The sequence below is a fragment of the Streptomyces sp. NPDC025833 genome, from assembly GCF_055558055.1.
On the sequence record NZ_JBVHNF010000009.1, the window covers coordinates 55909 to 168261 of the forward strand.

The 112353-nt window shown below is 73.2% G+C and carries 102 protein-coding genes, 2 tRNA genes, 1 pseudogene and 1 riboswitch (2 of these 106 cut by a window edge); of the genes and pseudogenes, 45 read left to right on the forward strand and 60 right to left on the reverse strand.

The window, feature by feature from the left end; translation table 11 throughout:
* Nucleotides 1–145 carry the 3' end of a VOC family protein gene (locus ACZ4K2_RS17295; protein WP_467473580.1) on the forward strand. The gene continues 626 nt to the left of window position 1, outside the view, so 145 of the gene's 771 nt are visible here — the last part of the coding sequence; its start codon lies off the left edge, out of view; the stop codon is at nt 143–145.
* 8 nt (nt 146–153) lie between these two features.
* Here the strand turns inward: ACZ4K2_RS17295 and ACZ4K2_RS17300 are convergent, their stop codons facing one another.
* From ACZ4K2_RS17300 to ACZ4K2_RS17320, 5 genes are all read right to left on the reverse strand, one after another.
* On the reverse strand, nt 154–486 hold the full coding sequence (locus ACZ4K2_RS17300; RefSeq protein ID WP_467473582.1) for a DUF952 domain-containing protein: 333 nt from the start codon (nt 484–486) through the stop codon (nt 154–156).
* Between the two features lie 9 nt (nt 487–495).
* Nucleotides 496–783: a hypothetical protein gene (locus tag ACZ4K2_RS17305; RefSeq protein ID WP_467473585.1), complete on the reverse strand. Its 288-nt coding sequence runs from the start codon at nt 781–783 to the stop codon at nt 496–498.
* A 26-nt stretch (nt 784–809) separates the two neighbouring features.
* A complete protein-coding gene (locus tag ACZ4K2_RS17310) occupies nt 810–1394 on the reverse strand; it encodes a dihydrofolate reductase family protein (protein WP_467473587.1) in 585 nt (194 codons plus the stop codon).
* A gap of 614 nt (nt 1395–2008) precedes the next feature.
* Nucleotides 2009–3148: a family 2 encapsulin nanocompartment cargo protein polyprenyl transferase gene (locus ACZ4K2_RS17315; protein WP_467473588.1), complete on the reverse strand. Its 1140-nt coding sequence runs from the start codon at nt 3146–3148 to the stop codon at nt 2009–2011.
* 112 nt (nt 3149–3260) lie between these two features.
* Nucleotides 3261–4667: a family 2B encapsulin nanocompartment shell protein gene (locus ACZ4K2_RS17320; protein WP_467473590.1), complete on the reverse strand. Its 1407-nt coding sequence runs from the start codon at nt 4665–4667 to the stop codon at nt 3261–3263.
* A 334-nt stretch (nt 4668–5001) separates the two neighbouring features.
* Between ACZ4K2_RS17320 and ACZ4K2_RS17325 the strand changes: the two genes are divergently transcribed.
* Together ACZ4K2_RS17325 and ACZ4K2_RS17330 are read left to right on the forward strand one after the other, a co-directional pair.
* On the forward strand, nt 5002–5595 hold the full coding sequence (locus ACZ4K2_RS17325; RefSeq protein WP_467473592.1) for an N-acetylmuramoyl-L-alanine amidase: 594 nt from the start codon (nt 5002–5004) through the stop codon (nt 5593–5595).
* A 126-nt stretch (nt 5596–5721) separates the two neighbouring features.
* Entirely contained in the window at nt 5722–6642 is a 921-nt protein-coding gene (locus tag ACZ4K2_RS17330) for a 1-aminocyclopropane-1-carboxylate deaminase/D-cysteine desulfhydrase (protein WP_467473594.1), read from the forward strand.
* Here the strand turns inward: ACZ4K2_RS17330 and ACZ4K2_RS17335 are convergent.
* Nucleotides 6639–8222, reverse strand: coding sequence for a Na+/H+ antiporter (locus ACZ4K2_RS17335; RefSeq protein WP_467473596.1), 1584 nt, complete (start codon nt 8220–8222; stop codon nt 6639–6641). The two genes, ACZ4K2_RS17330 and ACZ4K2_RS17335, sit on opposite strands and share 4 nt — an antisense overlap.
* A gap of 61 nt (nt 8223–8283) precedes the next feature.
* Between ACZ4K2_RS17335 and ACZ4K2_RS17340 the strand changes: the two genes are divergently transcribed.
* The 3 genes from ACZ4K2_RS17340 to ACZ4K2_RS17350 all read left to right on the forward strand — a co-directional run bounded on the left by ACZ4K2_RS17340 (nt 8284) and on the right by ACZ4K2_RS17350 (nt 10428).
* Complete coding sequence (locus ACZ4K2_RS17340) at nt 8284–8544, forward strand: UBP-type zinc finger domain-containing protein (protein WP_467473598.1); 261 nt, start codon at nt 8284–8286, stop codon at nt 8542–8544.
* Between the two features lie 307 nt (nt 8545–8851).
* Nucleotides 8852–9268 (forward strand): ATP-binding protein, encoded by a 417-nt coding sequence (locus tag ACZ4K2_RS17345; protein WP_467473600.1) that lies wholly within the window; start codon nt 8852–8854, stop codon nt 9266–9268.
* A gap of 17 nt (nt 9269–9285) precedes the next feature.
* Nucleotides 9286–10428 carry an RNA polymerase sigma factor SigF gene (locus ACZ4K2_RS17350; RefSeq protein ID WP_467473602.1) on the forward strand — a complete coding sequence of 381 codons (1143 nt, stop codon included), beginning with the start codon at nt 9286–9288 and terminating at the stop codon, nt 10426–10428.
* Between the two features lie 43 nt (nt 10429–10471).
* On the opposite strand, the gene ACZ4K2_RS17355 is transcribed toward ACZ4K2_RS17350, so the two are convergent.
* Nucleotides 10472–10924 (reverse strand): hypothetical protein, encoded by a 453-nt coding sequence (locus ACZ4K2_RS17355; protein ID WP_467473604.1) that lies wholly within the window; start codon nt 10922–10924, stop codon nt 10472–10474.
* A 309-nt stretch (nt 10925–11233) separates the two neighbouring features.
* On the opposite strand from ACZ4K2_RS17355, the gene ACZ4K2_RS17360 reads away from it, so the two are divergent.
* Both ACZ4K2_RS17360 and ACZ4K2_RS17365 read left to right on the forward strand, forming a co-directional pair.
* Nucleotides 11234–12202 (forward strand): diacylglycerol/lipid kinase family protein, encoded by a 969-nt coding sequence (locus ACZ4K2_RS17360; RefSeq protein ID WP_467473606.1) that lies wholly within the window; start codon nt 11234–11236, stop codon nt 12200–12202.
* A 320-nt stretch (nt 12203–12522) separates the two neighbouring features.
* Nucleotides 12523–12780 carry a WhiB family transcriptional regulator gene (locus tag ACZ4K2_RS17365; protein WP_003992873.1) on the forward strand — a complete coding sequence of 86 codons (258 nt, stop codon included), beginning with the start codon at nt 12523–12525 and terminating at the stop codon, nt 12778–12780.
* 249 nt (nt 12781–13029) lie between these two features.
* Here ACZ4K2_RS17365 and ACZ4K2_RS17370 read toward each other — a convergent pair whose 3' ends face one another.
* Together ACZ4K2_RS17370 and ACZ4K2_RS17375 are read right to left on the reverse strand one after the other, a co-directional pair.
* Entirely contained in the window at nt 13030–14505 is a 1476-nt protein-coding gene (locus ACZ4K2_RS17370) for a sensor histidine kinase (protein ID WP_467473608.1), read from the reverse strand.
* 324 nt (nt 14506–14829) lie between these two features.
* On the reverse strand, nt 14830–15459 hold the full coding sequence (locus tag ACZ4K2_RS17375; protein ID WP_467473610.1) for a TetR/AcrR family transcriptional regulator: 630 nt from the start codon (nt 15457–15459) through the stop codon (nt 14830–14832).
* 93 nt (nt 15460–15552) lie between these two features.
* Between ACZ4K2_RS17375 and ACZ4K2_RS17380 the strand changes: the two genes are divergently transcribed.
* From ACZ4K2_RS17380 to ACZ4K2_RS17410, 7 genes are all read left to right on the forward strand, one after another.
* On the forward strand, nt 15553–16305 hold the full coding sequence (locus tag ACZ4K2_RS17380; RefSeq protein WP_467473612.1) for an SDR family oxidoreductase: 753 nt from the start codon (nt 15553–15555) through the stop codon (nt 16303–16305).
* 187 nt (nt 16306–16492) lie between these two features.
* Complete coding sequence (nagB, locus tag ACZ4K2_RS17385; RefSeq protein WP_467473614.1) at nt 16493–17278, forward strand: glucosamine-6-phosphate deaminase; 786 nt, start codon at nt 16493–16495, stop codon at nt 17276–17278.
* Nucleotides 17279–17635: 357 nt separating this feature from the next.
* A complete protein-coding gene (locus ACZ4K2_RS17390) occupies nt 17636–18397 on the forward strand; it encodes a GntR family transcriptional regulator (RefSeq protein ID WP_467473617.1) in 762 nt (253 codons plus the stop codon).
* 129 nt (nt 18398–18526) lie between these two features.
* Nucleotides 18527–18790, forward strand: coding sequence for a DUF3311 domain-containing protein (locus tag ACZ4K2_RS17395; RefSeq protein ID WP_467473619.1), 264 nt, complete (start codon nt 18527–18529; stop codon nt 18788–18790).
* Nucleotides 18787–20415, forward strand: coding sequence for a monocarboxylate uptake permease MctP (gene mctP, locus ACZ4K2_RS17400; protein ID WP_467473621.1), 1629 nt, complete (start codon nt 18787–18789; stop codon nt 20413–20415). The genes ACZ4K2_RS17395 and mctP overlap by 4 nt, the downstream gene beginning before the upstream one ends.
* A 401-nt stretch (nt 20416–20816) precedes the next feature.
* Nucleotides 20817–20953: riboswitch (cobalamin riboswitch) on the forward strand.
* A 125-nt stretch (nt 20954–21078) separates the two neighbouring features.
* Nucleotides 21079–23442 carry a ribonucleoside-diphosphate reductase subunit alpha gene (locus ACZ4K2_RS17405; protein ID WP_467473623.1) on the forward strand — a complete coding sequence of 788 codons (2364 nt, stop codon included), beginning with the start codon at nt 21079–21081 and terminating at the stop codon, nt 23440–23442.
* Nucleotides 23442–24455, forward strand: coding sequence for a ribonucleotide-diphosphate reductase subunit beta (locus tag ACZ4K2_RS17410; RefSeq protein ID WP_467473625.1), 1014 nt, complete (start codon nt 23442–23444; stop codon nt 24453–24455). The genes ACZ4K2_RS17405 and ACZ4K2_RS17410 overlap by 1 nt, the downstream gene beginning before the upstream one ends.
* Before the next feature lie 40 nt (nt 24456–24495).
* On the opposite strand, the gene ACZ4K2_RS17415 is transcribed toward ACZ4K2_RS17410, so the two are convergent.
* Nucleotides 24496–24768: a hypothetical protein gene (locus ACZ4K2_RS17415; RefSeq protein WP_467473626.1), complete on the reverse strand. Its 273-nt coding sequence runs from the start codon at nt 24766–24768 to the stop codon at nt 24496–24498.
* A gap of 93 nt (nt 24769–24861) precedes the next feature.
* Here ACZ4K2_RS17415 and ACZ4K2_RS17420 point away from each other — a divergent pair, with 93 nt between their 5' ends.
* Nucleotides 24862–25824, forward strand: a complete 963-nt coding sequence (locus ACZ4K2_RS17420) for a GlxA family transcriptional regulator (protein ID WP_467473628.1) — start codon at nt 24862–24864, stop codon at nt 25822–25824.
* Nucleotides 25825–25875: 51 nt separating this feature from the next.
* Here the strand turns inward: ACZ4K2_RS17420 and def are convergent, their stop codons facing one another.
* The 8 genes from def to ACZ4K2_RS17460 form a co-directional block, all read right to left on the reverse strand.
* Nucleotides 25876–26526, reverse strand: coding sequence for a peptide deformylase (gene def, locus ACZ4K2_RS17425; RefSeq protein WP_467473630.1), 651 nt, complete (start codon nt 26524–26526; stop codon nt 25876–25878).
* 73 nt (nt 26527–26599) lie between these two features.
* Complete coding sequence (locus ACZ4K2_RS17430; protein WP_467473632.1) at nt 26600–27601, reverse strand: tetratricopeptide repeat protein; 1002 nt, start codon at nt 27599–27601, stop codon at nt 26600–26602.
* A gap of 100 nt (nt 27602–27701) precedes the next feature.
* Nucleotides 27702–28982, reverse strand: coding sequence for an HD-GYP domain-containing protein (locus ACZ4K2_RS17435; RefSeq protein ID WP_467473634.1), 1281 nt, complete (start codon nt 28980–28982; stop codon nt 27702–27704).
* Nucleotides 28979–30295, reverse strand: a complete 1317-nt coding sequence (locus ACZ4K2_RS17440) for an HD-GYP domain-containing protein (RefSeq protein WP_467473635.1) — start codon at nt 30293–30295, stop codon at nt 28979–28981. The genes ACZ4K2_RS17435 and ACZ4K2_RS17440 overlap by 4 nt, the downstream gene beginning before the upstream one ends.
* A 111-nt stretch (nt 30296–30406) precedes the next feature.
* Entirely contained in the window at nt 30407–30718 is a 312-nt protein-coding gene (rsrA, locus tag ACZ4K2_RS17445) for a mycothiol system anti-sigma-R factor (RefSeq protein ID WP_467473638.1), read from the reverse strand.
* A complete protein-coding gene (gene sigR, locus ACZ4K2_RS17450; protein WP_467473639.1) occupies nt 30715–31410 on the reverse strand; it encodes an RNA polymerase sigma factor SigR in 696 nt (231 codons plus the stop codon). The genes rsrA and sigR overlap by 4 nt, the downstream gene beginning before the upstream one ends.
* 255 nt (nt 31411–31665) lie before the next feature.
* Nucleotides 31666–32295: an alpha/beta hydrolase family protein gene (locus ACZ4K2_RS17455; RefSeq protein WP_467473641.1), complete on the reverse strand. Its 630-nt coding sequence runs from the start codon at nt 32293–32295 to the stop codon at nt 31666–31668.
* 1 nt (nt 32296) lies between these two features.
* Nucleotides 32297–33112: an SOS response-associated peptidase gene (locus ACZ4K2_RS17460; RefSeq protein WP_467473643.1), complete on the reverse strand. Its 816-nt coding sequence runs from the start codon at nt 33110–33112 to the stop codon at nt 32297–32299.
* 51 nt (nt 33113–33163) lie between these two features.
* On the opposite strand from ACZ4K2_RS17460, the gene ACZ4K2_RS17465 reads away from it, so the two are divergent.
* The 4 genes from ACZ4K2_RS17465 to ACZ4K2_RS17480 all read left to right on the forward strand — a co-directional run bounded on the left by ACZ4K2_RS17465 (nt 33164) and on the right by ACZ4K2_RS17480 (nt 36664).
* Complete coding sequence (locus ACZ4K2_RS17465) at nt 33164–33886, forward strand: M50 family metallopeptidase (protein WP_467473645.1); 723 nt, start codon at nt 33164–33166, stop codon at nt 33884–33886.
* 28 nt (nt 33887–33914) lie between these two features.
* A complete protein-coding gene (gene aroA, locus ACZ4K2_RS17470) occupies nt 33915–35231 on the forward strand; it encodes a 3-phosphoshikimate 1-carboxyvinyltransferase (protein WP_467473647.1) in 1317 nt (438 codons plus the stop codon).
* A gap of 11 nt (nt 35232–35242) precedes the next feature.
* Nucleotides 35243–36256 carry a ribosome small subunit-dependent GTPase A gene (rsgA, locus tag ACZ4K2_RS17475; protein ID WP_467473649.1) on the forward strand — a complete coding sequence of 338 codons (1014 nt, stop codon included), beginning with the start codon at nt 35243–35245 and terminating at the stop codon, nt 36254–36256.
* 84 nt (nt 36257–36340) lie between these two features.
* Nucleotides 36341–36664 (forward strand): DMT family transporter, encoded by a 324-nt coding sequence (locus ACZ4K2_RS17480; protein WP_355071846.1) that lies wholly within the window; start codon nt 36341–36343, stop codon nt 36662–36664.
* A gap of 19 nt (nt 36665–36683) precedes the next feature.
* Here ACZ4K2_RS17480 and ACZ4K2_RS17485 read toward each other — a convergent pair whose 3' ends face one another.
* The gene (locus ACZ4K2_RS17485) at nt 36684–37277 is read right to left on the reverse strand and encodes a TetR/AcrR family transcriptional regulator (protein WP_467473651.1); all 594 of its coding nucleotides are present in this window, start codon (nt 37275–37277) and stop codon (nt 36684–36686) included.
* A gap of 132 nt (nt 37278–37409) precedes the next feature.
* On the opposite strand from ACZ4K2_RS17485, the gene hisN reads away from it, so the two are divergent.
* On the forward strand, nt 37410–38246 hold the full coding sequence (hisN, locus tag ACZ4K2_RS17490) for a histidinol-phosphatase (RefSeq protein ID WP_467473653.1): 837 nt from the start codon (nt 37410–37412) through the stop codon (nt 38244–38246).
* A gap of 172 nt (nt 38247–38418) precedes the next feature.
* The gene (locus ACZ4K2_RS17495; protein WP_467473655.1) at nt 38419–38814 is read left to right on the forward strand and encodes a CBS domain-containing protein; all 396 of its coding nucleotides are present in this window, start codon (nt 38419–38421) and stop codon (nt 38812–38814) included.
* 66 nt (nt 38815–38880) lie between these two features.
* Here the strand turns inward: ACZ4K2_RS17495 and ACZ4K2_RS17500 are convergent, their stop codons facing one another.
* Nucleotides 38881–40335: a catalase gene (locus ACZ4K2_RS17500; RefSeq protein WP_467473658.1), complete on the reverse strand. Its 1455-nt coding sequence runs from the start codon at nt 40333–40335 to the stop codon at nt 38881–38883.
* Between the two features lie 144 nt (nt 40336–40479).
* Here ACZ4K2_RS17500 and ACZ4K2_RS17505 point away from each other — a divergent pair, with 144 nt between their 5' ends.
* A complete protein-coding gene (locus ACZ4K2_RS17505) occupies nt 40480–40896 on the forward strand; it encodes a Fur family transcriptional regulator (protein WP_467473662.1) in 417 nt (138 codons plus the stop codon).
* Nucleotides 40897–41057: 161 nt separating this feature from the next.
* Here the strand turns inward: ACZ4K2_RS17505 and ACZ4K2_RS17510 are convergent.
* The 4 genes from ACZ4K2_RS17510 to ACZ4K2_RS17525 form a co-directional block, all read right to left on the reverse strand.
* A tRNA-Met gene (locus ACZ4K2_RS17510) sits at nt 41058–41131 on the reverse strand.
* 77 nt (nt 41132–41208) lie between these two features.
* Nucleotides 41209–43020: a tetratricopeptide repeat protein gene (locus ACZ4K2_RS17515; protein WP_467473664.1), complete on the reverse strand. Its 1812-nt coding sequence runs from the start codon at nt 43018–43020 to the stop codon at nt 41209–41211.
* Between the two features lie 208 nt (nt 43021–43228).
* A tRNA-Met gene (locus tag ACZ4K2_RS17520) sits at nt 43229–43302 on the reverse strand.
* 41 nt (nt 43303–43343) lie between these two features.
* Nucleotides 43344–46238 (reverse strand): UPF0182 family membrane protein, encoded by a 2895-nt coding sequence (locus ACZ4K2_RS17525; protein WP_467474056.1) that lies wholly within the window; start codon nt 46236–46238, stop codon nt 43344–43346.
* 164 nt (nt 46239–46402) lie between these two features.
* Between ACZ4K2_RS17525 and ACZ4K2_RS17530 the strand changes: the two genes are divergently transcribed.
* Nucleotides 46403–46945: a PPA1309 family protein gene (locus tag ACZ4K2_RS17530; protein ID WP_467473665.1), complete on the forward strand. Its 543-nt coding sequence runs from the start codon at nt 46403–46405 to the stop codon at nt 46943–46945.
* Between the two features lie 73 nt (nt 46946–47018).
* Here ACZ4K2_RS17530 and ACZ4K2_RS17535 read toward each other — a convergent pair whose 3' ends face one another.
* From ACZ4K2_RS17535 to ACZ4K2_RS17550, 4 genes are all read right to left on the reverse strand, one after another.
* Nucleotides 47019–48113, reverse strand: a complete 1095-nt coding sequence (locus ACZ4K2_RS17535; RefSeq protein WP_467473667.1) for a YlbL family protein — start codon at nt 48111–48113, stop codon at nt 47019–47021.
* Nucleotides 48114–48166: 53 nt separating this feature from the next.
* Nucleotides 48167–48349 (reverse strand): hypothetical protein, encoded by a 183-nt coding sequence (locus ACZ4K2_RS17540; RefSeq protein ID WP_467473669.1) that lies wholly within the window; start codon nt 48347–48349, stop codon nt 48167–48169.
* A gap of 137 nt (nt 48350–48486) precedes the next feature.
* Complete coding sequence (locus ACZ4K2_RS17545) at nt 48487–48948, reverse strand: molybdenum cofactor biosynthesis protein MoaE (RefSeq protein WP_467473671.1); 462 nt, start codon at nt 48946–48948, stop codon at nt 48487–48489.
* A 104-nt stretch (nt 48949–49052) separates the two neighbouring features.
* Nucleotides 49053–50216, reverse strand: a complete 1164-nt coding sequence (locus tag ACZ4K2_RS17550) for an SDR family oxidoreductase (RefSeq protein ID WP_467473672.1) — start codon at nt 50214–50216, stop codon at nt 49053–49055.
* A 192-nt stretch (nt 50217–50408) separates the two neighbouring features.
* Here ACZ4K2_RS17550 and ACZ4K2_RS17555 point away from each other — a divergent pair, with 192 nt between their 5' ends.
* Nucleotides 50409–51851 (forward strand): zinc-dependent metalloprotease, encoded by a 1443-nt coding sequence (locus tag ACZ4K2_RS17555; protein WP_467473674.1) that lies wholly within the window; start codon nt 50409–50411, stop codon nt 51849–51851.
* Entirely contained in the window at nt 51848–52369 is a 522-nt protein-coding gene (locus tag ACZ4K2_RS17560; protein WP_467473675.1) for an NUDIX hydrolase, read from the forward strand. The genes ACZ4K2_RS17555 and ACZ4K2_RS17560 overlap by 4 nt, the downstream gene beginning before the upstream one ends.
* Before the next feature lie 58 nt (nt 52370–52427).
* On the opposite strand, the gene ACZ4K2_RS17565 is transcribed toward ACZ4K2_RS17560, so the two are convergent.
* The 4 genes from ACZ4K2_RS17565 to ACZ4K2_RS17580 form a co-directional block, all read right to left on the reverse strand.
* Nucleotides 52428–53183 (reverse strand): AIM24 family protein, encoded by a 756-nt coding sequence (locus ACZ4K2_RS17565; RefSeq protein ID WP_467473678.1) that lies wholly within the window; start codon nt 53181–53183, stop codon nt 52428–52430.
* Between the two features lie 17 nt (nt 53184–53200).
* Entirely contained in the window at nt 53201–53881 is a 681-nt protein-coding gene (locus ACZ4K2_RS17570; protein ID WP_467473680.1) for an AIM24 family protein, read from the reverse strand.
* 11 nt (nt 53882–53892) lie between these two features.
* Nucleotides 53893–55554 (reverse strand): TerD family protein, encoded by a 1662-nt coding sequence (locus tag ACZ4K2_RS17575; protein WP_467473682.1) that lies wholly within the window; start codon nt 55552–55554, stop codon nt 53893–53895.
* Between the two features lie 184 nt (nt 55555–55738).
* Nucleotides 55739–56344: a M48 metallopeptidase family protein gene (locus ACZ4K2_RS17580; protein WP_467473683.1), complete on the reverse strand. Its 606-nt coding sequence runs from the start codon at nt 56342–56344 to the stop codon at nt 55739–55741.
* A gap of 305 nt (nt 56345–56649) precedes the next feature.
* Between ACZ4K2_RS17580 and ACZ4K2_RS17585 the strand changes: the two genes are divergently transcribed.
* Both ACZ4K2_RS17585 and ACZ4K2_RS17590 read left to right on the forward strand, forming a co-directional pair.
* Nucleotides 56650–57855 carry a TOMM precursor leader peptide-binding protein gene (locus ACZ4K2_RS17585; RefSeq protein ID WP_467473685.1) on the forward strand — a complete coding sequence of 402 codons (1206 nt, stop codon included), beginning with the start codon at nt 56650–56652 and terminating at the stop codon, nt 57853–57855.
* On the forward strand, nt 57848–59227 hold the full coding sequence (locus ACZ4K2_RS17590) for an ABC1 kinase family protein (RefSeq protein WP_467473687.1): 1380 nt from the start codon (nt 57848–57850) through the stop codon (nt 59225–59227). Before ACZ4K2_RS17585 ends, ACZ4K2_RS17590 begins: the two co-directional genes overlap by 8 nt.
* 57 nt (nt 59228–59284) lie before the next feature.
* Here ACZ4K2_RS17590 and ACZ4K2_RS17595 read toward each other — a convergent pair whose 3' ends face one another.
* From ACZ4K2_RS17595 to ACZ4K2_RS17615, 5 genes are all read right to left on the reverse strand, one after another.
* Entirely contained in the window at nt 59285–59500 is a 216-nt protein-coding gene (locus tag ACZ4K2_RS17595; protein WP_467473688.1) for a hypothetical protein, read from the reverse strand.
* A 149-nt stretch (nt 59501–59649) separates the two neighbouring features.
* Nucleotides 59650–59973: a hypothetical protein gene (locus ACZ4K2_RS17600; RefSeq protein ID WP_467473690.1), complete on the reverse strand. Its 324-nt coding sequence runs from the start codon at nt 59971–59973 to the stop codon at nt 59650–59652.
* The gene (locus ACZ4K2_RS17605) at nt 59970–60338 is read right to left on the reverse strand and encodes a WhiB family transcriptional regulator (protein WP_467473691.1); all 369 of its coding nucleotides are present in this window, start codon (nt 60336–60338) and stop codon (nt 59970–59972) included. Before ACZ4K2_RS17605 ends, ACZ4K2_RS17600 begins: the two co-directional genes overlap by 4 nt.
* A 172-nt stretch (nt 60339–60510) precedes the next feature.
* On the reverse strand, nt 60511–60831 hold the full coding sequence (locus ACZ4K2_RS17610; RefSeq protein WP_467473694.1) for a hypothetical protein: 321 nt from the start codon (nt 60829–60831) through the stop codon (nt 60511–60513).
* A gap of 165 nt (nt 60832–60996) precedes the next feature.
* Nucleotides 60997–63276 carry an ATP-dependent DNA helicase UvrD2 gene (locus tag ACZ4K2_RS17615; RefSeq protein ID WP_467473696.1) on the reverse strand — a complete coding sequence of 760 codons (2280 nt, stop codon included), beginning with the start codon at nt 63274–63276 and terminating at the stop codon, nt 60997–60999.
* 173 nt (nt 63277–63449) lie between these two features.
* Here ACZ4K2_RS17615 and ACZ4K2_RS17620 point away from each other — a divergent pair, with 173 nt between their 5' ends.
* Entirely contained in the window at nt 63450–63692 is a 243-nt protein-coding gene (locus ACZ4K2_RS17620) for a mycoredoxin (RefSeq protein ID WP_467473698.1), read from the forward strand.
* A gap of 120 nt (nt 63693–63812) precedes the next feature.
* Here ACZ4K2_RS17620 and nudC read toward each other — a convergent pair whose 3' ends face one another.
* The 5 genes from nudC to ACZ4K2_RS17645 all read right to left on the reverse strand — a co-directional run bounded on the left by nudC (nt 63813) and on the right by ACZ4K2_RS17645 (nt 74269).
* A complete protein-coding gene (gene nudC / locus ACZ4K2_RS17625) occupies nt 63813–64757 on the reverse strand; it encodes an NAD(+) diphosphatase (RefSeq protein WP_467473700.1) in 945 nt (314 codons plus the stop codon).
* Between the two features lie 143 nt (nt 64758–64900).
* Nucleotides 64901–66304 carry a dipeptidase gene (locus tag ACZ4K2_RS17630; RefSeq protein ID WP_467473702.1) on the reverse strand — a complete coding sequence of 468 codons (1404 nt, stop codon included), beginning with the start codon at nt 66302–66304 and terminating at the stop codon, nt 64901–64903.
* Nucleotides 66305–66351: 47 nt separating this feature from the next.
* Nucleotides 66352–70020: a UvrD-helicase domain-containing protein gene (locus ACZ4K2_RS17635; RefSeq protein WP_467473703.1), complete on the reverse strand. Its 3669-nt coding sequence runs from the start codon at nt 70018–70020 to the stop codon at nt 66352–66354.
* A 113-nt stretch (nt 70021–70133) separates the two neighbouring features.
* A complete protein-coding gene (locus ACZ4K2_RS17640; protein WP_467473705.1) occupies nt 70134–73625 on the reverse strand; it encodes an ATP-dependent helicase in 3492 nt (1163 codons plus the stop codon).
* A gap of 257 nt (nt 73626–73882) precedes the next feature.
* Nucleotides 73883–74269 (reverse strand): MGMT family protein, encoded by a 387-nt coding sequence (locus ACZ4K2_RS17645; protein ID WP_467473707.1) that lies wholly within the window; start codon nt 74267–74269, stop codon nt 73883–73885.
* Between the two features lie 186 nt (nt 74270–74455).
* Here ACZ4K2_RS17645 and ACZ4K2_RS17650 point away from each other — a divergent pair, with 186 nt between their 5' ends.
* From ACZ4K2_RS17650 to ACZ4K2_RS17660, 3 genes and pseudogenes are all read left to right on the forward strand, one after another.
* Nucleotides 74456–77323, forward strand: a complete 2868-nt coding sequence (locus tag ACZ4K2_RS17650) for a lysylphosphatidylglycerol synthase transmembrane domain-containing protein (RefSeq protein WP_467473708.1) — start codon at nt 74456–74458, stop codon at nt 77321–77323.
* 75 nt (nt 77324–77398) lie between these two features.
* Nucleotides 77399–78946, forward strand: coding sequence for an alpha/beta hydrolase (locus ACZ4K2_RS17655; protein WP_467473710.1), 1548 nt, complete (start codon nt 77399–77401; stop codon nt 78944–78946).
* A gap of 536 nt (nt 78947–79482) precedes the next feature.
* Nucleotides 79483–79680 (forward strand): annotated as a pseudogene (locus ACZ4K2_RS17660) (alpha/beta hydrolase); the annotation flags it as partial.
* A 94-nt stretch (nt 79681–79774) separates the two neighbouring features.
* On the opposite strand, the gene ACZ4K2_RS17665 reads toward ACZ4K2_RS17660, so the two are convergent.
* The 7 genes from ACZ4K2_RS17665 to ACZ4K2_RS17695 all read right to left on the reverse strand — a co-directional run bounded on the left by ACZ4K2_RS17665 (nt 79775) and on the right by ACZ4K2_RS17695 (nt 89285).
* Complete coding sequence (locus tag ACZ4K2_RS17665; protein WP_467473712.1) at nt 79775–79954, reverse strand: hypothetical protein; 180 nt, start codon at nt 79952–79954, stop codon at nt 79775–79777.
* 152 nt (nt 79955–80106) lie between these two features.
* Nucleotides 80107–81285, reverse strand: a complete 1179-nt coding sequence (gene moeZ, locus ACZ4K2_RS17670) for an adenylyltransferase/sulfurtransferase MoeZ (RefSeq protein ID WP_467473714.1) — start codon at nt 81283–81285, stop codon at nt 80107–80109.
* 251 nt (nt 81286–81536) lie between these two features.
* On the reverse strand, nt 81537–82493 hold the full coding sequence (locus ACZ4K2_RS17675) for an NAD-dependent epimerase/dehydratase family protein (RefSeq protein WP_467473716.1): 957 nt from the start codon (nt 82491–82493) through the stop codon (nt 81537–81539).
* A gap of 132 nt (nt 82494–82625) precedes the next feature.
* Entirely contained in the window at nt 82626–84056 is a 1431-nt protein-coding gene (locus ACZ4K2_RS17680; protein WP_467473718.1) for a hypothetical protein, read from the reverse strand.
* A 437-nt stretch (nt 84057–84493) separates the two neighbouring features.
* Nucleotides 84494–86266, reverse strand: coding sequence for a glycosyltransferase (locus ACZ4K2_RS17685; protein ID WP_467473720.1), 1773 nt, complete (start codon nt 86264–86266; stop codon nt 84494–84496).
* A 401-nt stretch (nt 86267–86667) separates the two neighbouring features.
* The gene (locus ACZ4K2_RS17690; RefSeq protein ID WP_467473722.1) at nt 86668–87795 is read right to left on the reverse strand and encodes a DUF3152 domain-containing protein; all 1128 of its coding nucleotides are present in this window, start codon (nt 87793–87795) and stop codon (nt 86668–86670) included.
* A gap of 500 nt (nt 87796–88295) precedes the next feature.
* Nucleotides 88296–89285 (reverse strand): alpha/beta fold hydrolase, encoded by a 990-nt coding sequence (locus ACZ4K2_RS17695; protein ID WP_467473724.1) that lies wholly within the window; start codon nt 89283–89285, stop codon nt 88296–88298.
* 196 nt (nt 89286–89481) lie between these two features.
* On the opposite strand from ACZ4K2_RS17695, the gene ACZ4K2_RS17700 reads away from it, so the two are divergent.
* The 4 genes from ACZ4K2_RS17700 (at nt 89482) to ACZ4K2_RS17715 (ending at nt 91318) form a co-directional block, all read left to right on the forward strand.
* Nucleotides 89482–89715: a hypothetical protein gene (locus ACZ4K2_RS17700; RefSeq protein ID WP_467473726.1), complete on the forward strand. Its 234-nt coding sequence runs from the start codon at nt 89482–89484 to the stop codon at nt 89713–89715.
* A gap of 156 nt (nt 89716–89871) precedes the next feature.
* On the forward strand, nt 89872–90513 hold the full coding sequence (locus ACZ4K2_RS17705; protein ID WP_467473728.1) for a TetR/AcrR family transcriptional regulator: 642 nt from the start codon (nt 89872–89874) through the stop codon (nt 90511–90513).
* 139 nt (nt 90514–90652) lie between these two features.
* Nucleotides 90653–90880, forward strand: coding sequence for a DUF3107 domain-containing protein (locus ACZ4K2_RS17710; RefSeq protein WP_467473730.1), 228 nt, complete (start codon nt 90653–90655; stop codon nt 90878–90880).
* A gap of 168 nt (nt 90881–91048) precedes the next feature.
* Nucleotides 91049–91318 (forward strand): hypothetical protein, encoded by a 270-nt coding sequence (locus ACZ4K2_RS17715; RefSeq protein ID WP_467473731.1) that lies wholly within the window; start codon nt 91049–91051, stop codon nt 91316–91318.
* A gap of 32 nt (nt 91319–91350) precedes the next feature.
* On the opposite strand, the gene ACZ4K2_RS17720 is transcribed toward ACZ4K2_RS17715, so the two are convergent.
* Entirely contained in the window at nt 91351–92097 is a 747-nt protein-coding gene (locus ACZ4K2_RS17720; protein WP_467473733.1) for a ferritin-like fold-containing protein, read from the reverse strand.
* Between the two features lie 504 nt (nt 92098–92601).
* On the opposite strand from ACZ4K2_RS17720, the gene ACZ4K2_RS17725 reads away from it, so the two are divergent.
* Entirely contained in the window at nt 92602–95199 is a 2598-nt protein-coding gene (locus ACZ4K2_RS17725) for a DEAD/DEAH box helicase (RefSeq protein WP_467474057.1), read from the forward strand.
* A gap of 183 nt (nt 95200–95382) precedes the next feature.
* Nucleotides 95383–96264, forward strand: coding sequence for an alpha/beta fold hydrolase (locus ACZ4K2_RS17730; protein ID WP_467473734.1), 882 nt, complete (start codon nt 95383–95385; stop codon nt 96262–96264).
* 35 nt (nt 96265–96299) lie between these two features.
* Here ACZ4K2_RS17730 and ACZ4K2_RS17735 read toward each other — a convergent pair whose 3' ends face one another.
* Nucleotides 96300–97202, reverse strand: coding sequence for an NYN domain-containing protein (locus ACZ4K2_RS17735; protein ID WP_467474059.1), 903 nt, complete (start codon nt 97200–97202; stop codon nt 96300–96302).
* Between the two features lie 207 nt (nt 97203–97409).
* Here ACZ4K2_RS17735 and ACZ4K2_RS17740 point away from each other — a divergent pair, with 207 nt between their 5' ends.
* Nucleotides 97410–97562 (forward strand): hypothetical protein, encoded by a 153-nt coding sequence (locus tag ACZ4K2_RS17740; protein ID WP_189705266.1) that lies wholly within the window; start codon nt 97410–97412, stop codon nt 97560–97562.
* A gap of 55 nt (nt 97563–97617) precedes the next feature.
* Here ACZ4K2_RS17740 and ACZ4K2_RS17745 read toward each other — a convergent pair whose 3' ends face one another.
* From ACZ4K2_RS17745 to ACZ4K2_RS17755, 3 genes are all read right to left on the reverse strand, one after another.
* Nucleotides 97618–98223 carry a MarC family protein gene (locus ACZ4K2_RS17745; protein WP_467473736.1) on the reverse strand — a complete coding sequence of 202 codons (606 nt, stop codon included), beginning with the start codon at nt 98221–98223 and terminating at the stop codon, nt 97618–97620.
* Between the two features lie 85 nt (nt 98224–98308).
* The gene (locus tag ACZ4K2_RS17750; RefSeq protein WP_467473738.1) at nt 98309–99166 is read right to left on the reverse strand and encodes a PHP domain-containing protein; all 858 of its coding nucleotides are present in this window, start codon (nt 99164–99166) and stop codon (nt 98309–98311) included.
* Between the two features lie 221 nt (nt 99167–99387).
* Nucleotides 99388–100029, reverse strand: coding sequence for a DUF6758 family protein (locus ACZ4K2_RS17755; protein ID WP_467473739.1), 642 nt, complete (start codon nt 100027–100029; stop codon nt 99388–99390).
* 170 nt (nt 100030–100199) lie between these two features.
* Here ACZ4K2_RS17755 and ACZ4K2_RS17760 point away from each other — a divergent pair, with 170 nt between their 5' ends.
* Complete coding sequence (locus ACZ4K2_RS17760; protein ID WP_467473741.1) at nt 100200–101423, forward strand: MFS transporter; 1224 nt, start codon at nt 100200–100202, stop codon at nt 101421–101423.
* 52 nt (nt 101424–101475) lie between these two features.
* Here the strand turns inward: ACZ4K2_RS17760 and ACZ4K2_RS17765 are convergent, their stop codons facing one another.
* On the reverse strand, nt 101476–102060 hold the full coding sequence (locus ACZ4K2_RS17765) for a suppressor of fused domain protein (protein ID WP_467473743.1): 585 nt from the start codon (nt 102058–102060) through the stop codon (nt 101476–101478).
* 490 nt (nt 102061–102550) lie between these two features.
* On the opposite strand from ACZ4K2_RS17765, the gene ACZ4K2_RS17770 reads away from it, so the two are divergent.
* Nucleotides 102551–103675 (forward strand): magnesium and cobalt transport protein CorA, encoded by a 1125-nt coding sequence (locus tag ACZ4K2_RS17770; RefSeq protein ID WP_467473745.1) that lies wholly within the window; start codon nt 102551–102553, stop codon nt 103673–103675.
* Between the two features lie 32 nt (nt 103676–103707).
* Nucleotides 103708–104223 (forward strand): hypothetical protein, encoded by a 516-nt coding sequence (locus ACZ4K2_RS17775; protein ID WP_467473747.1) that lies wholly within the window; start codon nt 103708–103710, stop codon nt 104221–104223.
* 43 nt (nt 104224–104266) lie between these two features.
* On the opposite strand, the gene ACZ4K2_RS17780 is transcribed toward ACZ4K2_RS17775, so the two are convergent.
* Entirely contained in the window at nt 104267–105010 is a 744-nt protein-coding gene (locus ACZ4K2_RS17780; protein WP_467473749.1) for a hypothetical protein, read from the reverse strand.
* A 207-nt stretch (nt 105011–105217) separates the two neighbouring features.
* Here ACZ4K2_RS17780 and ACZ4K2_RS17785 point away from each other — a divergent pair, with 207 nt between their 5' ends.
* Genes ACZ4K2_RS17785 through ACZ4K2_RS17795 form a run of 3 tightly spaced genes read left to right on the forward strand, consistent with a single transcriptional unit; the run spans nt 105218 to nt 108288 of the window.
* On the forward strand, nt 105218–106507 hold the full coding sequence (locus tag ACZ4K2_RS17785) for a magnesium transporter MgtE N-terminal domain-containing protein (protein ID WP_467473751.1): 1290 nt from the start codon (nt 105218–105220) through the stop codon (nt 106505–106507).
* On the forward strand, nt 106497–107111 hold the full coding sequence (locus tag ACZ4K2_RS17790) for a DUF1003 domain-containing protein (protein WP_467473752.1): 615 nt from the start codon (nt 106497–106499) through the stop codon (nt 107109–107111). The genes ACZ4K2_RS17785 and ACZ4K2_RS17790 overlap by 11 nt, the downstream gene beginning before the upstream one ends.
* A gap of 43 nt (nt 107112–107154) precedes the next feature.
* The gene (locus ACZ4K2_RS17795; protein WP_467473754.1) at nt 107155–108288 is read left to right on the forward strand and encodes an Mrp/NBP35 family ATP-binding protein; all 1134 of its coding nucleotides are present in this window, start codon (nt 107155–107157) and stop codon (nt 108286–108288) included.
* Between the two features lie 135 nt (nt 108289–108423).
* Here ACZ4K2_RS17795 and ACZ4K2_RS17800 read toward each other — a convergent pair whose 3' ends face one another.
* From ACZ4K2_RS17800 to ACZ4K2_RS17815, 4 genes are all read right to left on the reverse strand, one after another.
* Entirely contained in the window at nt 108424–109089 is a 666-nt protein-coding gene (locus ACZ4K2_RS17800) for a hypothetical protein (protein ID WP_467473755.1), read from the reverse strand.
* Nucleotides 109090–109328: 239 nt separating this feature from the next.
* On the reverse strand, nt 109329–109781 hold the full coding sequence (locus tag ACZ4K2_RS17805; protein ID WP_467473757.1) for a sec-independent translocase: 453 nt from the start codon (nt 109779–109781) through the stop codon (nt 109329–109331).
* Between the two features lie 84 nt (nt 109782–109865).
* A complete protein-coding gene (locus ACZ4K2_RS17810; protein WP_467473758.1) occupies nt 109866–111662 on the reverse strand; it encodes a S1C family serine protease in 1797 nt (598 codons plus the stop codon).
* Between the two features lie 131 nt (nt 111663–111793).
* On the reverse strand, nt 111794–112353 hold the 3' portion of the coding sequence (locus tag ACZ4K2_RS17815; RefSeq protein ID WP_467473760.1) for an anti-sigma factor family protein. Its footprint extends 472 nt past the window's final position; 560 of the gene's 1032 nt are visible here — the last part of the coding sequence; its start codon lies beyond the right edge, outside the window — the gene reads right to left on this strand; it ends in the stop codon at nt 111794–111796.

Genomic DNA, 112353 nt, shown 5'->3' on the forward strand with positions numbered 1-112353 from the left:
CGTCATGGTGGGCGAGCACGCCCACTGGACGGTGCTGCGCGATCCGGCCGGCGGCACGTACTGCCTGACGGGCCGCGACCCGGAGACGGGCGGGCTGCCGGACGCCGCCGGGCCGGACACCGCGGCCGGTGCCCACGCCGGGTAGACCGCCGCCTACTCCCAGGGCTCGACGTCCACCACGGCCTCCACCGGGACGGGGCCGTACACGTGCGGGAACTCCTGCCCGCCCGGCTCGGCGGACTCGTACCGCACCGGCGCCCCGGTCAGGGCCGGGTCCACCACCAGGACGACCAGTTCGTCCGGGCCGTCGTAGCCGCCGTAGAGGAAGTCGGCGACGCGCGGGAGCTGCTCGCGGCTGGAGAAGTGGATGAAGCCCTCCTCCTGGAGGGTGCGGCCCCGGGTGGACCACTCGTAGGTGCCGCGCCCGCGCGCCGCTTCCCACAGGGAACGCTCGGTGATGTGCAGGATGTACGGCAGCTTCGGCATGCGCCCACGTTACGGTGCCCCGGCCGCCCGGGGTGCGTCGTCGTCCGTACCGGCCGCCGTGCGCTCCTCCGGGCCGCTGTCCCCCGGCCGGGCCCGTGTGTCCTCGGAGCGGCCGGGGCCGGCGGCCCGCCGCGGTCCGGTGGTGGCGCCGGGCCGTCCGGTGCCGGCCCCGCAGTCCGGGTCGCGGCAGGGGCCGGGGCCCCAGACCGGCACCCATGCGCCCAGCGTCTTGTGCCGCTTGACCACCGTGTCGACCGGCTGTCCGCAGACGGGACAGACGGACTGCTCGCTGCCCATGCATTCAGGGTAGAGGGACGCCGGCCTCAGCGCTTCCTGCCGTACGTCCGCACCAGGGCGCCGTTGCCGAAGGTGCGCAGGGAGCCGAGGGTGAACTCCTTGAGGTCCAGCCCGGTGGCGAACATCGGCATCCCCTTGCCGTAGACGAGGGGGTAGGTCTTGATGACGAGTTCGTCGATGTCGTCGAGCAGCGCCCCGGCGACCTCCGAGCCTCCGCACAGGAAGATGTCCAGCCCGCCCTCCTCCGCCTTGAGCGCGCGGACCCGGCCGGCGAGGTCGTCGCCGATGACCTCCACGTTCGGGTCGGGCGAGGTGCCGAGGGTGCGCGAGGCGACGTATTCGCGCAGGTGGCCGTAGGGGCTGGTGATGCCCTCCCGCAGGGCCAACTCGTAGCTGGCCCGGCCCTGGACGATCGTGTCGAACCGCTTGTTGGCCACGTGGTCGATGCCGAACGCCTTGCGGCTGGGGGTGGGCAGGGTGTCCGGCAGTTCGGCCTTGAGGAACTCGACGTACTCCTCGTCCAGGAAGCCGAACATCGCCGAGGCGTCCCCGTGCTCGTCGCCGATGAAGCCGTCGAGCGAGCAGGCGACGACGTACACGAGCTTGCGCAAGCTGATCTCTTTTCGCCGTGGTGGAGAACGGCCGGGACACTCCCGGCAGTGACCGCTACAACCGTAGTGGTTCATTTGTAGTACTCCAACTGTCGTGATCCAAGGGGTCGTGATGCAGGGGGTCTTTCGCGGACGGGCTCGAAAACGACGGCCCCGCACACTGTGGGTATGTGCGGGGACCGTCTGACCGGAGCCCCGGGGCACCGCGCGGGGTCAGGAGCCGCACGGACCCGGGACTCCGGGTTCTCCCCGGCCACCGGGGCGACGACCGCGGCGGTACCGCCGGCGTCGGCGGAACCGGTGAGCCGCGGTCATCGGCCGAGGCGACGCCGGCGGGACCGGCAAGCCGGGGCAGGGCCGAGGCTGCCGAGGCGAGGGGCGAGGCAGACGGAACCGGCAGCCTCGGCGGCCCGGGCGGCCTCGGCTTGGCCGACCCGCCCGGCAGACCGGGCGGTCTGGCTGTCCAGCGGCCTCGGTCGGTCCGCCTGGTGTCGATCGGTTCGGTGATCCGGACTGGATCGGTGTCTCGGATGGTCCGGTGGTCTCGGATGGTCCGGTGTCCTCGCTGCTCCGGCGAGCTCGGCTCTTCCGGTGGTCTCGCTGTTCCGGCAGGTTCAGCTGGTCCGGCGGGTGACGAACTCGGCGAGTGCCAGCAGGCCGCCCGCCGCCTCCGGATCGGGCACGGCGCGGGCCAGCTCCTGCATGGCGCGCGCCATGCGGTCGACCGCCTCGGCCTGCGCCCAGTCCCGGCCCCCGGCCCGCTCCACCGCCAGGGTCGTACGCGCGATCTCCCCGGACTCCTCGGCGCTGTACGGCTTCCCGTACAGCGCGGCCAGCTCGGCCGCCGCCGGGGCGCCGGAGGTCAGCGCCGCCACCACCGGGAGGGACTTCTTGCGGGCGACGAGATCCGCGCCGGCCGGCTTGCCGGTCTGCCGCGGGTCGCCCCATATGCCGATGACGTCGTCGATCAGCTGGAAGGCCAGCCCGGCCTGGCGGCCGAAACCGTCGAGCGCGGCCACGTCCTCGGCACCGGCGCCCGCGTACAGCGCCCCGAGCGCGCAGGCACAGCCCAGCAGGGCACCGGTCTTGGCCTCGGCCATGGCGAGCACCTCGTCCAGGGTGACCGCGTCCGGCGACCGGCGCTCCAGATCGGTGTCCACGTGCTGCCCCTCGCACAGCTCCATGACACAGGCCGCGAGCCGGGCCGCGGCCGGCGCGGACGCCGGGTGCGGGTCCTCGGCGAGCAGCCGCAGGGCCAGCGCCTGGAGTGCGTCCCCGCCGAGGATCGCGTCGGGGATCCCGAACACCGTCCAGGCCGTCGGCCGGTGTCTGCGGGTGGTGTCCCGGTCCATCACGTCGTCGTGCAACAGCGTGAAGTTGTGGACCAGTTCGACCGCCGCCGCCGCCCGGACCGCGGCCGCCCGTGCTGCCGGACCGCCGAGCGCGGTGGCGGCCGCCAGCACGAGCGCCGGGCGTATCGCCTTGCCCGCGTTGCCCGCGGCCGGTGTGCCGTCGGCCTGCTGCCAGCCGAAGTGGTAGAGCCCGACCCGCCGCATCGCCCCCGGCAGCGACTCGATCGCCGCACGCAGCTCCGGGTCCACCAAGGCCCGGGTGCGCTCCAGCAGCGCCGCCGCCTCCTGCCCGTCGAGCGGGCCGCCGACGGTGTCCCCGCTCCCCTCCCTCGGTCTCCTCGGTGCGACGGCGTGCGACGCACCGGGGGAACGCTCCTCGGTCTCCGTCATGAACTCGGCCATGCCTCCCCCTCGCCGGGTCCGCGCGGGCCGGCGTCACCGGCCCGGCCGGACGTGTGTCCCGAGGACCTACCCGCCCCGGTGGACGGGGACACGGCCGCGACGTGCGGAGACGTCACCTCCACCGGCCGATCTCGACGTTCTCCAGCACACCGAGGGCGTCGGGCACGAGGACCGCGGCCGAGTAGTACGCCGTCACCAGGTACTTGATGATCGCCTGCTCGTTGATGCCCATGAACCGCACGGACAGGCTCGGCTCGATCTCGTCCGGCAGGCCGGACTGCCGCAGGCCGATGACACCCTGCTCGGACTCGCCGGTACGCATGGCGATGACGGAGGTCGTCCGGGCCTCGCTGATCGGGATCTTGTTGCACGGGTAGATCGGCACCCCGCGCCAGGTGGGGATGCGGTTGCCGGAGATGTCGATGGTCTCCGGCACCAGGCCCCGCTTGTTCAGCTCGCGTCCGATCGCCGCGACGGCACGCGGGTGGGCGAGGAGCAGCTTGGTGCCCCGGCGGCGGCTGAGCAGCTCGTCGAGGTCGTCCGGGCTCGGCACACCGTCGTGCGGCTGGATCCGCTGGTCGTACTCGCAGTTGCTGAGCAGGCCGAACTCCGGGTTGTTGACCAGCTCGTGCTCCTGGCGCTCCTTCAGCGCCTCGACCGTGAGCCGCAGCTGCTGCTCGGTCTGGTTCATCGGCTGGTTGTACAGGTCGGCCACGCGCGAGTGGATGCGCAGGACGGTCTGGGCGATGCTCAGTTCGTACTCGCGGGGCCGCGGCTCGTAGTCCACGAAGGTGTGCGGGATGTCGGGCTCGCCGGAGTGGCCGGCCGCCAGCTCGACCGCCTTCTCGCCGTACTTGTTGGTCCGTTGCTCGGGGATCGCGCGGAGCTGTTCGAGGTGCGTGCGCAGCGAGTCGGAGCGCTCCGCGACCTGTTCGAAGTCCTGGCGGGCGAGGACCAGCACCGTGCTCGCCGTGTCCGCGCGGACGGTGTACTCCCAGATGGCCTCCGGGTCGAGCAGCGCCTGGTCGCCGAAGTAGGCGCCGTCCGCGAGCACACCGAGGACGGCGTCATCACCGTAGGGGCCCGTGCCGACCTTCTCGACGCGGCCGTGGGCGAGCAGGTACACCTCGTTCGTCTGGTTGCCGAAGTCGGCGATCACCTCACCGGGCCCGAAGGTCCGCTGGCCGCAGCGCCGGGCCAGCTCCGTCAGCACCTCCTCGTCCCCGTAGGAGCGCAAGGCCGGCAGCTCGCCCAGTTCGGCCGGGATGACCTCCACCTGGTCCCCGGTCTTCACGAAGGTGATGCGGCCGTCACCGACGGCGTAGGTCAGCCGCCTGTTCACCCGGTACGTACCGCCCTGGACGTCCACCCAGGGGAGCGTGCGCAGCAGCCAGCGGGAGCTGATCTCCTGCATCTGCGGAACGGACTTGGTGGTGGTGGCCAGGTTCCGCGCTGCCGCCGTCCCGAGGGACTGCTGCGGCTTGCCCTGATCCGTGCGGACCTCTTCGCCTACCGACATATGGAAATGCCCTCCCGTCTCTGCCCGATGCCGAGCTTGCCGCGGGCACCGGTCTCGCATCCGAGCCTCCCAGCACCGTGCGTGCGCGCGCCATTACCCGAAAGAGGGGGAATGGATCATCTGATTACCGGGCATGGGAAGGGACTTTTCCCCCTGTCCCCGGCGCCCTCGTGCCCCCGGCACCGCCCCCGGCGCCCCCGGTGTCCCGGCCCTGTCCGGATCGGCTCGCACACCGCCCGAACGATGTGTTCCCGGACGTCCGGTTTCGGTAGAAGCAGGCAGGACACGCGGCCGCGACCGGCGGGCGTACGGGCACGGCACGACGGAGTCGGACATGGCCCCACCCATGTCGGCGACCGGATTTCTGGACGCGCTCCGGGCAGAGGGCGTCACGGTCGTCGAGGTCGGCGACTGGCAGGACCACAACCGCAACCACAAGGGCCCCTGGGGCCCCGTCCACGGAGTGGTGATCCACCACACGGTGACTCAGGGGAGCGCCCGCACGGTGGAGCTGTGCCGCGTCGGGTACCCGGACCTGCCGGGCCCGCTGTGCCACGGGGTGATCACCAAGGACGGCCGGGTCCACCTGGTCGGTTACGGGCGCGCCAACCACGCCGGGCTCGGCGACGACGAAGTGCTGCGGGCGGTGATCGCAGAGACGGCGCTGCCGCCGGACAACGAGGCGAACACCGACGGCAACCGGTACTTCTACGGCTTCGAGTGCGAGAACCTCGGCGACGGAGAGGACCCGTGGCCCCGGGAGCAGCTGGACGCGATCGAACGGGCCGCCGCCGCGCTCTGTCGCCACCACGGCTGGACGGAGCGGTCGGTCATCGGCCACCTGGAGTGGCAGCCGGGCAAGGTGGACCCCCGGGGCTTCGAGATGGCCCGGCTGCGGGAGCGGATCGCCGGGCGCCTGACGGGGTGACCCGGCGCGCCGGAAGGCGGTGCGCGGTCCCGCGGGCGAACGGCGGACGGCACGGCGCCCGCAGCGGCGGTACGGCACCGCGGGCACCGGGGCACGCCCGGCCCCGCGCCGGGCGACAATGAAGCCGTGACCAGCCCGGACCCGCTCGCCCCCCGCCTCCCGTCGCCGCTCCGGGAGGCGTACGACGACCGCCTGGGCCGCCGTGGGCTCCGGCTGCTGCTCAAGCGGGACGACCTGATCCACCCCGACCTCGTCGGCAACAAGTGGCGCAAGCTGGTGCCGAACATCGCCGCGGCGGACGGCCGCGCCCTCGTCACGTTCGGCGGTGCCTACTCCAACCACCTGCGGGCCACCGCCGCCGCGGGCCGCCTGCTGGGGCTGCCCACGACGGGCGTGGTCCGCGGCCAGGAGCTGGCCGGCCGCCCCCTCAACCCCTCCCTGGCCCGGTGCGCGGCCGACGGCATGCGGCTGCACTTCGTCGACAGGGCGACATATCGCCGCAAGGCCGAGCCGGACACCCTCGCCGGGATCCTGCGCGCGGCCGGCGCCGAGGGGGCGTACGTCGTCCCCGAGGGGGGCAGCAACGCCGAGGCGGTGCGCGGCTGCCGCGCCCTGGGCGCGGAGCTGCGCGGCCACGCCGATGTGGCCGCGGTCGCCTGCGGCACCGGCGGCACGCTCGCCGGCCTCGCCGCCGGTCTGGCGCCGGGCCAGCGCGCGCTCGGCGTACCGGTCCTGCGCGGCGGCTTCCTGGAGGCCGACGTACAGGCCTTGCAGGAACGTGCCTTCGGCGCCCGCCGCGGCACCTGGTCCCTGGACGACCGGTTCCATTGCGGCGGCTACGCCCGGACGACACCCGAACTCGACGCGTTCGCACGGGACTTCGAGCAGCGCCACGGACTGCCCGTGGAGCGTCTCTATGTCGCCAAGTTGCTCTACGGCCTTTTCACCCTCGCGGAGGAGGGTGCCTTCGCGCGGGGTACCGCGATCGCGGCCGTCGTCACCGGTCGCCCGTTCCCGCAGGACCCGGCCGGCCCGCCCGGACGCTAACCGGCCTCCCGGTAGGCCGCCGCCTCCTCCAGGTCCAGGCGTCTCAGCAGGGCGCGCAGCATCTCGTCGTCGATGTAGCGGTGGTCGCGGAGCCTGACGAAGACCTCGCGTTCGGCGCTGATCATCTCGCCGGACAGCCGGCGGTAGGTGTCGTCCACGGACTCGCCGGTGACCGGGTTGACCTGGCCGAGCCGCTCCCAGACGGCGTTGCGGCGGCGCTCCAGGACCTGGCGCAGCCGGTCGGCGAGCGGCGGCGGCAGGGTATTGCGCTCGTCGGAGAGGAGCTCGTCGAGCCGGGCCTCGGCGGCCCGCGACGCCTGCGCTTGGGCGTTGGCCTCGGCGAGCGTCTCGGTCTGCCGGTCCCGGCCGGGGAACTTCAGCAGCCGGATCAGCGGCGGCAGCGTCACGCCCTGGACGACGAGCGTGCCGATGACCGTGGTGAAGGTCAGGAAGAGGATCAGGTTGCGGGGGCCGTCGGCCATGGTCGGCGGGATGGCGAACGCGATCGCCAGGGACACGACACCGCGCATGCCGGCCCACGAGGTGACCATCGCGCCCCGCCAGGTGGGGTTCTGCTCGCGTTCCCTGATGCGGGCCGACAGCAGCCGGGGCAGGAAGGCCGCCGGATAGACCCAGACGAACCGGGCCACCACCACGACGGCGAAGACGGCGACCGCGTACCAGGCGGCGGAGGCGCCCTCGTACTCGCCGAGCCGCTCCAGGACGATCGGCAGCTGGAGTCCGATCAGGGCGAACACCGCGGACTCCAGCACGAAGGCGACCATCTTCCACACCGCCTCCTCCTGGAGCCTGGTGGCGAAGTCGACCTCCCACGCGCGGTGGCCGAGATAGAGGGCGACGACCACGACGGCGAGCACACCGGAGGCGTGCGCCTGCTCGGCGACGCCGTAGGCGACGAACGGGATCAGCAGCGAGAGCGTGTTCTGCAGGAGCGGCTCGGACAGGTGCGTGCGCAGCCAGTGCAGGGGCGCCATGAGGACGAGGCCGATGCCGACGCCGCCGACCGCGGCGAGCGCGAACTCGCCGATCCCGCCCGCCCAGGTGGCGCCCGCCCCGACGGCGGCGCCGAGCGCCACCTTGTAAGCGGTGATCGCCGTGGCGTCGTTCAGCAGGGACTCGCCCTGGAGGATCGTGGTGATCCGCGAGGGCAGCCCCACCCGGCGCGCCACCGCGGTGGCGGCCACCGCGTCCGGCGGCGCCACCACCGCGCCCAGCACCAGTGCCGCGGGCAGCGGCAGCCCGGGGATGAGCAGGTAGGCGGCCCAGCCGACCACGACGGTCGCGAAGAGCACGTAGCCCACCGACAGCAGCGCCACCGGCCGCAGCTGCGCGCGCAGGTCGAGGTAGGAGCTGTCGCTCGCCGAGGTGTACAGCAGCGGGGGCAGCAGCAGCGGCAGGACGACGTGCGGGTCGAGGGTGTACGACGGCACGCCCGGGACGTAGGAGACCGCGAGGCCGGCGGCGACGAGCAGCAGGGGCGCCGGCACGGGGGCCCGCCTCGCCGCCCCGGCCACCGCCGCACTGCCCGCCACCAGCAACAGCAGGGGCATCACGTCCATGCTCCTCGCCCACCCTCTTCTTCCGCGCGGCCACCCGCACACCCGTCGTAATCTGGCAATCATGAAACAGTGCACGCACGCCGCCGCGCTGCCGCACCCGGAGCCGGACCCGCTCGACGAGACCTGCCCGGAGTGCCTGCGGGACGGCACGCACCCGGTACAGCTGCGGCTGTGCCTCACCTGCGGCCACGTCGGCTGCTGCGACTCCTCGCCGGGGCGGCACGCCACGGAGCACCACACGGCCTCCGGTCACCCGGTGATGCGGACCTTCGAGCCCGGTGAGGACTGGCGGTGGTGCTTCGTGGACCACGTGCTCGTCTGAGCCCGTCCGGGCACGAGGCTCCTGTCCGGCGGCGTTCTCGTGTGACACTGCATGCGGCGGCTGCCGCACGACGGTTCGGGCGTCTGACGTCTGGGTACGTCAACCCGGCGCGCGCTCTTCCCATTTGGGCACGCGAACCCCCTAGACACGGAGCGTATCCACAGCTTTACTGTGAGTGACGCCAGGGGGTTGGGGTCCCGGGGACGGCAACGTTCGGAGCGCGATAGCGTCACCGCTGAACCATGTACGCGTTACCCCGGGGGGCGACCCTCGGCCCCGTAGAGCTTGTACCACCATGGAGGTGAGGGTGTCCCAGATCGCAGGCGAGCCCGTGACGAACCAGGACTTCGTGGAAGTCCGGCTTCCGGCTGCGGGTGCCTACCTGTCGGTGCTGCGGACGGCCACGGCCGGTCTGGCGGCCCGCTTGGACTTCACCTTGGACGAGATCGAGGACCTGCGCATCGCCGTGGACGAGGCCTGCGCGATCCTGCTCCAGCAGGCCGTGCCCGGCTCGGTGCTGAGCTGCGTCTTCCGGCTCGTCGACGACTCGCTGGAAGTCACCGTGTCGGCGCCGACCACCGACGGCCACGCCCCCTCGCGGGACACCTTCGCCTGGACCGTGCTGTCGGCCCTCGCGGGCAAGGTCTCCTCCGCCGTGGACGAGGACAAGACGGTGTCGATCAGCCTCTACAAACAGCGCGGCGTCGGCCCCGGGCCGGCGTGAGGAACGGGGACGGGCCGGTGCGGGACGAAGAGCGCGGCACGCGGGAGCTGCCGACCGGTGACGGGGGTGCCTCCTGGTCCTGGGAAGCCCCTCGTTCGAGCGAAACCGAGAGCGGGGAAGGCGCCGAGACCTCCGGGGCGGACCCCCGGGACGGTTCCCAGCGCCTGGTGGACGGCATCGACGGCATCCCCGAGCAGGCCAGGCCACACCCGGAGGACGACTCCGCGCGCGTCGACGACGGTGCCGCACAGGCCGCGCCGCCGGGGACGCGCGGCGGAGCCGGACCGGCCGGCCACGCGGGGGCGAGGGCCCGGGGAAGGGGTACGGGCGGGACGATGAGCGAGCACGAGCGATACGCCGGGGACGCCTCGGACGCGCACACCGTGCGGGCCGGGCAGCACGACGGCCAGGACCGCAGCGGGGCGCGGGCGATGTTCGTCGAGCTGCGCACGCTGCACGCGGGCAGCCCGGAGTACGCGGAACTGCGCAACCGGCTGGTGCGCATGCACCTGCCGCTCGTGGAGCACCTGGCCCGCCGGTTCCGCAACCGCGGCGAGCCGCTCGACGACCTCACGCAGGTCGCCACCATCGGCCTGATCAAGTCCGTCGACCGGTTCGACCCCGAGCGCGGGGTGGAGTTCTCCACCTACGCCACCCCGACCGTCGTGGGCGAGATCAAGCGGCACTTCCGCGACAAGGGCTGGGCGGTCCGCGTGCCGCGCCGGCTCCAGGAGCTGCGGCTCGCCCTGACCACCGCGACGGCCGAGCTGTCGCAGCTGCACGGCCGCTCCCCGACGGTGCACGAGCTGGCCGAGAAGCTCGCCATCTCCGAGGAGGAGGTCCTGGAGGGCCTGGAGTCCGCGAACGCGTACTCCACGCTGTCCCTGGACGTGCCCGACACGGACGACGAGTCACCCGCGGTCGCCGACACCCTCGGCGCCGAGGACGAGGCGCTGGAGGGCGTGGAGTACCGCGAGTCCCTCAAGCCGCTGCTGGAGGATCTGCCACCGCGCGAGAAGCGCATCCTGCTGCTGCGCTTCTTCGGGAACATGACCCAGTCGCAGATCGCGCAGGAGGTCGGCATCTCCCAGATGCACGTGTCGCGGCTGCTCGCCCGCACCCTGGCCCAGCTGCGGGAGAAGCTCCTCGTCGAGGAGTGAGCCGTCCGCCGCCGCGAGGGCGTGCCACTCCCGGTGAGCGGCCCTATTCGGCCCGGCCCGGCCCCTTGATGCCGAGGGCCCGGGTCGTCTCGCCGTTGACGAGGAGCACCAGCGCCGTCACGGCGACCACCGCGAGGACGATGCCGACCGGGATGGTCGTGCCGTCGGTCCGGAGCAGGTTGTAGGCCACCGGAAGGGCCATGATCTGGGTGATCACCGCCGGGCCCCGGCTCCAGCCGCGGCGCAGCAGCAGCCCGCGCGCGGCGAGCAGCGGCAGCAGTGCGAGGACGGCCAGGGTGATCCCGAGGGTGACGGCCTGCTGCCGGTCGTCCGGGTCGCCGGTGAGCCCGAGGACGAGCACCCACAGGCCGCCGGCCATCAGGGCGGTGCCCTCCAGCGCGGCCAGCACCGCCGCGTACGTCAGCCGGCGCGGACGGCCCTCCGCGGTCGTTTCGGCTGCGGCGCTGTCCGGGGCGGGGTTCTGCTCACTGCTCACTCCAGCAGGGTAGCCGCCTGGCCTCTCCCCCGGCCCGCGGGTGCGGACGGGGGGCGGGCGCGGGCAGGTCGAGCGGCGATGCGGGCCCCGCCGTCGGGCCCTGCCCCGGCGGCCGGACGGACACCACCGGCGCTGTGGCAGCAGGGCGGACACCTCCGGCCCGCCGGTCCTCATACGCTCCGGCCCCGGTTCCCCGGTGTGCCCCGAACAAACCGGTCGGCACCACGTGTCCAGGCTCACGCCCCCGCCTCTTACCGGATCCCTACCTCGGTCTGGGCCGGGTACCCCCCAGTAGGTACGCTGCCTTGCATGCGTGCACTTCTCGTGGTCAATCCGGCGGCAACCACCACAAGCGCACGCAGGCGCGATGTCCTGATCCACGCGCTGGCGAGCGAGATGAAACTGGACGCGGTCACCACCGAGTACCGCGGCCACGCCCGCGACCTCGGCCGGCAGGCGGCGGAGAGCGACGACATCGACCTCGTGGTGGCACTCGGCGGTGACGGCACGGTCAACGAGGTCGTCAACGGCCTCCTGCACAACGGCCCGGACCCGGACCGCCTGCCCGGCCTGGCCGTCGTCCCCGGCGGGTCCACGAACGTCTTCGCCCGCGCCCTGGGCCTGCCCAACGATCCCGTCGAGGCCACCGGAGCGCTGCTGGACGCGCTGCGCGACGGCACCGAGCGGGTCGTCGGCCTCGGGCTGACCTCGGGCCCGCCCGGCAGCGACGACGAGGCGGTGCCGGCCCGCTGGTTCACCTTCAACGCCGGACTCGGCTTCGACGCCGGCGTGGTCGGGCGGGTCGAGCAGCAGCGAGAACTCGGGAAGAAGTCGACGCACGCGCTCTACGTCCGCCAGGTGATCCGGCAATTCCTCGGCGAGTCGAATCGCCGGCACGGCACGATCACTCTCGAACGGCCGGGCGAGGACCCGATCGAGGAACTCGTCGTGGCCATAGCCTCGAACACGTCCCCGTGGACGTATCTGGGCAATCGCGCGATGTACACGTCACCCAAGGCGTCGTTCGACACGGGCATCGACGTGCTGGGTCTCAGCCGTCTGTCCACCGCCGCGGTCGCCCGGTATGGCACGCAGTTGCTCACTTCGTCCCCCGAGCGCGGACCGCACGGCAAGCACGCGGTGTCGCTGCACGACATGGACGGCTTCACCTTGCATTCGAAGGCGCCTCTGCCTCTGCAGATGGACGGTGACCACCTGGGGCTGCGTACCAGCGTGACGTTCACAGGCGTACGCCGCGCACTGCGTGTGATTGTGTGAGTGGAACGGGCGAAAGTCCTTTCACTCGAACGTTTAGGCCAGGATCCACCCCATGGAAGTACGGCTGTGACCCAGTCGACACCGAGGAATCAAAAAAAACTTTCCGGAAGGGGTTGTATCCGCCGCTGAGGTTTGCGAGTCTCTACGTGGCGATCGGGACGGCCCGCAAGACCGGCCTCCACTGATCACCGGAATCCCTCTTCAATCCAAGGACCACGCCGGGGAAGACTCGGCGGTCGGCCCTTCACTTGTTGGGGGATTCGTGAAAGCGTTCACATTCACAAGCAACTTGCACGTAATACCAAGGAGAGGTAGCAGCCATGGACTGGCGTCACAACGCCGTTTGCCGCGAGGAAGACCCCGAGCTCTTCTTCCCCATCGGCAACACCGGTCCTGCGCTGCTGCAGATCGAGGAAGCCAAGGCCGTCTGCCGTCGCTGCCCGGTGATCGAGCAGTGTCTGCAGTGGGCGCTCGAGTCCGGTCAGGACTCCGGCGTCTGGGGTGGTCTCAGCGAGGACGAGCGCCGCGCCATGAAGCGCCGCGCCGCTCGCAACCGGGCTCGTCAGGCCTCCGCCTGACATACCCACCCCTGCTGACAGCCTGAGCTTGGCGGCGCGCACAGCACGTACGCATCTCCCGCCCCCGAGCCGCAGCGCGCAGTTCCCCCGATGCTCCCCCGCCTCCCGGCAACGCCCGGGACGGGGCAGCCCATCGCGGTAAAGCAGAGAAGCAACGAGCATCAGCCTCGGACCAAAGGCGGTCCGGGGCTTTTTGCTGTCGCCGGTCCTCCCGCCGCGCCCGGTGATCGGCGCGGCGGGAGGACCGGCTCACTTCTGTGCCCGCACCGGGATGTCGAGCAGCACCCGGGTCCCCCGCTCCGGCGCCGGCACCATGTCGAACGAGCCGCCCAACTCGCCTTCCACCAGCGTCCGTACGATCTGCAGACCGAGGTTGCCCGAGCGGTGCGGGTCGAAGTCCTCGGGCAGGCCGACGCCGTCGTCCTGGACGGTGACGAGCAGCCGGGCCTCCTTGGTGGTGCCGCCGCGCACCGCGGACACCTCGACGGTGCCGGTGTCGCCCTCGCGGAAGCCGTGCTCCAGGGCGTTCTGCAGCACCTCGGTGAGGACCATGGACAGCGGAGTGGCGACCTCCGCGTCGAGTATCCCGAACCGCCCGCTGCGCCGGCCGCTCACCTTGCCCGGCGAGATCTCGGCGACCATGGCCAGCACCCGGTCGGCGATGTCGTCGAACTCCACCCGCTCGTCCAGGTTCTGGGACAGCGTCTCGTGGACGATCGCGATCGAGCCGACCCGGCGGACCGCCTCCTCCAGCGCTTCCCGGCCCCGCTCGGACTCGATGCGCCGGGCCTGGAGGCGCAGCAGCGCGGCGACCGTCTGGAGATTGTTCTTCACCCGGTGGTGGATCTCCCGGATGGTGGCGTCCTTGGTGATCAATTCGCGTTCGCGCCGGCGCAGTTCGGTGACGTCCCGGAGCAGTACCAGCGAGCCGATGCGCGTTCCCTTGGGCTTGAGCGGAATGGCCCGGAACTGGATGACGCCGTCGTGCGCCTCGATCTCGAACTCCCGCGGCGCCCAGCCGCTGGCCACCTTGGCCAGCGCCTCGTCCACCGGCCCGCGGGTGGGGGCGAGTTCGGCGGTGGTCCGGCCGAGGTGGTGGCCCACCAGATCGGCGGCGAGGCCGAGCCGATGGTAGGCGGAGAGGGCGTTCGGGGAGGCGTACTGGACGATGCCGTCCGCGTCCAGCCGGATCAGTCCGTCGCCGACGCGCGGGGAGGCGTCCATGTCGACCTGCTGGTCGGGGAAGGGGAAGGAGCCGGCCGCGATCATCTGCGCGAGGTCGGAGGCGCTCTGGAGGTAGGTCAGCTCCAGGCGGCTGGGGGTGCGCACGGTGAGCAGGTTGGTGTTCCGGGCGATCACGCCGAGCACCCGGCCGGCCCGCCGTACGGGGATGGACTCGACCCTGACGGGGACCTCTTCGCGCCACTCCGGGTCGCCCTCGCGGACGATCCGGCCCTCGTCCAGCGCCACGTCCAGCATGGGCCGCCGGCCGCGCGGCACCAGGTGGCCGACCATGTCGTCCTGGTAGGACGTCGGGCCGGTGTTGGGCCGCATCTGGGCGATCGAGACGTACCGGGTGCCGTCCCGGGTGGGGACCCAGAGCACCAGGTCGGCGAAGGAGAGGTCGGAGAGCAGCTGCCACTCCGAGACCAGCAGGTGGAGCCACTCGAGGTCCGAGTCGTCGAGGGCGGTGTGCTGGCGTACGAGTTCGTTCATGGAGGGCACGTGTGCGAGCGTACCCGCGGCGCGCGAACGGCCGAAAAAACACCCGCGGGCCGCGGCGCCTGGAAGGGACCCTCAACCCTCACCGGCACCGCAGCCCGGAGCATCATCGGCCGTGGGGTGTGCGGTCCCGGTCGGCCGAAGGCCGAGGAGCCGGGGCAGTCAGGGCAGAGAGCTCCGGTTCCTCGATCCGCCCTCCTGTGCGGGGAAGGCGGAGGCTTGTCGTTCTCGATTGTGGACTAGACCATTAGGGCGTGTCCATGGTGCGGGAGCATCCGCGCCGCGGGGCCGCCGGCCCACGATGCCACGCAGCCTAGCCCGCGCCGGTCAGTCGCGGGGCCAGACGGTCATGGCGATTTCCACGAGCGCCTCCAGCTCCTCCCGGCGCGCGCCGTCGCGGGCCTGCTGGGACATGCCCTGGATCATGGCGCCGGTGTGCCGGGCGAGTGCGGCGGCATCGGTGCCGACCGGGAGCAGCCCGGCCGCGACGTCGGCCCGGATCCGGGATTCGAGGCCGGCGATGTTGGCGTTGCGCCGGTCGCGCAGCAGGCCCTCGACCTCGGCACTGGTGCAGTTGGTGGCGGCGTGGACGATCAGGCAGCCGTACGGGTGGGCCGGATCGGTGTACTCGGCGGCGGCCTCGCGGAGCATGCGCGCCACGCCCTCGCGGGCGGTGGGCTCCTCGGCGAGGGCGCGGTCGCCGATGGCTCCGTGCGTGCCCGCGTAGACCCGGACGACCTCGTCGAACAGGGTGCGCTTGTCCCCGAAGGCCGCGTAGAGACTGGGGGCGCCGATGCCCATGATCCGGGTGAGGTCGGAGACCGAGGTGGCCTCGTACCCGCGCTCCCAGAAGGCCATCATCGCCTTCTCCAGTGCCGTGGCCCGGTCGAAGGAGCGGGGCCTGCCCCGCGTCCGGCCCGTGCCGCCCTGCGCCTGAGTGTCCTGACCCGTCGCCATGGAGACCATTTTATAGCGTGCCCTAGAAAATTGGCCCCGGGGTGGTGTACGGTTTTTCTGTAGCGACCGTTATTCAAATGTCGAGGGGTGGTCATGGGCGTGCTCACGGGGAAGACGGCGCTGGTCACGGGGGCGAGCCGGGGCATCGGGCGCGGGATTGCCGAGCGCCTGGGGCGCGACGGGGCCCGGGTCGCGGTGCACTACGGCGGGAACGAGGCGGCGGCGAAGAAGACGGTCGCGGCGATCGAGGCGGCCGGCGGTTCGGCGTTCGCGATCGGGGTGGAGCTGGGGACGCCCGGGGACGCCGAGCGGCTGTGGGCGGAGTTCGACCGGCACGCGGACGGACTGGACATCCTCGTGCACAACGCGGGCATCGGCGCGGCGCACCCGTTCGCGGAGATCGGGGTGGAGGAGTTCGAGCGGCTCTTCGCGGTGAACGTGCAGGCGCCGTTCTTCGTGACCCAGCTCGGCGCCGATCGGCTGCGGGACGGCGGCCGGGTGGTGAACATATCGTCCGGGCTGGCCCGGTCCGCCGCGATGCCCCGGACCATCGCCTACGGGATGACCAAGGCGGCGCTGGACGTCTTCACCCGGGACCTGTCCAAGGTGCTCGGCCCGCGCGGGATCACGGTGAACTCCGTGGCACCCGGCATCGTGGACACCGACATCAACGCCTCGTGGCTGCGCGCGAGCGACGAGGCGTGGAAGGAGGCGTCCGCGCTCTCGGCGCTCGGGCGGGTCGGGACGGCGGCGGACATCGCCGACGTGGTGGCCTTCCTGGTCTCGGAGGACGGCCGGTGGGTGACCGGTCACTGGCTCGACGCGACGGGAGGCTCGCTCACCTGAGGGAGAGCGATACGGCCGGGAAGGGGCCTGTCCGGCACGGGGACAGGCTCCGGGCCGACGGGTAAGCGACCCCCGTGACGGACCGGAAAAGCGGCCTTCTCCTCCACGCCGCGGGACGCCGATTCTGTTAGATTGGTCTAAACCACAGAGAGACGCACAGAGCCCTCTTCAGAACGGCAGGCCCAGCGTGGAAGTTGTCATCGTTCCGGACGCCGAGGCGGGTGGCGAGCTGATCGCCGAGGCCATGGCCCAGCTCCTGCGACGCAAGCCCGACGCCCTGCTCGGCGTGGCCACCGGCTCCACCCCGCTGCCCATCTACCAGGCGCTGACCGCCAAGGTGCGTTCCGGCGGCGTGGACGCCTCCCGGGCCCGGATAGCACAGCTCGACGAGTACGTGGGGCTGCCCGCGGACCATCCCGAGTCCTACCGTTCGGTGCTGCGCCGCGAGGTGCTGGAGCCGCTGGGCATGGACATGGACGCGTTCATGGGCCCGGACGGCGCCGCCGAGGACATCCAGGCGGCCTGCGAGGCGTACGACCGCGCGCTCGCCGCGGCCGGCGGGGTGGACCTCCAGCTGCTCGGCATCGGCACCGACGGGCACATCGGGTTCAACGAGCCCTGCTCCTCGCTCGCTTCCCGCACCCGGATCAAGACGCTGACCGAGCAGACCCGGATCGACAACGCCCGCTTCTTCGACGGGGACATCGAGCAGGTCCCGCACCACGTCATCACCCAGGGCATCGGGACGATCCTGGAGGCCAGGCACCTGGTGCTGCTGGCGACGGGCGAGGGCAAGGCGGACGCGGTCGCCGCGACCGTCGAGGGCCCGGTCGCCGCGATCTGTCCGGCCTCGGCGCTCCAGCTCCACCCGCACGCCACGGTGGTCGTGGACGAGGCCGCCGCGTCCAAGCTGAAGCTGGCCGACTACTTCCGGCACGCCTACGTCAACAAGCCGGAGTGGCAGGGCATCTAGCCACGCGCCCCGGCCGGCGCCGCCCCCCGCCGGACGGCCTCGGCCGACGCAGGGCCCGGCGAAGGCCGCACCGGTGCGGGCGGGGCCGGGCGGTTCGGTGCCGGTACGGGCGGCCCGGGCCGGTGCGACGGCGATCCGTGCGATGCAGGGGGCATGGGGGTGTGGGAGGCATGCCTTCCGCCCGCGTCGGCAGGTGCTGTCCCGCGTTCTGGACTAGACCAACAGCGAGTGCAACGGTATATAGAGGGGATCACGGAGCGTGCGGGTGGAGTCCTGACACAACGACCCGTGCCACGATGTGAGCGTGGCCGATGGGATGTCGGTCGCTTTCGGCATTCGGAGCCGGGAAGGCAGAGCATGACCACCGACGTCAGCAGTGCGGAGAACGAGACCGGCGCCACCCGTACCGCGCGTGTGCCCAAGTATTACCGCTTGAAGAAGCACCTGCTCGACATGACGGAGACGCAGGTGCCGGGCACGCCGGTGCCGCCCGAGCGCACCCTGGCCGCCGAGTTCGACACGTCCCGCACCACGGTCCGCCAGGCGCTCCAGGAACTGGTGGTGGAGGGCCGGCTCGAACGCATCCAGGGCAAGGGCACCTTCGTCGCCAAGCCCAAGGTGTCCCAGGCGCTCCAGCTCACCTCCTACACGGAGGACATGCGGGCACAGGGCCTGGAGCCGACCTCGCAGCTGCTCGACATCGGGTACATCACCGCCGACGACCGGCTCGCCGAGCTGCTCGACATCACCGCCGGCGGACGAGTGCTGCGCATCGAGCGCCTGCGCATGGCCAACGGCGAGCCGATGGCCATAGAGACCACCCACCTGTCGGCGAAGCGCTTCCCGGCCCTCAGACGCTCCCTGGTCAAGTACACCTCTCTGTACACCGCGCTCGCCGAGGTCTACGGCGTCCACCTCGCCGAGGCCGAGGAGACCATCGAGACCTCCCTCGCCACCCCGCGCGAGGCGGGCCTGCTCGGCACCGACGTGGGGCTGCCGATGCTGATGCTCTCCCGCCACTCGGTGGACCGCGAGGGCAAGCCGGTGGAGTGGGTGCGGTCGGTGTACCGCGGGGACCGGTACAAGTTCGTGGCCCGCCTGAAGCGTCCGGTGGACTGAGCGAGGACGCGCCTCGTCTTCACCGAATCGACATACCGATATGCGGACGAGGTCTTCCGCCACCGGGACGCCGTCACCTAGATTGCCTGCCCATTACAACGGTGATCAGTGAGGGGACGGAGCCGTGGCATGCCCGAAACACCTGAAGTGAGACCACCGGTGGTGACACCGGTCCGGGTGATCATCGCCCTGTGTCTGGCAGCGCCCTTCGTGGCGATGCTGTGGGTCGGCTCGTACGCCAAGACGGATCCCACGTTCATCGGGATCCCGTTCTTCTACTGGTACCAGATGCTCTGGGTGGTGGTCTCCACCGCCCTCACCGTCCTCGCCCACCAGCTCTGGAAGCGTGACCAGCGCGCCCGCGGGACCGCGACCGGGGGTGCGGCGAAGTGAAGGACGGCGTCAACGGCGTCGCGCTCGGCGTCTTCATCTTCTTCTTCCTGTCCGTCACGGTCCTGGGCTTCCTGGCCGCGCGCTGGCGCAGGGCCGACAACGAGCACTCCCTGGACGAATGGGGCCTGGGCGGAAGGTCGTTCGGCACCTGGATCACCTGGTTCCTGCTCGGCGGCGACCTGTACACGGCGTACACCTTCGTCGCCGTACCCGCGGCGATCTACGCGGCGGGCGCGGCGGGCTTCTTCGCGGTGCCGTACACGATCCTGGTGTACCCGCTGATCTTCACCTTCCTGCCCCGCCTCTGGTCGGTCTCGCACCGCCACGGGTACGTCACCACCTCCGACTTCGTGCGCGGCCGGTTCGGCTCGAAGGGCCTGTCGCTGGCGGTCGCGGTGACCGGCATCCTCGCGACGATGCCGTACATCGCGCTCCAGCTCGTCGGCATCCAGGCGGTGCTGGACGTGATGGGCGTCGGCGGCGGTGAGAACACCAACTGGTTCGTGAAGGACCTGCCGTTGCTCATCGCCTTCGGTGTGCTGGCCGCCTACACGTACTCCTCCGGTCTGCGCGCGCCCGCGCTGATCGCGTTCGTCAAGGACGCCCTGATCTACATCGTCATCGTGGTGGCGATCATCTACATCCCGATCAAGCTGGGCGGCTTCGACGACGTCTTCGCCAAGGCGTCCGACGCGTTCAGCCAGGTCAACCCGGCCACCGGCAAGCCGCGTGGCGCGCTCGCCCCGCCGGAGACCGGCCAGTGGACGTACGCCACGCTGGCGCTCGGCTCCGCGCTGGCGCTGTTCATGTACCCGCACTCGATCACCGCGACCCTGTCGTCCAAGAGCCGTGAGGTGATCCGCCGCAACACCACGATCCTGCCGCTGTACTCCCTGATGCTGGGCCTGCTGGCGCTGCTGGGGTTCATGGCGATCGCGGCCGGGGTGAAGGTGAGCAACGGGCAGCTCGCCATTCCGCAGCTCTTCGAGGACATGTTCCCGGACTGGTTCGCGGGCGTGGCGTTCGCCGCGATCGGCATCGGCGCCCTGGTGCCGGCCGCGATCATGTCCATCGCCGCGGCCAACCTCTTCACCCGCAACATCTACAAGGACTTCATCAAGCCGGACGCGACGACCGAGCAGGAGACCAAGGTCTCCAAGCTGGTGTCGCTGCTGGTGAAGGTGGGCGCCCTGGTCTTCGTGCTCACCATGGACAAGACCGTCGCCATCAACTTCCAGCTGCTGGGCGGCATCTGGATCCTGCAGACCTTCCCGGCCCTGGTCGGCGGCCTGTTCACCCGCTGGTTCCACCGCTGGGCGCTGCTGGCCGGCTGGGCGGTCGGCATGGTCTACGGCACGGCCGCGGCGTACGGGGTCGCCTCCCCGACGCAGAAGCACTTCGGCGGCAGTGCCAAGGAGATCCCCGGCATCGACGAGATCGGCTACATCGGCCTGACGGCGTTCGTCCTGAACGTCCTCGTCACCGTGGTCCTGACCTTCGTCCTGAAGGCCGTGAAGGCCCCCGACGGCATCGACGAGACCACGCCGGAGGACTACACGGCGGACGCCGGTGACGCCGGGGTCCAGCTGGAACTGCCGCCCGCCACCGCGGGCGCCGGCCACTAGGCACACCGGACGACCACCGGGCGACGGGCCGTCGGAGGACATCCGGCGGCCCGTCGCCGTACCCGTACGCGTACCTGTACCCGTCGCCATACCCGCCCCCGCCTCCTGCACCCAGCCCTCAGCCACCACCAGCCACAGCTCTCAGCCCTCAGCCCTCAGCCCTCAGCCCTCAGCCCTCAGTCAGGGCTCCCCCGGGCCCGCTGTGGCGTCGGCGGGCCGCCAAGAGGGCCGGGGGCGGCGGCGGCCGGGAGGGTGCCGTCACGCACGCCGTGAGCGCCTCCACTCCGGTGTGCGCCCGGGCCGGACCGTGCCCGGACGGCGCGGCCCGGCCACGCGCCGTCCGGGCACACGGCTGCCTCCGGGAGCGGAACGACACAACATCTGGGGGTGACGAGACAGCCCGGCACTAGATGTATGCTCGTGCTCGCTGTCGTCGCAGGGGAATCCGGTGCGAATCCGGAACTGTCCCGCAACGGTGTACTCGCGTGCATCCGCACGCCTGTCCAGTCCGAGGACCTGCCGGCAGCCCACCCGTTCGTCCTGTCCGGGTGCGTTGTGACGTCCGGGCCTCGCGGAGTGGGCCGGTGGACGCGGCGCCGTGCGCGCTCGTGGTCACCCCCTGCCCTCCGCCTGGTCCCCGTGCCGAGCGAGGGAGAGCCCCACGTGACCATCGCGCCAGCCGACCCGGCTTCAGTCACCGAACTGAAGACCGACGGTCCCGGTACCGCACTGCTGCGGACCCTGACCGAGCTGACCGCCGATCTGCCCGACGCCGACCCCGGCCGGGTCGCCGCCGCCGCGCTGCGCGGCCGGTCCGCGCGGGCCGACGAGGCCGAGCTGCGGGAGCTGGCCACGGAGGCCGCGGCCGGCCTGATCTCCGAGGACCCCGTCTACTCGAAGCTCGCCGCCCGGCTGCTCACCCTGGCGATCCGGGACGAGGCCGCCTCCCAGGGCGTCACGTCCTTCACCGAGTCCATCGCGGTCGGGCACCGCGAGGGCCTCGTCGCCGACCGCACCGCGGAGTTCGTCCGGCTGCACGCCCGGCGACTCGACGCGCTCGTCGACGGCGCGGCCGACGACCGGTTCGGCTACTTCGGCCTGCGTACCCTGCACAGCCGCTACCTGCTGCGCCACCCGATCACCCGCAAGGTGATCGAGACGCCCCAGCACTTCATGCTGCGCGTGGCGAGCGGCCTGGCCGAGGACGACACCGCCCGGTCCGTGGACGAGGTCGCGGCCCTGTACGGCCTGATGAGCCGCCTGGACTACCTGCCGTCCTCCCCCACGCTGTTCAACTCCGGCACGCGCCACCCGCAGATGTCGTCCTGCTACCTGCTCGACTCCCCGCTGGACGAGCTGGACTCCATCTACGACCGCTACCACCAGGTCGCACGGCTGTCGAAGCACGCCGGCGGCATCGGCCTGTCCTACTCCCGCATCCGCTCGCGCGGTTCGCTGATCCGGGGGACGAACGGGCACTCCAACGGCATCGTGCCGTTCCTCAAGACCCTGGACGCCTCCGTGGCCGCGGTGAACCAGGGCGGGCGGCGCAAGGGTGCCGCCGCGGTCTACCTGGAGACCTGGCACTCCGACATCGAGGAGTTCCTGGAGCTGCGGGACAACACCGGCGAGGACGCCCGCCGCACGCACAACCTGAACCTGGCGCACTGGATCCCGGACGAGTTCATGCGCCGGGTCAACGCCGACGAGCAGTGGTCGCTGTTCTCCCCCGCCGACGTGCCCGAACTGGTCGACCTGTGGGGCGCGGAGTTCGACGCCGCCTACCGCCGGGCCGAGGCCGCGGGCCTGGCCAGGAAGACCATGCCGGCCCGGGAGCTGTACGGCCGGATGATGCGCACCCTGGCGCAGACCGGCAACGGCTGGATGACGTTCAAGGACGCCGCCAACCGCACCGCCAACCAGACCGCCGAGCCCGGCAGCGTGGTCCACTCCTCCAACCTCTGCACCGAGATCCTGGAGGTCACCGACGACGGCGAGACGGCCGTCTGCAACCTGGGCTCCGTCAACCTCGGCGCGTTCGTGGACACCGCGACCGGCGGCATCGACTGGGAGCGGCTGGACGAGACGGTCCGCACGGCCGTCACGTTCCTGGACCGGGTGGTGGACATCAACTTCTACCCGACCGAGCAGGCGGGCCGGTCCAACGCCAAGTGGCGTCCGGTCGGCCTGGGCGCGATGGGTCTCCAGGACGTCTTCTTCAAGCTGCGCCTGCCGTTCGACTCCGCCGAGGCCCGGGCGCTGTCCACGCGGATCGCCGAGCGGATCATGCTCGCCGCCTACGAGGCGTCCGCCGACCTCGCCGAGCGCAACGGCCCGCTGCCCGCCTGGCAGCGGACCCGCGCCGCCCGCGGTGTCCTGCACCCCGACCACTACGACACGGACCTCACCTGGCCCGAGCGCTGGGCCGCCCTGCGCGAGCGGATCGCGGTGACGGGCATGCGCAACTCGCTGCTCCTGGCCATCGCGCCGACGGCCACCATCGCCTCGATCGCGGGCGTGTACGAGTGCATCGAGCCGCAGGTGTCCAACCTGTTCAAGCGCGAGACGCTGTCCGGTGAGTTCCTCCAGGTCAACTCCTACCTGGTGCGGGACCTGAAGGACCTCGGCGTGTGGGACGCCCGCACCCGCGAGGCCCTGCGCGAGGCGAGCGGCTCCGTGCAGGACTTCGCCTGGATCCCCGAGGACGTGCGCCGGCTCTACCGCACGGCCTGGGAGATCCCGCAGCGCGGCCTGATCGACATGGCCGCGGCCCGGACCCCGTTCCTGGACCAGGCGCAGTCGCTGAACCTGTTCATGGAGACGCCGACCATCGGCAAGCTCTCCTCGATGTACTCCTACGCCTGGAAGTCCGGGCTGAAGACCACCTACTACCTGCGCTCGCGCCCCGCGACGCGCATCGCCCGCGCCGCCCGGGCGCAGGCCGCCGTCCCCGTGCGGCAGGCGTCCGACCCCGACGCCGTCGCCTGCTCCCTGGAAAACCCCGAGTCCTGCGAGGCCTGCCAGTAATGACCGCCCGGAACCAGAACCTGCTCGACCCCGGCTTCGAGCTGACTCTCCGCCCGATGCGCTACCCCGACTTCTACGAGCGCTACCGGGACGCCATCAAGAACACCTGGACCGTCGAGGAGGTCGACCTCCACTCCGACGTCGCCGACCTCGCCAGGCTGACCCCCGGGGAACAGCACCTCATCGGCCGCCTGGTCGCGTTCTTCGCCACCGGTGACTCGATCGTCGCCAACAACCTGGTGCTGACGCTGTACAAGCACATCAACTCCCCGGAGGCGCGCCTGTACCTGTCGCGCCAGCTGTTCGAGGAGGCCGTGCACGTCCAGTTCTACCTGACGCTGCTGGACACCTACCTCCCCGACCCGGAGGACCGCAACGCCGCCTTCGCGGCCGTGGAGAACATCCCCTCCATCCGCGAGAAGGCCGAGTTCTGCTTCCGCTGGATGGACTCGGTGGAGAAGCTGGACCGGCTGGAGAGCAAGGCCGACCGCCGCCGCTTCCTGCTGAACCTGATCTGCTTCGCCGCGTGCATCGAGGGCCTGTTCTTCTACGGCGCCTTCGCCTACGTGTACTGGTTCCGCAGCCGCGGCCTGCTGCACGGTCTGGCGACCGGCACCAACTGGGTGTTCCGCGACGAGACCATGCACATGTCGTTCGCCTTCGACGTCGTGGACACGGTCCGCAAGGAGGAGCCCGACCTGTTCGACGACGCTCTCCGGCAGCAGGTCACCGACATGCTCGGGGAGGCCGTCGAGGCCGAGCTCCAGTTCGCCCGCGACCTGTGCGGTGACGGCCTGCCGGGCATGAACACCGAGTCGATGCGCCAGTACCTGGAGTGCGTCGCCGACCAGCGCCTCACCCGCCTGGGCTTCGCGCCGGTCTACGGCTCCGAGAACCCCTTCTCCTTCATGGAGCTCCAGGGCGTCCAGGAACTGACGAACTTCTTCGAGCGCCGTCCGTCGGCGTACCAGGTCGCGGTGGAGGGCACCGTCGACCTGGACGAGGACTTCTGAGCGGTCCCGCCCCCGGCCGCCCGGCGGCGGTCCGGCTCGCTCAGGCGGGGCGGGCCGCGCCGTGCGGCCTGCGCGAGTCGTTCGCCCGCGGTGCCGCGGGCCGCCCGGCCCGCGCTGCCGCGGGGGCCGCGGTCGCCTTCGGTGCCGCGGGCGCCCTGGGTGCCGCGGGGGTGGCGCCCCGCTCCGCCTCCCGGAGCTGACGGTCGACGCGCCGGTCGCGCACCGCTCCGATCGCGGACGGCAGGACCAGGACGACCAGGATCCCGAGCGTGGCGAGCATTCCGATGAGGCCTTCGATCTGGTTTCCGTTCATGGACACCACTGTCGCGCTCGATACTCCTTACTGGGAGCGGCAGGACTGCCGTGCACCCTCGAATTACTGCCACAGTCGAGGCACACTGGCAGCATGCTGAAAAACGTGGCGGCCGTCCTGCTGGACGGCGTGCACCCCTTCGAGCTGGGCGTCGTGTGCGAGGTGTTCGGCATCGACCGCAGCGACGAGGGGCTGCCGGTGTACGACTTCGCCGTGGTGTCGGCGGAGGGCCCCGACCTGCGCACGCACTGCGGTTTCTCGGTGTCCACGCCGTACGGCCTGGAGCGGCTGGAGGACGCCGACCTGATCGCCGTGCCGGCCGGTGAGACCTACGCGGAGCGCGCCTATCCGCCGGAGCTGCTGGCGGCGCTGCGGCGGGCCGTGGACCGGGGCACACGGGTGCTCAGCGTGTGCTCGGGCGTGTTCGTGCTGGCCGCCGCGGGGCTGCTGGACGGGCGGCGCTGCGCAGTGCACTGGCACCACGCCGCGCAACTGGCCCTGCGCTACCCCCGGCTCACCGTCGAGCAGGACGTGCTGTACGTCGACGAGGACCCCGTGATCACTTCCGCCGGCACCGCCGCCGGCATCGACGCCTGCCTGCACCTGGTGCGCAAGGAACAGGGCCCGGAGGTGGCCAACAAGATCGCCCGGCGGATGGTGGTGCCGCCGCACCGGGACGGCGGGCAGGCGCAGTTCATCGAGCGGCCGCTGCCGAAGGCGTCCTGCGACACGGTCGGCGAGGTGCTGGCCTGGATGGAGGCCCACCTCGACCAGGAGGTCACCGTGGAACAGCTCGCCGCCCGCGCCCACATGGCGCCGCGCACCTTCGCCCGGCGCTTCCAGCAGGAGACGGGCACCACCCCCTACCGGTGGATCCTGCGCCAGCGGGTGCTCCTGGCACAGGAGTTGCTGGAGGGCACGGACGAGACGATGGACGCCATCGCGTGGCGCACCGGCTTCGGCACGGCCGCCGCGCTGCGCCACCAGTTCGTCCGGGCGCTGGGGACCACCCCGAACGCCTACCGGCGCGCGTTCCGGGGCCCGCAGGCCGCCTGAGCGCGCGCCCGCACCATCACCGGCCGGGCGGTCCCGGAGGACCGGCGCCGGTCAGTCGTTGGCGACCACGGGGTAGCGCGGCTCGTTCTCGGCCATCTGCCGCAGCGCGTCCTTGCGGTCCCGCTTCGACAGCCGGTCGATGTACAGGTAGCCGTAGAGGTGGTCGGTCTCGTGCTGGAGGCAGCGCGCGAAGTAGCCGGTCCCCCGGACCTTGATCGGGTTGCCCTCCTCGTCCTGGCCGGTCACCTCGGCGTAGTCGGGACGCGCGAGCTCCGCGTACGCCGTGGGCACAGACAGGCAGCCCTCGTTGCTGTCGTCGAGCCGGCGCCGCTCGGCGGGCAGGTCGACCAGCTTCGGGTTGCACACCACGCCGACGTGCCGGGCGCCCTCGTCGTCCTGGCAGTCGTAGACGAAGACCTTCAGGTCGACGCCGATCTGGTTGGCGGCCAGGCCCACGCCCTCGGCGGTGCGCTGGCTGGCGAACATGTCGGCGACCAGCTGCCGCAGCTCCTCGCCGAACTCGGTGACGTCCTTGCACTCCTTGTGCAGCACCGGGTTGCCGACGACCGTGATCGGCCGCGAGGTGCCGCGCTCACGCCAGGCGCTCTCGCGCTCCTCGCAGTCCTCCGTGTCGACGACATAGCCCTCGTCGTCGACGGGGAGCACGCCCGCGTGCTGCTGATCGGTGTCCTGCTGCGCCATGACCGACGTACGCCTTCCTGCAAGCCTGGAAAATTCTGCGTGTACAGCCTAAACGGGGCTGCTCACCGGTGGCTCAGCAAACCTCTTCCAAGTCCCGCCAGTCGCGGGAGTCCGGGCTGTCGGCCACCCAGCCGTCCAGCAGCCCCCGCACCAGGGCGGCCGGCGCGGCCACCCCGCACTCCCGCTCCGGCACCCAGAGCTGCCCGTCCGTCCGGTGCCCCAGCGGCCCGGGGTGGCCCGGCTCGCTGTGGTCGTGCGGGTCGAGGTGCACACCGTCGCCCTCGTCCGACGGCATCCGCGACTCGGAGCACATGCGGCACAGCAGCCGCACCGACGACGACCAGTCCTCCGCGGCGAAACCGGCGTCGGCCGCGAGCTGCTCCAGCGCGTCCCGGTCCGCCTCGGTGGCCGCCTCCAGCAGCACCACCCAGGTGGGGACGGGGGACGGCGCCCACAGCTCGATCTCGTCGAAGACCGGGTAGGAGTGCCCGGCGGACGTGGTGCGCTCACCGTGCGGGACGCCGTCGTGCAGCACGACCTCGCCCCAGCGCCGCCCGGAGGACGGCAGCGGGATGGACAGGACCTCCAGCCGGGCCGGGTCCAGCCGGCGGCCCCAGACGACCTCGGCCTCGCCCTCCGGGGAGAGCCGTACGGCCGCGCTGCCCAGCTCCATGCCGAGCGGTTCGGCGGCGGCCGCTCCCCCGGCCCTGGGCCGTGCGCTGCCCCCGGGTGTCTTCAGCCCGTACGCCTGCCAGGCGCGGCGGGCCAGCGGCCAGTCCTGGAGGGCGGTCGCGGCGATGCCCACGTTCCACCAGTCGGGCGCCCCGGTCTCCCGGTCGAGCAGCGCGACCGCACGCAGCCCGGCGGCGCGGGCCTGCTCCCAGTCGTGCCGGAACTTGTGCAGCAGGGCGAGGTTGAACCAGGACTCCGACAGCCAGGGCTCCAGGTCGGCGGCTCTTGTCAGCAGCTCGCCCGCGTCCTCGTACCGGCCGTCGCCGATGAGCGTGAACGCCCGGTCCGTGGCCTGCCGCCAGGAGGCGGAGGGCCGGTGCCGTCCCTTTCCGAAGATCCTCACGATTCCCGCCTGCCAGTTCCAGTTCCGCACAGTGGGCTGGCTTGTGCCCCCGGACACCCTCTCCCTCGCATCCAACCACGTACGGTGGGAAAGGCGCTCATTACCCATGGGTTACCCAGCCGGGCACGGGATCAGACAGTTCCGTTCGTCTCTCGGACCCGCCCTCCCGCACCGCCCGGGGCTGGGCCAGTACCCGGGCGAGCGACTCCACAACCTCCGGAGCGTAGTCCCCGGCGGTGCCGAGGCGCAGCTCCTCCAGTGCTCTGAGGGGGCCCTCGGGGCCGGCGTCCCGGGTCTTCTCCTCGTAGGCGTTCACCGCCCGGACGATCCGCGCGGGGAGCGGCTGCTCGGCGGAGGGGTCGGCCTGCCGCTCCACGACGACGGCGACGGCCGGGTCCACCCCGGTCTGCCGGACGACGGCCCCGCCGAGCAGGGCGATGCGCCGCTGCTCGGCCGCGGGCAGGGCGGCGGTCGCGCCGGCCGGGACCGGGTCGACCAGGCTGAGCTGCCCGATGTCGTGCATCAGCGCCGCGTACTCCAGGACGGTCAGTTCCGGGGAGGTCAGGCCGAGGTCCCGGCCCACGGCGAGGCTGAGCGCGGCCACCCGCCGGGCGTGGCCGGCCGGGGTGCAGCCGGCGATCTCGGTGGCCCGGGCGAGGGAGGCGATGGTCTGCCGGTAGGTGGCCCGGACGGCCGCGTACCGGCGTACGGAGAGCTGGACGAGCAGCAGGGGCAGGCAGAACACGGGCAGCGCCCACAGGCCGACCACGGCGACCGCGAGCGCCATCACCGCGCCGGTCGCGACGACGGCGGAGCCGATGCCGAGCAGCCCGCGCAGCTCCTCGCGCAGCAGCGGTCCGAACGGCCGGCCGGTGCGGCAGCGGGCCAGCGCCGCGGCCAGGACCGCGCCGCACAGGGAGGTGAGGACGAGCAGGGTGAGCAGCAGCAGGGCGTAACCCGGGCCGTTCCAGGCGCTGAAGACGCCCCTGCCGTACAGGGGTTGGAAGCAGACGGCGGCGAAGCCGACGGTGAGGACGCGGCGGGCCAGGTGGTCGAGGGCGGGGGCGCGCCCGGACCAGATGTGCGGGACGGCGCCGAGCAGGGCGGCGACGAGGACGACGGTGACGACCTGGGCCGCGTCATGGTGGCAGGGCCGTCCGGCATTGGCGCCCAGCAGGGCGTACGCCAGGGCGCCGGCCGCGCCCAGGGGTGCTGCCTGGCGGGCCCGGGTGTCGCTCCACCGGGTCAGCTCGCCGACGGTGACGAGCGCGCCGAAGGCCAGCGCGTCGCCCCGGTCGGTCAGGCCGGTCCACAGGGTCACGGCGAGGCAGCCGGCCGCGACCAGGGCGGCGGCGCCGTGGATGAGCCGGAGGACGGTCATCGGGGCGCCCCGGTGCGGGAGGCCGGGCCCGCGGGCGGGGTGCCGTACGCCGGTTCGTCGGCGGTGACCGCCGGGTGCCAGCCGCAGCGGCGCAGGGCGCGGACGAGCGCGGTGACCATCCGGGGGTCGAAGTGCGTCCCGGCGCAGCGCTCCAGTTCGGCGAGGGCCGCCTCGACCGGGCGGGCCCTGCTGTACGAGCGGGTGGAGGTCATGGCGTCGAAGGCGTCCGCGACGGCCACGACCCGGGCGCACTCGGGGATCCGGGCGCCCGCCAGGCCGTACGGGTAGCCGGTGCCGTCGAGCCGCTCGTGGTGGTGGAGGATGGCCGCGCGGGCCTCGCCGAGGAAGGAGATCCCGCGGACCATCTCGTGGCCGTACTCGGGGTGCAGTTCGATGATCCGCCGCTCCTCGGGGGTGAGCGGTCCGTCCTTGCGCAGCAGCCGGGTGGGCACGCCCAGTTTGCCCACGTCGTGCAGGATGCCGGCGAAGCGCAGCACCTCGACGCGGTCGTCGTCCATGCCGAGTTCGCGGGCGATCAGCACGGACGCCCGCCCGACGCGTTCGCTGTGGCCGCGGGTGTAGCCGTCCTTGATGTCGACGGCCTGGACGAGGGCGCGGATCGTGGCCTGGTGGGCCGCGCGTTCGCGGTGGTACTGGGCGAACACCCACCAGGACACGCACATCGGGAGCAGCACGAGCAGTGCGGAGACGGGCCCGTACGGGCTGCGCCACAGCACGGCCATCATCAGCCCGGCGAGGCCGTGCACCGAGACGGCGGGCAGGGAGCGGGCCGTCAGTCCGCGCCATGCCCGGCGCGGCGGCACCGGTCCGAGCGCCGCGCGCAGGCCGCCGTCGAGCGCGGTGAGCGCCAGGCAGAAGGCGAGGACGGCCGCGCCCGCGGGGAGCAGCGCGTACCGGAAGTCGCAGGCGGCGACGGCGTCCCGGCCGCCGAACGCCCCGTGCGCCCGGGCGGCGGCCCAGACGGCGAGCGCGGGCTGCGCGGCCCGCCACCCGCGCCGCGGGAGGGCCGGTCCCCGCTCGACCGGGGAGAGCAGGGCGGCGGGCACCGGGACGAGCGCGGCGGCCGCGGGCGGCAGCAGGAACGCGGCGGCGAGCAGGACGGGGTGGAAGGGACCGCCGAAGCGGCGGTGCAGGATCTGCTCGCAGGCCGCGTAGAGAGCGGCGAGCGCCGCCGTCTCGGCCCAGGGGGCGGGGGCGGCCGGCAGGTCCGGAAGGCCCCGCAGGAAGAGCGCGGACGCCAGCAGGGCGACACCGGCCACATAGCCGCGTGCCCTCGCCGGTACCGCGTCCATCACGCACCTCCCCGACCCCGCCTGTCCAGGCTGGGAGCCTAGGACGGCTGTCGGGGGGTTCGGTGCCTATGACCTGAGGATTAGCACGTTCGGGTGATGTGACGCGGTGGGTCAGGACTCCTGCGGCGCGGTCGGGCTCCCGGTCACGTCGTGCTCCGGGACGGCCTGGCCGGAGCGGATCAGGTCGATCCGCCCCATGACCTTGGCCCGCAGGTCGGCGGGCACGTCGTCATGCCCGCAGCACCGCTTCACCAGCTTCTTCACGGCCTGCTCCAGCCCGTACTTCTCCAGGCACGGCGAGCATTCCTCGAAGTGGTGCTGGAACTTGTCGCGGTCCAGGTCCGGCACCTCGCTGTCGAGGAACTCGTACAGATGGTCGAGGACCTCACTGCAGTCCGTCTCGTGCGGCTCTCCGCAGCTCATGAGCCCGAACCTTTCGCTTCGTTCGACTCTCCGGCGCCCGCCGGGACCAGTCCGCGCTCACGGGCGTAGTCCTCCAGCATGCCGCGCAGCTGACGACGGCCCCGGTGCAGCCTGGACATCACCGTACCGATGGGTGTCCCCATGATGTCCGCGATCTCCTTGTACGCAAAGCCCTCGACGTCCGCGAGGTAGACGGCGATGCGGAACTCCTCGGGGATCGCCTGCAGCGCTTCCTTCACGTCCGAGTCGGGCAGGTGGTCGAGCGCCTGCGACTCGGCGGAGCGCAGCCCCGTCGACATGTGCGACTCGGCGCGCGCGAGCTGCCAGTCCTCGATCTCCTCGGCCGCGCTGCGCTGGGGCTCGCGCTGCTTCTTGCGGTACGAGTTGATGAAGGTGTTGGTGAGGATCCGGTAGAGCCACGCCTTGAGGTTGGTGCCCTCGCGGAACTGGTGGAAGGACGCGTACGCCTTGGCGTAGGTCTCCTGCACCAGGTCCTCGGCGTCGGCCGGGTTGCGCGTCATGCGCAGCGCGGCCGAGTACATCTGGTCGAGGAATTCCAGCGCGTCCCGTTCGAAGCGCGCGCTGCGCTCCGCGGTCGTCTCTCTGGACGTGTCCGCGCTGACGGCCCGGCCCTCGGGCTGCTCCGCCTGGCCGTTGTCGGTCCCTGCGTCGGTCCCAGTGACCGGACCCACCTCCTCAAGATCCCGGGCAGGACCGAAACCGGCCCTACTCGTTTCGGAGGATAGAACACCACCCCTGCCCGCCGCCCCTCGAATAGGGCCGGTCCCGGCCGCGTGCAGCACCGTCCAGTCCAGCCCGGTGGTGCTGCGGCGGCTCGGGCAGATGGTCGAACCCATGCGGCGGACTCCTTCTCCCACGACGTCGGTGCCGAGGTCCTCAGCACTTCTGATCGGCTCAACAGCGGGCCGCCGCCCGGCATTCCCGGGTCAGCCGAGTGACTCCACCCACTCCCGCACCGCGCCGGTGACGATCTCCAGCGCCCGGTCCTGGGTGATCTCCGCGCGCTTGGGGACGGCGAAACCGTGATCGCCGTACGGCACCTCGACCAGGATGTGGCCGCCCGGCGGGAATTCCTCCGGCCGCCCGAAGGGGTCGTTGCCGCCCTGCACGACCAGGGTGGGCACGCCGGTCTCCAGCAGCTCCCCGGCCCGGGACTTCTCCGGCCGGCCCGGCGGGTGCAGCGGGAAGGAGAGCGCGAGCACCGCGCGGGCGCCCAGGGCGGCGGCCGTGCGGCAGGCGACGCGGGCGCCCGCGCTGCGGCCGCCCGCGATCACCGGCAGGCCCGGGCGTGCGAGCGCCGGCCACACCCCGCGCCAGCCGGTGTCCAGGGTCTTCGGCGCGGGGGCGACCTTCTTGCCGGCGACCCGCCAGGGCTGCTCGACGAGGGCGACGGTCACGCCGTGCCCGGGGAGCGTCCCGGCGAGCGCCCGCAGGTCGCGCGCCTCGACGCCGCCGCCCGCCCCGTGGCCGAGGGCCAGCACCAGCCGGGCCCGTTGTGCGCTGTGCCAGGTGATCCGGGCGGTCCCCGCATCCGTGTCGACGGTCTCGGTAGTCACGTCAGAAGAGTGTGCCCTCCTCCGGCGCCTCCAGCTCCTTCAGCAGTTCCGGGCCGTTGTTGCGGACGTTGCTGACGGCGGTGGGGACCGGGTGTGCGCGCAGCAGGCCGGCCGGGGGCGGGTCGAGCAGGTCGCGCAGCGCGCCGGGGTCGGTGCGGGAGGGGTCGAGCCAGGCGTCCCAGCGGTCGGGGGTGAGCATCAGCGGCATCCGGGGGTGGATGTCGGCGAGGGAGCGCGGGCCCGGGTCGGGGGCGGCCGCCAGCGGGGTCCGCTCCGCCTCGGTGGTGATCACCGTGCAGGTGACCCACCACGCCTGCGGGTGGTCGTCGGGCAGGGTCCGGTCGCGCCAGAACTCGTACAGGCCGGCCATCGCGAACACCGAGCCGTCGGCGGGCCGCACGAAGTACGGCTGCTTGCGCGGTCGCTTGCGCCTGCCCTCGACCTCCAGGTCGCGCTCCTGCTCGCCGGTGACCCACTCGTAGTATCCGTCGGCGGGCAGGACGCAGCGGCGGGCGGCGAAGGCCCGGCGGTAGGACGGCTTCTCGTGCACGGTCTCCGCGCGCGCGTTGATCATGCGGGCGCCGCCCTCGGGCGTCTTGGACCAGGACGGGACCAGGCCCCACCGCAGCTTGCGGAGCTGGCGAACCGGACGCGGGGAGTCCGCGTCTTTCAGGGGGCGGTCCAGGACGGCGTAGACCTCCTTGGTCGGGGCCACGTTGTAGTCGGGGGCCAGGGCCTCCTCCGGCTCCCACCTCTCGATCCCGAAGACGCCCGCGAGATCCCCGGGTCCACGACTCGATGCATACCGTCCGCACATACGTGCCACACTGCCAGACTCCGTACTACTTGCAGGGAGCCACCGCGAGATATGGACAGCCTCGCCGCCACCGCGCTGCCCGACCTCTGGGACCGGCTCACCGGCACCCAGCCCGACCCCGCCCTGTGGGTGGTGCTGGCCACCGCGGCCGCGGCGCTCGTCGTGGTGGTCCCGCATCCGCTGTGGCGGATATCCCGCAACGCGATCACCATCGCGCACGAGGGCGGCCACGGACTGGTCGCCCTGCTCACCGGCCGGCAGCTGACCGGTATCCGGCTGCACTCCGACACCAGCGGGCTCACGGTCAGCCGGGGCAAGCCGTACGGCCTGGGCATGATCCTCACGGCCGCCGCCGGGTACACGGCCCCCTCGCTGCTGGGCCTCGGCGGGGCCGCGCTGCTGGGCGCCGGGCACATCACCGTCCTGCTCTGGGCGGCCACCGCCCTGCTGGTGGCGATGCTGGTGATGATCCGCAACGCCTACGGGGTGCTCACCGTGGTCCTCGCGGGCGGTGCCTTCCTGCTGGTGTCCTGGCTGGCGGAGCCCGAGGTGCAGGCGGCGTTCGCGTACGCGGTGGTGTGGTTCCTGCTGCTCGGCGGGGTCCGGCCGTCGTTCGAGCTCCAGGCCAAGCGGTCGCGGGGAGAGGCCGGCGACTCGGACGCGGACCAGCTGTCGCGGCTGACGCACGTGCCGGCGGGGCTGTGGCTCTTCCTGTTCCACGCGGTGTCCCTGAGCTCGCTGATCGGCGGGGGCCGCTGGCTGCTGGAAGGTTGACCCCGGGCCCTGCTTATACAGTGGCCCCATGGCCCCGAACAGCTCCTCCACCGCCCTCTGGCCCGCCCCGCACGCGAGCGGGGCCGTCGACGCGACGGTCCACGTGCCCGGGTCCAAGTCGGTCACCAACCGTGCCCTGGTGCTCGCCGCCCTGGCCTCCGAGCCGGGCTGGCTGCGCCGCCCGCTGCGGTCCCGCGACACGCTGCTGATGGCCGGCGCTCTGCGGGCCCTGGGCGTGGAGATCGAGGAGGGTATCGGCCCCGACGGCACCGGTGAGGCCTGGCGGGTGCTGCCCACGGGCCTGCGCGGCCCGGCCACGGTCGACGTCGGCAACGCGGGCACCGTGATGCGGTTCCTGCCGCCGGTGGCCGCGCTGGCCGACGGCCCGGTCCGGTTCGACGGCGACCCGCGGTCCTACGAGCGTCCCCTCGACGGTGTGATCGACGCGCTGCGGGCGCTCGGCGCCCGGATCGACGACGACGGCCGGGGCACGCTGCCGCTGACCGTGCACGGCGGCGGCGCGCTGGACGGCGGCCCGGTCTCGGTCGACGCCTCCTCCTCGTCGCAGTTCGTGTCGGCGCTGCTGCTGTCCGGGCCGCGCTTCAACCAGGGCGTCGAGGTCCGCCACACCGGCGCCACGCTGCCCTCGCTGCCGCACATCCGGATGACGGTGGACATGCTGCGCGCGGTCGGCGCCCAGGTGGACACCCCGGAGTCGGGCGGCGAGCCGAACGTGTGGCGGGTGACGCCGGGCGCGCTGCTCGGCCGGGACCTGACGATCGAACCGGACCTGTCCAACGCGCAGCCGTTCCTGGCGGCGGCCCTGGTCACCGGCGGCAAGGTGCTGATCCCGGACTGGCCGTCGCACACCACCCAGCCCGGCGACCGGCTGCGGGAGATCTTCACCGAGATGGGCGGTTCCTGCGAACTCACCGAGTACGGGCTGGTGTTCACCGGTTCGGGTGCGGTCCACGGCATCGACGTGGACCTGGGTGACGTGGGCGAGCTGACCCCGGGCGTCGCGGCGGTGGCCGCGCTCGCCGACTCCCCGTCCACCCTGCGGGGCGTGGCCCACCTGCGGCTGCACGAGACGGACCGGCTGGCCGCGCTCACCAAGGAGATCAACGAGCTGGGCGGTGACGTCACGGAGACGGCCGACGGCCTGCACATCCGGCCGCGCGCGCTGCACGGCGGGGTCTTCCACACCTACGAGGACCACCGCATGGCGACCGCCGGCGCGGTCATCGGCCTGGCGGTCGAGGGAGTGCGGATCGAGAACGTGGCCACGACGGCGAAGACCCTGCCGGACTTCCCCGGACTGTGGACCGGGATGCTCGGGCAGTAGGGACGTACAGCATGCGCCGCTACGGCAAGCACACCGACGAGGACGACATCCGCAGCCGTCCCAACCGCAAGGGCAACCGGCCGCGGACCCACATCCGCCCCAAGCACGAGGACGCGGCGGAGGGCATGGTCCTCACCGTCGACCGGGGGCGGCTGACCTGCCTGGTCGACGACCGCACGGTCGTCGCGATGAAGGCCCGCGAGCTGGGCCGCAAGGCGGCCGTGGTCGGCGACCGGGTCGCCCTGGTCGGCGACCTGTCCGGCCGGAAGGACACGCTCGCCCGGATCGTGCGCATCGGGGAGCGGACGTCGGTGCTGCGCCGGACCGCCGACGACGACGATCCGTACGAGCGGGTGGTCGTCGCCAACGCCGACCAACTGGCCATCGTGACGGCCCTCGCGGACCCCGAGCCGCGGCCCCGGCTGATCGACCGCTGCCTGGTCGCGGCCTACGACGGCGGTCTGGAACCGCTGCTGGTGATGACCAAGTCGGACCTGGCCCCGCCGGACAAGCTGCTGGAGCTGTACGGCGACCTGGACATCCCGTACGTCGTCACCAGCCGGGAGGAACTGGCCGACGAGGACGCGGCGGAGCGGGTGCGCACCCACCTGGACGGCAGGGTCACCGCGTTCGTGGGCCACTCCGGCGTCGGCAAGACGACCCTGGTCAACGCGCTCGTGCCGGAGGAGCGCCGGCGGCTGACGGGACACGTCAACGCGGTGACCGGGCGCGGCCGGCACACCACGACCTCGGCGCTGGCGCTGCCGCTGAGCGGGGCCGGCGAGGGCTGGGTCGTCGACACCCCGGGCGTCCGCTCCTTCGGGCTCGCGCACATCGACCCGTCCCGCGTGATCCACGCCTTCCCGGACCTCGAACCCGGCACCGCGCTCTGCCCGCGCGCGTGCGGCCACGACGAGCCGGACTGCGCGCTGGACGCGTGGGTGGCGGAGGGCCACGCGGACCCGGCGCGGCTGTACTCGCTGCGCCGGCTGCTGGCCACGCGGGAGCGCAAGGAGGGCGACTGAGCCTCGCGTTGTTTGACCGGGCACGGTGCCGGTAAGTGCATAATCGCACCGACCCGGAGATCCGGAACAACGGGAGGACCGTACATGGCGTGGCTGCTGGTCATAGTGGCCGGGATTCTGGAGACCGGTTTCGCCGTGTGTCTGAAACTCTCGCACGGGTTCACGCGCCTGTGGCCGACGGTCGCCTTCGCGTCGTTCGCCCTGGGCAGCTTCGGTCTGCTGACCCTCTCCCTCAGGAAGCTGGACGTCGGCCCCGCCTACGCCGTGTGGACGGGGATCGGCGCGGCGGGCACCGCCATCTACGGCATGGTCTTCCTCGGCGACCTGGTGTCCACCTTGAAGATCGTCTCCATCAGCTTGGTCATCGTCGGCGTGATCGGGCTCCAGCTCTCGGGCTCCGCGCACTAGGGGATGCCGTCCGGGCGGCTCACGCCGGCCGGTGGGGGAACACCGCCCGCACCCAGTCCGCCAGCGCGCCCTCCGGCGGCGGGGCCGCGGCGCAGGACAGGGCGACGCGGACGACGAGTTCGCAGGAGCGCGGCAGGCCGTCGGGGTCGTGCGCGGCGGCGCCGGGGCCGGCCAGCGCGGTCACGGCGCGGTCCCGGACGAGCCGCACGAAGTCGTGGGGCGTGGGCAGCGGCTCCCCGTCCCGGCGCTGTGCCGGCACGGAGGCGGCGCCGGGCGGCGGGGCGGGCAGCCGCTCGGTCCAGCACCCGGTGAGCAGGGCCCGTACCAGCGCGTTCTCCCGGGCCGTGGCGGCCGTCCACTCCGCGACGGCGGTGAGCCGGTCCCGTGCCTCCGCGGAGCCGTCCAGGGCCCGGTCGACGCCGGCGAGGTAGCCGTCGGCCTCCCGGCGTACCAGCGCCCGGGCCAGCCCCTCCTTGCTGCCGAACTCGTTGTAGAGGGTCTGCCGGGACACCCCCGCCGACGCGGCCACGTCGACCATCCGGACCGCGGACCACGGCCGGTGCGCGAGTGCCGTCCAGGCGGCGTCCAACAACGATTCCCGGGCAGCGGGCATCCTCGCCTCCCTGGGCCACAGCGGCGTTGCGCCCAGATTTGACGCGCCCGTGTGCCCTGTCAAGGGTGTGCGACGGCCGTTCGCGCGGTCCCCGTTGGCCCCCGCCCCCACGCGCCGGATACGGTTCCCCCCATGCCGGACTACCTCGACGACCTCCGTCTCGCCCACGTCCTCGCGGACGCGGCCGACGCCGCGACCATGGCCCGTTTCAAGGCGCTCGACCTGAAGGTGGAGACGAAGCCGGACATGACTCCGGTGACCGAAGCGGACAAGGCGGCGGAAGACATCATCCGCGGCCAGCTCCAGCGCGCCCGCCCGCGGGACGCGATCCTCGGCGAGGAGTACGGCGTCCAGGGCACGGGCCCGCGCCGCTGGGTGATCGACCCCATCGACGGCACCAAGAACTACGTGCGCGGCGTGCCCGTCTGGGCCACCCTCATCTCCCTGATGGAGGCGGAGGACGAGAAGGCCCCCCGGTCGGAGGAGACCGGGAACGGGGAGGGGTTCGCGCCCGTCGTCGGCCTGGTCTCCGCCCCCGCCCTCGGCCGCCGCTGGTGGGCGGCGAAGGGCCACGGCGCCTTCACCGGCCGCAACCTCACCTCCGCGCACCGCATCCACGTCTCCTCCGTCGGCACGCTCGCGGACGCCTCCTTCGCGTACTCCTCGCTCTCCGGCTGGGAGGAGCAGGGCCGCCTGGACGGCTTCCTGGACCTCGGCCGCCAGGTGTGGCGCACGCGCGCGTACGGCGACTTCTGGCCCTACATGATGGTCGCGGAGGGTTCCGTGGACCTCTGCGCCGAGCCGGAGCTGTCCCTGTGGGACATGGCCGCCAACGCGATCATCGTCACCGAGGCGGGCGGCACCTTCACCGGTCTGGACGGCCGCCCCGGCCCGCACAGCGGCAACGCGGCGGCGTCCAACGGCCTGCTGCACGGCGAGCTGCTGGGGTATCTCGAACCGCGCGCCTGAGCTTCGGCAAGCGCTCCCGGCACGCCCTCAACAGGCGTCACGCGCCCTCTTGTTGACCCTCGCTTTACCTGGCAATCTGGGCCCACCCCCACTTGTGAACTTGTGCATTGACGAACAGGTGCCTCCCGGCTCCGTGCCGCACAGGCGGGGGTCCCCAGGAGGTGGTCCATCCATGCTCGTCCGAGACGCCATGAGCACGGTGATCCTCACCCTCGGTCCCGCCCACACCCTCCGGCAGGCGGCCGGCCTGATGTCCGCCCGCCGCGTCGGCGCCGCGGTGATCCTCGACCCGGACGCCGGCGGGATCGGCATCCTCACCGAACGCGACATCCTCGTCTCCGTCGGCCTGGGCCAGAACCCGGACACGGAGCGCGCCCACGCCCACACCACCACCGACGTGGTCTTCGCCGCCCCGACCTGGACCCTGGACGCGGCGGCGAGCGCCATGACGCACGGCGGCTTCCGGCACCTGATCGTGCTGGACGGCGGCGAGGTGGCCGGGATCGTCTCGGTCCGCGACATCGTCCGCCGCTGGGTCCCGGCCCGGGCGCCCGCACCGGTGCCCTGATCACGCGGAGCGGGCCGGACCCAGAGCACCGTGGGTCCGGCCCGCCCGGCCGCGAAGGCGGCCGGCTCAGCCGCGCAGCGCCTGCACCGCCGCGTCGAGCCGCTTGCCGAAGTCGGCGTCGGCGTTGCGGAAGTTGCCGATCGCGCGCTCGACGATCTCCTCGCGCGAGACCTGCGCGAGGGCACCGGCCAGGTTGCCGACGAGGCGCTCCTTCTCCTCCTCCGACATCAGCCGGTAGAGGTTGCCCGCCTGCACGAAGTCGTCATCCTCGGCGTGCGCCGGCGTCGGGTGGGTGCCCGTGCCGCCGGTGAAGCCGTCGAACGGCTGCCACAGCGGGCGGCCGGTCTGCTGGGGCCCGCCGAAGCTGTTGGGCTCGTAGTTCTTCGCACCGCCGTGCCGGCCGTCGTAGAGGAAGCCGTCCCGGGAGTTGGTGCGCGCCTCGGCGGCGTGCGGGCGGTTCACCGGCAGGTGGTCGGCGTTGACGCCGACGCGGTAGCGGTGCGCGTCGCCGTACGCGAAGAGGCGGCCCTGGAGCATCTTGTCGGGCGAGGGGCCGATGCCGGGCACGAAGTGCGCCGGGGAGAAGATCGACTGCTCGACCTCGGCGAAGACGTTCCGCGGGTTGCGGTTCAGCTCCAGCCTGCCGATCTCGACGACCGGGTAGTCCGCGTGCGGCCACACCTTGGTCAGGTCGAACGGGTTGAAGCGGTAGGTCGCGGCGTCCGCGGCCGGCATGATCTGCACGCCCACGGTCCAGCTCGGGAACTCGCCCCGCTCGATCGCCTGGCGCAGGTCGCGCTGGTGCGAGTCGGGGTCCTGGCCGGCGAGGACGTCGGCCTCCCCGGCGGTGAGGGTCTTGATCCCCTGGTCGGTCTTGAAGTGGTACTTGACCCAGTAGACCTCGCCGGCCTCGTTGTTCCACTGGAAGGTGTGCGAGCCGAAGCCGTCCATGTGGCGGTACGACGCCGGGATGCCGCGGTCACCGAAGAGCCAGGTCACCTGGTGGGTCGACTCCGGGGACAGGGACCAGAAGTCCCACACGTTGTCGGCCTCGGTGCTGCCGGTGTACGGGTCCCGCTTCTGGGTGTGGATGAAGTCGGGGAACTTGATCGCGTCGCGGATGAAGAAGACCGGGGTGTTGTTGCCGACGAGGTCGTAGTTGCCCTCCTCGGTGTAGAACTTCAGCGCGAAGCCGCGGGGGTCGCGGACGGCGTCCGCCGCACCGAGGTTGCCGGCCACCGTCGAGAAGCGCAGGAAGACCTCGGTCTCCTTGCCGATCTGCGAGAGGAAGGCGGCGCGCGTGTACGGCGTGACGTCGGCGGTCACGGTGAAGGTGCCGTACGCGCCGGCGCCGCGGGCGTGCACGACGCGCTCCGGGATGCGCTCCCGGTTGAAGTGGGCCAGCTTCTCCAGCAGGAGCTGGTCCTGGAGGAGGACCGGCCCTCCGACGCCGGCCGTCTCGCTGTTCTGGTTGTCGGCGACCGGCGCCCCGGCCTCCGTGGTGAGCGGTCCCTGCGTCACGTGCGCCTCCTGCGTCATCGCTGACTAGTTCTGTCCTGTGGCCAACGCCAGTCCGGATCCTACACTGGACTTTGTCTAAGTCAAACGTCGATCCAATTTCACACCTATTCCCGACCTGGTCCCCTTTGCTGTTACGCTGTTGCCATGAGCGACCTTCTGGAACGGCTGCGTGGACGCGGATGGCGGATGACCGCGCAGCGACGCGTGGTGGCCGAGGTCCTGAACGGCGAGCACGTCCACCTGACGGCGGACGAGGTGCACGCCCGCGCCGTGACGCGGCTCCCCGAGATCTCCCGGGCGACCGTCTACAACACGCTGGGCGAGCTGGTCACCCTCGGCGAGGTGCTGGAAGTCACGACGGACAAGCGCGCCAAGCGCTACGACCCGAACGCGCACCGGCCGCACCACCACCTGGTGTGCGCCCGCTGCGGCGCGATCCGTGACGTCCACCCGGCCGGCAACCCGCTCGCCGACCTGCCCGACTCCGAGCGCTTCGGCTTCACGGTGTCGGACGTCGAGATGACGTACCGGGGCCTGTGCCCGGACTGCGCGAGCGCGTAGCACCCCCCGCTTCCCGCAAGAGCCCCGGCAGCCGCCGGGGCTCTTGCGCATGCCCGCCGGCCCCTCCCCCGCCGCGCCGCGGAGGGGCGCACGGAGACGATGTGCGCATGAAAACACCGAGGGCCGGAACCCATTTCTGGATTCCGGCCCTCGGCCTTCAGTAGCGGGGACAGGATTTGAACCTGCGACCTCTGGGTTATGAGCCCAGCGAGCTACCGAGCTGCTCCACCCCGCGTCGGTGAACACGACATTACGTGAGGCCTGTCCCCGAATGCAAATCGCCCGGCGCGAGGGGCGCACCGCGGGGTCCGCTCACGCCGACAGTTCCTCACGCAGGGCGTCCCGCAGCCGCCCCGCCCGCTCCGCGACCTCCGCCGGTCCCAGCACCACGGCCCGGTCGGCCCACCGCTGCCCCTCGGCCAGCTCACCACGGCGCGCGTAGACCAGGGCCAGCCGGAGCGCCGCCCGGCCGTGCCCGGCGTCCGCGGCCCGGGTCCACCACACCGCCGCCTCCGGCTCGCTGCCCTCGCGGGCGAGCAGCAGCCCCAGGTTGAAGGCCCCGTTGCGCGACCCGGCCTCGGCCGCGCTGCGGTACCACCGCGCCGCCTCCACCACGTCGCCGCGGGCCGCCGCCAGCATGCCGACCCGCACCTGTGCCCGCCGGTGCCCCTGCGTGGCGGCACGCTCGTACCACTCCTCGCACTCGGACTTCTCCTGCACGGCCTCGCCGAGCTCGTGCGCGGGCTCCAGCGGGCGGCGCGCGTCGAGCAGGGCGGCCAGCCGGTATGCGCCCTCCGCGCTGCCGCCCCCCGCCGCGCAGCGCAGGTGGCGTTCGGCCGCCGGCTCGTCGCCCTCGCGCAGCCGGGCGATGCCGACCTGGAGCGCGGCCTCGGCGTGCCCGGCGGCCGCCGCGCGCTCGTACCAGCGCAGCGCCGTCCCGCCCTCGTCGCGGCCGGCGTAGAGGATGCCGAGGTTGAACGCCGCGTCCACGCTGCCGGCCTCGGCCGCCTTGGAGAACCACGGTTCGGCCCCGGTCGTGTCGCCGCCCTGGAGCAGCAGGATGGCCAGCGCGTTCGCGGCCTCCCGGTGCCCGGCGTAGGCGGCGCGCCGGTACCACTGCTCGGCCTGCGCGGTGCGGCCCTGCTTGGCGCTGAGCAGCCCGAGGTTGTAGGCGCCGTTGTCGTCCCCGGCGTCCAGCGCGGCCCGGTACCAGCGCTCGGCGGTCTGGGTCTCGCCCCGCTCGGCGTGCAGCGCGCCCAGCGCGTTGGCCGCGTTGCCGTCGCCCTCCTGGGCGGCGCGCAGCCACCACACGGCCGCGCTCTCGCTGTCGCCCGCGTCGCGCAGCAGGAAGCCGAGCGCGCAGGCGGCCCGGGGCTCGCCGTCCTTGGCGGAGGTCAGGTACCAGCGCCCGGCCTCCTTCAGCTCCCCGCGCCGCTCCAGGATCGCCCCGAGGTGCAGCGCGGCCCGCCGGTGGCCGCGCGCGGCGGCCTGCCGGTACCACTGCTCGGCCTCCGGGGAGGCGCTGTCGCCCGCGGTCTCGTCCCCGTGTCCGGCCGCGCGGTCGAGGGCGCGCGCCAGCCGGTAGGCGGCCTCGCGGTGCCCGCGCTCGGCCGCGGCCCGCATCCAGTGCTCGGCGCCCACGTCCCCGCGGTGCTCCAGCAGGTCGGCGAGCGCGTAGGCGCCGAGGACGTGGCCCTGCTCGGCGGACTGGCGCAGCCAGTACTCGGCGGCCGGCTCGTCCCCGCGCTCCCGGTGGTGGCGGCCGAGCGCGTGCGCGGCGGTCGAGGAGCCGGCCACGGCGGCGATGCGCCACCAGCCGGCCGCCTCGTCGGCGTAACCGCGCTGGTGCAGCAGGACCCCGAGGTTGTTGGCGGCGGCCCGGTCACCGGACGCGGTGGCGGCGCGCAGGTGGGGTTCGGCCGCGTCGAGGTCGCCCCGGCGCAGCAGCATGGCCCCGAGGACGCTCGCCGCCTCCGCGTCACCGTTCTGCGCGGCGAGCGCGAGGCGCGTCTCCTCGGCGGCGTCCCCCATGTCCACCATCTCGTCGCGAGCCGGCTCCGCACCGGCAGGTTGCACAAATCGCCCTGTCCCGAACAGAGTTGCCTTGTCCCCCATAACGTCCATCGTCGCACCACCTACAACCTGGGTACACCCGGTATACCGCAGCCCGTGAGGTCACTTCAGCGTTTTGTCGACATGCCCACAGGGAGACAAGTCAAACACAGCGCGCCCAACTCCCCACGCCGGCGCGGCCGTCACCGGCCCCTGTACATGAGTTCGCACACCACGAAGGCCCGGACCCCCAAAAAGGGATCCGGGCCTTCGACTTCAGTAGCGGGGACAGGATTTGAACCTGCGACCTCTGGGTTATGAGCCCAGCGAGCTACCGAGCTGCTCCACCCCGCGCCGTTGCAGGTCAACCTTACCACGGCGCGGTGGGATCTTGATCAACTCTTGTTCCGGCCGCCGCTCCCGCCGGCCGCGGTCTGCGCCTGCTCGGCCCGCTTCAGCGCCTCCTGGAGCTCCTTCTGCGCCTTGGCGTACGCGTCCCAGTCGGGCCCGTCCTTCAGCGCCTGCTGCCCCGCGTCGAAGGCCTTCTGGGCGTCCTGGAGCGCCTGCCGGACCGTCGGGTTGGCGGTGCCGGGCGGCTTGGTGCCGCCGGTGTCCGGCGGCCTGGTGGTCGAGCCCGTCGAGCCCTTCGTGCCGAACACCTTGTCCAGCGCCTCGTCGAGCGTGTTCTCGAACGCGGTCTCGCCCTCGTAGGTGACCAGCACCTTGCGCAGCAACGGGTACTTGAGTCCACCGCCGCGTACGTAGACGGGCTCCACGTAGAGCAGTCCGCCGTCCAGCGGCACGGTCAGCAGGTTGCCGTACTCGACCTCCGAGTCGCCGCCCTTGAGGAGCTTGATCGCGGCCGCGATGTCCTGCTCGGAGTTGAACTGGCTCTGGACCTGTTTCGGCCCGTCGACGGTCGTGCTGGTCGGCAGCTTGAGGATTCTGATCTTGCCGTAGTCGCTGCTGCCCGCCTCGGCGTCCACCGACATGAAGGCGCTCAGGTTGTAACGGCCGTTGGGCGTGAACGTCGTCGACAGCGAGAACGCCTGCCGGCTCTGGTCGGGCATCTTCATGCTCAGGTAGTACGGCGGCACGGCGTCGCCCGACTTGTTGGTCGGGTCGTCCGGCACCTGCCACACCTCGCTGCCGGTGAGGAACGTCTGCGCGTCCGTCACGTGGTAGCGGGTGAGCAGCTCGCGCTGCACCTTGAACAGGTCCTGTGGGTAGCGGAGGTGGTCCATCAGGTCCCCGGAGATGGCGCTCTTGGGCTGCACCGTGCCGGGGAACGCCTTCATCCACGTCTTGAGCACCGGGTCCTCGGTGTTCCACTCGTAGAGCTTGACGTCGCCGGTGTACGCGTCGACGGTCGCCTTCACCGAGTTGCGGATGTAGTTGACCTGGTTCTGCTGGGCCACCACCGCGCGCGAGTTGTTCGCCGCGGTCAGCGAGTCGGCCGTGGTGTCGCCGAGGGTCGTGCGGGAGGAGTACGGGTAGCCGTTCGTCGTCGTGTACGCGTCGACGATCCACTGGATGCGGTGGTTCACGACCGCCGGGTACGCGTCGCCGTCGATGGTCAGCCAGGGGGCGACCGCCTCCACGCGCTCCTTGGGCGTGCGGTTGTACAGGATCCGCGACCCCTTGCCGATCGCGCCGGAGTAGAGGATCTGCGGCTCGTTGAAGGCCACCGCGTACGCCGCCCGGTTGATCGGGTTGGCGAGGTCGACCCCGCTCCCGCCCCGGTAGCTGGTGGTCTTCTCACCGTTGTCGTCGGAGTAATCGATCTCCTTCTGGGGACCGCCGACGATGGAGTAGGTGGTGGTCTTCTCGCCGTAGTAGACCCGCTGTTCGTACGCGCCGAGGTCGCCCTTCGACGGCAGGTCGTACTCGGTGAACACCGGTTCGCCGTTGGCGTTGGACTCGGTGCCCTTGGCGGCGACCACGCCGTAGCCGTGCGTGTAGCGGAAGTGGTCGTTGATCCAGTTGTTCTTCGGGATGCCGGCCAGGTTCAGCTCGCGCAGGCCGAGGACGGTGTCCTGCTCCTTGCCGTCCTTGGTCGGGTACCGGTCCACGTCCAGGTTGGTCGGGAAGCCGTAGTAGTTCTTCATCTGCTGGAGCACCTGGAACGTCGGCGAGACGATGTTGGGGTCCAGGATGCGGATGCTCGCCGCGTCGTCGGCGTCGTCGCGCAGCGTGGTCTTGTCCTGCGTGGTCGACCTGCCCGCGTACTCGGTGACCTTGGTGTCGTCGATGCCGTACGCCTCGCGGGTCGCCTTCAGGTTCTTCTCGACGTACGGCGCCTCCTTGGCCTGCTCGTTCGGCTGGACCTGGAACTTCTGCACGATGGCCGGGTACAGGCCGCCGATCAGGATCGCCGACAGGACCATCAGGCCGAAGCCGATCATGGGGAGCTGCCAGGTGCGCCGCCACAGCGTGGCGAAGAACAGCAGCGCGCAGATGACGGCGATGCAGAACAGGATCGTCTTGGCCGGCAGGTAGGCGTTGGCGTCGACGTAGCGCAGGCCGGTCCAGTTGCCGGTCGCCTTGAAGTCGCTGGACTTCACGGCGAGGCCGTACCGGTCGAGCCAGTAGGCGACGGCCTTGAGGGCGACGAAGACGCCGAGCAGCACCGACAGGTGCCCGGTCGCGGCGGCGGTGGCGCGCGCGCCGGGGCTGGTGACGCGCAGGCCGCCGTACAGGTAGTGCGTGAGCGCGGCGGCGATCAGGCACAGGATGGCCGCGGCGAAGCCGAAGCCCAGCAGGAAGCGGTACCAGGGCAGGTCGAAGACGTAGAAGGAGATGTCGAGGTGGAACTGCGGGTCCGTCTCGTGGAAGGGGACGCCGTTCACCCACATCAGCCAGGTCCGCCACTGGCTCGACGCCGAGGCGCCCGCGATCAGCCCGACCACCGCGGTGACGGCGAGCAGCAGCCACTTCTTGTAGGGCGCGATGCCCATGCGGTAGCGGTCGAGGTTCTGCTGCTCCATCGACATGGCGCTGAGCGGCGGCCGCAGCCGGTGCGCGAGCCAGATGTTGAAGCCGACCGCGAGGGCCATCAGCAGGCCGAAGACGAAGAACAGCCCGATCTTGGTCGACAGGGTGGTGGTGAACACGGACGAGTAGTGCACCGACCGGTACCAGAGCCAGTCCGTCCAGAAGCCCGCGAACATGGTGAACGCCATGCCGAGGACGGCGAGGACGCCCAGGGTCACGAGCAGGACCCGGATCTTCCGGGACGGGCGGCCCGCTCTGATCCGTGGCCCCGTCGGGCCTCCGCCCCGGTCCGGCATCTGGAAAGCCAAGGTGCGCACCTCGAAGTTCGCTGTCGATCCGTCAGGCCCCCGGGTTCGCGGGCCCGCCGTGGCCCCCCGTGTCCGCGGGCCCACGCCTATGCAACTTACTCACGGTTTACTCGGTTCCCGATTCGGGTCGGGAACAAGGCAGGATTGTGACCATGTCCAACACTCCCATGGCAGCGAGCCCGCTCACCCGGGCCGTACTCGAGATCGACGAGTACGTCTCCGGCCTCGGCTGGGACCAGCCCGCTCGCCTCTTCGCCCTCGTAGACACCGCACGGCTGCGGGCTCAGGAACCCGCGCTCGCGGCCCAGCTGGGTCTCGCGGACGAGACCGAGACCACCGGTCTCACCCCGATCGAGCAGGACGAGGTCCCGACCGGCAAGCCGCTGGACGAGTTCCTCGGCACCATCGCCTGGCCCGACGCGGTCGTCGGCTGCGCGCTCGCCGTGGAGCGCCTGATGCTGCCGCCGTCCGCCGAGGCCCAGGTCCCCTCCGGCCTGGACGAGTCCGCCCTCGCCTCCTGGGTGGCCCGGCACCCCGAGCGCCAGGAGGTCCGCATGACGGTGGCCGTGCTGCGCGACGGCAGCCGCGAGTCGGCGCTGCGGCTGCGCGAGAAAGACACCCCGACCGAGGTCCTGACCGGCCCGGACCTGGTGCCGGGTCTGGCGGAGGCCCTGGCGGCGACGTTCGCGGACTGACCGCGGCCGCCGCCGTACGGCGATGGGGGCGCCCCCGGTGTCCGGGAGCGCCCCCAGCCGTGTCCCGGCCCGCTCAGCCGGTGGTGCACTTCGGCAGGGCGGCGGTGTCGCCGTCGCGGATGTCCTTGAGCGCGCCGAGCGCGTCGCCGATGGTCTTGACCTTGACCAGGGTGAGCCCGTCGGGGGTGTCCTTGGCGGCCGCCGCGCAGTTGTCGGCGGGCGTCAGGAAGTACCGGGCGCCCTTGTCGCGCGCGCCGACGGTCTTCATCTCGATGCCGCCGATCGGGCCGACCGTGCCCTTGTCGTCGATGGTGCCGGTGCCGGCGACGAACTTCCCGCCGGTGAGGTCGCCCGGTGTGAGCTTGTCGTAGATGCCGAGGGCGAACATCAGGCCGGCGCTGGGCCCGCCGACGTCGGCGAGCTTGATGTCGATGGTGAACGGGAAGGTGTGGTCGGTGCCGGCGGAGATGCCGACGACGGCCCGCTCGGCGCCGCCGTCGTCGGAGGCCGCGGTGGTGATCGTGACGTCCCGCGTCCCGGTCGCCGTCCGGTGGGCCTTCTCGGCGGCGGCCTGCTCCTTGGCGGGGACGACCGTGAAGACGGTCTTCTGGCCGGGCTTGTGCCTGGTCACCAGCTCGGCGACGTCGGCCGGCTGCTTGACCGCGGTGCCGTCGACGGCCTTGATCACGTCACCGGCGTGCAGCCTGCCCTCGGCCGGGGATCCCTTGACGACCGTGGAGACGATCACCCAGGACTTCACCGGGACGCCCAGCTCCTTCAGGGCGGCGACTTTGGCGCTCTCCTGGGACTGGCTGAACTCCTCGGCGTTCTCCTGGGAGGACTGCTCCTCCGTCTTGCCGTCCGGGTAGAGCGTGTCGTGCGGGACGATCTTGGCGTCGTGCGCCAGCCAGCCGTAGACGGCCTCGACGAGGTTCATCCGGAAGTCGGCGCCGGTGACCCGGACGGTGGTCATGTTCAGGTGGCCGGCCGCCGGGTACGTCTTGTGCCCGGAGATCTGCAGCACCGGCTCGCCGCCGTGCTCGCCCAGCGTGTTCACGGTCGGGCCGGGAGACATCTCCGAGTAGGGCACGGGGATGAGTACTCCCGCGCACAGGAGCGCGATCAGCATCAGGGTCGAGGCGAGCATCGTCGCGGTGCGGCGTGGCATGCCTCGACAGTACGGGACGGCCCTGTCGGCACACCGTCAGGGCCGTCTGTCCGTCACGCGCCCGGCGCGCCCGGCGCGCCCGAGCGCGGCTTCTCCATGGCTTCCCGGAAGCGCGCGTAACCGTCCAGCTCGGGGCCGTCGCCGCGCACCTTGCGGGTCCGGCCGGCCCAACTGCCCCACAGTCCGCCGCCGACCGCGGCCACGAGCGGAATCAGCAGCCAGACAAGCACCCCCATGCCGGCCTCCCTAGGTCATGAGTGTCCGCAACTGACTGATCAGCAGATTAACCATCCGCAGGGACAACGCTCACGCGAGGGTGCCGGTTACGCAACCCGGGCGGAGTACGCGCCGGACGTGTCGCGGGCCGGATGGCTCAGCAGGCGCCGACCCACTCCTCGGTGCCGTCCGAGAAGCTCTGGTGCTTCCAGATGGGCACCTCGTGCTTGAGGTCGTCGATCAGCTTCCGGCAGGCGTCGAAGGCCTCCGCGCGGTGCGGGCAGGCCACGGCGACGACGACGGCGATGTCCCCCACCCGGAGGTCGCCCACCCGGTGGACGGCGGCCAGCGCCCGCACGGGGTGGTTCGCGACGACCTTCTCGGCGACCCGCCGCATCTCGGCCTCGGCGCTGGGGTGGCAGGAGTACCCGAGCGCGTCCACGTCGGCGCCGCCGTCGTGGTTGCGTACGGTCCCCACGAACAGCGCGATGCCCCCGGCCGCGTCGTCCCCGACGGCCCGGAAGACCTCGTCGACGGAGAGCGGGGTCTGCCGGATGCCGATCAGCCTGACGGGCTCGTCGGCCGCGTGCTCACCGGGGTGGTCGTTCGTGTGCGCCATGCGTCCATCGTGCCGTACGTCCTGGGCGGTGCGGAATACGAGCATCACCCGGCACGCGCGCGGGCCGCTTTGGAGGCTCCTACAGCGGGCGGGGGCCGGGCGCGTCAGACGCGCCGCCGGACCTTCCTGGCCCGCCGCACGACGGCCGCCGCGCCCAGCAGAGCGACCGTCGCGCCCGCCGCCCCGGCCGCCGTCGCGTCCTTGCGCCCGAGCCGCCGCCCGGCCACCGTGTGCCGCCCGGAGACCTCCTCCAGCAGCTGCGCGAGCACCTCCTCGTTGGTCCACCCGGGCCGCCACCCGGCGTCGTGCAGCCGGCTCCCGCTGACCACCCAGGGGTACATCGTGTAGGCCAGGTCGCCGGCCGGGGACGGGGTGAGCCCGATCCGGTGCAGCCGGGCCGCCGCGCCGAGCGCGACCGCCGACGGCAGCTCCATCCGCCGGATCCCGCTCAGCTCCTCGACCTCCTCCTGCTCCAGCCATCCGTCGCAGCCGACGGCCAGCTCCCCGTCGACGCGCTCCAGCACGGCGTACTCCAGGGCGCTGCACAGGTCGTCGACGTGGCAGAACTGCCAGGCGGGCCGCGACCCGGCCACGACGAGCAGCCGCGGCGACTCGAAGTACCTGGTCAGCGCGGTGTCCGTGCCACCGACCAGGACCGCCGGCCGGACCACGGTGACGTTCAGCCCCGGGTGCGCGCGGGGGGCGCGCCGCGCCAGCCGCTCGATCTCCAGCAGGTCGCCGACGCCCGTGGCCTCGGCGGTGGCGCGCAGCTCGGCGTCCTCCGACAGCGGCAGCTCGTTGTCCGGCAGCGCGCCGTAGACCATCGCCGAGGTGCACAGCACCACCCGGTGCACCCCGGCCGCCGCCGCGGCGGTCAGGACGGTCTGGGTCCCCCGGACGTTGTAGGCCGTGCGCGCCGCGGGATCCGTCTCCAGGTCGAGGTCGAGCGCGAGGTGGACGACCACGTCGGCGCCCCGCAGCTTGTCCGCGATGGCCGGGTCGCGCACGTCGAGGATGTGCCACTGCGCGTCGGCGCACTCACCCCGCCGTTCGTCGATGGCGACGACCCGCTTGATCTCCCCGGACGCGGCGAGCCGCTCGGTGAGCAGGGCGCCGACCCCGCCGGCGGCACCGGTCACCGCGACGACGGGCCCGCGCGCGGCGGCCTTCCCGTCGGCGCGCGACGCCGTCGCCGGGGGGCGGTGGCCGGGCGACGGGCTGGTTGAGTGGTTTCGCGCTGCGCGAACCTGCGGATCTGGGGAACTCACCGGGCGTCTCCAGCGGTTGTCTTCAGTACACGCGCCAGTGACGCGTACGTACCAGGTGCGTCCATCCTGCCGCAGGGCTTCCGCGGGCGAAGCACCGAGGCCCGATCGGGTCCGGGTGTCTAGGCTGGGTGGTGTTGTCGGGCAGCCGCGCCGCCGGAAAAAGACCGGTGGCCTTACCAGCCGAGGATTCCCGTGAGTGACACCCCATTCGGTTTCGGCCTTCCGCCGGAGGAGCCGGAGGACGGCGACGAGGGCAAGGAGAAGGACCAGCAGAGCGGTGGTGGGCAGGGACCGGCCAACCCGTTCGGTTTCGGCGGCCTGCCCGGAGCCGGCGGCTTCGGCGGCCCGGGCGCCGACAATCCGCTCGCCGCCATGTTCGGTTCCCTGAACCCCAACGACCTGGGCGCCGCCTTCCAGCAGCTCGGCCAGATGCTCTCCTACGAGGGCGGCCCGGTGAACTGGGACATGGCCAAGCAGATCGCCCGCCAGACGGTCGCCCAGGGCACGTCGGACGGCACCAAGGACGCCAGCGTCGGCCCCGCCGAGCGCAGGGCGGTCGAGGACGCCGTCCGGCTGGCCGACCTGTGGCTGGACGACGCGACGTCCCTGCCGTCGGGCTCCGCCTCGGCGGTGGCCTGGTCGCGGGCGGAGTGGGTCGAGGCGACCCTGCCCGCCTGGCAGGAGCTGGTCGACCCGGTGGCCGAGCGGGTCGGCGCGGCCATGGGCGACGTCCTGCCGGAGGAGATGCAGGCCATGGCGGGCCCGCTGATCGGCATGATGCGCTCGATGGGCGGCGCCATGTTCGGCACGCAGATCGGGCAGGCCGTGGGCGTGCTGGCGGGCGAGGTCGTCGGCTCCACCGACATCGGCCTGCCGCTGGGCCCGGCCGGCAAGGCCGCCCTGCTGCCGGCCAACGTGGAGGCGTTCGGCAAGGACCTGAGCGTGCCGCAGGAGGAGGTGCGGCTGTACTTGGCCCTGCGCGAGGCGGCCCACCAGCGCCTGTTCGCCCACGTCCCGTGGCTGCGCGCGCACCTGTTCGGCGCGGTCGACGGCTACGCGCGCGGGATCAAGGTGGACACCGCCAAGCTGGAGGACGTGGTCGGCCAGTTCGACCCGCAGAACCCCGAGCAGTTGCAGGACGCGCTGCAGCAGGGCATGTTCCAGCCGGAGGACACGCCCGAGCAGAAGGCCGCCCTGGCCCGTCTGGAGACCGCTCTGGCGCTCGTGGAGGGCTGGGTGGACGCGGTGGTCCACGCCGCCGCGAAACCGCGCCTGTCGTCCGCGGACGCCCTGCGCGAGACGCTGCGCCGCCGCCGTGCGACCGGCGGCCCGGCGGAGCAGACCTTCGCCACGCTGATCGGCCTGGAGCTGCGCCCGCGCCGGCTGCGCGACGCCTCCCGGCTGTGGGCCTCGCTCACGGACGCGCGCGGTGTCGACGGCCGGGACGGCCTGTGGGCCCACCCGGACATGCTGCCGACCGCGACCGACCTGGACGACCCGGACGGTTTCGTCCACCGCGAGCACATGGACTTCTCCGAGCTGGACAAGATGCTCGGGGAGGCGGCGGGCGGCGCCGCGGGCAAGCCGGACCTGCGCAAGAAGGACGACGAGGCCGAGGGCGACGACACCGAGTGAGCCTGTACGACGACGCCGTCCTGGTGCTGAAGGAGTACGAGGGCCAGGAGGAACTGCGCGACTCCTACCTGGACCACCTGTCGGCGCACCCGGACGGCATGTGGAAGAGCTGCCACGCGGGGCACCTCACGGCCAGCGCCCTGGTGATCGACCCGGAACGGGGCCGGGTCCTGCTCACGCTGCACGGCAAGCTGCGGATGTGGCTGCAGATGGGCGGCCACTGCGAGCCGGGGGACGCGACGCTGCGGGCGGCGGCCCTGCGCGAGGCGACCGAGGAGTCCGGCATCGCCGGGCTGACTCTGCTGCCCGGCGGCCCGGTGCGGCTGGACCGCCACCCGATCCCGGCCCCCTGCCACCGGCACTACGACGTCCAGTACGCCGTCCTGGCCCCGCCGGGCGCGGTGCAGCAGATCAGCGACGAGTCGCTGGACCTGCGCTGGTACGCCTACGACGAGGTGGCCGGCGTGGCGGACGGCTCGGTCGCGGCCCTGCTGGAGGCCACGCTCGCCAGGCTCTGACGCGGCGAGGGGGTGACCGCCCGTGCGGTCACCCCCTCCGGCGCCGGGCCGTCGCGGCTCAGCTCCAGGCGTTGCCCCGGTTCTGGCCGTGCGCTCCCTGCTGCCCCAGGCCGAACTGGGCGGCGACGCCCTGCCCGATCACCGCGTTCTGCGGCGGCAGCAGCTCGCTGGGCTGCACGAGCGCGAACCCGGAGCCCATGAAGCTCAGCTCCCAGCCCTCGCCGGTGCTGCCGCGTCGGCGCCACACGCCGGAGGAGTGGGTCTGCGCCTGCATCTGCACGCGCAGCGCGGTGGACCAGGCGACGATCGCGTCGGCGTCGCAGTTGACGTACCGGTCGGGCGTGACCTGCATCAGCAGCGGGGCGCCCGAGGTCATCAGGGCGACCCTGCCGCGCCCGGTGATGTTGAGCTGGTACTTCCCGGAGCCGGAGATGCCGTAGAGGCTGTCGACGGCGACGACCTCGTGGTGCAGCGAGGAGTCCATGGCGAGGACGTAGGAGCTGTCGACGGTCAGTCCGTCCGGCTCCACCTCCAGGACGTGCACGTACTGGGCGAGGTTGGCGAGGTAGACGGTGCCCTGTCCGTGGCAGCGCATCAGGTCCAGGCCCTCGCCGGTGTGCGCACGCGCGCGTGACTGGCCCTGCGTGCGGTACTCGGCGTCGAACTCGACGAGGCCCTGGTAGGCGACCATGGTGCCCTTGCGGGCCAGGACGTCGTCGTGGCCCTCCAGGGTGATCCGGAGCATCTGCTTGTTCTGCAGGCTCCAGCGCTCCTGGGTCTGGGAGTCGTTGTGCGCGAAAAGCGGGCTCTGCATGGTGTTCTGGCTCCCCCTCAGCCCCGGATCCGGAGGCGGTCGGTGCTGTCCTCGCTGGGCTGGACGACGACGATGCCCTGCCCGGAGAAGGCCATCTGGTAGGCCTCGCCGCTGCCCCGGCCGATCAGCGACTGGGCCTTGAAGCTCCGCTTGCCCTTCACCTTGAGGTTCGGCGACCAGGCGACGAGCGCGTCCGGGTCGACGTAGGTCTCGTCCTCGCCGCCCCCGCAGTCCACGACGATCGGCTGGCCGCGGGAGGTCAGCGCGACCCAGCCCTGCCCGGAGATCCTGGTGTTCCACAGGCCCTGCCCGGCGAACTTCGCGAGCCCCTTGACCCGCTCCACGCCCCAGCTGAGGTGCGCGTCGAAGGCGAGCAGGTTGGTGGCGTTCACGGAGATGCCGTCGCCGTCGAGGTTGACGACGACCACGTCGGCGCCGTAGTCGGCGAGGTAGAGCAGGCCGTCGCCGGAGCACTTCATCAGGGGCGCGCCCTCGCCGGTGGCCCAGTCCCGGGCGATCTGGCGGACGGCCGGCGGGTTGGGCTCGTACTGGACGAAGCCCTCGTAGGCGACCATCGACCCCACGCGCGCGAGGAGGTCGTTGCCGGTCTGCATGGCGACCTTCAGCATGTGGCTGCCGTGGTTCTCCATGCGGGCGGTGACGGGTGCGGGGGCGAAGCCCGCGAGCGGCTGGTTCATGACGGGCTCCCTCAGACCTCGTACGGCTGGACGACGATGAAGTTGCCGGGCGCGCCCCGGAACTGGAGGTTGACGCTCTCGCCGGTGTCGCCCGCGTAGGCGTTGCGCCGCATGCGGACCTGGCTGGAGACGATCACCTGGGAGGCGGCCGACCAGGCGACGACGGCGTGGCAGTCGGCGAAGGTGGTCGGGGTGACCGGCAGGACGACGGGCGTGCCGTGCGTCTTGACGACGATCGTGCCGGTGCCCTGGAACTGCATGGTGAACAGCGCGCCGCCCGGGATGCCGTGGCCCTCGATGCGGCGGACCTCGTACTGGAGGCTCTCGTCGAAGGCGAGGACGTTCTCCGCGGAGACGCAGAGGGCGTCGCCCTGCAGCTCGACCGGGTGCAGGTGGGTGGAGTCCTCGGCGAGGAACACCTGGCCCTGGCCGGTGCAGCGCATCAGCTGCATCTCCTGGCCGGTGGCGTTGCCGACGATCCGGCCGGCCAGTCCGGCGCCCTTGTAGCCGAAGTCGACCTTGCCCTGGTAGAGCACCATGCTGCCCTGCTTCGCGAGCACGGGCTGGCCGCCGACGCCGAGGTCGACACGGATCAGCTTCTTGTTCTGCTGCGTCCAGCGCTGGCCGGTCGGCGTCTCCTTGAACGCCTGGAGCGCGGCCGTCACCCCGGCGCCGCCCTGGGGCGCGCCCTGCGGCGCGCCGTAGCCGGGGTGCGCTCCGGGTGCCTGGTGGCCCGGGGGCATGGGCGGGGCCGGCTGTCCGCCGTAGGAGGGCGGCTGCCGGTCGTATCCGGGGGGCATGGGCGCACCGGGCTGCCCGCCGTAGGACGGCTGCTGGGGCGGCAGGCCGTAGGGCGCGGGTGCGGGGGCGGGTGCCGGCGGCGGGACGGTGCCGCCGGGCGGGGCCAGGGGCGCGATGACCGTCGGGGCACCGTGCATGTTCGGGGCGGGCGCCGGGGGCGGGGTGTGGCCGGGCGGCGGTGCGAAGCCCTGCGGTGCCGGGGCCGAAGGCGGTGCCTGGGCCGGAGGCGGCGCGGGGGCCGGGACCGGGGCGCCGAACGCGGGCGGCGCGGAGGCCTGGGCGGGCGGGGCGAAGCCGGGGGCGGCGCCGGGCTGCGGCTGCGGCGGGGCGTCGGGCGCCTCCTCCTCCAGCACCTCGCCGCCGAAGTTCTTCAGCAGCGCCTCCAGGCCGCCGTCGAAGCCCTGGCCGACCGCGGCGAACCGCCATCCGTCCTTGAAGTAGAAGTCGCCGAGCATCACGGCCCGCTCGGTGGAGAACTCCGAGCCGTCGAAGGAGTACCGCGCGACCTCCTCGCCGCCCGCGACGATGCGCAGGTAGCCGGGGGCGGTCTGCGACATCTGCCCGGCGCCGTCGATGGTCGCCGTGAAGGACAGCTTGCGGATCTGCGACGGGATGCGGTCGAGCGTGACCCGGAACGACTCCGTGTCGCCCGCCTGGGCACCCAGCAACTGGACGGACTCCTCCGGCGACTTCGGCTGGTTGAAGAAGACGAAGTAGCGGTCGTCCGACAGCCGCTCGTCGGCGTCGAGTCCGAAGCAGCTGATGTCGAAGGTCAGCCCGGGGCCGGAGATCTGCACGCCTACGTACAGATCCGTGCCCATCGTGAGGTCACTGATCCTGGCCTTGTGGCCGCGTTGGAATTCCCTGGCCATGCGTTACGACCGTCCCCCATCCCGAATGCGAGTGCGTCGCGCCAGGCTAACGGCAAAGACCGGCGGCGCACCCCGAGGGCCCGCGTCGGTACAGAGCCGGTACACAACCGCGCCGAGCCGCTCACACCGCGCGCCCCTTCACGCCCCCGGTGCCGCAGGGCCGCTCGGGCAGGCGGGGGGACGCTCAGGCGTCCCGGTCCTCGCGGGCGCCCGGCAGGTGCGGCAGCCGGGCGGCGGCGACCACGCCCTCCAGGTAGCCGCGGGCCCGCTCGGTGCGCGGGTACGGCTCCAGCAGGCGCCAGAAGTCGGGGCCGTGACCGGGGACCAGCAGGTGCGCCAGCTCGTGGCAGAGCACGTAGTCGACGACGTACTCCGGCATCCCCTGGAGGCGGTGCGAGAGCCGGATGCTGCCCTCGGCCGGGGTGCACGAACCCCAGCGGGTGTTCTGGTTGGTGACCCAGCGCACGGAGGCGGGCCGGGCCCGGCCGTCGAAGTACTGGGCGGACAGCCGCTCGGCGCGCTCGGCCAGTTCGGCGTCGCCGAGCACCCGCCGGCTCTCCTGGGCGGCGAGTTTGTCGAGCATGACGGTGACCCAGCGCTGCTCCTCCGCCTTCGACATGCGGGCGGGGATCAGCACGATGGTGCGATCGCCCTCGCGGTACGCGGAGACCGTGCGGCGGCGCCGGGAACTCCTGCGGACCTCGATCGCGCTCGCCCCCGGGCCACCGGGCGGCTGGCTCGTCGTGCTGCGCTGTGGTCTACCGGCGCTGTGCAGGGGGTCGGCGGGCACGCCCCGACGTTACCCGGTGGGCGGGGGCAAAGTCCCGGCCCCGGGATGGTTGGCCGTGGATCCCCCCCATGTGTCTGATTCCTAGGACCGATCCACTGGTGTGATATATACCGTTTCATCCGTCTTTGCGGGCTGAAGGAGTCCGTGATTTGTACGACTAATCCCTCCCCCTGTGGACAACTTCCGACGCCCGGTGGCCGGGCCCGGCATGCTGGCATGCGTCGGCGGGGCACACCCGCCGCACCGGCGGGCACACCGTGCCCTCCGGGTTCGTCGGAGGTCCCACCACATTCGGGGGGTGAGCCATGCATCCGGTGGTCAAGCCCGCGCTGCGGCGCGGCTGGCGCGATCACGGCACGGCGCAGTTCGGGATGACCCCGGCGCACGCGTTGACGCTGGGCCCGCTCGACGCGGCGACGGGCGGTCTGCTGGACCTGCTCGACGGCACCCGCGGGCTGCCGCTGCTGCGCGAGGAGGGCCGCCGCGCGCGGCTGCCGGACGGCCGGGTCGACGCGCTGGTGGAGCGGCTGGCCGGGGCCGGCCTCGTCGACGACGCCCGCGGCGGCGGACCGGCCGCGGACGCGCTGCGCGAGAAGGCGGACGTGGTCGACCGGCTCCGCCCCGACCTCGCCTCGCTGTCCCTGCTCACCCCCGAGCCCGGCGGTGCGGCCGCCCGGCTCGCGGCCCGGCGCGCCCTGCGGGTGCGGGTGCGGGGTGCGGGCCGGGTCGGCGCCCTCGTGGCGTCGGTGCTGTCGGGCGCCGGCGTCGGCGAGGTCGACGTGCGCGACGCGGGCCGCGTGGAGCCGTGGGACGTGGCGCCGGGCGGAGTGAGCGCCGAGTCGGTCGGCGACCGCCGGGACACGGCGGCACGGGCCGCCGTCCGGCGCGCGGCCCCGGACCGTCCACCGCACCGCAGCCGCGCCGGCACCGGTGCCCCCGGCCTCTCCCTGGTGATCCTCGCGCCCCGCGACGAGGTCGCCGTGCACGCCCCCGACCCGCTCGCCGCCGCACCGCTCCTGGCCTCCGGCACGCCCCACCTGTACGCCGGCGTCGTGGAGGGCACCGGCGTGGTCGGTCCGCTCGTGCTGCCGGGCGGGACGGGCTGCGCCGGATGCCTCGACCGGCACCGCGCCGACCGGGACCCCCTGTGGCCGCGGCTGGTCGCCCAGTGGCGCTCCGGCCGGCCCCGCCGGGGAGGGGCCTGCGACCTGGCCCTGGCCACGGCGGTCGCCGGTCTCGCGGCGGCGCACGCCCTGGCTTTCCTCGACGGGGGGCCACCGTCCGGTGCGGGCACCCGCTGGGAGGCGTCCCTGCCCGCTCTGACCTGGCTCGCCCACCCGGTACCGCCGCATCCGGAGTGCGGCTGCGGGGCGTCGGGGAGAGGTGAACCGGAGCACTCCCCGGCGAACGGGAGACCGCGCGCGACAATGACCGTGCAACGGCCGTCGCCGCGGCTGCGACACGACGCGGGTGGGGCACGGCCGACTGTGACTTGGAGGGCGCATGTCTGATCTTCCCCGGAAGGCGGTCACCCGGACCGCCAAGCTCGCCGCACTCCCGCTCGGCATCGCCGGCCGGGCGACCTGGGGGCTGGGCAAGCGGATCGTGGGCGAGTCCGCGGAGATCGTCGGCAGAGAGCTGCAACAGCGCACGGCGGAACAGCTCTTCAAGGTGCTCGGGGAGCTGAAGGGCGGCGCGATGAAGTTCGGGCAGGCCCTGTCCGTCTTCGAGTCGGCGCTGCCGGAGGAGGTCGCCGGCCCCTACCGCGCGGCCCTGACCAAGCTCCAGGAGGCGGCCCCGCCGATGCCGACCCGCACCGTGCACGCGGTGCTGGCGGAACGGCTCGGCGCGGACTGGCGCGACCTGTTCGAGGAGTTCGAGGACAAGCCGGCCGCCGCGGCCTCGATCGGCCAGGTGCACCGGGCGGTGTGGCACGACGGCCGCGAGGTGGCGGTCAAGGTGCAGTACCCCGGCGCGGGCGAGGCGCTGCTGTCCGACCTCGGGCAACTGAGCCGGTTCGCGCGGCTGCTGGGTCCGCTCATCCCGGGCATGGACATCAAGCCGCTGATCACGGAGCTGCGGGACCGCGTCTCCGAGGAGCTGGACTACGGCCTGGAGGCCCGGGCCCAGGCCGCGCACGCGCAGGAGTTCGCGGACGACCCGGACGTGGTCGTGCCGGCCGTGGTGCACCAGTGCGAGCAGGTCCTGGTGACCGAGTGGATCGACGGCATCCCGCTGTCCGAGGTCATCGCGGACGGCACCCGTGAACAACGTGACCGGGCCGGCCAGCTCCTGACCCGCTTCCTCTTCTCCGGGCCGGCCCGCACCGGGCTGCTGCACGCGGACCCGCACCCGGGCAACTTCCGCCTGCTGCCGGGCGGCCCGGGCGGCGAGGACGACTGGCGCCTGGGCGTGCTGGACTTCGGCACGGTCGACCGGCTCCCCGGCGGGCTGCCGGCCACGATCGGCGTCTGCCTGCGCGGGACCCTGGACGGTGAGGCGGAGGCGGTCTACGAGCTGCTCCGCGAGGAGGGGTTCGTCAAGGAGAGCGTGGAACTGGACCCGGAGGCGGTCCTCGACTACCTGCTGCCGATCATCGAGCCGGCCCGGGTGGACGCCTTCGCCTTCACCCGCTCCTGGATGCGCAGCCAGGCCGCCCGCATCGCCGATCCCCGCTCCCCCGCCCACCAGCTCGGCAAGCAGCTCAACCTGCCGCCCGCCTACCTGCTCATACACCGGGTGACGCTGAGCACGATCGGCGTCCTGTGCCAGTTGGGCGCCACGGTGCGGATGCGGGACGAACTGGAGGAGTGGATGCCGGGGTTCGCCGTCGGCGCGGCCGGGGACGACACCGGTGAGGAGGAGCCGGCCGCGGACGCCTGAGCCGACCCCGGTGACCGGGGCCGCGCGGATCGCCGTGCGGCCCGGTGACCGGCCCGGTCACCACCAGGCCGAGTCCAGGCGTCCCTCGATCGCCCGGAGGTTCTCCCGGGAGCAGCCGTCGCAGAAGTACTGCCGGACGCCGTTCTCCACGGAACAGGTCCAAGTGGCCGGCTGGGAGCCGCCGGTGGCGGGGGTGCCGCAGCGGGCGCACACGAGACGGCGGGGCTCCTCGTCGGAGCCGCCCTGATCACTTCCTCCGGGAGGACTCGTCACCCGGCGACGATAACCCCGGCCGCGGTGGATCGCCCCGCGCAACGCACCGCGGGGGCCGGTCCGTTCGGACGGACCGGCCCCCGCGGGCACGAACACTCCTCCCGGTCGGGGAGGCCACCCCTGCTCAGGTGGGTGCGTTCACCGCATGACTACTGCATGACGGCCATGGCCAGCGCGCGGCGGGCGCGCAGCGAGGCGCGCTCGGCCCGGCGCTGCATCCGCTGGGCGACCGCCAGGCGCATGGCCCGGCGTTGACTCGCCGCCTCATGGAGTCGCTCGTGCATATGCGCACGAGCCAGGGCTTCTTGCATGAGTTGCATCTCTCGGGTCCTGTTCTGGCGCGCTTCGGTCGCGCCGGTGGTGGTGAAGTCTGTGGTCGCGGAGCCGGCGGGCTCGCTGGTGGACGGCTTCATCGGGGCCTGCTTCTTGGGGTCGTGCGTGAGGGGGCGATCGATCGTTCCTGCGGTGTTCATGCCGTGACCGGGTTCTTCCGCGGGCGGCCACGCGGCCGCTTCCGGGCGACGACGACACCCTGGACGAACAGCTCTCCACCCCAGACGCCCCAGGGCTCACGGCGCTCCTTGGCGCCGGCGAGGCAGGCCTCCATCAGCGGGCAGGTGCGGCACAGGGACTTGGCGTACTCCACGTCCGCGGGCGACTCGGCGAAGAAGACCTCCGGGTCGTAGGAGCGGCAGGGGACGGGTACGCCGAGGTTCTCGATGGCGTCGTCGAGCGCGGTGAGCGCGGTGAGGGGGATCAAGGTGGAGTCCTCCGTGAGGCCGGGCGGGGTGATCGTTTGAGAAGGCGGTACGGACGGGGCGTGCGCTTCGAGTTGCACGGCTGGTCTTCCTCGTCTGGTCGTTCCGGCCGGTTGACCGGGTGGCGGCTTGGTACCGGGTTCTTGCCTTGTCCCGAGGCCCCTTCGCTCCGCCGTCCCGTTCGGGACAAACAGAAGGGCCGCGGATCCCGGGTGGGGTTCCGCGGCCCTGAAGGCGCCGGCCTGATCGGTATCAGGCTGGATCACTCCAGGGTTTCGGCCCACGGAAGGCCCACATCTGGTGGTGCTGCGTCGTCTGCTTCCGGAATCCGGCACCGGCCGCCGCAAAGGCATAGGCGTGCGCCTTTGCCACTACCGCTTCCAGTGCCTTGATCGGTCGCTCATTGCGCTCACGGGTGGAGAGACCCACGAGGGCAGGGGAGGACGCCGGGCGCACGGCACGGATGCCGGACAGACCGGTGCCCTGGTTCGAGGCGCCGAGCATGCACGTGGAGACGGTCGAGCGATCGGTCAGTTTGGCCGCGCTGACACTGCTGATGTTGATGCTGATCACTGGACTCGCCTCCTCTCGGCGTCTTGGGGGACCGGGGTGAACCGGTCCACTCGGGTGTGCAAGTACATCACGGAACCGCGGTCTTCGAGAAGGCCGCCGCTTCCGTGCCTAGAACCTATGGGGATTCCCGGGGCATGCGCAAACTATTTTTCCGACGAGTTCCCCTTAGTCATTGCCGTCGCCCTCCTCGGGCTCCTGGCCTGCGCATATGGCCAGAACATCGGCTCCGTAGCCGCGCAGCTTGCGGCTGAGGACACCGGGGATGCGGGCGAGGTCGGCCGGCGTCTCCGGACAGGCCTCCGCGATGGCCATCAGCGTCCGGTCGGTGAAGACGCAGAAGTCCGGCTGGCCGCTGCGCCGGGCCTGGACCGCCCGCCACTGCCGGAGCCGTTCGTACAGCCCTTCGTCCATGTCGGAGGGGCAGTCCTCGCAGCGCATCAGTTTCATCTCGCCCGCGTCGGTGAGCGTGCGGCCGCAGACCCGGCACCGGGCCGGGGTCCGCTGGGCGCGCCGGGGGACGGCCGCGGCGGTCGTGGTGAACCCGCGCTCGACGCTCCCGGCCGCGCCGGGGCCGCCGCGGCCGGCGGCGGGGACCGTGCCGGGGCGCAGGCCGTCCAGGAACCGGCTCGGCCTCCGGTTGGGGCGCCCGCCGGGCGAGCGGGACAGCGCCCAGGAGACGTACAGCCGTTCCCGGGCTCGGGTGACGCCGACGTAGAGCAGGCGCCGCTCCTCCTCGATCTGCTCGTCGGTGCGGGCGTAGGTGATGGGCAGCATGCCCTCGGCGACGCCGACCAGGAAGACGACGTCCCACTCCAGGCCCTTGGCCGCGTGCAGGGAGGCGAGGGTGACGCCCTGGACGGTCGGGGCGTGCTGGGCGTTGGCCCGCTCGTCGAGTTCCGCGACGAAGTCGGCGAGGCCCGCTCCCGGCCGGGCGGCGGCGAGGTCGTGGGCGAGGCCGACCAGGGCGGCCAGGGACTCCCAGCGCTCCCTGACGGCCCCGGAACCCGCCGGAGGCCTGCTGGTCCAGCCCTCGCCGGAGAGGACGGCGCGGACCTGGGACGGCAGGTCGGCGGCGTCGTCGAGGAGGGAGTCGTTACCGCCGAAGCGGGCCGCGCCGCGCAGGGCGATGCCGGCCTTGCGGATCTCGGGCCGGTCGAAGAAGCGCTCGGCTCCGCGCAGCTGGTAGGCCACCCCGGCGTCGGCGAGGGCCTGCTCGTAGATCTCGGACTGGGAGTTGGTGCGGAACAGCACGGCGATCTCGGCGGGCGGGACGCCCGCGTCGATCAGTTCGCGGATGCGGCGGGCGGCGCCCTCGGCCTCGGCGGGCTCGTCGGTGTACTCGGCATGGACGGGTTCGGGGCCCGGGGGGCGCTGGGAGACGAGTTCCAGCCGGTGGTCGGCGGCCCGGCCGCGGGCTTGGGCGAGCAGGCCGTTGGCGAGCCGGACCACCTGCGGGGTGGACCGGTAGTCGCGGACCAGCTTCACCACGGTGGCGCCGGGGTGCCGGGCGCGGAAGTCGAGCAGGTGGTCGGGCGTTGCTCCGGTGAACGAGTAGATGGTCTGGCTCGCGTCACCGACGACGCACAGGCTGTCCCGGTCGCCGAGCCACAGGTCGAGCAGCCGCTGCTGCAGCGGGCTGACGTCCTGGTACTCGTCGACGACGAAGTGCTGGTACTGCGCGCGGACCTGTTCGGCGATGTCACGCCGGTCCTGGAGGACGGCGACGGTCAGCAGCAGGACGTCCTCGAAGTCGATGACCGCGCGGTCGCGCTTGAGGTCCTCGTAGGCCGCGTAGAGGTGGGCGATCTCGGCCGCGTCGCGGGAGGTGTCGCGGCCGGCCTTCGCTGCCGCGTACGGATAGTCGGCGGGAACCGTCTGGGTGACCTTGGACCATTCGATCTCCGAGGTCACGTCCCGCAGCTCGTTCCGGTCGAGGCGGGTGCCGAGGGCGGCGGCCGCGTCGGCGACGAGCTGGATCTTCCGGTCGACGAGCCGGGGCAGGGAGCCGCCGATCGCTTTCGGCCAGAAGTACTGGAGCTGGCGCAGGGCGGCGGAGTGGAAGGTGCGGGCCTGGACGCCCTGGGCGCCGAGCTGGCGCAGCCGGCCGCGCATCTCCCCGGCGGCCCGGTTGGTGAAGGTGACGGCGAGCACGCCGGAGGGCGGCAGGATGCCGGCGCGCACCCCGTAGGCGATGCGGTGGGTGATCGCCCGGGTCTTGCCGGTGCCCGCTCCGGCCAGCACGCACACCGGGCCGTGCAGGGCGGTGGCCACCTCGCGCTGCTCGGGGTCGAGCCCTTCGAGCACCGCGTCGGCCGTCTCCGGTGTCCGCGGGAAGAGGGGGGAGTGCGTTGCTGCTGTCACCCCGCCATGCTGCCAGGTCGCCCGGGACGGTCGCGCCGGTTGTCCACAGGCGGGGGCTTGCGGTCGTACTGATGCGACAGGCATCACAACGTACGAAGGGAGACGGTGGACGGGGTTACAGCGGACGTGAGCAGGAGAGGCGTACCCCGGCGGAGGACACGGGCGGGAGGGGCGTACCCCGGCGGGGAATGGCGGGCCGCCCGTCCGTGTTCCCTCCGTGCAGAGGTTGTCCCCGAGCTGCCTGAGGAGAGCGAGAGATGCAGGGCACTGTGACGATGTACAGCACGACGTGGTGCGGCTACTGCCGGCGGCTGAAGAGCCAGATGGACCGCGAAGGCATCGCGTACAGCGAGATCAACATCGAGCAGGACCCCGAGTCCGCGGCCTTCGTGGAGAAGGCGAACGGCGGCAACCAGACGGTCCCGACCGTGCTCTTCCCGGACGGCTCGACGCTGACGAACCCGTCGCTGGCCCAGGTGAAGCAGAAGCTCACCGTGTGACGTCCCACCGGTTTCCCCGGTGGCCGGACCTTGGCCGGTGACCGTGCGCAGGGCGGCCTCCCCGTCGACGGGGAGGCCGCCCTGTCGTCTGTCTCGGACCTCTCGGGTCTCTCGGGTCCCTCAGACGAAGCTGCGTTCCGGCAGGGGCTTGCCGTACCACATCTCGATCAGCCGGGCCGCGATGGAGATGCCGTAGGGCGGCAGCACCTCGCCGGACTCGAAGGCCGCGTGCAGTTCCTCGCGGGAGAACCAGCGGGCCTCGTGGATCTCGTCCCCGTCGACGTCGATCTCGGTGGAGGTGGCGCGGGCCATGAAGCCGAGCATCAGGCTGGACGGGAAGGGCCAGGGCTGGCTGGCGACGTACTCGACCGGGCCGACGGTGACGCCGACCTCCTCGCAGACCTCGCGGCGCACCGCGTTCTCGATGGACTCGCCGGGCTCGACGAATCCGGCGAGCGTGGAGAAGCGGCCCTCGGGCCAGTGCACCTGGCGGCCGAGGAGGATGCGGTCGTCCTCGTCCGTGACGGCCATGATCACGGCCGGGTCGGTGCGCGGGTAGTGCTCGCCGCCGCAGGCCGGGCAGCGGCGGATGTGGCCGGCCGCCGCGATGACGGTGCGCTCGCCGCAGCGGGAGCAGAAGCGGTGGGTGCGCTGCCAGTTCTCCAGGCCGACCGCGTGCACCATCAGGCCCGTGTCGCGCGGCGACAGCAGCAGGCCGGCCTCGCGCAGCCCCGCCGGGCGCGCGGACTGGTCGATGCGGCCCGGCAGCGAGTCCTTCTGGAGCGCGAAGTAGCTGACGCCGTCCTCGTCGATGCCGAGGAAGTAGCGGTGCGCCTCCGTGAGGGGGGCCTCGAAGGACGGCGTCATGACGAGTTCGGTCCGGCCGTCCGGGGTCTCGTCGATGAGCACCTGACCGCCGGAGACGACGAAACAGCGGGTCGTGGGGTGGCTCCACGCCGCCGCGAGCCAGGCCTCGTCCAGCCGGTGGTGGGCGGCGCGGTCGATGCCGCCCGAGGCGGTCAGGGAGATGGGTCGGTCGGCTGTTCGGTCGGTCCAGGTGGTCACGGGTGCTTCCAACTCCCCCAGTACAGCGGTTCGTTCGTCGGGTGGTTCGGTGGGACACGGGGCGGGTGGGCACCGGGTCGGGCGCGGGCGGCGGTTCTTCCAGTGTGCCCCGCTTTCGGCGCCCTCCCGTGCGTGCCGGCCGGTCAGGGTGCGGAGCGCCAGTTCAGGGCCAGGTCACCCCACAGGTAGGCGCTGGTCTCCACGCCCTTGAGGAGGAGGTCCAGCTCGACCTTCTCGTCGGGCGCGTGCCAGCCGTCGGACGGGACGGAGATGCCCAGGAAGAGCACGGGGGCGCCGAGGACCTCCTGGAGGTCGGCGGCGGGTCCGGAGCCGCCCTCGCGAGTGAAGCGGACGGGGCTCTGGAAGGCGCGCCCCATGGCGCGGACGACGGACTGGAGCGCGGGGTGGTCGAGCGGGGTCAGGCACGGGCGCGTGGCCGAGCCGAACTCGACCTCGTACCGGATCCCCGCGGGCACCTGCTCGGCGGCCCAGGCCCGGACGGCCTTCTCGACGTGGTCGGGGTCCTGTCCGGCGACCAGCCGGAAGGAGAGCTTCACCGTGGCCGTGGACGGGATGATCGTCTTGCTGCCCGGGCCCTGGTAGCCGCCGCCGATGCCGTTGACCTCGGCGGTCGGGCGGGCCCAGATGCGCTCCAGGGTCGAGTACCCGGCCTCGCCGTGCAGGGCGTCCGACTTGGCGGTGCGCAGCCAGCTCTCCTCGTCGAAGGGCAGTTCGGCGAAGAGTTCCCGCTCCCGGTCGGTCAGCTCGACGATGCCGTCGTAGAAGCCGGGGACCGTCACGCGCGCGTGCTCGTCGTGCAGGGCGGCGACGAGGCGGGCGGCGGCGGTGGCCGGGTTGGGCACGGCGCCGCCGAAGGAGCCGGAGTGGATGTCCTGGCCGGGGCCGTGGAACCGGATCTCGCACTCGGCCAGGCCCCGCATACCGGTGCAGACGGTCGGGGTGTCCTCGGCCCACATGCCGGTGTCGGAGACGATCACGGCGTCGGCGGCGAGCCGGCCGGCCCGCTCCTGCACCAGCGCCCGGAAGTGCGGGGAGCCCGACTCCTCCTCGCCCTCGATCAGCAGCTTGAGGTTGACGGCCGGCGCGGTGCGGCCGGTGGCGGCGAGGTGGGCGCGGACGCCGAGTGTGTGGAAGAACACCTGGCCCTTGTCGTCGGCGGCCCCGCGCGCGTAGAGCCGGTTCCCGCGGACGACCGGCTCGAAGGGGTCGCTGCTCCAGCCGTCCTTGCGGGCGGCGGGCTGCACGTCGTGGTGGCCGTAGACCAGGACCGTGGGCGCCTGCGGGTCGCCGGAGGGCCACTCGGCGAAGACGGCGGGGGCTCCCGGGGTCTGCCAGACCTCGGCGGTCGGGAAGCCGGTCTCCCGGAGCTTGGCGGCGAGCCAGTCCGCGCTGCGCCGTACATCGGGCGCGTGGTCGGGCTGCGCCGACACGGACGGGATGCGCAGCCATGCGGTGAGGTCGTCGAGGAAGGCGGCGCGGTGCTGCTCGATGTACGTGCGGACGGCGCTGTCCGGGGTCTGGCTCATGCTTCCGAGCCTATCCGCCCGCGCGGGCGTCTCCGGAGGGCGGTTCGTCACACTCGGGGCGCCTTGGGCGGCCACTCCGTCTCCTCCGTGAGCAGCCGTTCCAGCGCGGCCCGGCCGGGCAGGCCGGCGGGCCGTACGACCTCGCCGGTGCGCACGTACAGGAAGCCGGCCGTGACCGACTCCAGCGGCACGCCCTGCTGCTCGGCCCAGGCCAGCCGGTAGACGGCGAGCTGGAGCGGGTCGGCGGTGCGGTGGCGGCTCGTCTTCCAGTCGACGATCTCGTACGTCGTCCCGTCCCCGTCGCCGTGGCGGTAGACGGCGTCGATCCGGCCGCGGACGACGCGGCCGGCGAGGGTGAGCTGGAAGGGGGCCTCGACCCGGTACGGGGTGCGCCGGGCGTAGTCGGTGCGTTCGAACGCCTCCTTCAGCGCTTCCAGGTCGCGTTCGTCGGCGATCTCCGCGTCGCCGCCGGGCAGCTCGTCCGGTTCCAGCAGGGGCAGGGTCAGTTCCTCGAAGCGGGCCTCCACCCAGGCGTGGAACCGGGTGCCCCGGCGCGCGGCCGGCTGTGGGGGGCGCGGCATGGGGCGTGCGAGTTCCTGCGCGAGCCCGTCCGGGTCCTCGGCCAGCAGCAGCAGCTGGGACGCGGTGAGCGTGGCGGGCAGGGGCACGTCGGTGACGGCCCGTCGGGAGCGCAGCAGCTCTCCGGCGAGCGCGTCCAGGTCGCGGTCCCAGGAGGCGACGGCGCGGGCCTCCTCGGGCGTGACGGCGGCCGGGTCCGGCGGTCCGGCGGGCCCGTGGCCGCGCGGGGCGGGCGCCTGACGGGGGACGGTGGGCCGCTCGGCGCTCCGGGCGTCCCGGCCGGCGGGGCGGTCCGGCGCGGGGCCGGCGGCGGTGTCCGGGGACGGCGCGGGGCGCGGCGCCCCGGCGTCGTCCGGGAGCGCTTCGTGGAACGCGTCCTCGGCGTACGGGGCCTCCTCGCCGTACGGGGAGTCGTCTCCGTACGGGAAGGCTTCCTCGTAGGCGCGGTCGTCCTCGTAGGCCTGGTCGTCCTCGGGGTGGAGGTCCCCGTCGGGTTCCTCGCCGAACGGGGTGTCATCGAACGGGTCCTCGTCGAGCGGGTCCTCCTCGGGTGGTGCGGGCCAGTCCGGGTGTGCGTCGCCCGCGGGGTCGTGCGGGGCGGGGGCGGGGCCGCCGGGCCGGGCGGCGAGGGCGTCGAGGTGGGCGAGGACGGTCTCGGCGGCGGCGCGGCGGCGGGCCAGGGCGGCGGCGTCCAGCGGCAGCGGCCACACCTGGTCGGCGCCGGCCGTGTGCAGGGCCGGGTTCTCCTCGTCCTCGGCCGGCTCGTCGGCCCACGCCTCGATCTCGCCGTGGCCGGCCGCGCAGTGGTCGTACAGGGCCCGGAGGAAGTCGGACGGGCCGCGCGGTTTCTTCTGGCTGGGCCCCCACCAGTGGCCCGAGCCGAGCAGGAGCGAGCGGGGCCGGGTGAAGGTGACGTAGCCGAGTCGGAGTTCCTCGGTGTGCTGGTGGTCCTTCATGGCCTCGTGGAAGGCCTTCATGCCCCGCGCGTCCCAGCCGTCGATCTCGGGCAGGGTGTCGGTGTCGCCGCGCAGGGCGTGCGGCAGCACCTTGGCCTGCGCGGTCCACTTCTCGCGGCCCTGGGCGCTGGGGAAGGTGCCGGTCACCAGCCCGGGCACGGCCACGACGTCCCACTCCAGGCCCTTGGACTTGTGCGCGGTGAGCACCTTGACGGTGTTCTCCCCGCCGGGCAGGGCGTTGTCGAGCCCCTTCTCGTACTGCGCGGCGGTCCGCAGGAAGCCCAGGAAGGCCAGCAGGGTCGCCTGGCCGTCGCCCGCGGCGAAGGAGGCGGCGACGTCCAGGAAGTTGGAGAGGGTCTCGCGGCGGCGGGCGGCGAGCGCGTGCGGGGACGCCGACAGCTCCACCTCCAGGCCGGTCACGGCGAGGACGCGGTGCAGGACGTCCATCAGCGGGTCGGACAGCGAACGCCGCAGGTCACGCAGTTCGGCGGCGAGCCGGGCGAAGCGCACGCGCGCGTCCGGCGAGAACGGCAGCCCGTCGTCGGCATCCTCACCGAGGCCGCCCGGGCCCACCGGCGTTTCGAGGAAGGTGTCCAGGGCGTCCGCGAGCGAGACGACCTCGGACGGGTCGGTGCCCTCCACGGCGGCCGCGAGTCGCCGGTCGGGGTCGTCGGCGCCCTCCACGCGCGCGTGGGCGACCAGCAGCCGGGCGCGCCGGCCCAGCAGGGCGAGGTCGCGCGGGCCGATGCGCCAGCGCGGTCCGGTCAGCAGGCGTACCAGGGCCGCGTTCGCGCCGGGGTCCTGGAGGACCTCGCAGACCGCGACGAGGTCGGCGATCTCGGGCAGGTGCAGCAGGCCGGAGAGACCGACCACCTCGACGGGGACGTCGCGGGCGACCAGGGCGCCCTGGATCTCGGCGAAGTCGGTCGCGGTCCGGCACAGGACGGCGATCTCGCCGGGGGGCGTGCCGGTGCGCACGAGGTGGGCGAGGGAGTCGGCGATCCAGTCGATCTCCTCGGCGTGGGTCGGCAGCAGGGCGCAGCGGACCGTGCCGTCGTGCTCGGCGCCGGGGGCCGGGCGCAGGGCCTCCACGCCCGCGTGCATGGCGCGCAGGGGTGCGGCGAGGCCGTTGGCGAGGTCGAGCAGGCGGCCACCGCTGCGGCGGTTCTCGCTGAGCGCCTGCCGGGTCGCGGGCCGGCCGTCGGCCCGGGCGAAGTGGTCGGGGAAGTCGTCCAGGTTGGCGACGGACGCGCCGCGCCAGCCGTAGATGGCCTGGCAGGGGTCGCCGACGGCGGTCACCGGGTGGCCGGTGCCGTCGCCGAACAGGCCCGCCAGCAGCACGCGCTGGGCGACCGAGGTGTCCTGGTACTCGTCGAGGAGCACCACGCGGAACTCCTCGCGCAGCAGGCGGCCCACCTCGGGGACGGAGGCGAGGCGGGCCGACAGCGCGATCTGGTCGCCGAAGTCGAGCAGGTCCCGCTCGCGTTTGGCGGCCCGGTAGCGCTGGACGAGGTCGGTGAGTTCGCGGCGGGCCGCGGCCGTCTCCGGGACCTTGCGCAGGTCGGCGTTGGAGAGCCGGACGCCTTCCAGGGTGTGCAGCAGGGCGGTGTCCCAGGCGCGCAGTTCCCCGGGTTCGACGAGGTGTTCGGCGAGCTCGGAGTCGAGCGCGAGCAGGTCGCTGACGAGGTCGGCGAAGGAGCGGGTCAGCGCCGGGTACGGGCCGGGGGCCTCGCGCAGCACCCGCGCGGCGAGCTGGTAACGGGTGGCGTCGGCCAGCAGGCGGGAGCTGGGTTCCAGGCCGAGGCGCAGGCCGTGGTCGGTGAGCAGGCGGCCGGCGAAGGCGTGGTAGGTCGAGATGACCGGCTCGCCGGGCGGGTTCTCGGGGTCGATCGCCTCGGGGTCGGTGACGCCGGCCTTGACCAGCGCCTTGCGGACGCGTTCGGCCAGCTCGCCGGCGGCCTTGTTGGTGAAGGTCAGGCCGAGGACCTGTTCGGGGGCGACCTGTCCGGTGCCGACCAGCCAGACCACGCGGGCCGCCATCACGGTGGTCTTGCCCGACCCGGCCCCGGCCACGATCACCTGCGGGGCGGGCGGCGCGACGATGCAGGCCGTCTGCTCCGGGGTGAAGGGGATGCCGAGGAGCTCTTTGAGCTGCTCGGGGTCGCTGATACGGGCGGGCATGTCGGAAAAGGCTAGCGGCGGGGACTGACAGTCGACGCCCGGTCGGCCGCCCGAGACCGAGGAAGCGCAGGTCAGCACGTGTGGTGCCGTACGTCACTCTCGTCGCGGACGCGTCACTCCAGCACGTGCCGGCCCTCCGGGCGCGCGCTGCACGAGGCGCGGAACGCGCAGTGCGTGCAGTGCTGGCCGGTGCTGGGCGTGAACCGCTCGTCCAGGACCTTCCCGGCGGCGGTGGCCAGCAGCTCGCCGACCCACTCCCCCGCGAGCGGCTCCTGGCCCTGCACCTTGGGCAGGGTCTCGCCCCCGTCGCGTTTGGCGGCGCCCTGTCTGAGGTGGACCAGTTCGGCGCCGCCCGGTTCGGGGCGGGTGCCGTCGAAGGCCGCGTCGACGGCGCCCTCGCGGACCGCGAGCTGGTAGACGGCGAGCTGCGGGTGCCGCTCGACCTCGCGCGCGGTGGGCGCCTGTTTGCCGGTCTTGAAGTCGACGACGTAGGCCCGGCCCTCCGCGTCCGTCTCGACCCGGTCCATCTGGCCGCGGACGCGGACCTGGTAGTCGCCCGCTTCGAGGGTGACGTCGAAGTCCTGCTCGCTGGCGAGCGGCGTGCGGCCGGCGCGGTCCAGCACGTGCCAGTGCAGGAAGCGTTCGAGCGCCACGCGCGCGTTGGCCTTCTCCTGCTGCGACTTCCAGGGCGCGTCGAAGGCGAGCGCGTTCCACACGGAGTCCAGGCGCTCCATGAGGACGTCGAGGTCGGCGGGGGTGCGGCCGGAGGCGACCTCGTCGGCGAGGACGTGCACGACGTTGCCGAAGCCCTGCGCGGCGGTGGCGGGGGCGTCGGCCTTGACCTCGCGGCCCAGGAACCACTGGAGCGCGCAGGTGTTGGCGAGCTGGTCGAGCGCGCTCCCGGAGAGCACCACGGGCTGGTCGTGGCGGCGCAGCGGCACCTTGCTCTCGGTCGGGTCGAACATGCCCCACCAGCGGTAGGGGTGCGCGGACGGCACCAGCGGGCGGCCGTCCTCGTCGGCGAGCGCGGCGAGCCGGGCGAGCCGGCGGGCGGCGGCCTCGCGCAGGGCGGCCGAGGCGCGCGGGTCGACCGTGGTGGCGCGCAGTTCCGCCACGAGCGCGGCCACGGACAGCGGGCGGCGGGGGCGCCCGGTGACGTCCCTGGGCTCGACGCCCAGCTCGGTCAGGAACCGCGACGGCTGGTCGCCGTCGTCGGCCGGTGCCTTCACGGCGGTGACGACGAGGCGGTCACGCGCGCGCGTGGCGGCGACGTAGAACAGCCGGCGTTCCTCGGCGAGCAGCGCGCCCGGGGTCAGCGGCTCGGCGAGTCCGTCGCGGCCGATGCGGTCGGCCTCCAGCAGCGAGCCGCGCCGCCGCAGGTCGGGCCACAGGCCCTCCTGGACGCCGGCGATGACGACCAGCCGCCATTCCAGGCCCTTGGAGCGGTGCGCGGTCATCACCCGGACGGCGTCGGGACGGACCGCGCGGCGCGTGAGCGTGTCGGCGGCTATGTCCTCCGCCTCCACCTCCTCCAGAAAGTTCAGGGCGCCGCGGCCACCGGTGCGCTCCTCCGCGCGCGCGGCGGTGGCGAACAGCGCGCACACCGCGTCCAGATCCCGGTCGGCATTGCGGCCGGCCGCGCCGCCGCGCCGGGCGGCCCGTTCCAGGCGCGCGGGCCAGGGCGTGCCGTTCCACAGGTCCCACAGCGCCTCCTCGGCCGTGCCGCCGCCCGCGAGGCGCTCGCGGGCCCGGCGCAGCAGCGCGCCGAGGCGCTGGGCGCCGCGCGCGTACGCCGGGTCGTGCACCGCGAGGCGCTCGGGCTCGGCGAGTGCCCGGGCGAGCAGTCGGTCGGAGGGGGGCGGCAGGGGGTTCCCCGCGGCCCGCTCCTCCTCGCGCAGGGCACGTCCGAGGCGTCGCAGGTCGGCGGCGTCCATGCCGGCGAGCGGGGAGGCGAGCAGGGTGAGGGCGGTCTCGGTGTCGAGCCAGCAGTCGTCCGTTTCTGGGCTGCCGCCGGGTTCGGCACCGGGTTCGGCACCAGGCTCAGTACCGGTTTCGGTACCAGTACTGGAACCGGTGCCGGTACTCGTTTCGGTACCGTTCCCGCTCCCCGTTTCGGTACCGGCCTCGGTACCGGCCTCCCCCGTGCCCGGGGCGTCCGGGGTGCTCACGGAGGCGGGCGCGGGCGGCTCCGCCGGCTCCTCGCGGTGCCGGGCCTCCGCCGCGGCCACCGCGCGCAGGGCCGCGAGCAGCGGCGCCACCGACGGCTCGTGCCGCAGCGGCAGGTCGTCGCCGTCGATGTCGACGGGGACGCCGGCGGCCGTGAGGGCCCGGCGGAAGGCCGGCAGCGTGCGCGACCCGGCGCGCACCAGGACGGCCATGTCGCTCCAGGGGACGCCGTCCTCCAGGTGCGCGCGGCGCAGGATGTCCGCGATGTCGTCCAGCTCCGCACCGGCCGTCGGGTACGTGTGGACGTCGACCCGCCCGCCGTCCCGCACGGGGACCGGCTCCCGGTGGGCGCGGACCGCGTCGGCGGGCAGCCGGGTCAGCGGCATGCGCCGGGTGATCAGGCGGGTCGCGGCCAGCAGGGCGGCGCCGGAGCGGCGGGAGGTGCGCAGCACCTCGACGGGGGCGGGGCGGCCGTCCGCGCGCGGGAAGGCGGCCGGGAAGTCGAGGATGCCGTTCACGTCCGCGCCCCGGAAGGCGTAGATCGACTGGTCGGGGTCACCGAAGGCGACCAGGGTGCGTCCCTGGCCGGCCAGCGCCCGCAGCAGCCGGACCTGGGCGGGGTCGGTGTCCTGGTACTCGTCGACGTACACGGCGTCGTACTGGTCCGCGAGCCGTGCCGCGTTCTCCGGGCGGTGGGCGAGCAGCACCGCGCGGTGGACCAGCTCGGCGTAGTCGATCACACCCTGGAGGTCCAGGGTGTCGAGGTACTCGGCGAGGAACGCGGCCGCGGCCCGCCAGTCGGGGCGGCCGAGGCGCCGCGCGAAGGCGTCCAGGGCGCCCGCGCCGAGCCCCAGCTCGCGGGTGCGGGCGAGGACGGCGCGGACCTCGTCGGCGAAGCCGCGCGTGGTCAGGCAGGCGCGCAGCTCGTCGGGCCAGCGCACCCGGGTCAGTCCGAGCCGTTCCAGCTCGGGCTGGCCGGCGAGCAGCTCGCGGACGGTGACGTCCTGTTCCGGGCCGGAGAGCAGGCGCAGCGGCTCGGTGAACCGGTCGCCGTCCTGGTGGGCGCGGACCAGCGCGTAGCAGTACGAGTGGAAGGTGGTCGCCCTGGGCGCGCGGGCGGCGCCCATGCGCACGGCCATGCGGTCGCGCAGGTCGACGGCGGCCTTGCGGCTGAACGTCAGTACGAGGATCCGCGCGGGGTCCCCGCCCCGGGCGAGCCGCGCGGCCACCGACTCGACGAGGGTGGTGGTCTTGCCGGTGCCGGGTCCGGCGAGGACGAGCAGCGGCCCGGCGCGGTGATCAACCACGGAGCGCTGCGCCGCGTCCGGACGGAGGGGGGCCGGGACGGCCGGCGGGGTACGGACCAGACGGTAAGCGCCACGGCTCCCCTGCCGCACCGGGATGTGCGGCAGGCGCCTGGTGGAGGATGAGGAGCTCACGTGATCGGCCGGTCCTGGTGGTTGTGCTGGCGGGCGGGCGGTCACGCGTACGGGACGGTGACCGCGGGGTGAGCGGGACACGTGCTGCCGACGCTGCGCCGCCACACCGGACGGAAGCGGGGCTTCCGGTTCTTCCCTCGTGGCGCTCGGGCCTCGCGCGTCCCACCCCCAACGAACGTACGGCATGCCACGGACGTCCCCCGTGTCACCCGAACGGACCACGGGATCGCTCCGGCGGCATCCGGTGGCGGAAGCTGTCAGGTGTGACCCCCCGCGTCCGCGCCGCCGTCCCACCGCGCACGTCGCATGTCCAGCCGCGGCATGTGCCCCTGCGCGCTCCTGCTGGCCTGCCTCAGCGGCGTGCCCTCCGCGCGGTAGTGCGCCAGTGCGCGCAGCTCGTGCCCAGGCAGCAGCGCGCCGTCCGCGCGTACGACGCGCCACCACGGCACGGCGCCCCCGTAGAGGGCCATCACCCGGCCGACCTGGCGCGGTCCGCCCTCCTCAAGCCACTCGGCGACGTCGCCGTAGGTCATGACCCGGCCCGCCGGGATCCGCTCGGCGACGTCGAGGACCCGCTCGGCGTACTCGGGCAGCTCGTCCGGGGGCGCGTCGCGGGACTCGGCGGCGGGACTCTGCTCTCTCATCCCGCCCATCCTGCCGCACCCCGCGGACCGCGCGGCGGGTACGCGGGGACCGGCTCCGGTCGCACCCGGGCGGTCCTTCGGGCAGACTGTGCGCCCGCGCATCCACACCCTGATGCCCGTGTGTGTCGGTGGGGCATGCCACCATCGTGCGGGCGGTGACTGGTGATACGAGACCAAGAAGAGACCATGGACGAGCAGGGCGTGCACCCCGAGAAGGCCGCGGGCACCCCTGACGCCGGCGCGCGCCCGGACGCCGCCCGCGCGGGTGAGGACGGCGCCGGAACACGCCGGGAGGGCACCGGCCCGCCCGAGGGCGGCCCCCCGCGCGCGGGGGACGGCGCCGAAGCCCCCGGCCCGCCCGCGCACGACGGCACGGCGGACCCGGCCGAGGGGGCGCCCGGCCCGCGGGACACACCGCAGGACGCGCCGCTGGACCACCCGCCGCCCACCGGAGACGACCCCCACGCCGAGCAGGTGGAGGGCGACGAACCGCTGCTCCCCGCGCGCGTGCACCGCCCGTCCGACCTCATGCGGCTCCTGGTGGGCGTGCTCGCCATCGTGGTGCTGCTCGCGGTCGCCGCGTTCGCGCACGGCACCACCTCGGGCCTCGAACAGGACATCAACAAGGGCACCGGGCAGGCCCCGGACCTGCTGATCAAGATCGCGGGGCTGGCGTCCAGCATCGCGATCCTGCTGGTTCCGGTGGCCTTCGCGATCGAGCGGCTGATCAAACGGGACGGTCTGCGCATCGCCGACGGCGTCCTCGCGGCCGTCCTGGCCCACGGGGTGACGCTCGCCACCGACCTGTGGGTCGCCCGGGCCGCCCCGGACTCGATCCAGGAGGCGCTCACCCAGCCCTCCCCGGGCGACATCCACGCCCTCACCGACCCGGTGCACGGCTACCTCGCGCCCGTGATCGCCTACATGACGGCCGTCGGCATGTCCCGCAGACCCAGATGGCGCGCGGTGCTGTGGATCGTGCTGCTGCTCGACGCGTTCTCGATGCTGGTCACCGGCTACACGACGCCCTTCTCGATCATCCTGACCGTCCTGATCGGCTGGACCATCGCCTACGGCACCCTGTACGCGGTCGGCTCCCCGAACGTCCGGCCCACCGGCCAGACCCTGATGGCGGGCCTCCGGCACGTCGGCTTCCGCCCCCTCAGCGCCGCGCGCGAGGAGGTCACCGAGTCGGAGACCGGCGACCGGGGCCGGCGCTACTTCGTCACCCTGGAGGACGGCCCGCCGCTGGACGTCACGGTCGTCGACCGGGAACAGCAGGCGCAGGGCTTCTTCTACCGCGCGTGGCGGAATCTGACCCTGCGCGGCTTCGCCACCCGCTCCAGCCTCCAGTCGCTGCGCCAGGCGCTGGAGCAGGAGGCGCTGCTGGCGTACGCGGCGATCGCGGCGGGCGCCAACGCGCCCAAGCTGATCGCCACCGCGGAACTCGGCCCCGACGCGGTCATGCTCGTCTACGAGCACACCGGCGGGCGCACCCTGGACTCGCTGGCCGACGACGAGATCACCGACGAGCTGCTGCGCAACACCTGGCACCAGGTGCGGGCCCTGCAGTCCCGGCGCATCGCCCACCGCAGGCTCGCGGGTGACGCGATCCTGGTGGATCGTTCCGGCAAGGTGATCCTCGCCGAGCTGCGCGGCGGTGAGATCGCCGCCGGTGAGCTGCTGCTGCGCATGGACGTCGCCCAGCTGGTCACCACCCTCGGCCTGCGGGTCGGCGCGGAGCGCGCCGTCGCCTCGGCGGTCGGGGTGCTCGGCCCGGACGCCGTCGCCGACTGCCTGCCGATGCTCCAGCCGATCGCGCTGACGCGCTCCACGCGCGCGACGCTGCGCCGGCTGGCCCGGGAGCGGGCCCAGCGCGAGCGCGAAGCGGTGCTCGAAGTCTCTCGGCAGACCAGGCCGGCCCCGGCGCAGGAGGAGTCCGGGACGGCCGCGTCCGTCCCGGGCAAGCCCGGCAAGAAGGCGGTCCGCGCCGAGCAGCGCGCGGAGAAGCGGGCCATCGACGAGGCCCTGGAGGAGGCCCGCGAGGAGGACCTGCTCACCCAGATCCGCCACCAGGTCCTGCGGATCAGGCCCCAGGCGCCCGTCGAACCGGCCCGGCTGGAGCGGATCAGGCCACGCACGCTGATCAGCTTCATCGCCGGCGCGATCGGCGCCTACTACCTGCTGACGCAGCTCACCCACATCGAGTTCGGCACGCTGTTCGCGCAGGCCCAGTGGGGCTGGGTGATCGCCGCGGTGCTGTTCTCCGCGCTCAGCTACGTCGCCGCGGCGATGGCCCTGCTGGGGTTCGTGCCGGAGCGGGTGCCGTTCCCGCGGACGGTGGCGGCGCAGGTCGCGGGGTCGTTCGTGAAGATCGTGGCCCCGGCCGCGGTCGGCGGGGTGGCCCTCAACACGCGGTTCCTGCAGCGCTCCGGGGTGCGTCCGGGACTCGCGGTGGCGAGCGTCGGCGCGTCGCAGCTGTTCGGGCTCGGCTGCCACATCCTGATGCTGCTGTCCTTCGGCTACCTGACCGGCACCGAGAAGACGCCGTCCCTGTCGCCGTCCCGCACCGTCATCGCGGGCCTGCTGACGGTCGCCGTGCTGGTCCTCGTGGCCACCTCGGTGCCGTTCCTGCGGAAATTCGTCGTCACGCGCGTGAGGTCGCTGTTCGCCGGTGTCGTGCCGCGCATGCTCGACGTGCTCCAGCGGCCGCAGAAGCTCGTCACGGGCATCGGCGGCATGCTCCTGCTCACCGCGTGCTTCGTGATGTGCCTGGACGCCTCCATCCGGGCCTTCGGCGACGGCTCGGCTTCGTTGAGCATCGCCAGCGTCGCCGTCGTCTTCCTCGCCGGCAACGCGCTCGGTTCCGCGGCGCCCACCCCCGGTGGCGTGGGCGCGGTCGAGGCGACCCTCACCGTCGGCCTGATCGCCGTGGGCCTGCCCAAGGAGGTCGCCGCCCCGGCCGTCCTGCTCTTCCGGCTGCTGACCCTGTGGCTGCCGGTCCTGCCGGGCTGGCTGGCCTTCAACCACCTCAGCCGCAAGGGAGCCCTGTGAGCACCCCCGCCGGGTGAGTACCCCGGACGGCCCGCGCCCCGAGCGCCCCGGCGTGCACGCCCCCACGATGGGAGCATGGCGAACCCCACCCGGCTGCGCGCCGCCGCGCTGACCACCACCGCCGTGCTGCTCTCCGCCGCGTTGGCCGGCTGCGGCGGCAGCGCCGAGGGCGACGGGGACCTCACGGCGCAGAAGCTGGACTGGAAGGACTGCCCGGCTCCGGACGGGGCGGAGGGCGGCGGCGGTGCCCCGTCCCCGCTGCCGCACGGCGGCGAGTGGCAGTGCGCCACCATGCAGGCCCCGCGGGACTGGAGCAAACCCAAGGGCGACACGATCGGCATCGCCCTGATCCGGGCCCGGACCAGCGGCCCGGCGAACCGGCGGATCGGCTCGCTCGTGTTCAACTTCGGCGGCCCGGGCGGCAGCGGCGTCGCCACGCTGCCCGCGTTCGGCAACGACTACTCCGCCCTGCGCACCCGCTACGACCTGGTCAGCTTCGACCCGCGCGGGGTCGGCCGCAGCGCGCCGGTGAAGTGCGAGAGCGACGCCCGGCTCGATGTGTACTTCCAGCAGGACGCCACACCGGACACCCCGGCCGAACAAGCCGACTTCCTGCGGCGCACCCGGGAGTTCAACGCCGCCTGCGAGCGGAACTCGAAGGCGATGCTGCCGTACGTGCGCACCACGGACGCGGCCCGCGACATGGACCTGATGCGCCAGGTCCTCGGCGACCGGAGACTCCACTACTTCGGTATCTCCTACGGCACGGAACTCGGCGGCGTCTACGCCCACCTCTTCCCCCGGCACGTCGGCCGTGCCGTCTTCGACGCCGTCGTCGACCCCACGCAGGACCCGGAACAGGGCGCCCTGAGCCAGGCCAAGGGCTTCCAGCTCGCGCTCGACAACTTCGCGAGGGACTGCACCTCGAAGACCACCCCGTGCCCGGTCGGCGACACCGAGCAGGACGTGAAGGACCGCATCGCGCGCCTGGTCGCCGATCTGGAGAAGAAGCCGATCCCGGGCATCTTCCCGCGCCGGCTGACCCAGACCGCCGCCGTCAACGGCATCGCGCAGTCCCTGTACTCGAAGGAATTCTGGGAGTACCTCACGGAGGGCCTGGAGCAGGCGTACGACGGTGACGGCAAGGTCCTCATGCTGCTGTCCGACTCGCTGAACGGCCGCGGCGAGAACGGCGAGTACAGCAACCTCCTGGCGGCGAACACCGCGATCAGCTGCGCCGACGACAAGCCTCGCTACACGGTGGACGACGTCCAGCGGAAGCTGCCCGAGTTCCGGGCCGCCTCGCCGCTGTTCGGCACCTTCATGGCCTGGGGGATGCTCAGCTGCACCGACTGGGCGGTGCCGGGCGCCGCGAACCACCCCGACGTCCACGCTCCCGGCTCGGCGCCCATCCTCGTCGTCGGCAACACCGGCGACCCGGCCACCCCGTACTCGGGGGCGCGGGCGATGGTGGAGGCGCTCGGCGAGGGCGTCGGCGTGGAGCTGACGTACAAGGGCCAGGGACACGGCGCCTACGACAGCAAGGACAAGTGCGTGCAGAGCGCGGTGAACGGCTACCTGCTGGACGGGAAGGTGCCGAGGGCCGGCCTCGTCTGCGCCTGATCCCTCCCCCGCGGCCGGAGCGAAACGGCAGAAGCGACAGGGCCAGGGAGAAGCAGGAGAAGCAGGCAGAAGCAGCAGGTCAGAGAGTTATCCACAGGCCACAGCGGGCTGGGCCCGGGCCACCTACCATGGCGTGAACGCCCGGCGTGGGACACGGCGGCGGGCCAGTCAGGGGGGTGCGCATGATGCGACTGACGCGGTGGGCGGCCGCGGTGGCGGCGGGGCTGCTGCTCGCCGGCTGCGGCGGTCCGCCCGGCGGGGGCGGGGACGCCGGCAAGGGGGCCGGCTCCGCTCCCCCGTCGGCGCGGCGTTCCCCGGCCGGGCACTCCCCGGATCTCCCGTCCTTCCTCACCTCCCAGCGCCTCGGCTGGGCACGCTGCGGGGCCACCGGAATCGCCGCCGCGCCGGGCGGTGCCTGGCGGTGCGCGACGCTCAGGGTGCCGCTCGACTGGTCCGAGCCAGGCGGCAGGACGATCGGGCTCGCCCTCGTCCGTGCGCGGGCGACGGGTGGCGACCGCATCGGCTCACTGCTGTTCAACTTCGGCGGCCCGGCCACGCCGTACGAGGGGACGCGCAGGATGGCCGACGAGCTGGGTGACGGCGTGGGAGTCGAACTCACCTGGAAGGGCGAGGGACATGGGGCGTACGCCCGCGGCAGCGACTGCGTCGACTCGGCGGTGGACGCCTATCTGCTGGAGGGCACGGTCCCGAAGGACGGCACGGTCTGCCACTGACGGCCACCGGGCGCGCCCGGCAGAAGGGACCACCGAAAGGGACCTCCGAGGCGCCGTCCACAGGTGCGGCGGTGCCGAGAGGCCGCCTTCGGGTTCACCAGGAGTGAGAGCGGGTTCGATCACGGTCGAGGAGTCTGCGGATCAGCAAGTACGTACCCACGGCGATCAGGGCCGCACCCGCAAGGATCAAGGCCACCCCGATGGCGATCACAAGCGTCCCGATCAGGACCAGGAGTGTCCCGATGATGAGGAGAAAGATCGCGAGGACGGTCACGGTTGCCTCCTGTCCTCCCTCCCGCTCTGACTCCTTCCCCCACTGCCGGGGGAACACTCTGCTTCACGACACCGGCAACGACGGAAGCCCACGGCTCCGACCGGGTCGGAGCCGTGGGCTTCGTCGGTCCCGCCGGCCGGCGGGACCGGTGATCAGTAGACCGGCTTGTGCGGTTCGATCTGGTTGACCCAGCCGATGACACCGCCGCCGACGTGGACCGCGTCGGCGAAGCCCGCGGACTTCAGCACGGCGAGGACTTCCGCACTGCGGACACCCGTCTTGCAGTGCAAGACGATCTTCCGGTCCTGCGGGAGGCTCTCCAGGGCCGCGCCCATGAGGAACTCGTTCTTCGGGATCAGCTTGGCGCCCGGGATGGAGACGATCTCGTACTCGTTCGGCTCGCGGACGTCGATGATCTCGATGTTCTCGCCGTCCTCGATCCACTCCTTGAGCTGCTTGGGAGTGATCGTGGAGTCGGCCGCGGCCGCCTGGGCCTCCTCCGACACGACGCCGCAGAAGGCCTCGTAGTCGATCAGCTCGGTGACGGTCGGGTTCTCGCCGCAGACCGCGCAGTTCGGGTCCTTGCGGACCTTGACCTGGCGGTACTGCATCTCCAGGGCGTCGTAGATCATCAGACGGCCGACCAGCGGGTCGCCGATGCCGGCGAGCAGCTTGATGGCCTCGTTGACCTGGATGGAGCCGATGGAGGCGCACAGCACGCCGAGGACGCCGCCCTCGGCGCAGGAGGGCACCATGCCGGGCGGCGGGGGCTCCGGGTAGAGGCAGCGGTAGCAGGGACCGTGCTCGGACCAGAAGACGGACGCCTGGCCGTCGAAGCGGTAGATCGAGCCCCACACGTACGGCTTGTTCAGCAGCACGCACGCGTCGTTGACCAGGTAGCGGGTCGCGAAGTTGTCGGTGCCGTCGATGATCAGGTCGTACTGGCCGAAGATGTCCATCACGTTGTCGGCTTCGAGCCGCTCCTCGTGAAGGACCACGTCCACGTACGGGTTGATGCCCTTGACGGTGTCACGGGCGGACTCGGCCTTGGACCGGCCGATGTCGGACTGGCTGTGGATGATCTGGCGCTGCAGGTTCGACTCGTCGACCTCGTCGAACTCCACGATGCCGAGCGTGCCGACGCCCGCGGCGGCCAGGTACATCAGCGCCGGCGAGCCCAGGCCGCCGGCGCCCACGCAGAGCACCTTGGCGTTCTTCAGCCGCTTCTGCCCGTCCATGCCCACATCGGGGATGATCAGGTGGCGGGAGTACCGGCGGACCTCGTCTACGGTGAGCTCAGAAGCTGGCTCGACCAGGGGTGGCAGCGACACGGGGACTCCGTTGGTCGGTCGATCACTACGGTTGTTCTTCTCGTAACACTGCCACGGCCTTCTTCATTCCGAGACACCCGGTCCGACCCGCGAGACGAAACCGTCCCAGCAGCCGGGCACCGTCTCCCCGGGGCCGGTGCGCCCGCCCCCGTCGGCGCGGCCGGTGGAGCGGTTCGTGGCCGCTCCCCGCCGCCGGGCCGTACGCGGCGGCTCGTCCGGACGGCCCCCGCTGGTGCTGGTGCCGGTACTGGTCAGATGCGGCACGCCGCCTCCATCCAGATGTCGGCCAGGGACTCCTCCAGGTTGATGCGGGGCCGCCAGCCGAGCCGGTCGCGGGCGGTGCGTACGTCGGCCTGCTGCCAGCTGCCGCAGCCGTCCGGATACGGGTACGCCACCGGGACGGCGTGCTCGGAGTCGCCGCGGGGGTGCCCGAGGGAGCGCAGCGGCCCGGGCGGGACGTCCAGCTCGTGCAGGGCGCCCCCGTACCCGGCCACGCGGGCCAGGACGGCGGCGGTGTCCCGGAGGCGGACGGCACGGCCGGAACCGATGTTGATCACGCCTTGCGCGGCGGAGAGCGAGGCGGCGTGCACGGCCCGCGCCACGTCCCGTACGTCGACGAAGTCGCGCTGGACGCCGAGACCGCCCAGCTTGAGTTCGCCGTCCCCGGACTGCATGGCGCGCCGCATGGCCTCGGCGAGCCGGCCGAGCGGGGAGCCGGCCGGGGTGCCGGGGCCGGCCGGTGAGAAGACGCGCAGGACGACCGCGTCCAGGCCGGAGCCGAGGACCAGTTCGGTCGCGGCGAGCTTGCTGACGCCGTACGGGCCGCCGGGGCGGGGCACGGCGTCCTCGGCCGTGGAGGACCCGGGCTGACTGGGGCCGTACTCGGAGCCGCATCCGATCTGCACCAGACGGGCACCGCACCCGCTGCGGCGCAGCGCCTCGCAGACGGTGGCCACGGCGACGGTGTTGTGCCGGGTCAGTTCGCGGGCACCGCCGCGCGTGGCGCCGGCGCAGTTGACGACGACCCCGGGGTGGACCGCGTCGAGGAAGCGGGTGAGCGCACCCGGGCTGCCGGTGGCGAGGTCGAAGCGGACGTCGGCGTCGTCGCCCCGGCCGAGCGCGGTGAGCTGGACGGCCGGGTCGGCGAGCAGGCGGTCGGCGACGAAGCGGCCGATGAATCCGTTGGCTCCGATCAGCAGGACCCTCATCGGGCGGCTCCCGAGGTGTGCGCGCCGGTGGTACAGGCCATGGCGGCGGCGCCTGCGGCTGCTCCGGGCGCTCCTGCGGTCCCGCTGGTTCCGGACGCTCCGGATCGGGCGGTGGTCATCTGGTGTTCTCCTTCAACAGGGGTGGTGCGGGCGCCCCTCGGCGGTGCGTCGAGCCGGTGGGCGGAAGGTTCGGTCGGGTGCTGCGGTGGGGGCGTGGGCCGAGGCCCGGGTGAGGGTGCGGGCGGCGCGCCACAGCAGGGCCAGGGCCGCGGCACCGCAGGCCAGGGCCGGTACGGCGGCTGTGCCCCAGGTGTCGGCGAGGGTCTCGACGGGGACCGCCAGGAAGTCGCAGCCGGGGAGCCGGCCGGCCATCGGCAGTGCCAGGGCCGCCACCTGTGCGGCCACCGCGGCGCCCAGGGCGAGCGCGGGGGCATTCCTGTCGCGGTGCACGGTGAGGAGGCGGGCGAGCAGAAGGAGGGCGCCCAGGGTGAGGGCCTGCGGGTAGGCCGGGGACTCGTCCAGGGCGGTGCCGCACAGCGCGAGCAGCACGGCCAGGGCGCCCAGGAACAGGGCGAGCACACCGGCCAGCAGCGGCCCGGCGGCGGCCGTGAAGTCCGCCAGGCCCCGGCTGCGGGCGAGCCTGCGGCGGGCGCCGGCGGCGAGGAGGCGAGCCGCCCAGGCCGCGGGGGCGCAGGCCAGCAGGAGGGCGAGCACGGGTGCGGTGGTCAGGGGCCAGGGGTCGTCCGGGGCGCCGGTGGGCGGGGCGTCGGGCCCGCCCGTCAGGACGGCGTGCAGGAGGCCGTCACCGGCGAGGGCGTACCCGAGCAGCCAGAGCGTCCACGCGCGCGTGCCGGCCGCGGTGCGCCACGCGCGCGTGCCGGGCGGGCCGGCGAGCGGGCCGTGACGCAGGACGGCGCGGACGGCGAGGGCGACGGCGGCGAGACCGCCGAGGGCGACCAGGGCGCGGGGCTGTCCGTGGGTCAGGCGCAGGCCGGCCACCGCGGCCGCGCCGAGCCCTCCGGGCAGCAGGGTGAGCAGCGCCACGAGCAGCGCCCGGGCGGGGTGGACCGGCGGCACCGGCGGGGGCCCGGGCTCCGTGCGCGGCTCGGCATCGCGCGGCACGCGCGCGTACAGCTCCTCGGCGAGCGAGAAGACGTCTCGGTGGCGGAACCGGGCGGCGGTCCGGTCGGTGACGCCGTGCGCCTCCAGGCCGGCGGCGATCTCCAGCGGATCGACGGCTCGCTCGCACAGTGCGCGGTGCCGGTGCAGCAGGGCTCTCACCGGGTCGGCGGGACCCCGGCGCGGAGCGGCGGCACCCTGCGGTTCGGGCGGCACGGCCGGTGCCGCGTGCGGTACTGCACCGGGGACGGCCCGGGCGGGGGTACGGGGCGCGGGCTCGACGGTGCCGGGGGTGGCCGCGGATCCGGGGTCGTGCGCGTCGGCCCGATCGGACGGGGTGGTTGCCCCGTAAACGAGTGCCGAAAGGTCGGAGTCGGCCGGGACGACGGCCTCCGTCCCGGGCAGCGCCCCTTCCCCAGGGGCCACCGGTTCTCCCGCGGCCATGCCCGCACAGCTCCCCGCCATGCCCGCACCGCTCCCGGCCGCACCAGGGCCGCTCCCGGTTGCAGCGGGACTGGCCGCACCGGGGACGTTCCCCGACGCGCCAGCACCGTCCCCAGGTACGTTCCGGGGCGCGCCAAGACCGGGACCGTTTCCGTGGATACCCGTGCGCAGTCCGGTGGTGGCCGTGTCGTCCGCCAGCCACTGCCCCGACCGCGCGTCCCACGGATCGGCGGCACTGGGCATCCCCGGCCGGTCCGCCCCGGCAGGCCCGCTCAGGCCCGGGAGGCCGGGCCACCCGCGCGCCACGGCATCCGCCGCGCCCAAGGCGTCCAAGGCACCCAAAGCCCCGGCGGGCTCGTCCACCCGGGCGCCCAGTTCTCGCACCCGGCCGTACCCCCGCCCCGCTTCCCGACCGGCGTCACGGCTGTCCAGGTCGCTCATCGCGTCCCCTCCGCGGCCGGCAACGGGGTGGCGCGGACCGGCGCGGGCACGGCCCAGCCGGGGACGCCGCGGGGCAGGCCGCGGGCCGTGGGACCGGTCCAGCGGCCGGGCACCCGGGACTCGGCGGGCACGGCGAAGGGCAGGGGCTCACCGGACTCGTCCAGGACCACCCGGCGTACCGGGCAGTGCGCAACGATCTCCAGGTACAGGCCGTGGAATGCCGCGACGTTCCGCTCGACCGTGAAGAGTTCGAGCGCCCGGGCGCGCGCGGCGGCACCGAGGCGCGCTCGGCGCCCCGGGTCGCGCAGCAACGCGACGCACGCCTCGGCGAGCGCCCTGGGATTGCGCGGGGGCGCGACCAGTCCCGTGCCGCCGATGACCTCGACGACCGCGCCGACGTCCGTGGACACGGTGGCCCGGCCGCAGAACATGGCCTCCACCAGGCCGACCGGGAAGCCCTCCACGGCGCTGGAGAGGACGACGACCGCACCGGCGGCGTACGCGTCGGCCGGTGTGGGGGCCTCCGGGGCGCCGATCTCCTCGAAGGAGACGGGGTTGACGCCGACGGCGTGCGCCCCTGCCGCCTCGTCCGGGAAGAGCTGGGCGGCCAGTACCCGGCAGTGGCGCAGGTAGGCCGCGCCCTCGGGGCCCGAGGGCCCGCCCACGATCCGCAGCCGGGCCCGGGGCTCCGCCTCGCGGACGTCGGCGAAGGCGTGCAGCAGGCAGAGCAGGTCCTTGGCGGGGTCGACGCGGCCGACCCAGACCAGTGTGTGCGGGTCGGCCCGGTCGGGGGACTCGCCGGTCTCCGTGGAGCCGCTCGCCTCGATGCCGGGGTACACCGTGCGGATCCGGGCGCGGTCGGCTCCGCACCGCTCCTGCCAGCGGCGGGCGTGGGCGTCGCCCGGGGTGAGGATCTCGGCCGCGCGGTAGACCTCGGCGGCGAGCCGGCCGTGGAAGGCGCCGAGCAGGGCGCGGACGGCGGGGGCGTCGGCGTCGGGGGCGGCGGTCAGGTAGTGCGAGCGCAACCGTACGCCGTACTCGGTGACGAGCAGCGGTACGCCGCAGAGGTGCCGGGCGAGCAGCCCGCAGAGGGCTTCGGGGCCGCCGCCGGTGGCGTGGCACAGGTCGGCGGCGCCGAGGCCGTCGTCGCCGTACCAGTCGAGGGAGAGGGGGCGCAGGGCGCGTTCGAGATGGGCGGAGACCGCCAGCAGGTCGGGTACCCGCGCCCCGCGCGCGGTGCGCAGGGCGCGCGGGGCGCGGCAGGCGCGTTCCAGGGCGCGTACGGCGGTGTCGGAGCGCAGGGCGCCGACGAGTCCGCCGTCCTCGTGGGCGAGTTCGGCGAGTCCGTACAGCGCGTTGCCGAAACGGTCCGCCTGATGGCCGGACGTGTCCGCCGCCCCCTCGCCCCCACCGTCGGCCGCTCCGGGGACGGCCCCCCGGGCTTCGCGGGGACCGGGCTCGGCGGCACCGTCGCCGGCGCACACGGCCGCCACCAGTTCCCCGTAGCACCCGGTGAAGCGCCGGCGCGCGCGCCGTCCGCGGGGGCCCCCGGTGTCCTCGGCCGTCCACAGCGGTGCCGTGCGCACCCGGCGGACCTGCGGGGGAAGGTGGACGCGGCCGCGGCCATCGGCCTCCTGGCACCGGCTGCGGCTGAGCGCGTAGACGTCGAACTCGTGCCGGTCGAGCCCGCGCACGAGCCGGTCGCACCAGAGTCCGGCGTCACCGCCCACATACGGATAGCCACCCTCGGTCACCAGACCTATGCGCACGTGTGCACCCCCGATCTGCCGTCTCGGGAGCCGCCGTTCTCCCGGCGGCTCACAGCGGGACGAACGTAAGCGGACAAGGCGGTGGTGCGACGGACGGTTGTCCATCGCACCACCAAAAGGGGTGAACGGTCGTAACTTTCGCGTGCGCTCGGCGTTCAGTCGCGCTACGGATCAGGCGGCGACCACCGGGCGCGCGTCGTCACACCACCCGGCACGCGGGTCACCGGCGTCCCGGGACGACGCGGCCGGGCCACCGCCGGATCTCGCCGCCATGCCCGCGCTCGCCCCGGACAGGCAGCCCGCCGTCGCGCCACCCCGCACGGAAGGGCCACGACGGCGAGCGCAGGACAGGCGGCGCCAGCGACAGCGGACACCAGCCACGCCGAGCGCGGCGCCGTCTGTCAACTCGCCGGGTAGGGCCACGGGTTGGGACGGCAGCGGATCCCGTCGTGGTTCAGGAACTTCGTCTGCTGCTGCATGACGGGCGCCAGCGCGCCGTCCTTCTGGCAGGTGACGTGCCCGTTGCCGAGCCGGTGCCCGACCTCGTGATTGATCAGCATCTGCCGGTAGGCGTGGATCCGGTCACCGTAGGTCCTGCTGCCCTGCGCCCACCGGTAGGCGTTGATCATGACGCGCTCGGTCGAGGCCGAGTCGCAGGAGACGTTGTCCTCCGTGGTGTCCAGGCCGGACTTCGCGCACCACTTGGCGGTGGTGCCGGGGCTGGCCAGGGTGATCACGAAGTCGGGCTTGCCGGTGGAGACGCGCTCGAAGGTGCGGGCACCGTCGTGGGCCCAACTGCGGTCGTCGTTCAGCGTCTTCTGCACGGCCTCGGCGAACAGCGCGCCGTCGAGCGCCAGTCCCTGTTCGACGTCGACCCGGTAGCGGTACTTCTCCCCGGTGCCGGGCGCCTTGTCGAGGCCGGGCACGGCGTCGAACTTCCCGGGCCCGCTCAGCGTGGCGGCGAGCGGGTACTTCTCGCTCATCTTCTGGTCGTACGTCAGCGGCACCGTGCTCGGCGCGGCCGAGGGCGCCGGCCCGCCTGAGGCGCCCGTGTCCCCGGCCCGGCCGGTGGCCGCCGGGGAGCCCGCCTTGCCGTCGGTCCGCTGGCCGGCCACCTGCCCGGCGACGACCACGGCGAGCACGGTGGTGACGGCGGCCGCGGCGATGCCGGTGAAGGCCCATCCCTTGCCCTGGCCCCGCTGCACGGGCGCACCGGCGGCGTCCGCCGCGGTGCCGGGCCGCCGCGGCGGCCCGGGCGGTCCCCCGTCCGTGCGGCGCCCTCGGTCCGCGCCGTCGCCGCCGGCCTCCCGGGGGTCCGCGCCGGCGCCGTCGAAGGCGTCGAGGTAGTCCTGCCGCGGCCCGGCACCGCGACCCGAACCGCCCGGCCGCGTCTTTCGCGGCCGGGGCAGCACCGCGCCGGGCCCGCCGGTGCCGGCCGCCCGGTCGGACAGGTCCCCCCAGCCGCCGCCGGCTTCCCGCTGCTCGGGGTGGCCGCCCCGCGCGGGGGCGTCCGCCCGCAGACCGGGCACACCGCGCGCGGGAGTACCGTCAGCGGTCCTGGACGAACCCCGTGCGGGAGTGCCGTCGGCAGTCCTGGACGTCCCCCGCGCGGGGGCGCCGTCCGGCAGCCTGGGCACACCACGCGCCGGGGCGCCCTCGGCGGACCGGGGCACCCCGCGCGCGGGAGTGGCGTCGGTGGTGCTGGACGCCCCGCGCGCAAGGGCGCCGTCGGGCGGCCTGGGCGTGCCATGGGCCGGCGTGCCGTAGGCCGGGGTGCCATGGGCCGGCGTGTCCTCCTGGCGCCGGGGTGCCCCCTGCGCGGGCGGGCCTTCCTGAAACCTCGGCATCCCGTGCGCCGGGGTGCCGTCCGGCACCCGGGACGTGTCGGCCGACACCCGAGGCGTGTCGGCCGGCCGCTCCTCGGGGCGCGCGCTCCGGCGGCCCCCCTGGCTGCCGCGCTTCGCGGTTATGTCCGCGGAGCCGGTCTTCGGTACCGGTCCGCGGCGGCTGTGGCGTCCCACCCCTGCCCTCAGCTCCCCGCGCCCGCGGCGGAGCCCGCGGGGGCGCCGCCCGCCTGTGCCAGGAGTTCCCGGAAGGCGCCGGCCACCACGTCGGGGTACTCCATCATCGCCACGTGTCCGGCGTCCGGCAGGGTCAGCAGGCGGGCGTCGCGGAAGGCGCGGGCCGCCTTGCGCGCCATGCGGAAGCCGATGAGCTGGTCCCGGCCGCCGTAGACCAGCAGGGTCGGCGCCAGCACCCGTTCGGCCTGGCGCCACAGCCCGTGCTGCCCGCCCAGCGTGTAGGCGTTGACGATCCCGCGCGCGGAGCGGGCCATCGCGTCCCAGAAGTAGGGCAGCTGAAGCCGCCGCTCCAGTTCCTCCACGGCCTGCTCGAACGCCTCCGGCGAGACCTGGCCCGGGTCCCCGTAACAAAGGGCCATCACCCCGCGCACCCGCTGCTCCGGCGTCCACTCCCGGGTGAGCCGGGTGAAGAGGGCGGCGATCCCGGGCACGCCGAGCAGTCCCGTGGGCACCGCGGTGCGCTGGATGCGCAGTTCCGGCAGGGCGGGCGAGACGAGCGTGAGCGTGCGGACGAGGTCGGGGCGGACGGCGGCCACGCGCGTGGCGACCGCGCCGCCGAGCGAGTTGCCGACGAGGTGGACCGGGCCGCGGGCGGCCGCGTCGAGATGGCGGATCACCGCGCGCGCGTGCCCGGTGACGGAGTAGTCGCCGTCGTCCGGCGGCGGCGAGTCGCCGAAGCCGGGCAGGTCGACCGCCTCGCCGTCGACGACGCCCTCCAGCTCGGCCATGAGCGACGACCAGTTCTGCGAGGAGCCGCCCAGCCCGTGGACGTACAGCGCGGGCGGCAGGCCTTCGCGCGCGGGGGGCCGGGAGCGGATCGACAGGGTGACGCCGGGGAGACTCACGGACCGCATCCGCTCGCCCTCGCCGACCCGGACGGGCGCCACCCTGGGAAGCACACTGGCGGCCGGCACGGACGGCGAATCGGTCGAAGACATGCGGCAATGTTACGAGGTGATCACGTCGGGATTTGTGTGTTCGCCGTCACAGATTGAAGCGGAGACCCCCGGAGAACCGGACAGCCGACGGGCAGGACGGCATGGCGTCCGGATCTGCTGTCTCCTAGGCTCTTACACAGGGCACCCGCATGTGGCCCCTGTCGCCTCAGGGACGTTCGTAGGAAGGGAGCCCACCATGGCCTATGACCCCACCGAGCCCGACGCGATCGAGGACATCGAGGAACCGACGGCCGGCACCGCGCCGGAGATCGACGTCGAGGCGCCCGAGGTGGACGCCGCCGAGCAGCACGCGGACATCGCGCCGGACCGCGACGACCCGCTGACGAGCGTGGACCCGGCCCGGGGGAACGAGGCCGATCTCGTCGAACAGGCGCGCGTGGTCTCGCTCGACGAGGACGACTACCGCTGACCCCGCGCGTCCCGTCCGGCCGCCCGCGGGACGCCGTACGGCTTTCGCCTCCGTCCGGTACGTGAAATTCTGCGCTCGCACCGCGCACACCACGGTTACCGAAAAGTACGATGGCCGCGCGGCCGACACCGCAAGTGGACGACTTTGGGAGGCGGCGTGACAGCCATCGAGCAAACTGAGGCAGCACGCCCGCGCGGCACCCGTCTGCCGCGCCGAGCCCGGCGGAACCAGCTGCTGGGCGCCGCTCAGGAGGTTTTCGTCGCGCAGGGCTACCACTCGGCGGCGATGGACGACATCGCCGAGCGGGCCGGCGTGAGCAAGCCGGTGCTGTACCAGCACTTCCCCGGCAAGCTCGACCTGTACCTGGCCCTGCTGGACCAGCACTGCGAGTCGCTGATCCAGTCGGTGCGCGGCGCCCTGGCGTCGACGACCGACAACAAGCAGCGTGTCCGGGCGACGATGGACGCCTACTTCGCGTACGTGGAGGACGACGGCGGCGCGTTCCGGCTGGTCTTCGAGTCCGACCTGACGAACGAGCCCGCCGTGCGCGAGCGCGTGGACAAGGTCACCAACGAGTGCGCCGAGGCGATCTGCGACGTCATCGCCGAGGACACGGGCCTCTCGCGCGCGGAGTCGATGCTGCTCGCCTCCGGTCTCGGCGGGCTCGCCCAGGTGGTCGCCCGCTCCTGGCTGCACAGCGACCGCAGCGTCCCGCGCGACCAGGCGGTGCAGCTGCTGGCCTCGCTGGCCTGGCGGGGCATCGCCGGGTTCCCGCTGCACGGGACCGAACAGCACTGACGGCCGCCGGGGCCGCTCCCGCACGGTGTTCGCTCCTGGCGTTCCGGCCCGCGGCGTGTACGTCCCCTCACCGGGCTAATGTGTGCGGAGTACGGCGCGGATGATCGCGCACATCACGGACCGTCGGAGGGACATAGCCGTGGAGGTCAAGATCGGCGTGCAGTACGCGCCCCGCGAGATCGTTCTGGAGAGCGGTCTGAGCGCCGAGGAGCTGGAGCGCCAGGTGAACGAGGCGCTGTCCGGCAAGACGCAGGTGCTGAGCCTCCAGGACGAGAAGGGCCGCAAGGTCCTGGTGCCGACCGACCGTCTGGCGTACGTGGAGATCGGCGCGCCCACCGCGCGCAAGGTGGGTTTCGGCACTCTCTGAGCCGAAGTCGCGTGCGGGGCCCGGCGGCCGTTGCCGCCGGGCCCTTTCGCGTGGTCGCGTACACGGACGGAGCACAACTTCCCCACAGCCGAGGATTGCAATCCGCAGGTCACGGGTAAGACCGGCTACAACCGTCGAGCCGGACCGGCCGTGGGAGGGACCCCCGACATGATCCTCGAAGTACTCGGCTCCGCCGTGCTCGGCATGATCCTCGCCTGGGCGGCGGCGCACCGCCTGGCCCACCGGCTGCCGGCCCGCCCGCTGCTGTTCTCGACGGGCGTCGCCGGAGCCCTCTTCGGCGACTTCGTCACCCGCTCCGCGCTGGGCCCCGGCAGCGCCGTGCTCAGCCTGCTGGGCGCGGCGGTCATCGCGGTGGCGTCACTGTCCCTGCTGCTCCGCCCGGCGGGCCGGCTGCGCCGGCGGTCGGCGACGGCGTAGCGGCACCGGGCCCGGGGGTCCGGTGCCCCGTGCTACGCGGCCAGGCCGAGCGCGGCCATCCGCTTGGTGTGGGCCTCGGTGATCCGCGAGAACATCTTTCCGACCTCGGCCAGGTCGAACCCGTCGGCCACGCCTCCCACGAGCATCGTGGACAGCGCGTCCCGGTCGGCGACCACCCGCTGCGACTGCGACAGGGCCTCCCCCATCAGCCGCCGCGCCCACAGCGCCAGCCGGCCGCCCACCCGCGGGTCGGCGTCGATGGCGGCGCGCACCTTCTCCACCGCGAAACCGGCGTGCCCGGTGTCGTCGAGCACGGCCAGCACCAGCTCGCGCGTGTCGGAGTCGAGGCGGGTCGCGACCTCGCGGTAGAAGTCGCTCGCGATCGAGTCGCCGACGTACGCCTTGACCAGGCCCTCCAGCCAGTCCGACGGAGCGGTCTGCCGGTGGAAGCCGTCCAGTGCGGCCACGAACGGGTCCATGGCGGCCGTCGGCTCCTCGCCGATCTCGGTCAGCCGGTCCCGCAGCCTCTCGAAGTGGTGGAACTCGGCCGAGGCCATCTTCGCCAGCTCCGACTTGTCCGCGAGGGTGGGCGCCAGCTTGGCGTCCTCCGCGAGCCGTTCGAACGCCGCCAGCTCTCCGTACGCGAGCGCGCCGAGCAGGTCCACGACGGCGGCGCGGTAGTGCGGCTCGGCGGACGCCTGCGCCCAGTCCTGGGCGGCGACACCGGTGGGTGCGGCGGGTTCGGCGGACGCGTTCTCAGCCTTGTCAGAGCTAGTCATGAGGCGCACAATAGCCCGCTCGGCGCGCGTGCCGGGCTCCTGGCCGATCACTGTGATCACGGCTACGTGACCAAATCGGCCATCGCATGTGCGCGATTCCGAGGTATGGTGGTAATGCGCCTGCTGAGTGCGTCGACGGTGTTCGACGTGTCCCGACGGGCCGCACGCATGAGGATGCCCGGTCGGTGGCCCGATCGGCTCCGACCCGACAGCCCTCCGATGCCGTACGGCTCTGACCGTACGACGAGTGGAGGGACCCCTCAGCGGTACGAGCGCTAGAGCGTCGGCAGAGGTCCCGTGTCTTACGGCTTGCCCGAGTGGTACGTCCGTACGGCAGCCGACGTCCCCGGCACGGTCAGACATGACCCCCGCGCGCTCGCCTCGCACCGCGCACACAGAAGAGGCAGCACCCTGACTACGACGTTTCGAGAACTCGGAATCCTCCCCGAGACCGCCGAGGCCCTGGAGGCCGTCGGCATCGTCACCCCCTTCCCCATCCAGGAGATGACGCTCCCCGTCGCCCTTTCCGGCACGGACGTCATCGGCCAGGCCAAGACGGGCACCGGCAAGACGCTGGGCTTCGGACTCCCGCTCCTGGAGCGCGTCACCGTCCCCGCCGACGTCGAGGCCGGACGCGCCGCGCCCGAGGCCCTCACGGACGCCCCGCAGGCCCTGGTGGTCGTCCCCACGCGCGAGCTGTGCACGCAGGTCACCAACGACCTGCTGACCGCCGGCAAGGTCCGTAACGTGCGCGTGACGGCCATCTACGGCGGCCGGGCCTACGAGCCGCAGGTCGAGACCCTGAAGAAGGGCGTCGACGTGGTCGTCGGCACCCCGGGCCGCCTGCTCGACCTCGCGGGCCAGAAGAAGCTCGACCTCCGGCACATCAAGAGCCTGGTCCTCGACGAGGCCGACGAGATGCTCGACCTGGGCTTCCTGCCCGACGTCGAGAAGATCATCAGCATGCTGCCGGTCAAGCGCCAGACCATGCTGTTCTCGGCGACCATGCCGGGCGCGGTCATCGGCCTCGCGCGCCGCTACATGTCCCGGCCCACGCACATCCGCGCCACCGCGCCGGACGACGAGGGCGCGACGGTCGCGAACATCAAGCAGTTCGTCTACCGCGCGCACAACATGGACAAGCCGGAGATGGTCGCCCGCATCCTCCAGGCCGAGGGCCGCGGACTGGCGATGATCTTCTGCCGGACCAAGCGCACAGCCGCCGACATCGCCGAGCAGCTCCAGCGCCGCGGGTTCGCCTCCGGCGCGGTCCACGGCGACCTCGGCCAGGGCGCCCGCGAGCAGGCGCTGCGGGCCTTCCGCAACGGCAAGGTCGACGTGCTGGTGTGCACCGACGTCGCCGCGCGCGGTATCGACGTCGAGGGCGTGACCCACGTCATCAACTACCAGTCCCCCGAGGACGAGAAGACGTACCTGCACCGCATCGGCCGCACCGGCCGCGCGGGCGCCAAGGGTACGGCGATCACGTTCGTGGACTGGGACGACATCCCGCGCTGGCAGCTGATCAACAAGGCGCTGGAGCTGGGCTTCAACGACCCGGCGGAGACGTACTCCAGCTCTCCCCACCTCTTCACGGACCTCGGCATCCCCGCGGGCATCAAGGGCATACTGCCGCGCTCCGAGCGGACCCGGGCCGGCCTGGACGCGGAGGTCCTGGAGGACCTGGGCGAGACCGGCGGGCGGGGCGCGTCGCGCGGCCGCGGTGACCGGGGCGGCCGTGGTGGCCGCGACGGTCGTGACCGGCGCGACGGCCGTGCCGAGACGGCCGAGCGTGAGCGTTCGGCGCGTACGCCGGGCAGTCGCCGCCGTACGCGCGGCGGAGCGCCGCTGGACGCCGCGGCCCCCGCGGCCCCGGCCGCCGAGTCCACCGGCACGGAGGAGACGCAGGCCGCGACCCGCACCCCGCGCCGTCGCCGCCGCACGCGCGGCGCAGCGGCCGGGCAGCCGGTGCCGGCCGCCGCGGCGGTCCCGGCGACCGACGAAGCCGCCGCCGTCGAGACGGTGGCCGCGGTGGCGGGCCCGGACGCGCTGGAGAGCCCGGAGAAGCCGCGCCGCCGCCGTACCCGCAGGGCGGAGCCGACGGAGACGCAGTCTCCGGTGGCCGAGGCCGTGGCCGAGCCGGTGGTCGCCGACGCGCCGGTGGTCGAGCCGGAGGCCGCTCCGGCCGCGGAGAGCAAGCCGCGCCGCCGCACCCGCAAGACGGCCGAACCGGCCGCCGCGGCGGAGGCGGCCGTGGACACGGCCGAGGCCGTCGAGACGAAGCCGCGCCGTACCCGGAAGACGGCCGCGATCGCCCCCGAGGCGACTGAGGCGGAGCCCGAGGCCAAGCCGCGCCGCACGCGGAAGACGGCGGCCACCGCCGAAGCCGGCACGGACACGGCCGAGGCCGTCGAGGCCAAGCCGCGCCGTACCCGGAAGACCGCCGCGACCGCCCCCGAGGCGGCCGAAGTGGAGCCCGAGGCCAAGCCCCGCCGCACCCGCAAGGCCGCGGCCGCCGCTCCCGAAGTGACCGAGGCTGAAACCGAGGCCAAGCCCCGGCGCACCCGGAAGACGGCCGCGATCGCCCCCGAGGCGACCGAGGCGGAGCCCGAGGCCAAGCCGCGCCGCACGCGAAAAACGGCGGCCACCGCCGAAGCCGCCACGGACACGGCCGAGGCCGTCGAGGCCAAGCCCCGGCGCACCCGGAAGACCGCCGCGACCGCCCCCGAGGCGACCGAGGCGGGGCCCGAGGCCAAGCCGCGACGCACCCGCAAGGCCGCGGCCGCCGCTCCCGAGGTGACCGAAGGGGAAGCCGAGGTCAAGCCGCGCCGGACCCGCAAGACGGCGGCCGCCGTCGTCGAGGTGGGCGACGGGGAAGCGGTCGCGCCGAAGGCGCGGCGGACCCGCAAGGCCACGGCGGCCGTCGAGGCCGCTCCGGAGATCCCGGCGCAGGCCACCGGCGAGCCGGAGGTCAAGCCGCGGCGCCGGCCCCGCAAGACGGCGGCGTCCGCCGTCGAGGCGGCCGGTGAGGGTGTCGAGGCGGCGCCCAAGCCGCGCCGCACCCGCAAGGCCACGGCGGCCGTGGAGGCCACCGAGTCCTGACCCGGGCGCCTGACGCACGACAGCGCCAGCCGGTCCGATGGCCGGGTCCACGACAGTGGGCCCGGCCATCGCCGTGTCCGGGGGCGGTGGCCGGCGGCGTCCGGGGCGTGACCTGCCGCCGGCCTCCCCGCCCAAGCCCGTGTACCCGCCCCCGCCCACGCCCCGCCGGATAGCCTCTCCCCCATGAGCAGGCCCGCGACCTTCGTCCCGCCCCCCGGTGCCCGCGCGTACCCCCTGCGGACGGCCCGCGGCGAGTTCGCCGTGGTCGACGCCCCCGTGGCCGCCGGTGTGGAGCCCAGGGGCGTCGCCCTGCTGCTGCCGGGGTTCACCGGGAGCAAGGAGGACTTCAACCCGCTGCACGTACCGCTCGCCCGGCGCGGCTACCGGACCGTCGCCGTGGACGGGCGGGGCCAGTTCGAGTCGGACGGGCCGACGACGGACGAGTCGGCCTACGCGCAGGAGGAACTGGCGCGGGACGTCCTCGCGCAGGCGGAGGCGATCGGCGGCCCGGTGCACCTGCTGGGCCACTCCCTCGGCGGCCAGATCACCCGCGCCGCCGTACTGCTCGACCACGCGCCCTTCCTGTCGCTCACCCTGATGGCCTCCGGCCCGGCCCGGATCTCGGCGCCCCAGCAGGAGCGGGTGAAGCTGCTCCGGGACGCGCTGTCGGTACTGGGCATGGCGGAGGTGTGGGAGACGATCCAGGCGATGGAGCCGCCGGAGGAGACGGACACCGCCGCGCTGGACGGCGGGCTGGACGACCGGGACGACCTGCGACGGCGCTGGCTGGCCACCAAGCCCGCCCAACTCCTGGCCACCGGGCACCAGTTGTGCACCGAGCCGGACAGGGTGGCCGAACTGGCCGCCCTGCCGCTGCCGTTCCACGTGCTGTCGGGCGCGCGGGACGACACCTGGCCGCTGCCGCTGCTCGACGACATGGCGGTCCGGCTGGCGGCGCGGCGCACGGTGATCGCGGGAGCCGAGCACTCGCCCAACACCGACCGCCCCCTGGAGACGGCCCGGGCGCTCGCCGGCTTCTGGGACGGCGTCCCGGCACGGCCGTAGCCCCGGGACCGGCCGGGCGTGCGGGCCGACCGGCGCTAGTACTGCGCCTGGAGGTGCCCCCAGAACCCGTCCCGCAGGGCGCGCCGCAGATCCGCGTGGCCGCGCAGGGAGTACTGGAGCAGTTGCTCGGCCTCCACCAGCAGGTCCTGGTCGACGGAGCCGGGCAGGTAGGGGTGGCCGGGGAGCAGTTCGACGAGGGCGTCGCGGCCCCGGGAGGCGAGCCACCGGGCGGCGATCTGGGCGCCGACGAAGCGCACGTCCTCGCGGGTCGGGCGGGTGGTGCCGCCGGCGTCGGAGGCGGCCGTGCGCCGGGAGACGTAGGGCTTGAAGAACTGCAGGTCGAAGGTGCGCTGGCTGTCGACCTCCCAGAGCAGCGGCTCGGCCTGGTTGCGGCCCTCGGGCGCCTCGATGCCCCACAGGTGGACGCGGGCGCCGTAGCCCTGGGCCGCCTCGACCGCCGAGACCAGGTCCTCGTCGCCGCCGAGGAGGGCCGCGTCGCTGATCGCGCGGTGCCTGGCCAGTGACTCCAGGTCCGTGCGGATCAGGGAGTCGACGCCCTTCTGCTGGTTGTTGGCGTTGAGGTTGCCGAGCCTGACCTTGACGTCGGGCAGTTCGGCGATGGTCTGCTGCTCGGCGGTGTGGATGCGGCGCCGGGCGCCGTCGTACCAGTAGACGCGCAGCAGCCGGCTGTCCGCGAAGATCGTGCGCGCCCGGTCGATCAGCGCGTCGATCAGGCCCTCGGCGTCGAGGTCGAAGGCGCGGCGGTCCTCGGTCCCGGCGACCAGCCGGCCGGCGGCGGCGTACAGGTAGCCCGCGTCTACGAAGATCGCGTGCGTGGAGGGTGTCTTCGCCACCTCGGCGAGCATGCGTTCCAGCAGCTCGTTCGTGCGGTCGATGCGTGCGCCGAGGCCGGCGGGGTCGTCGTTCATCGCCTCCATTGTCCCGGTGGTCACATTCCGAACACAACCGATCCCGGTCAGTTCTCACTCGAACTCTTACCGGTCAGTACTTAGACGTTCGAAAAATTTATTTAGCGTAGGGAATGTTTGTCACCTGCGTCGCGTTGCATACGTATGACGCTGGATACACAGACGTCACTCCAAGTAGTTCTCCGCAGGAGGATGACCAGACGAAGGGAGAAGCCCATGCGCTTCGAAATCATGCGACTCGACGAGGTCGACGGAACCCCCGTGGACAGCACCGTCGTGGACGCCGCCTCCGTCAACCGGATCGTTCAGCAGGCCGCCGCCGTCGGGCAGCGCCTCTGGATCCGCCCGGCCGACACCCCGGCCTCGTAACCCGCACACGGGCACGCGCCACTCAAGCTTTCCGGGGGAGCCGAGACATCGAGGCTCAGCTCCCCCGGATCACCTGAGTGATCCCGTTGATGATCTGCTGCACCGCGATGGCGGAGAGCATCATGCCCGCGAGCCGCGTCACCAGGACGACACCGCCGTCCCTGATGACCCGGATGATCAGCAGCGAGTAGCGCATCACCAGCCACAGCACGACGTGGATCGCGAGGATCGCGGACCACACCGAGATCTGCGTGGAGACGCTGCCGGCCTTCTGCACGGCGAGGATCACGGACACGATCGCGCCGGGCCCGGCGAGCAGCGGCATGCCCAGCGGCACGAGCGCCACGTTGACGTCCTTGGTCTGCTTCGGCTCGTCGGTCTTGCCGGTGAGCAGGTCCAGCGCGATGAGCAGGAGCAGCAGACCGCCCGCGATCATCAGCGCCGGGACGGAGACGTGCAGGTAGTTCAGGATCTGGTGGCCCAGGACGCCGAAGACGGCGATGACCCCGCCCGCCACGCAGACCGCCTGGAGGGCCATCCGCTTCTGGACCTTGGCCGGCCGGCCGGCGGTCAGGGCGAGGAAGATCGGGGTGATCCCCGGGGGATCCATGATGACAAAAAGGGTCAGGAACAGGGAGCCGAAGACGGCGATGTCGAACATGGGGGTGTTACAGGCCTTGCCGGGAGAAGAGGGGTGAAGGGCGAGAGGGCGGCGCGAGCCGGCCCGGGGGCGGCCCCGGAGGGCCTCAGACTCCGCCGGCGCCGGGCACCGGGAACGCCCCGGTGGCCCGCCGGGTGATCTCCCCGTACACCTCGGGATCGGTCGTGTACGCGCCCAGCGCCACGGTCTTGCGGCTGCCGTGGTAGTCGGAGGAGCCGGTGACGAGCAGTCCCAGCTCCTTGGCCAGGCCGCGCAGCCGGGTCCGGGCGTCGGGGTCGTGGTCCATGTGGTCGACCTCGATGCCGTCCAGACCGGCCTCGGCCAGCTCGGCGATCCGGGACTCCGGCACGGTGCGGCCCCGCTTGGCGGCCGCGGGGTGCGCGAACACGCAGACCCCGCCGGCACCCTTGACGAGCCGGATCACCTCGAAGGGGTCGGTCTCGTGCTTCTTCACGAAGGCGCGCCCGCCGTCCGCCAGCCACCGCTCGGTGAAGGCGTCACCCACGGTCGGTACGACACCCAGCTCCACCAGCGCGGACGCGACGTGCGGCCGCCCGACGGAGCCGCCGGCGGCGATCCGATCGACCTGCTCCCAGGTGACCGGCACGCCCAGCGCCTCCAGCTTGGCGACCATGGCCCTGGCCCGCGGCACCCGGTCGTCCCGGACCAGCTCGCGCTCCGCGAGCAGAGCGGGCTCCTCGGGGTCGAAGAGGTAGGCCAGCATGTGCATCGAGACGCCGTCGATCCGGCAGGACAGCTCGGCGCCGGGGACGAGGGTCAGCCCCTCGGGCAGCGCGGCGATCGCCTCGGCGTACCCCCGGGTGGTGTCGTGGTCGGTCAGCGCGACGACGTCGAGACCGGCCGCGGCGGCATGGCGCACCAGTTCGGCCGGGGTGTCCGTCCCGTCGGAGGCCGTGGAGTGGCAGTGCAGATCGATGCGCACGGCGACTCCTGGGCGACGGCGGAAGGAAAGGGGACACCTAAGGATAGCGGGGTTTTCCACCCCCACTGTCACAGCCGAAACCAGTCGGCGCCCTTTACTTCAACGCCCCGCGAGGGGTGGCGGCCCGCGCGACCGGGCCGGACGCCCGCGGGCCGTCCTGCCCGTCGTGACCGCCGGGGACACCCGGCCGCCGTCGCCGCCGGTCCGGCACGCCCCGGCCGCTACGGCCGCAGCAGCCGCGGCGACAGCGCCCCGCAGGGCACCAGGTCTATCTCCGCTCCCGCGTCGCGCAGGTCGGTCAGCACCATCTCGTCGTACATGAGCAGGCCGGACTGCTCGGGCCACATCACCGCCCACACCCACATGCCGAGCGCCTCGCCGGCGAAGACGGCCCGGTCGTCGGGGGTGCGGTAGACGTGCCAGAGCGGGGTCGGACGGCCGGCGGCCAGCACCTTGGTCTGCGGGGGCTTCTCCACGTTCATGAACGCCCCCGGGTCCGGCCCGTCGATGCCGGCGTACCGCGCGCCGAGGCCGACGCCCAGCTCCTCGGCGATCAGGATCATCTCGCCGGGCCCGCCGAGCGGTCCGGGTCCGGAGCAGGCCACGGCCGTCGCCCGGCCGCCGCTGCGGTCGTCACCGGCGTACGCCACCCCCGTGAACAGCCATCCGACCGGCAGCGGCCAGGGCATCCACACGGGCACCTGCGTGCGCCGCACGACGACGTTGAGCGCCTCGACGCTGGGCGGGATCACGGGCTGCAGCGGATACACCGTGCCGTGCACATCGCACTGCCACGCATCGGCGAAGAGTCCGGGAGCCCTGACCCGGCCACCGCACTTCGGGCAACTGGGTTCGCCCCTCATAGGGCTCCACGGTCCTACCCCCGCACGCCCGCGTCAAGGACGATCACCCGTCCGGACGGAAGACCCGGCGGCCCGCCCGACCAGCACAGATAGATGCATCTTGCATTAATTAGCCGAGCTAACTTACTATGTGCATAAGCCAACTACTTGTGTGAGGACGGGAGAAGCACATGGACCCCTTCGACGCGGGAGCCGGCGGCATCCTGCGACAGCCCAAGGCGGTCTGGGCCACGGCCGGCGCCTCCGTCGTCGCCTTCATGGGCATCGGGCTCGTCGACCCGATCCTGCCGTCGATCGCGCAGGGCCTGCACGCCACCACCAGCCAGGTGTCCCTGCTCTTCACCTCGTACTTCCTGATCACCGCCATCGCCATGCTGCTGACCGGCTTCGTCTCCAGCCGCATCGGCGGCCGCCGGACACTGCTGGTCGGCCTGGCGTTCGTGGTCGTCTTCGCGGGCCTGGCCGGCACGTCCGGCTCGGTCGGCCAGCTCGTCGGCTTCCGGGCCGGCTGGGGCCTCGGCAACGCGCTCTTCGTCTCCACCGCCCTCGCGGTCATCGTCGGCGCCGCGGCCGGCGGCAGCGCGGCGGCGATCCTGCTCTACGAGTCCGCGCTCGGCCTCGGCATGGCCTGCGGCCCGCTGCTCGGCGCCGTCCTCGGCAACGTGAGCTGGCGCTACCCCTTCTTCGGCACGGCCACCCTGATGGCGATCGGGTTCCTGTGCATCACGGCGTTCCTGAAGGAGCAGCCGAAGCCCGCCCGGAAGACCTCGATCCTCGACCCCCTGAAGGCGCTGGGCCACGGCGGCCTGGCCTCCGCGGCGGTCTCGGCGTTCTTCTACAACTACACGTTCTTCACCATCCTGGCGTTCACGCCGTTCGTGCTGGACATGACGCCGTACCGCTCGGGCGCGGTGTTCTTCGCCTGGGGCGTGCTGCTCGCCGTCTTCTCGGTCGTCGTGGCCCCGCGCATGCAGGCGCGGTTCGGCTCGCTGAAGGTCCTCGGGGGCTCGCTGCTGCTGCTCGCGGCGGACGTGCTCGTGCTCGGCTACGGCGACCACACCACGGCCGTCGTCTGCACGATCCTGTCCGGCGCCTTCATCGGCGTGAACAACACCGTCTACACCGAACTCGCCCTCGGCGTGTCGGACGCCCCGCGGCCGGTGGCGAGCGCGGGGTACAACTTCGTCCGCTGGTTCGCCGCCGCCGCGGCGCCCTACTTCGCGCCGAAGATCGAGGAGTGGACCGACATCCACGTCCCGTTCGTGGTGGCCGCCGTCACCGCGCTGCTGGGCGCGCTCGTGGTCGTCGTACGGCGCCGCGCCCTCACGCACGAGGCGGCGGAGCTCCAGCCGTGGCACGCGACCGAGGACGGGGTCGGCGCCTTCGCCAACTGACCGGTTCCGGCCTTGCGTTGGCGTGAGTTCGGTCACTCGGCCGCGGCCGGCGTCAGTCCAGCGGGGCGGACCTGCGGGAGGGATCCCGCAGGTCCGTCCCGTTCGCGAGCCAGCGCTCCTGGAGGGCCTGGGCGCCGTGCACCCGCTTCCAGGCGGCCTCGTTCGGGGTCATCGGCAGCAGCGGCAGGAACCGTACGGGGTCCATCGGGGCGTCCAGCTCCAGGTCCGCCACGAGCCCGCCCGGCTCGCCCACCAGCACGGAGGTGAAGGGCGCGCCGGGCCACAGCGGCTCACCGACGTCCAGGGAGGCGCCCGGGGCCACCACCACTCCCTCCACCTGCGGGGTCGCGGCCAGCACGGCCAGCGGGCGGAGCACCTTGTCGGTCTCCGCCAGGCCCGCGCGGACGGACAGGACCAGTTCGGCGCGGGGACCGCCGACCGGATCGGCCACCAGCGCGGTCGGGTCCGACATGGGGTGCGCGGACATGCCGAGGGTGGCGTACCGCAGCACGTCCCCCTCCTGGAAACGGAGCACCTCGATGCGGTCCGTGCCGAGGAAGGTGACCGCGGCCCGGGCGTCCGGTTCGCCGAACGCGGTGCTCAACCGGGCCTCGACCAGAGGAAGAACATCTGCCATGCCGCGAGCATAGAACTCGTCAGTAGCGGGCAAAGCGGCGCCTTGACAGTACGGGCGGCTGATACTCTGAGTCCGTGGTTCGGGGCAGCACGCCGAAGCGTCGCTATCGGGTCCCGGCGCCGACGAGACTCCCTTACGAGGGACCGGCCGGAGGAGGTGGGGCTGTCATGGATCGAAGTCGACCTGGTAGTACCACTCGCTCTTCCGGCTGCTGATGTAGGTACCGGCCGGCTGCCGCCTTCCTTTGCGCATCGGCGCATCGTCGTTCGGAAGAGCACTTCGTCTCGCTTTGCCTGATCTGCCTGATCTCCGTCAGTTCTGCATCAGTAGCGAAGTCGCCACCGCGACGGTGCGGTGCTCCCCGCTTTGTGGACGTGCCAAACATCCTTTCCTGCCCCACGGGCGGGAGTCCCTTGCCGGACGTCCCCATTCCGGGTAGTTCCACCCGTCGCCGCGCGCACTCGCTGCCCGCCCGCGAAGGAGCCTGCCCATGTCGATGATTCGCGACCTGCGCGCCGTGGTCCGCCCGTCGTCCCGCGTCTCGCTGCGCAAGGACACCGGCGCGTCCTACGACACCACGCGCGCCCCCGGGACGCCCTCGGCCGTCGTCGACTGCGCGGTCTACCGCGACGGCGCCCGCGTCCCCAGCACGCAGCCGCTGACCCCGCAGGAGGCGATGCGGCTGGTGCGCCGCGACGGCGGGTTCGTCTGGATCGGCCTGCACGAGCCGACCGGGGCCGAATTCTCCGGGATCGCCGGAGAGTTCGGGCTGCACCCGCTGGCCGTCGAGGACGCGGTGCAGGCCCACCAGCGGCCCAAGCTGGAGCGGTACGACGACTCGCTGTTCACCGTCTTCAAGACCATCCACTACGTGGAGCACGACCGGCTCACCGCCAACAGCGAGGTCGTCGAGACCGGCGAGGTGATGTGCTTCACCGGCCGGGACTTCTTCATCACCGTCCGGCACGGCGGCCAGGGCTCGCTGCGCGCCCTGCGGCACCGCCTCCAGGACGACCCGGAGCTGCTCGCCAAGGGCCCCTCGGCGGTGCTGCACGCCATCGCCGACCACGTGGTGGACGGCTACATCGCCGTCGCCGACGCGGTGCAGGACGACATCGACGAGGTGGAGACCGAGGTCTTCTCGCCCGGCCGCAACGGCGGGGTCTCGCGCGGTGTGGACTCGGCGCGCATCTACCAGCTCAAGCGCGAGGTGCTGGAGTTCAAGCGCGCGGTGGCGCCGCTGCTGCGGCCCATGCAGCTGCTGAGCGAGCGGCCGATGCGGCTGGTCGACCCGGACATCCAGAAGTACTTCCGGGACGTCGCCGACCACCTGGCCCGGGTGCAGGAGCAGGTGCTGAGCTTCGACGAACTGCTCAACTCCATCCTCCAGGCCAACCTCGCGCAGGCGTCCGTCGCGCAGAACGAGGACATGCGCAAGATCACCTCCTGGGCCGCGATCGTCGCCGTGCCGACGATGGTGTGCGGGGTGTACGGCATGAACTTCGACTACATGCCGGAGACGCACTGGCGGTTCGGCTACCCGGTGATCATGGCCATCACCGGCGTCATCTGCCTGGGCATCCACCGCACGCTCAAGCGCAACGGCTGGCTGTGAACGGGCGCGGACGGCCTGGATAGGCTGGGCGCATGACAAGCGAGCTGCTCGACCGGGCCCTCATCGAGGAGGCCTCCAAGAAGTCCGGCCTCATCTGGGTCCGGGGCGCCGCGGCCCCGGCCGCGCGTGCGCTGTGGCACGTGTGGCACGACGGCGCGGTCTGCGTGGTCGGCGACGGGCCGGGTGAGCAGCCGCTGACGGGACTGGCCGACGGCGGCACCGCCGAGGTGAGCGTGCGCAGCAAGGACAAGGGCGGCCGGCTGGTGACCTACCCGGTCACCGTGGCCGAGGTGGCCGCCGGCACCGAGGAGTGGCGGACCGTCGTCGCCGAGCTGAAGGGCAAGCGGCTGAACGCCCCCGACGGCGAGGAGATGCCGGCCCGCTGGGCCCGCGAGTGCCGGGTGCTCCGCCTGGTGCCGGCCGGACCGGTGCTCCCCGTGCCGCCCGGCGCGCTGGCCGAGCGCCCCGTGCCCACACCGGCGACGACCCGCCACCCGGTGCCGGCGCACCTCGGGAAGCTGCTGCTCGGGCGCCGCAAGAGAAAGTGAGCGCGGGCGGCTGAGCGGCGGCGCGGCGGCGCGGCGGGCCGGGCTACGACGCCGGGAGCTGCCTGCCGTAGTCCACGGTCTCGGACCGGTCCGGGCGCTCGACGGTGAAGTCCTTGCCCCAGTCCGAGAAGCGGAGCGTTCCCGCGCCGCCGGCGCGGACCATGCGGAGGGGGTACGGCCGGCCCTGGAGGGAGACGTCCAGGGTGCCGCCGGAACCCTCGTCGCCGGTGATCCGGATCGTGGGGGTACCCGACTGGTCGGTGCGGCGGCCGTCCGTCGCCAGCGTGCCGTGCAACGTCAGCAGACCGTCGAGGAGGACGTCCTTGTCCGTGAAGCCGCTGAACTTCTTGTACGCGGGGTCGCCCTGCGGGACCTTCACGTACTTGCCGTCCAGCTTGCCCGTGGCGCCGTCGTCGCCGTCGCCGTGGTTCCAGAAGTCCGCGCCGGCCTTGAGGAACAGCTCCTCGCCCACCCGCAGCAACTTGAAGGCCGTCCCCTGGGAGGTCACCGACCCGGTGCCGCCGTCGGCCTTGAGCCGCATGTCCAGCCGGTACGTACGGCCGCTCGTGACCACGGTGCCGGACAGCCGTACGGCGGAGGCCGCGTCCGCCGCGGCCCGGGTCCGAGCCTCGATCCCGCCGGCGGACAGTCTGCCCACGCCGTTCGTCCCCGCGTCCGGATCGTCGCCGCCACACCCCGACAGCACCACCGCCCCCGTGGCGGCCAGTGCGCAGGTCGCGGCGAGCAGCGCGGTCCGGCGGGTACGGCCCTGGGGAGTCGCAGTCACGGATGGAGCTGCCTTTCTGACGGTTCCGGAGCGGCGTACCGCAGCGTACCGGTGCTCCGGCCGCCCGGCCGATCCGGTCCGTCCGGACCGCCCACCAGGGCGTATCCGACCGGTACGGGCTAGCCTGAAGCGCACCCGAGCGGGCAGATCCGAGCAGATCCCACCCACAGCAGTCCCCCTTTCATCGCAGGCAAAGGAAGCAGAGCCATGGCAGCCGGCGCCCCCCGGATCTTCGTCTCGCACCTCGCCGGGGTCCCCGTCTTCGATCCGGCCGGCGACCAGGTCGGGCGCGTGCGCGATCTGGTCGTCATGCTGCGCGTCGGGCGGCGGCCCCCGCGCGTCCTCGGACTGGTCGTCGAACTGTCCACCCGGCGCCGCATCTTCCTGCCGATGACCCGGGTCACCGGGATCGAGTCGGGCCAGGTCATCACCACCGGCGTGCTGAACGTGCGCCGCTTCGAGCAGCGGCCCACCGAGCGGCTGGTCTTCGGCGAGCTGCTGGACCGGCGCGTGACGCTGGTGGAGACCGGCGAGCAGGTCACCGTGCTCGACGTGTCCGTGCAGCAGCTCCCCGCCCGCCGGGACTGGGAGGTCGACCGGGTCTTCCTCCGCAAGGGCAGGAAGGGCAGCGCCTTCCGGCGGGCCCGGGGCGAGACGCTGACCGCCGAGTGGTCGGCCGTCACCGGCTTCTCCCTGGAGGAGCACGGGCAGGGCGCGGAGAGCCTGCTCGCCACCTTCGAGCAGTTGCGCCCCGCCGACCTCGCCAACGTCCTGCACCACCTGTCCTCCAAGCGGCGGGCCGAGGTCGCCGCGGCGCTGGACGACGACCGGCTCGCCGACGTGCTGGAGGAGCTGCCCGAGGACGACCAGATCGAGATCCTGGGCAAGCTGGAGGAGGAGCGCGCGGCGCACGTGCTGGAGGCGATGGACCCGGACGACGCGGCCGACCTGCTCGCCGAGCTGCCCGAGGAGGACAAGGAGCGGCTGCTGAGCCTGATGCAGCCCTCCGACGCGGCCGACATGCGCCGGCTGATGTCGTACGAGGAGCACACGGCCGGCGGTCTGATGACGACCGAGCCCATCGTGCTGCGCCCCGACGCCACCGTCGCCGACGCGCTCGCCCGGGTCCGCAACCAGGACCTGTCCCCGGCCCTCGCCGCGCAGGTCTACGTCTGCCGCCCGCCCGACGAGACCCCGACCGGCAAGTACCTGGGCACCGTGCACTTCCAGCGGCTGCTGCGCGATCCCCCGTACACCCTGGTCGGCTCGGTCCTGGACGACGACCTGCAACCCCTGGAGCCGGACGCCGCCCTGCCGGTCGTCGCCGGGTTCTTCGCCACCTACGACATGGTGGCGGCGCCCGTGGTGGACGAGTCCGGGTCGCTGCTGGGCGCCGTGACCGTCGACGACGTACTGGACCACATGCTGCCCGACGACTGGCGGGAGACGGAGTTCCACCTGGACGAGGGGGAGGAGGCGGCCACCCATGGCTCCTGAGCGCGACACCGCGAGCCGCGAGCGCAACCCGGCGGGCGCCACGGCCACCGCCCGGCCCCGCACGCCCCGGCTGGACCAGCCGCGCCCGCCCCGCCGGCGGTTCCTGCCCGAGTGGGACCCGGAGGCGTTCGGCCGGCTGTCGGAGAAGATCGCCCGGTTCCTGGGCACCGGCCGCTTCATCGTGTGGATGACGGTCGTCATCATCGTGTGGGTGGTGTGGAACATCGCCGCGCCCGCGGGGCTGCGCTTCGACCAGTACCCGTTCATCTTCCTGACCCTGATGCTGTCCCTCCAGGCGTCGTACGCGGCCCCGCTGATCCTGCTCGCGCAGAACCGGCAGGACGACCGCGACCGGGTCAACCTGGAGCAGGACCGCAAGCAGAACGAGCGGTCCATCGCCGACACGGAGTACCTCACCCGGGAGGTCGCCGCGCTGCGCATGGGGCTGGGCGAGGTGGCCACCCGTGACTGGATCCGCTCGGAGCTGCAGGACGTGGTGAAGGAGCTGGAGGAGCGCCACCGGCACGACGGGCACGCGGGTCAGGTCGTATTCCCGGCGGAACGGGCGGAACACCCGCGGGGACGTGACACAGACGACCGCTGAGGGGCATCCCGAAGGCCCCTCGGAGCGCCGTACCATCGTCCTTATGGCTACGGAAGACGCGGTGCGCGAGGCACTGGCGACGGTGAACGACCCCGAGATCAACCGCCCGATCACCGAACTCGGGATGGTCAAATCGGTGGAGATCGGCGCGGACGGACGGGTCGCGGTCACCGTGTACCTGACGGTGTCCGGCTGCCCGATGCGCGACACCATCACGCAGCGCGTCACCGAGGCGGTCTCCCGGGTCGGGGGCGTCACCGGCGTCGACGTGACGCTGGACGTGATGAGCGACGAGCAGCGCAAGGAGCTGGCGTCGGCGCTGCGCGGCGGCCAGGCCGAGCGCGAGGTCCCCTTCGCCAAGCCGGGCAGCCTCACCCGGGTCTACGCGGTCGCCTCCGGCAAGGGCGGTGTCGGCAAGTCCTCGGTGACGGTGAACCTGGCGGCGGCCATGGCCGCCGACGGCCTGAAGGTCGGTGTCGTGGACGCCGACATCTACGGCCACAGCGTGCCGCGCATGCTCGGCGCCGACGGCCGGCCCACGCAGGTCGAGAACATGATCATGCCGCCGTCCGCGAACGGCGTGAAGGTCATCTCGATCGGCATGTTCACCCCGGGCAACGCCCCGGTCGTCTGGCGCGGCCCGATGCTCCACCGCGCGCTCCAGCAGTTCCTCGCCGACGTGTACTGGGGCGACCTGGACGTGCTGCTGCTGGACCTGCCGCCCGGTACCGGCGACATCGCGATCTCCGTGGCCCAGCTGGTCCCGAACGCCGAGATCCTGGTCGTGACGACGCCCCAGCAGGCGGCGGCCGAGGTCGCCGAGCGGGCCGGTTCGATCGCCGTGCAGACGCACCAGAAGATCGTCGGCGTGGTCGAGAACATGTCCGGGCTGCCCTGCCCGCACTGCGGCGAGATGGTCGACGTCTTCGGTACGGGCGGCGGTCAGACGGTCGCCGACGGCCTGACCCGCACCACCGGGGCGACGGTCCCGGTCCTCGGCAGCATCCCGATCGACGTCCGCCTGCGCGAGGGCGGCGACGACGGCAAGCCGGTGGTCCTGACCGACCCCGGCTCCCCGGCGGGTTCGGCCCTGCGCGCCATCGCCGGCAAGCTGGGCGGCCGTCAGCGGGGCCTGTCGGGCCTCTCGCTGGGGATCACGCCGAAGAACAAGTTCTGAGCCGTCCGTCCTCCGCTCCCCGTGCGGGGACCGGAGGACCGAGGGGGCGCCGTCCTGCCGTGACGGCGCCCCTTCGTCATAGGGGCCCGGCCGGGCCGGTTCGGTCCGGGATGCGGTCCGGCCGGGACCGGTGCGTCAGGCGTACGCGGCGATGTCCTTGACGACGGCGAAGCCGAGCCCGTACGCGCTCATCCCCCGCCCGTACGCCCCCAGGTGCACCCCCGCCTCGGTGGTGCCGGCCAGGACCCAGCCGAACTCCGACTCCCGGTAGTGGAACGAGGCCGCCGCCCCGTCCACCGGCAGGGAGAGCCGGGACCACTCCGGCCCGTCCAGGTCGTCGGCGAGGGCCCACGCCGTCTCCGTCTGCTGGTCCAGCCAGTCGTCCCGCAGGCTGTGGTCCATCTGTCCGGGCCAGGTGAACGACAGCAGTCCCACCCCGGCGAGCCAGGCGGCCGAGGAGACCGACGTCGCCTCCAGCAGCCCCGTGCCGTCGGCGCTGCGCCGGGACGGCTGCGCGCCGACCGTCACGACCACGGCGAACTTCTCCCGCGGCTCACCGGCCGAACCGGTCTCGCCGCGCACCGAGGGCTCGTCCCCGTGCCCGATCGAACCGTGCTCGACGGCGCCGTCGGCCGTCGTGCCGACCTGCATCAGCCAGCGCGGCCCCGTGAACGCCTCGTCGAGCCCGTACCAGGGGAAGGGAGCCCGCAGGTAGCCGTCGACCGCACGCCGGGCGGAGGGGAGTTGCTGCCCGTCCTCCGCGGCCGGCACCTGCGCGCCCACCCGACTCGTCGTCTCCATGCCCGGACGCCTCCTCGCTCTCGTCGGACCGGGGTGGCCCGCCCCCCTTCGGGCGTACGCGTCCGGTCCGCACAACAACTCGGCAGCATATCCACACCGCCGGGAGCCGCAGGGCAGGCGCTGGAACAGTGGGTCGCGCGAACGGCCTGTTCAGGTCAGGTGCGCCGGGTGCGGGCTATGAGCCACGTCACGTGCGCGCCGTGCGCCCCGGTGCGCGTGTCGGCGGGGCGCCGGTGCGGTCACGTGGCGTCGGCGTCGAAGGGCGGGCGGTCGTCGCCGGCCGCCTCGGGCTTCTTCGTCATGTCGACGCGGCCGCCGGAGGACGGAGAGGAGGCCGGGGAGGTGGACGGCGAGGTGGTCTCCTCGCCGCCGTGGCCGTTCACCGCGTCCGTGACCTCGGCCATCTCCTTCTTCAGGTCGAACCCGTTGCGGATCTCCTTCAGCCCCAGGTCGTCGCTGTCCAGCTGCTTGCGGATGAAGGTCTTGGGGTTGAGATCCTCGAACTCGAAGTCCTTGAACTCCGGTCCCAGTTCGCTGCGGATGTCGTGCTTGGCGCTCTCCGAGAACTCGCGGATCTTCCGGATCGTGCGCGTGACGTCCTGGATGACCTTCGGGAGCTTGTCCGGACCGAACACGAGCACGGCGAGCACGACGATCGTCACCAGCTCCAGTGGTCCTATGTCATTGAACACCTGACGCTCCTTGCGATGTCCTCGGTCGCTTAACGGTACCCGCCGTTGCCATCCGACCGGTACCGCCCCGAGGTGAGACTTCCGTCAGTTCCGCTCCGACGCGCCGAGGACGAGTGGGACCTCCCGCTCGGTCCCGCCGTGTTCCACCGTCAGCCGCAGCCGGTCGCCGGGCCGGTGGGCGCGGATCCTCACGATCAGCTCCTCACCCGTGTGGACACGGTCCCCGTCCACCCGGGTGATGACGTCGTCCGGCCGGAGACCCGCGTGCTCGCCGGGGCCGCCCCGGATGACCGCGGGGCCGCCGCCGGCGCTCTTGTCGTCGATCCGGGCGCCGTCGCCCGAGTAGCCCATGTCGAGGGTCACGCCGATCACCGGGTGGGTGGCACGGCCGTCGTTGATCAGCTCCTCGGCGACGCGCCGGGCCTGGTTGACCGGGATGGCGAAGCCGAGGCCGATGGAACCGGACTGGCCGCCGCCCGCCGAGCCCGAGCCGCTGCCGGCGGAGCGGATGGCGGAGTTGATGCCGATGACCCGGGCGCGGGAGTCGAGCAGCGGACCACCGGAGTTGCCCGGGTTTATGGGGGCGTCGGTCTGCAGGGCGTCGACGTACGACACGTCGCTGCCGTCGTTCTCGTCCCCGCCGGCGGTGATGGGCCGCTCCTTGGCGCTGATGATGCCGGAGGTGACCGTGTTGGCGAGGTCGAAGGGGGCGCCGATGGCGACGACGGGGTCGCCCACCCGGACGTCGTCGGAGTCGCCGAGGGGCAGCGGAGTGAGCCCGTGGACGCCGCGCACCCGGACGACGGCGAGGTCGTAGCCGCTGTCCCGGCCGACGACCTCCGCCTTGACGGTGTCGCCGCTGCTGAACGTCACGGATATCTCGCCGTCCGGCCCCGCGGGCCCGACCACGTGGTTGTTGGTGAGGATGTGCCCCCGCGTGTCGAGCACGAAGCCGGTGCCGGTGCCCGCCGCGTCGGCGCCCCTGACGTGCAGGGTGACCACGCTGGGCAGGGCGCGGGCGGCGATCCCGGCCACGCTGTCCGGCGCCCGCCCGGCCGGCACGCCCCCGGCCTGCGGCAGCCGCACGTCGCCGCCGAGGCCCTCGCGTTCGACGTAGGCGCCGGCGACCCCGCCGACGCACGCGGCGACCAGGGCGACGGCGAGGGTCCACGCGAGGGCGAGCCGCTTCTCGCGCCGCCCGCGCCGCCCGGCCGCCGGCGCCGCGTCACCGCTCTGCTGCAACGGCCCCCGGGCGAGCGCCTGCTCCGCCGCGGAACCGGCGGCCCAGGGGTCGTAACGGCCCCAGGGACCGGCGGCCCGCGGGACGCCGTCGCCGGCCCCGGGGGCCGGGGGCGCCTGCGCGGCACCGGCGGGGAGGGGGCCCGCGGGCGCGGGCGGCGGGGCGGCCGGGGCGGTGGCGGGCCCGGGTACGGCCGTTCCGTGCGCCGGGTGGGCCACCGGATGCTGCACGGGCGGCGCGGGCGCCCAGGGACCGGGTTCGCCGTACGGCGGGGTGCCGTACGGATCGGGATCGTGCAACGGCTTGATCCGCCCGCCACCCGCCGAACCGGCGCCCGCCGCACCGGGAGCCGGTGCGGCGGCCTCCTCCACGGACCCCGCCGGGACTGCGGCATGCGGTCCGTGGGACGGCAGGGTGCCCTCCCCGTCCCGGGACGGTACGGCGCTCTCCGTGCCCGGAGCCGGTGCGGTGGTCCGGCCGGGCGGCGGGGCCGGACTGGCCAGTTCGAAATCGCCGTCGGTTCCGGCGGCGCCCGGTGCCGCACGATCGGCGCTCGTCCGCTCCCCGGACCGGTCGGCCGGTGTCGCCCCCGCCGTTCCCCCCGGCTCCTCGGCCGGAGGGACACGGTTCCCCTCGTTCATGCTCTCCCCACGGCTGAGCCGCGACCGCGCGCTGCCGCGGGCACGGACGTCGTCCACCGCCCCGGGGTCGTCGCCGCGGGCACGGCCTCACAGGATTGAACCAGGTTCGCGAGCCGCGGCGCAGTGAGCGCTCAGGGCGACAGGCGCGGCGTCACGGAGGAGGCGGGGAGTACGGGCGAGGCGGTGGCGGGTGCGGGCGGGGCACCGGGGACGGGGGCGGACAGCAGGCCCGAGCCGACGACCCCGGGCAGGGTCGTCCAGTCGGTGGGCGGGAAGGGCGCGATCGCGTCGAGCGGGCGTATCAGGGGGGCGACGGCCGCCGCACCGGCGAACACCGGTGTCCAGCCGCGCACCTCCCCGCTCGGCGGGTGTCCCTCGTTCACCGGCGGCACGCCGGGCAGCAGGGGCGCGGACAGGGTGGTCGGCACCACCCGGGCCGGCCCGGGCAGCGCGCCGCCCTGGGTGAGCAGCGGTCCCACCGGCCGGCGGCGCTGGCCCTCCGGCGTGGCCCCGCCGGTGCCCGCGGTACGGGCCGGAGTGACGTTGCTGCCGTTGCCCGGACCGCCGCGGGCGTCCGTGCGCAGGTCGCCGGGGAAGCCGGTGGTGACACCGCCGAGGGCGACCGCGGCCAGCGACACCGCGCCCGCGGCGGCGAACGCGAACCGCAGCCCGCGCGAGGCGGAGCGGCCGT

Bases quoted from the DNA above. Each gene is read 5' to 3' on its own strand.
- ACZ4K2_RS17300 (WP_467473582.1), bottom strand. From the start codon at position 486: ATGCCGAAGCTGCCGTACATCCTGCACATCACCGAGCGTTCCCTGTGG.
- ACZ4K2_RS17305 (WP_467473585.1), bottom strand. From the start codon at position 783: ATGGGCAGCGAGCAGTCCGTCTGTCCCGTCTGCGGACAGCCGGTCGAC.
- ACZ4K2_RS17315 (WP_467473588.1), bottom strand. From the start codon at position 3,148: ATGGCCGAGTTCATGACGGAGACCGAGGAGCGTTCCCCCGGTGCGTCG.
- ACZ4K2_RS17320 (WP_467473590.1), bottom strand. From the start codon at position 4,667: ATGTCGGTAGGCGAAGAGGTCCGCACGGATCAGGGCAAGCCGCAGCAG.
- ACZ4K2_RS17325 (WP_467473592.1), top strand. From the start codon at position 5,002: ATGGCCCCACCCATGTCGGCGACCGGATTTCTGGACGCGCTCCGGGCA.
- ACZ4K2_RS17335 (WP_467473596.1), bottom strand. From the start codon at position 8,222: ATGGACGTGATGCCCCTGCTGTTGCTGGTGGCGGGCAGTGCGGCGGTG.
- ACZ4K2_RS17340 (WP_467473598.1), top strand. From the start codon at position 8,284: ATGAAACAGTGCACGCACGCCGCCGCGCTGCCGCACCCGGAGCCGGAC.
- ACZ4K2_RS17360 (WP_467473606.1), top strand. From the start codon at position 11,234: ATGCGTGCACTTCTCGTGGTCAATCCGGCGGCAACCACCACAAGCGCA.
- ACZ4K2_RS17365 (WP_003992873.1), top strand. From the start codon at position 12,523: ATGGACTGGCGTCACAACGCCGTTTGCCGCGAGGAAGACCCCGAGCTC.
- ACZ4K2_RS17375 (WP_467473610.1), bottom strand. From the start codon at position 15,459: ATGGCGACGGGTCAGGACACTCAGGCGCAGGGCGGCACGGGCCGGACG.
- ACZ4K2_RS17380 (WP_467473612.1), top strand. From the start codon at position 15,553: ATGGGCGTGCTCACGGGGAAGACGGCGCTGGTCACGGGGGCGAGCCGG.
- ACZ4K2_RS17390 (WP_467473617.1), top strand. From the start codon at position 17,636: ATGACCACCGACGTCAGCAGTGCGGAGAACGAGACCGGCGCCACCCGT.
- ACZ4K2_RS17395 (WP_467473619.1), top strand. From the start codon at position 18,527: ATGCCCGAAACACCTGAAGTGAGACCACCGGTGGTGACACCGGTCCGG.
- ACZ4K2_RS17410 (WP_467473625.1), top strand. From the start codon at position 23,442: ATGACCGCCCGGAACCAGAACCTGCTCGACCCCGGCTTCGAGCTGACT.
- ACZ4K2_RS17415 (WP_467473626.1), bottom strand. From the start codon at position 24,768: ATGAACGGAAACCAGATCGAAGGCCTCATCGGAATGCTCGCCACGCTC.
- ACZ4K2_RS17420 (WP_467473628.1), top strand. From the start codon at position 24,862: ATGCTGAAAAACGTGGCGGCCGTCCTGCTGGACGGCGTGCACCCCTTC.
- def (WP_467473630.1), bottom strand. From the start codon at position 26,526: ATGGCGCAGCAGGACACCGATCAGCAGCACGCGGGCGTGCTCCCCGTC.
- ACZ4K2_RS17435 (WP_467473634.1), bottom strand. From the start codon at position 28,982: ATGACCGTCCTCCGGCTCATCCACGGCGCCGCCGCCCTGGTCGCGGCC.
- ACZ4K2_RS17440 (WP_467473635.1), bottom strand. From the start codon at position 30,295: ATGGACGCGGTACCGGCGAGGGCACGCGGCTATGTGGCCGGTGTCGCC.
- rsrA (WP_467473638.1), bottom strand. From the start codon at position 30,718: ATGAGCTGCGGAGAGCCGCACGAGACGGACTGCAGTGAGGTCCTCGAC.
- ACZ4K2_RS17460 (WP_467473643.1), bottom strand. From the start codon at position 33,112: ATGTGCGGACGGTATGCATCGAGTCGTGGACCCGGGGATCTCGCGGGC.
- ACZ4K2_RS17465 (WP_467473645.1), top strand. From the start codon at position 33,164: ATGGACAGCCTCGCCGCCACCGCGCTGCCCGACCTCTGGGACCGGCTC.
- aroA (WP_467473647.1), top strand. From the start codon at position 33,915: ATGGCCCCGAACAGCTCCTCCACCGCCCTCTGGCCCGCCCCGCACGCG.
- rsgA (WP_467473649.1), top strand. From the start codon at position 35,243: ATGCGCCGCTACGGCAAGCACACCGACGAGGACGACATCCGCAGCCGT.
- ACZ4K2_RS17480 (WP_355071846.1), top strand. From the start codon at position 36,341: ATGGCGTGGCTGCTGGTCATAGTGGCCGGGATTCTGGAGACCGGTTTC.
- ACZ4K2_RS17485 (WP_467473651.1), bottom strand. From the start codon at position 37,277: ATGCCCGCTGCCCGGGAATCGTTGTTGGACGCCGCCTGGACGGCACTC.
- hisN (WP_467473653.1), top strand. From the start codon at position 37,410: ATGCCGGACTACCTCGACGACCTCCGTCTCGCCCACGTCCTCGCGGAC.
- ACZ4K2_RS17495 (WP_467473655.1), top strand. From the start codon at position 38,419: ATGCTCGTCCGAGACGCCATGAGCACGGTGATCCTCACCCTCGGTCCC.
- ACZ4K2_RS17505 (WP_467473662.1), top strand. From the start codon at position 40,480: ATGAGCGACCTTCTGGAACGGCTGCGTGGACGCGGATGGCGGATGACC.
- ACZ4K2_RS17515 (WP_467473664.1), bottom strand. From the start codon at position 43,020: ATGGACGTTATGGGGGACAAGGCAACTCTGTTCGGGACAGGGCGATTT.
- ACZ4K2_RS17525 (WP_467474056.1), bottom strand. From the start codon at position 46,238: ATGCCGGACCGGGGCGGAGGCCCGACGGGGCCACGGATCAGAGCGGGC.
- ACZ4K2_RS17530 (WP_467473665.1), top strand. From the start codon at position 46,403: ATGTCCAACACTCCCATGGCAGCGAGCCCGCTCACCCGGGCCGTACTC.
- ACZ4K2_RS17535 (WP_467473667.1), bottom strand. From the start codon at position 48,113: ATGCCACGCCGCACCGCGACGATGCTCGCCTCGACCCTGATGCTGATC.
- ACZ4K2_RS17540 (WP_467473669.1), bottom strand. From the start codon at position 48,349: ATGGGGGTGCTTGTCTGGCTGCTGATTCCGCTCGTGGCCGCGGTCGGC.
- ACZ4K2_RS17545 (WP_467473671.1), bottom strand. From the start codon at position 48,948: ATGGCGCACACGAACGACCACCCCGGTGAGCACGCGGCCGACGAGCCC.
- ACZ4K2_RS17565 (WP_467473678.1), bottom strand. From the start codon at position 53,183: ATGCAGAGCCCGCTTTTCGCGCACAACGACTCCCAGACCCAGGAGCGC.
- ACZ4K2_RS17570 (WP_467473680.1), bottom strand. From the start codon at position 53,881: ATGAACCAGCCGCTCGCGGGCTTCGCCCCCGCACCCGTCACCGCCCGC.
- ACZ4K2_RS17575 (WP_467473682.1), bottom strand. From the start codon at position 55,554: ATGGCCAGGGAATTCCAACGCGGCCACAAGGCCAGGATCAGTGACCTC.
- ACZ4K2_RS17585 (WP_467473685.1), top strand. From the start codon at position 56,650: ATGCATCCGGTGGTCAAGCCCGCGCTGCGGCGCGGCTGGCGCGATCAC.
- ACZ4K2_RS17590 (WP_467473687.1), top strand. From the start codon at position 57,848: ATGTCTGATCTTCCCCGGAAGGCGGTCACCCGGACCGCCAAGCTCGCC.
- ACZ4K2_RS17600 (WP_467473690.1), bottom strand. From the start codon at position 59,973: ATGAACACCGCAGGAACGATCGATCGCCCCCTCACGCACGACCCCAAG.
- ACZ4K2_RS17615 (WP_467473696.1), bottom strand. From the start codon at position 63,276: ATGCCTGTCGCATCAGTACGACCGCAAGCCCCCGCCTGTGGACAACCG.
- ACZ4K2_RS17620 (WP_467473698.1), top strand. From the start codon at position 63,450: ATGCAGGGCACTGTGACGATGTACAGCACGACGTGGTGCGGCTACTGC.
- ACZ4K2_RS17630 (WP_467473702.1), bottom strand. From the start codon at position 66,304: ATGAGCCAGACCCCGGACAGCGCCGTCCGCACGTACATCGAGCAGCAC.
- ACZ4K2_RS17635 (WP_467473703.1), bottom strand. From the start codon at position 70,020: ATGCCCGCCCGTATCAGCGACCCCGAGCAGCTCAAAGAGCTCCTCGGC.
- ACZ4K2_RS17645 (WP_467473707.1), bottom strand. From the start codon at position 74,269: ATGAGAGAGCAGAGTCCCGCCGCCGAGTCCCGCGACGCGCCCCCGGAC.
- ACZ4K2_RS17650 (WP_467473708.1), top strand. From the start codon at position 74,456: ATGGACGAGCAGGGCGTGCACCCCGAGAAGGCCGCGGGCACCCCTGAC.
- ACZ4K2_RS17655 (WP_467473710.1), top strand. From the start codon at position 77,399: ATGGCGAACCCCACCCGGCTGCGCGCCGCCGCGCTGACCACCACCGCC.
- ACZ4K2_RS17675 (WP_467473716.1), bottom strand. From the start codon at position 82,493: ATGAGGGTCCTGCTGATCGGAGCCAACGGATTCATCGGCCGCTTCGTC.
- ACZ4K2_RS17680 (WP_467473718.1), bottom strand. From the start codon at position 84,056: ATGGCCGCGGGAGAACCGGTGGCCCCTGGGGAAGGGGCGCTGCCCGGG.
- ACZ4K2_RS17695 (WP_467473724.1), bottom strand. From the start codon at position 89,285: ATGTCTTCGACCGATTCGCCGTCCGTGCCGGCCGCCAGTGTGCTTCCC.
- ACZ4K2_RS17700 (WP_467473726.1), top strand. From the start codon at position 89,482: ATGGCCTATGACCCCACCGAGCCCGACGCGATCGAGGACATCGAGGAA.
- ACZ4K2_RS17715 (WP_467473731.1), top strand. From the start codon at position 91,049: ATGATCCTCGAAGTACTCGGCTCCGCCGTGCTCGGCATGATCCTCGCC.
- ACZ4K2_RS17720 (WP_467473733.1), bottom strand. From the start codon at position 92,097: ATGACTAGCTCTGACAAGGCTGAGAACGCGTCCGCCGAACCCGCCGCA.
- ACZ4K2_RS17725 (WP_467474057.1), top strand. From the start codon at position 92,602: ATGACGCTCCCCGTCGCCCTTTCCGGCACGGACGTCATCGGCCAGGCC.
- ACZ4K2_RS17730 (WP_467473734.1), top strand. From the start codon at position 95,383: ATGAGCAGGCCCGCGACCTTCGTCCCGCCCCCCGGTGCCCGCGCGTAC.
- ACZ4K2_RS17735 (WP_467474059.1), bottom strand. From the start codon at position 97,202: ATGGAGGCGATGAACGACGACCCCGCCGGCCTCGGCGCACGCATCGAC.
- ACZ4K2_RS17740 (WP_189705266.1), top strand. From the start codon at position 97,410: ATGCGCTTCGAAATCATGCGACTCGACGAGGTCGACGGAACCCCCGTG.
- ACZ4K2_RS17745 (WP_467473736.1), bottom strand. From the start codon at position 98,223: ATGTTCGACATCGCCGTCTTCGGCTCCCTGTTCCTGACCCTTTTTGTC.
- ACZ4K2_RS17755 (WP_467473739.1), bottom strand. From the start codon at position 100,029: ATGAGGGGCGAACCCAGTTGCCCGAAGTGCGGTGGCCGGGTCAGGGCT.
- ACZ4K2_RS17760 (WP_467473741.1), top strand. From the start codon at position 100,200: ATGGACCCCTTCGACGCGGGAGCCGGCGGCATCCTGCGACAGCCCAAG.
- ACZ4K2_RS17765 (WP_467473743.1), bottom strand. From the start codon at position 102,060: ATGGCAGATGTTCTTCCTCTGGTCGAGGCCCGGTTGAGCACCGCGTTC.
- ACZ4K2_RS17770 (WP_467473745.1), top strand. From the start codon at position 102,551: ATGTCGATGATTCGCGACCTGCGCGCCGTGGTCCGCCCGTCGTCCCGC.
- ACZ4K2_RS17775 (WP_467473747.1), top strand. From the start codon at position 103,708: ATGACAAGCGAGCTGCTCGACCGGGCCCTCATCGAGGAGGCCTCCAAG.
- ACZ4K2_RS17785 (WP_467473751.1), top strand. From the start codon at position 105,218: ATGGCAGCCGGCGCCCCCCGGATCTTCGTCTCGCACCTCGCCGGGGTC.
- ACZ4K2_RS17790 (WP_467473752.1), top strand. From the start codon at position 106,497: ATGGCTCCTGAGCGCGACACCGCGAGCCGCGAGCGCAACCCGGCGGGC.
- ACZ4K2_RS17795 (WP_467473754.1), top strand. From the start codon at position 107,155: ATGGCTACGGAAGACGCGGTGCGCGAGGCACTGGCGACGGTGAACGAC.
- ACZ4K2_RS17800 (WP_467473755.1), bottom strand. From the start codon at position 109,089: ATGGAGACGACGAGTCGGGTGGGCGCGCAGGTGCCGGCCGCGGAGGAC.
- ACZ4K2_RS17810 (WP_467473758.1), bottom strand. From the start codon at position 111,662: ATGAACGAGGGGAACCGTGTCCCTCCGGCCGAGGAGCCGGGGGGAACG.